This is a genomic window from Streptomyces sp. NBC_01314, assembly GCF_041435215.1.
GTDB lineage: Bacteria > Actinomycetota > Actinomycetes > Streptomycetales > Streptomycetaceae > Streptomyces.
This window is the reverse complement of the sequence record NZ_CP108394.1, coordinates 3909255-4023106: the sequence shown is the minus strand read 5'-3', so window position 1 is coordinate 4023106 and position 113852 is coordinate 3909255. Positions and strand designations below refer to the sequence as shown.

At 70.5% G+C, this 113852-nt stretch carries 102 protein-coding genes, 2 tRNA genes, 2 pseudogenes and 1 riboswitch (2 of these 107 cut by a window edge); of the genes and pseudogenes, 62 read left to right on the top strand and 44 right to left on the bottom strand.

What is annotated here, in order from left to right:
* The 3 genes from OG622_RS17545 to moeZ form a co-directional block, all read left to right on the top strand.
* Positions 1-289: the end of an NAD-dependent epimerase/dehydratase family protein gene (locus OG622_RS17545; protein ID WP_371577048.1), read on the top strand. Its footprint begins 671 nt before the window's first position; 289 of the gene's 960 nt are visible here — the last part of the coding sequence; its start codon lies beyond the left edge, outside the window; it ends in the stop codon at positions 287-289.
* Positions 277-1026, top strand: coding sequence for a spherulation-specific family 4 protein (locus OG622_RS17540; RefSeq protein WP_371577046.1), 750 nt, complete (start codon positions 277-279; stop codon positions 1024-1026). The genes OG622_RS17545 and OG622_RS17540 overlap by 13 nt, the downstream gene beginning before the upstream one ends.
* A gap of 63 nt (positions 1027-1089) precedes the next feature.
* Positions 1090-2268 carry an adenylyltransferase/sulfurtransferase MoeZ gene (gene moeZ, locus OG622_RS17535; protein WP_371577044.1) on the top strand — a complete coding sequence of 393 codons (1179 nt, stop codon included), beginning with the start codon at positions 1090-1092 and terminating at the stop codon, positions 2266-2268.
* 92 nt (positions 2269-2360) lie between these two features.
* Here moeZ and OG622_RS17530 read toward each other — a convergent pair whose 3' ends face one another.
* From OG622_RS17530 to OG622_RS17520, 3 genes are all read right to left on the bottom strand, one after another.
* The gene (locus OG622_RS17530) at positions 2361-3881 is read right to left on the bottom strand and encodes an alpha/beta hydrolase (RefSeq protein ID WP_371577042.1); all 1521 of its coding nucleotides are present in this window, start codon (positions 3879-3881) and stop codon (positions 2361-2363) included.
* Positions 3882-4000: 119 nt separating this feature from the next.
* Positions 4001-5551, bottom strand: a complete 1551-nt coding sequence (locus OG622_RS17525) for an alpha/beta hydrolase (protein ID WP_371577040.1) — start codon at positions 5549-5551, stop codon at positions 4001-4003.
* A gap of 131 nt (positions 5552-5682) precedes the next feature.
* The gene (locus OG622_RS17520; RefSeq protein ID WP_371577038.1) at positions 5683-8484 is read right to left on the bottom strand and encodes a YbhN family protein; all 2802 of its coding nucleotides are present in this window, start codon (positions 8482-8484) and stop codon (positions 5683-5685) included.
* Positions 8485-8669: 185 nt separating this feature from the next.
* Here OG622_RS17520 and OG622_RS17515 point away from each other — a divergent pair, with 185 nt between their 5' ends.
* The 5 genes from OG622_RS17515 (at position 8670) to nudC (ending at position 18830) form a co-directional block, all read left to right on the top strand.
* The gene (locus tag OG622_RS17515; protein ID WP_371577037.1) at positions 8670-9035 is read left to right on the top strand and encodes an MGMT family protein; all 366 of its coding nucleotides are present in this window, start codon (positions 8670-8672) and stop codon (positions 9033-9035) included.
* Positions 9036-9346: 311 nt separating this feature from the next.
* Positions 9347-12685 carry an ATP-dependent helicase gene (locus OG622_RS17510; protein WP_371577035.1) on the top strand — a complete coding sequence of 1113 codons (3339 nt, stop codon included), beginning with the start codon at positions 9347-9349 and terminating at the stop codon, positions 12683-12685.
* 58 nt (positions 12686-12743) lie between these two features.
* A complete protein-coding gene (locus OG622_RS17505; RefSeq protein ID WP_371577034.1) occupies positions 12744-16295 on the top strand; it encodes an ATP-dependent helicase in 3552 nt (1183 codons plus the stop codon).
* 79 nt (positions 16296-16374) lie between these two features.
* The gene (locus OG622_RS17500) at positions 16375-17787 is read left to right on the top strand and encodes a dipeptidase (RefSeq protein WP_371577032.1); all 1413 of its coding nucleotides are present in this window, start codon (positions 16375-16377) and stop codon (positions 17785-17787) included.
* 95 nt (positions 17788-17882) lie between these two features.
* Positions 17883-18830, top strand: a complete 948-nt coding sequence (nudC, locus tag OG622_RS17495) for an NAD(+) diphosphatase (protein ID WP_371577030.1) — start codon at positions 17883-17885, stop codon at positions 18828-18830.
* A gap of 13 nt (positions 18831-18843) precedes the next feature.
* On the opposite strand, the gene OG622_RS17490 is transcribed toward nudC, so the two are convergent.
* Complete coding sequence (locus OG622_RS17490) at positions 18844-19086, bottom strand: mycoredoxin (RefSeq protein ID WP_371577028.1); 243 nt, start codon at positions 19084-19086, stop codon at positions 18844-18846.
* A gap of 181 nt (positions 19087-19267) precedes the next feature.
* On the opposite strand from OG622_RS17490, the gene OG622_RS17485 reads away from it, so the two are divergent.
* The 5 genes from OG622_RS17485 to OG622_RS17465 all read left to right on the top strand — a co-directional run bounded on the left by OG622_RS17485 (position 19268) and on the right by OG622_RS17465 (position 23254).
* Complete coding sequence (locus OG622_RS17485) at positions 19268-21547, top strand: ATP-dependent DNA helicase UvrD2 (protein ID WP_371577027.1); 2280 nt, start codon at positions 19268-19270, stop codon at positions 21545-21547.
* A 163-nt stretch (positions 21548-21710) separates the two neighbouring features.
* Positions 21711-22034 carry a hypothetical protein gene (locus OG622_RS17480; protein ID WP_371577025.1) on the top strand — a complete coding sequence of 108 codons (324 nt, stop codon included), beginning with the start codon at positions 21711-21713 and terminating at the stop codon, positions 22032-22034.
* A gap of 173 nt (positions 22035-22207) precedes the next feature.
* Positions 22208-22576, top strand: a complete 369-nt coding sequence (locus OG622_RS17475) for a WhiB family transcriptional regulator (protein ID WP_020119791.1) — start codon at positions 22208-22210, stop codon at positions 22574-22576.
* Positions 22573-22896 (top strand): hypothetical protein, encoded by a 324-nt coding sequence (locus OG622_RS17470; protein ID WP_371577022.1) that lies wholly within the window; start codon positions 22573-22575, stop codon positions 22894-22896. The genes OG622_RS17475 and OG622_RS17470 overlap by 4 nt, the downstream gene beginning before the upstream one ends.
* Before the next feature lie 148 nt (positions 22897-23044).
* The gene (locus OG622_RS17465) at positions 23045-23254 is read left to right on the top strand and encodes a hypothetical protein (RefSeq protein WP_371577020.1); all 210 of its coding nucleotides are present in this window, start codon (positions 23045-23047) and stop codon (positions 23252-23254) included.
* Between the two features lie 22 nt (positions 23255-23276).
* On the opposite strand, the gene OG622_RS17460 is transcribed toward OG622_RS17465, so the two are convergent.
* Together OG622_RS17460 and OG622_RS17455 are read right to left on the bottom strand one after the other, a co-directional pair.
* Positions 23277-24632 (bottom strand): ABC1 kinase family protein, encoded by a 1356-nt coding sequence (locus tag OG622_RS17460; RefSeq protein ID WP_371577019.1) that lies wholly within the window; start codon positions 24630-24632, stop codon positions 23277-23279.
* Positions 24625-25890, bottom strand: a complete 1266-nt coding sequence (locus OG622_RS17455; protein WP_371577017.1) for a TOMM precursor leader peptide-binding protein — start codon at positions 25888-25890, stop codon at positions 24625-24627. Before OG622_RS17455 ends, OG622_RS17460 begins: the two co-directional genes overlap by 8 nt.
* A gap of 218 nt (positions 25891-26108) precedes the next feature.
* Here OG622_RS17455 and OG622_RS17450 point away from each other — a divergent pair, with 218 nt between their 5' ends.
* The 4 genes from OG622_RS17450 to OG622_RS17435 all read left to right on the top strand — a co-directional run bounded on the left by OG622_RS17450 (position 26109) and on the right by OG622_RS17435 (position 30006).
* Positions 26109-26705 carry a M48 family metallopeptidase gene (locus OG622_RS17450; RefSeq protein ID WP_371577015.1) on the top strand — a complete coding sequence of 199 codons (597 nt, stop codon included), beginning with the start codon at positions 26109-26111 and terminating at the stop codon, positions 26703-26705.
* Positions 26706-26959: 254 nt separating this feature from the next.
* Positions 26960-28540, top strand: a complete 1581-nt coding sequence (locus tag OG622_RS17445; protein ID WP_371577014.1) for a TerD family protein — start codon at positions 26960-26962, stop codon at positions 28538-28540.
* Positions 28541-28548: 8 nt separating this feature from the next.
* Positions 28549-29226 (top strand): AIM24 family protein, encoded by a 678-nt coding sequence (locus OG622_RS17440; protein ID WP_371577012.1) that lies wholly within the window; start codon positions 28549-28551, stop codon positions 29224-29226.
* A 27-nt stretch (positions 29227-29253) separates the two neighbouring features.
* On the top strand, positions 29254-30006 hold the full coding sequence (locus OG622_RS17435) for an AIM24 family protein (RefSeq protein WP_371577010.1): 753 nt from the start codon (positions 29254-29256) through the stop codon (positions 30004-30006).
* Positions 30007-30139: 133 nt separating this feature from the next.
* On the opposite strand, the gene OG622_RS17430 is transcribed toward OG622_RS17435, so the two are convergent.
* Positions 30140-30655, bottom strand: coding sequence for an NUDIX hydrolase (locus OG622_RS17430; RefSeq protein WP_371577008.1), 516 nt, complete (start codon positions 30653-30655; stop codon positions 30140-30142).
* Entirely contained in the window at positions 30652-32094 is a 1443-nt protein-coding gene (locus OG622_RS17425; protein ID WP_371577007.1) for a zinc-dependent metalloprotease, read from the bottom strand. The genes OG622_RS17430 and OG622_RS17425 overlap by 4 nt, the downstream gene beginning before the upstream one ends.
* Before the next feature lie 190 nt (positions 32095-32284).
* On the opposite strand from OG622_RS17425, the gene OG622_RS17420 reads away from it, so the two are divergent.
* From OG622_RS17420 to OG622_RS17405, 4 genes are all read left to right on the top strand, one after another.
* Entirely contained in the window at positions 32285-33397 is a 1113-nt protein-coding gene (locus OG622_RS17420) for an SDR family oxidoreductase (protein WP_371577006.1), read from the top strand.
* A gap of 190 nt (positions 33398-33587) precedes the next feature.
* The gene (locus OG622_RS17415; protein ID WP_371577004.1) at positions 33588-34046 is read left to right on the top strand and encodes a molybdenum cofactor biosynthesis protein MoaE; all 459 of its coding nucleotides are present in this window, start codon (positions 33588-33590) and stop codon (positions 34044-34046) included.
* 187 nt (positions 34047-34233) lie between these two features.
* Entirely contained in the window at positions 34234-34398 is a 165-nt protein-coding gene (locus OG622_RS17410; protein WP_371577002.1) for a hypothetical protein, read from the top strand.
* Positions 34399-34475: 77 nt separating this feature from the next.
* Positions 34476-35573, top strand: a complete 1098-nt coding sequence (locus OG622_RS17405; protein ID WP_371577001.1) for a PDZ domain-containing protein — start codon at positions 34476-34478, stop codon at positions 35571-35573.
* Positions 35574-35648: 75 nt separating this feature from the next.
* Here the strand turns inward: OG622_RS17405 and OG622_RS17400 are convergent, their stop codons facing one another.
* Positions 35649-36191 carry a PPA1309 family protein gene (locus tag OG622_RS17400; RefSeq protein ID WP_371577000.1) on the bottom strand — a complete coding sequence of 181 codons (543 nt, stop codon included), beginning with the start codon at positions 36189-36191 and terminating at the stop codon, positions 35649-35651.
* Between the two features lie 163 nt (positions 36192-36354).
* Here OG622_RS17400 and OG622_RS17395 point away from each other — a divergent pair, with 163 nt between their 5' ends.
* From OG622_RS17395 to OG622_RS17380, 4 genes are all read left to right on the top strand, one after another.
* Entirely contained in the window at positions 36355-39288 is a 2934-nt protein-coding gene (locus OG622_RS17395; protein ID WP_371584122.1) for a UPF0182 family protein, read from the top strand.
* 44 nt (positions 39289-39332) lie between these two features.
* Positions 39333-39406, top strand: a tRNA-Met gene (locus tag OG622_RS17390).
* A gap of 171 nt (positions 39407-39577) precedes the next feature.
* Complete coding sequence (locus OG622_RS17385) at positions 39578-41563, top strand: sel1 repeat family protein (RefSeq protein ID WP_371576998.1); 1986 nt, start codon at positions 39578-39580, stop codon at positions 41561-41563.
* Between the two features lie 326 nt (positions 41564-41889).
* Positions 41890-41963, top strand: a tRNA-Met gene (locus tag OG622_RS17380).
* 147 nt (positions 41964-42110) lie between these two features.
* On the opposite strand, the gene OG622_RS17375 is transcribed toward OG622_RS17380, so the two are convergent.
* The 3 genes from OG622_RS17375 to hisN all read right to left on the bottom strand — a co-directional run bounded on the left by OG622_RS17375 (position 42111) and on the right by hisN (position 44184).
* Positions 42111-42527, bottom strand: a complete 417-nt coding sequence (locus OG622_RS17375; protein WP_371576996.1) for a Fur family transcriptional regulator — start codon at positions 42525-42527, stop codon at positions 42111-42113.
* Positions 42528-42759: 232 nt separating this feature from the next.
* Entirely contained in the window at positions 42760-43152 is a 393-nt protein-coding gene (locus OG622_RS17370; RefSeq protein ID WP_371576994.1) for a cyclic nucleotide-binding/CBS domain-containing protein, read from the bottom strand.
* A gap of 231 nt (positions 43153-43383) precedes the next feature.
* Positions 43384-44184 (bottom strand): histidinol-phosphatase, encoded by an 801-nt coding sequence (hisN, locus tag OG622_RS17365; protein ID WP_371576993.1) that lies wholly within the window; start codon positions 44182-44184, stop codon positions 43384-43386.
* A gap of 539 nt (positions 44185-44723) precedes the next feature.
* Between hisN and OG622_RS17360 the strand changes: the two genes are divergently transcribed.
* Positions 44724-45371, top strand: coding sequence for a TetR/AcrR family transcriptional regulator (locus OG622_RS17360; RefSeq protein ID WP_371576991.1), 648 nt, complete (start codon positions 44724-44726; stop codon positions 45369-45371).
* Here the strand turns inward: OG622_RS17360 and OG622_RS17355 are convergent.
* From OG622_RS17355 to OG622_RS17340, 4 genes are all read right to left on the bottom strand, one after another.
* The gene (locus OG622_RS17355) at positions 45368-45691 is read right to left on the bottom strand and encodes a multidrug efflux SMR transporter (protein ID WP_371576990.1); all 324 of its coding nucleotides are present in this window, start codon (positions 45689-45691) and stop codon (positions 45368-45370) included. The two genes, OG622_RS17360 and OG622_RS17355, sit on opposite strands and share 4 nt — an antisense overlap.
* Before the next feature lie 119 nt (positions 45692-45810).
* Positions 45811-46824, bottom strand: a complete 1014-nt coding sequence (gene rsgA, locus OG622_RS17350) for a ribosome small subunit-dependent GTPase A (RefSeq protein WP_371576989.1) — start codon at positions 46822-46824, stop codon at positions 45811-45813.
* A gap of 16 nt (positions 46825-46840) precedes the next feature.
* Positions 46841-48172 (bottom strand): 3-phosphoshikimate 1-carboxyvinyltransferase, encoded by a 1332-nt coding sequence (gene aroA, locus OG622_RS17345; RefSeq protein ID WP_371576987.1) that lies wholly within the window; start codon positions 48170-48172, stop codon positions 46841-46843.
* A 229-nt stretch (positions 48173-48401) separates the two neighbouring features.
* Entirely contained in the window at positions 48402-49124 is a 723-nt protein-coding gene (locus tag OG622_RS17340) for a M50 family metallopeptidase (RefSeq protein WP_371576986.1), read from the bottom strand.
* Positions 49125-49228: 104 nt separating this feature from the next.
* Between OG622_RS17340 and OG622_RS17335 the strand changes: the two genes are divergently transcribed.
* The 4 genes from OG622_RS17335 to rsrA all read left to right on the top strand — a co-directional run bounded on the left by OG622_RS17335 (position 49229) and on the right by rsrA (position 52005).
* Positions 49229-50044 carry an SOS response-associated peptidase gene (locus OG622_RS17335; RefSeq protein ID WP_371576985.1) on the top strand — a complete coding sequence of 272 codons (816 nt, stop codon included), beginning with the start codon at positions 49229-49231 and terminating at the stop codon, positions 50042-50044.
* Positions 50045-50093: 49 nt separating this feature from the next.
* A complete protein-coding gene (locus OG622_RS17330) occupies positions 50094-50756 on the top strand; it encodes an alpha/beta family hydrolase (RefSeq protein ID WP_371584121.1) in 663 nt (220 codons plus the stop codon).
* Between the two features lie 269 nt (positions 50757-51025).
* Positions 51026-51697, top strand: a complete 672-nt coding sequence (gene sigR / locus OG622_RS17325; protein ID WP_013000816.1) for an RNA polymerase sigma factor SigR — start codon at positions 51026-51028, stop codon at positions 51695-51697.
* Positions 51694-52005: a mycothiol system anti-sigma-R factor gene (rsrA, locus tag OG622_RS17320; protein WP_371576984.1), complete on the top strand. Its 312-nt coding sequence runs from the start codon at positions 51694-51696 to the stop codon at positions 52003-52005. The genes sigR and rsrA overlap by 4 nt, the downstream gene beginning before the upstream one ends.
* An 83-nt stretch (positions 52006-52088) precedes the next feature.
* Here rsrA and OG622_RS17315 read toward each other — a convergent pair whose 3' ends face one another.
* Complete coding sequence (locus OG622_RS17315) at positions 52089-52454, bottom strand: hypothetical protein (RefSeq protein WP_371576983.1); 366 nt, start codon at positions 52452-52454, stop codon at positions 52089-52091.
* Positions 52455-52640: 186 nt separating this feature from the next.
* Between OG622_RS17315 and OG622_RS17310 the strand changes: the two genes are divergently transcribed.
* The 7 genes and pseudogenes from OG622_RS17310 (at position 52641) to def (ending at position 57700) form a co-directional block, all read left to right on the top strand.
* Positions 52641-52982, top strand: coding sequence for a hypothetical protein (locus OG622_RS17310; RefSeq protein ID WP_371584120.1), 342 nt, complete (start codon positions 52641-52643; stop codon positions 52980-52982).
* Positions 52979-53818, top strand: a complete 840-nt coding sequence (locus OG622_RS17305) for a hypothetical protein (RefSeq protein ID WP_371576982.1) — start codon at positions 52979-52981, stop codon at positions 53816-53818. Before OG622_RS17310 ends, OG622_RS17305 begins: the two co-directional genes overlap by 4 nt.
* On the top strand, positions 53815-54375 hold the full coding sequence (locus tag OG622_RS17300; RefSeq protein WP_371576981.1) for a hypothetical protein: 561 nt from the start codon (positions 53815-53817) through the stop codon (positions 54373-54375). The genes OG622_RS17305 and OG622_RS17300 overlap by 4 nt, the downstream gene beginning before the upstream one ends.
* 85 nt (positions 54376-54460) lie before the next feature.
* On the top strand, positions 54461-54850 hold the full coding sequence (locus OG622_RS17295; RefSeq protein ID WP_371576980.1) for a roadblock/LC7 domain-containing protein: 390 nt from the start codon (positions 54461-54463) through the stop codon (positions 54848-54850).
* A 325-nt stretch (positions 54851-55175) separates the two neighbouring features.
* Positions 55176-55779 (top strand): annotated as a pseudogene (locus OG622_RS17290) (metal-dependent phosphohydrolase); the annotation flags it as partial.
* A 127-nt stretch (positions 55780-55906) separates the two neighbouring features.
* The gene (locus tag OG622_RS17285) at positions 55907-56911 is read left to right on the top strand and encodes a tetratricopeptide repeat protein (protein ID WP_371576979.1); all 1005 of its coding nucleotides are present in this window, start codon (positions 55907-55909) and stop codon (positions 56909-56911) included.
* 138 nt (positions 56912-57049) lie between these two features.
* The gene (gene def / locus OG622_RS17280; RefSeq protein ID WP_152171596.1) at positions 57050-57700 is read left to right on the top strand and encodes a peptide deformylase; all 651 of its coding nucleotides are present in this window, start codon (positions 57050-57052) and stop codon (positions 57698-57700) included.
* Positions 57701-57730: 30 nt separating this feature from the next.
* On the opposite strand, the gene OG622_RS17275 is transcribed toward def, so the two are convergent.
* Entirely contained in the window at positions 57731-58693 is a 963-nt protein-coding gene (locus tag OG622_RS17275; RefSeq protein ID WP_371576978.1) for a GlxA family transcriptional regulator, read from the bottom strand.
* Positions 58694-58786: 93 nt separating this feature from the next.
* Here OG622_RS17275 and OG622_RS17270 point away from each other — a divergent pair, with 93 nt between their 5' ends.
* A complete protein-coding gene (locus tag OG622_RS17270) occupies positions 58787-58957 on the top strand; it encodes a hypothetical protein (RefSeq protein WP_371576977.1) in 171 nt (56 codons plus the stop codon).
* Positions 58958-59021: 64 nt separating this feature from the next.
* The gene (locus tag OG622_RS17265) at positions 59022-59822 is read left to right on the top strand and encodes a hypothetical protein (protein WP_371576976.1); all 801 of its coding nucleotides are present in this window, start codon (positions 59022-59024) and stop codon (positions 59820-59822) included.
* 19 nt (positions 59823-59841) lie between these two features.
* Here the strand turns inward: OG622_RS17265 and OG622_RS17260 are convergent, their stop codons facing one another.
* The 6 genes from OG622_RS17260 to OG622_RS17235 all read right to left on the bottom strand — a co-directional run bounded on the left by OG622_RS17260 (position 59842) and on the right by OG622_RS17235 (position 67951).
* Positions 59842-60852, bottom strand: a complete 1011-nt coding sequence (locus OG622_RS17260; protein WP_371576975.1) for a ribonucleotide-diphosphate reductase subunit beta — start codon at positions 60850-60852, stop codon at positions 59842-59844.
* Positions 60852-63290: a ribonucleoside-diphosphate reductase subunit alpha gene (locus OG622_RS17255; protein WP_371576974.1), complete on the bottom strand. Its 2439-nt coding sequence runs from the start codon at positions 63288-63290 to the stop codon at positions 60852-60854. The genes OG622_RS17260 and OG622_RS17255 overlap by 1 nt, the downstream gene beginning before the upstream one ends.
* Before the next feature lie 145 nt (positions 63291-63435).
* Positions 63436-63525: riboswitch (cobalamin riboswitch) on the bottom strand.
* Between the two features lie 255 nt (positions 63526-63780).
* Positions 63781-64770 carry a nucleoside hydrolase gene (locus OG622_RS17250; protein ID WP_371576973.1) on the bottom strand — a complete coding sequence of 330 codons (990 nt, stop codon included), beginning with the start codon at positions 64768-64770 and terminating at the stop codon, positions 63781-63783.
* 276 nt (positions 64771-65046) lie between these two features.
* Positions 65047-66672: a monocarboxylate uptake permease MctP gene (gene mctP / locus OG622_RS17245; RefSeq protein WP_371576972.1), complete on the bottom strand. Its 1626-nt coding sequence runs from the start codon at positions 66670-66672 to the stop codon at positions 65047-65049.
* A complete protein-coding gene (locus OG622_RS17240) occupies positions 66669-66938 on the bottom strand; it encodes a DUF3311 domain-containing protein (RefSeq protein WP_371576971.1) in 270 nt (89 codons plus the stop codon). The genes mctP and OG622_RS17240 overlap by 4 nt, the downstream gene beginning before the upstream one ends.
* Positions 66939-67186: 248 nt before the next feature.
* Entirely contained in the window at positions 67187-67951 is a 765-nt protein-coding gene (locus tag OG622_RS17235) for a GntR family transcriptional regulator (protein WP_371576970.1), read from the bottom strand.
* A gap of 368 nt (positions 67952-68319) precedes the next feature.
* Here OG622_RS17235 and OG622_RS17230 point away from each other — a divergent pair, with 368 nt between their 5' ends.
* The 4 genes from OG622_RS17230 (at position 68320) to OG622_RS17215 (ending at position 73323) form a co-directional block, all read left to right on the top strand.
* Positions 68320-69600, top strand: a complete 1281-nt coding sequence (locus tag OG622_RS17230; protein WP_371576969.1) for an extracellular solute-binding protein — start codon at positions 68320-68322, stop codon at positions 69598-69600.
* A 311-nt stretch (positions 69601-69911) separates the two neighbouring features.
* A complete protein-coding gene (locus OG622_RS17225) occupies positions 69912-70904 on the top strand; it encodes a carbohydrate ABC transporter permease (protein ID WP_371576968.1) in 993 nt (330 codons plus the stop codon).
* The gene (locus OG622_RS17220; RefSeq protein WP_371576967.1) at positions 70901-71764 is read left to right on the top strand and encodes a carbohydrate ABC transporter permease; all 864 of its coding nucleotides are present in this window, start codon (positions 70901-70903) and stop codon (positions 71762-71764) included. The genes OG622_RS17225 and OG622_RS17220 overlap by 4 nt, the downstream gene beginning before the upstream one ends.
* Positions 71765-71772: 8 nt before the next feature.
* On the top strand, positions 71773-73323 hold the full coding sequence (locus tag OG622_RS17215) for a glycoside hydrolase family 3 protein (RefSeq protein ID WP_371576966.1): 1551 nt from the start codon (positions 71773-71775) through the stop codon (positions 73321-73323).
* Between the two features lie 208 nt (positions 73324-73531).
* Here the strand turns inward: OG622_RS17215 and nagB are convergent, their stop codons facing one another.
* Positions 73532-74317 carry a glucosamine-6-phosphate deaminase gene (gene nagB / locus OG622_RS17210; protein ID WP_371576965.1) on the bottom strand — a complete coding sequence of 262 codons (786 nt, stop codon included), beginning with the start codon at positions 74315-74317 and terminating at the stop codon, positions 73532-73534.
* Positions 74318-74458: 141 nt separating this feature from the next.
* On the opposite strand from nagB, the pseudogene OG622_RS17205 reads away from it, so the two are divergent.
* Both OG622_RS17205 and OG622_RS17200 read left to right on the top strand, forming a co-directional pair.
* A pseudogene (locus OG622_RS17205) lies at positions 74459-74964 on the top strand (TetR family transcriptional regulator C-terminal domain-containing protein).
* 505 nt (positions 74965-75469) lie between these two features.
* Positions 75470-76945: a sensor histidine kinase gene (locus OG622_RS17200; RefSeq protein WP_371576964.1), complete on the top strand. Its 1476-nt coding sequence runs from the start codon at positions 75470-75472 to the stop codon at positions 76943-76945.
* 202 nt (positions 76946-77147) lie between these two features.
* On the opposite strand, the gene OG622_RS17195 is transcribed toward OG622_RS17200, so the two are convergent.
* Together OG622_RS17195 and OG622_RS17190 are read right to left on the bottom strand one after the other, a co-directional pair.
* Entirely contained in the window at positions 77148-77405 is a 258-nt protein-coding gene (locus OG622_RS17195) for a WhiB family transcriptional regulator (protein WP_003992873.1), read from the bottom strand.
* A 318-nt stretch (positions 77406-77723) separates the two neighbouring features.
* Positions 77724-78695, bottom strand: coding sequence for a diacylglycerol kinase family protein (locus OG622_RS17190; RefSeq protein WP_037695143.1), 972 nt, complete (start codon positions 78693-78695; stop codon positions 77724-77726).
* Positions 78696-78816: 121 nt separating this feature from the next.
* Between OG622_RS17190 and OG622_RS17185 the strand changes: the two genes are divergently transcribed.
* Positions 78817-79269, top strand: coding sequence for a hypothetical protein (locus OG622_RS17185; RefSeq protein ID WP_371576963.1), 453 nt, complete (start codon positions 78817-78819; stop codon positions 79267-79269).
* 109 nt (positions 79270-79378) lie between these two features.
* Here OG622_RS17185 and OG622_RS17180 read toward each other — a convergent pair whose 3' ends face one another.
* From OG622_RS17180 to OG622_RS17170, 3 genes are all read right to left on the bottom strand, one after another.
* The gene (locus OG622_RS17180; protein ID WP_371576962.1) at positions 79379-80545 is read right to left on the bottom strand and encodes a SigB/SigF/SigG family RNA polymerase sigma factor; all 1167 of its coding nucleotides are present in this window, start codon (positions 80543-80545) and stop codon (positions 79379-79381) included.
* The gene (locus OG622_RS17175; protein WP_037695150.1) at positions 80542-80955 is read right to left on the bottom strand and encodes an anti-sigma regulatory factor; all 414 of its coding nucleotides are present in this window, start codon (positions 80953-80955) and stop codon (positions 80542-80544) included. The genes OG622_RS17180 and OG622_RS17175 overlap by 4 nt, the downstream gene beginning before the upstream one ends.
* Positions 80956-81291: 336 nt before the next feature.
* Entirely contained in the window at positions 81292-81552 is a 261-nt protein-coding gene (locus OG622_RS17170) for a UBP-type zinc finger domain-containing protein (protein WP_371576961.1), read from the bottom strand.
* Positions 81553-81612: 60 nt separating this feature from the next.
* On the opposite strand from OG622_RS17170, the gene OG622_RS17165 reads away from it, so the two are divergent.
* Positions 81613-83208 carry a Na+/H+ antiporter gene (locus OG622_RS17165; protein WP_371576960.1) on the top strand — a complete coding sequence of 532 codons (1596 nt, stop codon included), beginning with the start codon at positions 81613-81615 and terminating at the stop codon, positions 83206-83208.
* Here OG622_RS17165 and OG622_RS17160 read toward each other — a convergent pair.
* Together OG622_RS17160 and OG622_RS17155 are read right to left on the bottom strand one after the other, a co-directional pair.
* Entirely contained in the window at positions 83205-84152 is a 948-nt protein-coding gene (locus OG622_RS17160) for a 1-aminocyclopropane-1-carboxylate deaminase/D-cysteine desulfhydrase (protein ID WP_371576959.1), read from the bottom strand. The genes OG622_RS17165 and OG622_RS17160 overlap by 4 nt on opposite strands.
* Positions 84153-84208: 56 nt before the next feature.
* The gene (locus OG622_RS17155) at positions 84209-84799 is read right to left on the bottom strand and encodes an N-acetylmuramoyl-L-alanine amidase (protein ID WP_371576958.1); all 591 of its coding nucleotides are present in this window, start codon (positions 84797-84799) and stop codon (positions 84209-84211) included.
* A gap of 295 nt (positions 84800-85094) precedes the next feature.
* On the opposite strand from OG622_RS17155, the gene OG622_RS17150 reads away from it, so the two are divergent.
* The 4 genes from OG622_RS17150 (at position 85095) to OG622_RS17135 (ending at position 89228) form a co-directional block, all read left to right on the top strand.
* Complete coding sequence (locus OG622_RS17150; protein ID WP_371576957.1) at positions 85095-86501, top strand: family 2B encapsulin nanocompartment shell protein; 1407 nt, start codon at positions 85095-85097, stop codon at positions 86499-86501.
* Between the two features lie 123 nt (positions 86502-86624).
* The gene (locus OG622_RS17145; RefSeq protein WP_371576956.1) at positions 86625-87884 is read left to right on the top strand and encodes a family 2 encapsulin nanocompartment cargo protein polyprenyl transferase; all 1260 of its coding nucleotides are present in this window, start codon (positions 86625-86627) and stop codon (positions 87882-87884) included.
* A gap of 412 nt (positions 87885-88296) precedes the next feature.
* Positions 88297-88641: a hypothetical protein gene (locus OG622_RS17140; protein ID WP_371576955.1), complete on the top strand. Its 345-nt coding sequence runs from the start codon at positions 88297-88299 to the stop codon at positions 88639-88641.
* Between the two features lie 173 nt (positions 88642-88814).
* A complete protein-coding gene (locus tag OG622_RS17135; RefSeq protein ID WP_371576954.1) occupies positions 88815-89228 on the top strand; it encodes a YciI family protein in 414 nt (137 codons plus the stop codon).
* Between the two features lie 670 nt (positions 89229-89898).
* Here OG622_RS17135 and OG622_RS17130 read toward each other — a convergent pair.
* From OG622_RS17130 to OG622_RS17120, 3 genes are all read right to left on the bottom strand, one after another.
* The gene (locus OG622_RS17130) at positions 89899-90714 is read right to left on the bottom strand and encodes a VOC family protein (RefSeq protein WP_371576953.1); all 816 of its coding nucleotides are present in this window, start codon (positions 90712-90714) and stop codon (positions 89899-89901) included.
* Positions 90715-90891: 177 nt separating this feature from the next.
* The gene (locus tag OG622_RS17125; RefSeq protein WP_371576952.1) at positions 90892-91356 is read right to left on the bottom strand and encodes a VOC family protein; all 465 of its coding nucleotides are present in this window, start codon (positions 91354-91356) and stop codon (positions 90892-90894) included.
* A gap of 9 nt (positions 91357-91365) precedes the next feature.
* The gene (locus OG622_RS17120; protein ID WP_371576951.1) at positions 91366-91791 is read right to left on the bottom strand and encodes a helix-turn-helix transcriptional regulator; all 426 of its coding nucleotides are present in this window, start codon (positions 91789-91791) and stop codon (positions 91366-91368) included.
* A 380-nt stretch (positions 91792-92171) separates the two neighbouring features.
* Between OG622_RS17120 and OG622_RS17115 the strand changes: the two genes are divergently transcribed.
* From OG622_RS17115 to OG622_RS17100, 4 genes are all read left to right on the top strand, one after another.
* Positions 92172-92399, top strand: coding sequence for a hypothetical protein (locus OG622_RS17115; RefSeq protein WP_371576950.1), 228 nt, complete (start codon positions 92172-92174; stop codon positions 92397-92399).
* Positions 92396-93079, top strand: coding sequence for a hypothetical protein (locus tag OG622_RS17110; RefSeq protein ID WP_371576949.1), 684 nt, complete (start codon positions 92396-92398; stop codon positions 93077-93079). Before OG622_RS17115 ends, OG622_RS17110 begins: the two co-directional genes overlap by 4 nt.
* An 82-nt stretch (positions 93080-93161) precedes the next feature.
* On the top strand, positions 93162-97355 hold the full coding sequence (locus OG622_RS17105) for a CHAT domain-containing protein (RefSeq protein ID WP_371576948.1): 4194 nt from the start codon (positions 93162-93164) through the stop codon (positions 97353-97355).
* A complete protein-coding gene (locus OG622_RS17100; RefSeq protein ID WP_371576947.1) occupies positions 97352-97810 on the top strand; it encodes a DUF3592 domain-containing protein in 459 nt (152 codons plus the stop codon). The genes OG622_RS17105 and OG622_RS17100 overlap by 4 nt, the downstream gene beginning before the upstream one ends.
* A 235-nt stretch (positions 97811-98045) precedes the next feature.
* Here the strand turns inward: OG622_RS17100 and sodN are convergent, their stop codons facing one another.
* A complete protein-coding gene (gene sodN, locus OG622_RS17095) occupies positions 98046-98441 on the bottom strand; it encodes a superoxide dismutase, Ni (protein ID WP_005480378.1) in 396 nt (131 codons plus the stop codon).
* Positions 98442-98586: 145 nt separating this feature from the next.
* On the opposite strand from sodN, the gene sodX reads away from it, so the two are divergent.
* Positions 98587-99021, top strand: coding sequence for a nickel-type superoxide dismutase maturation protease (sodX, locus tag OG622_RS17090; RefSeq protein WP_037696611.1), 435 nt, complete (start codon positions 98587-98589; stop codon positions 99019-99021).
* Here the strand turns inward: sodX and OG622_RS17085 are convergent.
* A complete protein-coding gene (locus OG622_RS17085; protein ID WP_371576946.1) occupies positions 98925-99554 on the bottom strand; it encodes an ABATE domain-containing protein in 630 nt (209 codons plus the stop codon). The two genes, sodX and OG622_RS17085, sit on opposite strands and share 97 nt — an antisense overlap.
* A gap of 116 nt (positions 99555-99670) precedes the next feature.
* Here OG622_RS17085 and OG622_RS17080 point away from each other — a divergent pair, with 116 nt between their 5' ends.
* Complete coding sequence (locus OG622_RS17080; protein ID WP_371576945.1) at positions 99671-100429, top strand: trans-aconitate 2-methyltransferase; 759 nt, start codon at positions 99671-99673, stop codon at positions 100427-100429.
* Positions 100430-100519: 90 nt separating this feature from the next.
* Here OG622_RS17080 and OG622_RS17075 read toward each other — a convergent pair whose 3' ends face one another.
* Genes OG622_RS17075 through OG622_RS17065 form a run of 3 tightly spaced genes read right to left on the bottom strand, consistent with a single transcriptional unit; the run spans position 100520 to position 103221 of the window.
* A complete protein-coding gene (locus OG622_RS17075) occupies positions 100520-101281 on the bottom strand; it encodes an amino acid ABC transporter ATP-binding protein (RefSeq protein ID WP_371576944.1) in 762 nt (253 codons plus the stop codon).
* Positions 101278-102219 carry an amino acid ABC transporter permease gene (locus OG622_RS17070; protein WP_371576943.1) on the bottom strand — a complete coding sequence of 314 codons (942 nt, stop codon included), beginning with the start codon at positions 102217-102219 and terminating at the stop codon, positions 101278-101280. The genes OG622_RS17075 and OG622_RS17070 overlap by 4 nt, the downstream gene beginning before the upstream one ends.
* Before the next feature lie 36 nt (positions 102220-102255).
* Complete coding sequence (locus OG622_RS17065) at positions 102256-103221, bottom strand: ABC transporter substrate-binding protein (RefSeq protein WP_371576942.1); 966 nt, start codon at positions 103219-103221, stop codon at positions 102256-102258.
* A gap of 609 nt (positions 103222-103830) precedes the next feature.
* Here OG622_RS17065 and OG622_RS17060 point away from each other — a divergent pair.
* The 4 genes from OG622_RS17060 to OG622_RS17045 all read left to right on the top strand — a co-directional run bounded on the left by OG622_RS17060 (position 103831) and on the right by OG622_RS17045 (position 107307).
* Positions 103831-105072: an NADP-dependent malic enzyme gene (locus OG622_RS17060; RefSeq protein WP_371576941.1), complete on the top strand. Its 1242-nt coding sequence runs from the start codon at positions 103831-103833 to the stop codon at positions 105070-105072.
* 375 nt (positions 105073-105447) lie between these two features.
* Entirely contained in the window at positions 105448-106413 is a 966-nt protein-coding gene (locus OG622_RS17055) for a zinc-binding dehydrogenase (RefSeq protein WP_371576940.1), read from the top strand.
* A gap of 103 nt (positions 106414-106516) precedes the next feature.
* On the top strand, positions 106517-106726 hold the full coding sequence (locus OG622_RS17050; protein WP_007384656.1) for a helix-turn-helix domain-containing protein: 210 nt from the start codon (positions 106517-106519) through the stop codon (positions 106724-106726).
* The gene (locus OG622_RS17045; RefSeq protein WP_371576939.1) at positions 106726-107307 is read left to right on the top strand and encodes a Clp protease N-terminal domain-containing protein; all 582 of its coding nucleotides are present in this window, start codon (positions 106726-106728) and stop codon (positions 107305-107307) included. The genes OG622_RS17050 and OG622_RS17045 overlap by 1 nt, the downstream gene beginning before the upstream one ends.
* 208 nt (positions 107308-107515) lie before the next feature.
* Here the strand turns inward: OG622_RS17045 and OG622_RS17040 are convergent, their stop codons facing one another.
* Positions 107516-108730, bottom strand: coding sequence for a helix-turn-helix transcriptional regulator (locus OG622_RS17040; RefSeq protein WP_371576938.1), 1215 nt, complete (start codon positions 108728-108730; stop codon positions 107516-107518).
* A gap of 1 nt (position 108731) precedes the next feature.
* Positions 108732-109703: a DUF4097 domain-containing protein gene (locus OG622_RS17035; RefSeq protein WP_371576937.1), complete on the bottom strand. Its 972-nt coding sequence runs from the start codon at positions 109701-109703 to the stop codon at positions 108732-108734.
* Between the two features lie 233 nt (positions 109704-109936).
* Between OG622_RS17035 and OG622_RS17030 the strand changes: the two genes are divergently transcribed.
* Positions 109937-110788, top strand: coding sequence for a hypothetical protein (locus tag OG622_RS17030; protein WP_371576936.1), 852 nt, complete (start codon positions 109937-109939; stop codon positions 110786-110788).
* A 36-nt stretch (positions 110789-110824) separates the two neighbouring features.
* Here the strand turns inward: OG622_RS17030 and OG622_RS17025 are convergent, their stop codons facing one another.
* Together OG622_RS17025 and OG622_RS17020 are read right to left on the bottom strand one after the other, a co-directional pair.
* Positions 110825-111007 carry a DUF6104 family protein gene (locus tag OG622_RS17025; RefSeq protein ID WP_003961784.1) on the bottom strand — a complete coding sequence of 61 codons (183 nt, stop codon included), beginning with the start codon at positions 111005-111007 and terminating at the stop codon, positions 110825-110827.
* Between the two features lie 85 nt (positions 111008-111092).
* Positions 111093-113852, bottom strand: partial view of a multifunctional oxoglutarate decarboxylase/oxoglutarate dehydrogenase thiamine pyrophosphate-binding subunit/dihydrolipoyllysine-residue succinyltransferase subunit gene (locus tag OG622_RS17020; RefSeq protein ID WP_371576935.1) — the 3' portion only. 1023 nt of this gene lie beyond the right edge of the window; only the last 2760 of its 3783 coding nucleotides appear in the window; its start codon lies beyond the right edge, outside the window; it ends in the stop codon at positions 111093-111095.

The following is a 113852-nucleotide window of genomic DNA, read 5'->3' as shown; positions in this document are numbered from 1 at the left end:
CCGCGCCGTGCGCCTCCGCGACGCCGCGGCCGTCCTCGCCCGCGTGGCCGGCTACGGCGGCGCCCTCCACGAACTCGACGCTCCACCCGGCCCCCTCAGGCCCACCATCGGCCACCCCCGCCCCGAACCGGACCACGCGGCCCCCGTCGCCTACCCCTACCCGGACGGCTGCGGCAGCTGGCAGCAGGCCGACGTCCGCACCGCCCGCGACCGCCTCGGCTGGCGGCCCCGGATCAACCTCGAGGAGTCCCTCGCCGACATCTGGATGGAGGCGGCATGCCGTATCTGACCCCCGCCCCGTCCGGTATCGCGAGCACCGGCTTACGCCTAGGCTTCGGCATCCCCGGCTATGCCCACCCCCTCGTCGCCCCACTGGAATGGGGCGAACTCACCCGTCCCCGCACCCCTCTGCACTGGGTCGTCCTGAACGTCTCCGACGGGCCAGGCACCCGCCCCGACCCGCACTGCCTGGAAGCCGCCGGACGGCTGCGGAACGCGGGCGTCCGGGTTCTCGGCCACCTGGACCTGACCCACGGGGCGCGTACCTTCGCCGAGATCGCCTCCGACGCTCGCCGCTATCTCGACTGGTACCGGATCGACGGCTTCCTTCTGGATCGCTGCCCCACCGAGCGCAGCGCCTTGCCCGAGACCGGCCGTACGGTCAACGCGCTCCGCGTGCTCCTCGGCGGCGGCCACATCGTCCTCGGCCACGGCACCCACCCGCACCCCGGATATGTCGAGACCGCCGACCAACTGGTGACCTTCTCCGGTCCCTGGAACGACTACCGCTGGTCGCAGGTGGCCGAGTGGACCGCTGACCATCCGCCCGAGCGCTTCTGCCATTTCGTCCACGGTGTCCCGCGCGGCCACCTCGACGAGGCGCTGCGCATCGCCCGCTGGCAGGGGGCCGCCACGATCTACTTCACCGACCGCACGGACCGCGGCGGCCGGACCGACCCCTGGGAGGCGATGCCCGGCTACTGGGACGACATCGTCTCGATGGTTGGAACGGGTGTCTCGGAATGAAAGAGGGCGTGGCAGTGTTACGGGGAGAACAACTGTAGTGATTGACCGACCAACGGAGTCCCCGTGTCGCTGCCACCCCTGGTCGAGCCCGCTTCCGAGCTCACCGTAGACGAGGTTCGCAGGTACTCCCGCCACCTGATCATCCCTGACGTGGGGATGGACGGGCAGAAGCGGCTGAAGAATGCCAAGGTGCTCTGTGTGGGTGCCGGCGGCCTGGGCTCGCCGGCGCTGATGTACCTGGCCGCGGCGGGCGTCGGGACGCTCGGCATCGTGGAGTTCGACGAGGTGGACGAGTCGAATCTGCAGCGCCAGATCATTCACAGCCAGGCCGACATCGGCCGCTCCAAGGCCGCGTCGGCGCGCGACTCCGTCCTCGGCATCAACCCGTACGTGAACGTGATCCTCCACGAAGAGCGCCTCGAGGCCGAGAACGTGAAGGAGATCTTCAGCCAGTACGACCTGATCGTCGACGGCACGGACAACTTCGCGACCCGCTACCTGGTCAACGACGCGGCCGTGCTGCTGAACAAGCCGTACGTCTGGGGCTCGATCTACCGCTTCGACGGCCAGGCCTCCGTCTTCTGGGCCGAGCACGGCCCCTGCTACCGCTGCCTCTACCCGGAGCCCCCGCCGCCGGGCATGGTCCCCTCCTGCGCCGAGGGCGGCGTCCTCGGTGTGCTGTGCGCGTCCATCGGCTCCATCCAGGTCAACGAGGCCATCAAGCTCCTCGCGGGCATCGGCGAGCCGCTCCTCGGTCGCCTGATGATCTACGACGCCCTGGAGATGCAGTACCGCCAGGTCAAGGTCCGCAAGGACCCGAACTGCGCGGTCTGCGGCGAGAACCCCACCGTCACCGAGCTCATCGACTACGAGGCCTTCTGCGGCGTCGTCTCCGAGGAGGCCCAGGAGGCGGCGGCCGGCTCGACGATCACTCCCAAGCAGCTCAAGGAGTGGATCGACGACGGCGAGAACATCGAGATCATCGACGTCCGCGAGATCAACGAGTACGAGATCGTCTCCATCCCGGGCGCCAAGCTGATCCCGAAGAACGAGTTCCTCATGGGCACCGCCCTGGAGACTCTTCCGCAGGACAAGAAGATCGTCCTGCACTGCAAGACGGGTGTCCGCAGTGCGGAAGTTCTCGCTGTTCTGAAGTCGGCGGGCTTCGCCGACGCGGTCCACGTCGGCGGCGGCGTGATCGGCTGGGTCAACCAGATCGAGCCGAACAAGCCGATCTACTAGACACACGCCTTCCAGGGAGGGGCTCGGCACCACCGGTGCCGGGCCCCTCCCGACTGCCACCCGTGCAGCAGTGAGTCGGAGTCCGTCCCGGCCTACGTGCAGACCTTGCCGTCCTTCGGCACCGTCCCCTCCAGCAGATACGCGTTCACCGTCGAGTCGACACAGCTGCTGCCACTGCCGTACGCGCCATGGCCCTCGCCCTCCCAGGTGAGCATCACGCCGACGCCCTCGCCCAGTTCCCCGGCCATCTTTCGCGCGCCCTCGTAGGGCGTCGCCGGGTCCCCGGTGTTGCCGACCACGAGGACGGGAGCCGCTCCTGGTGCGCTCACCTCCGGTGAGTCCGTCAGGCCCGGAACCGGCCAGTCGTGGCACCACCCCGCGGTGTCCCAGCCCAGGAACTCCCCGAAGACGGGCGAGATGTCCCGGAACTCGGGCAGTAGCTTCTTCGTCTCCTCCGGACTCGGTCGCTGCTTCTGGTCCAAGCACGATATGACCCGTTGGGAGTGGGTCGTCGTGCCGTAGCTGCCCGACGGGTCACGCTCGTTGTACCCGTCGGCCAGCGCGAGCAGCTCGGTGCCGTCGCCGTCCTCGGCCGCGTCGAGCGCGCTGGTCAGCGTGGGCCAGCTCTGCTCGCTGTAGAGCGGCAGGACGATGCCGGTGGTCGCCAGTGTCTGGGTGAGCTCGCGGCCGGACGTCGTCGCCAGCGGCTCGGCGTCGATCCGCTCCAGCAGGCCCTCGATCTTCCGAGTGCCCTCCTGGGGATCCTGGCCCGTGGACTTCAGGTAATTGTCGAGGGCGCGCTGGAAGCCCAGGGTCTGGTTCTTCGCGTGGCCCACCGTGTCGGCGGTCGGATCGACCACCGCGTCCAGGACCAGGTGTCCCACGTTCTTGGGGAACAGGTGGGCGTAGACCCCGCCGAGTTCGGTGCCGTAGGAGATGCCGAAGTAGTGCATCTGCTCGTCGCCGAGGGCCTGGCGCACGAGGTCCATGTCGCGGGCGGTCTCGGTGGTCGACACATGCGACAGCAGCTTGCCCGCGTCCTTCTCGCAGCCCGCGCCGAAGTCGGCCGCGTCCTGGAAGAAGGCCGTCTCCTCGGTCGCGTCGTCCGGTGTCGCGTCCACCGACTCGCCCGCCTGGATCTTTTTGTCGCTGCGGCAGCGCACCCCTTCGCTCTCGGCCACCCCGCGCGGATCCCAGCTCACCAGGTCGTACCGCTCGTGCAGTTCACTCGTGAGTCCCGCGTACGACGGCAGCATGGACACGCCGGAGCCACCGGGCCCGCCGAAGTTGAACAGGAGGGAACCGATTCGTTCGTCGGCGTCGCCGGTTGCCCTGCTGCGGATCAGCGCGAGCCCTATCGTCCCGTCGTCCGGGTTCGCGTGGTCCAGCGGCACCTGCAGCGTCGCGCACTGCCAGTCGCCGCCCGGTGCAGGGCCCTCCGAAGTGGCCTTGCAGCGCCCCCAGTCGAGCTTTTGGGGCGCAGGTGAAGAAGCCGAAGCCTTTCCGTCGTCCGGTTCGTCAGCCGCCCCCTCGTCAGTGCCGCTGCCGCCGCTACAGCCGGCGATCAGCAGCACGGCCGCGGCCAGAGCCGCCCCCCGTGAAAAACGCGCCATGAGCGCTTCCCCCCTCTCGCGATACCGTCCGCCGGATGTCCCGAATGGCAGTCATGCCATGGTATGCGGACTGTCGTGCATGCCGAGATGGCCTGTGGATAACGTTCTGACCTGCATGTTCATGAGCAGACCGTGCCGGCTTTCGGCACCCTCCCCATCAACAGGTAACCGTCCACGGCCGTCTGCACGCACACATTCCCGCTGTTGTACGCACCGTGCCCCTGCCCCTTGTACGTCAGCTCGATCCCGACGCCCTTCCCGAGCGCCTCCACCATCTTCCGCGCCCCCTCGTAGGGCGTGGCCGGGTCACCTGTGTTGCCGATGACGAGGATCGGCGCCGAGCCCCGGGCGCGCACGTCGGGATGGTCGGCCGCACCGGCGACGGCCCAGTCCGTGCACGCGAGCGTGGACCAGGCGAGCCATTCGCCGAAGACGGGAGAGGCCGCCCGGAACTCGGCCAGCTTCGCCTCCACGTCCTCGGCGGTGTAGCGCGCCTTGCTGTCCGCACAGTTGATGGAGACGTTCGCCGCGGTGGCGTTGCTGTACTCGCCGTTCTCGTTGCGCCCGTTCATCAGGTCGGACAGCAGCATCAGCGAGCTGCCGTCCCCGTCGTACGCCAGCTCCAGGCCTTCCGTCAGAAACGGCCAGAGGTCCTGGGAGTACAGGGCCTGGGCGATTCCGTTCGTGGCTGCGGACTGGGTCAGGTCGCGGCGGAAGGTTCCGGTGATCGGCTTGGCGTCGAGGTTGTCGAGCAGTTCGATGATCCGGTTCTTGACGTCCTGCTCGGTGCTGCCGACCGGGCAGTTCTCCTCCTTCGACACGCAGTCCCGTGCGTAGTTGTCGAGCGCCAGCTGGAAGCCCTTGGTCTGTCCGAGCGAGCCCTGCTCCTCCGTCTGCGTCGGGTCGACGACCGCGTCGAACACCGCCCGTCCCACGTTCTTGGGGAACAGATGGGCGTAGACGCCGCCGAGTTCGGTGCCGTAGGAGATGCCGAAGTAGTGGAGCTTGTCGTCACCGAGGACCTGCCGCATGAGATCCAGGTCGCGGGCCGCGTCCGTGGTGCGGACATACGGGAGGGTCTCGCCGGAGTTCTTCTCACAGGCGGAGTTGAAGGTCTTCGTGCTGTCGAGGAACTCCGTCCGCTCGGCCTCGTCGTCCGGGGTCCCGTCCTGCTGGAAGTACTCGTCGAGTTCCTCGTCGTCCTCGCACTGGATGCCCGCGCTGCGGCCGACGCCACGCGGATCGAAGCTCACCAGGTCGTAGCGGGTGCGCAGTTTCGCGTAGTCCGCGCCGGAGGAGGGGAGTGCCTTGACGCCCGAGCCGCCGGGGCCGCCGAAGTTGAAGACGAGCGAGCCGATGCGCTGGTCGGCGGCGCCGCCGGCCCTGGCCCGGATCAGCGCGATGGGGATGGTGTCGCCCTCGGGCTCGTCCCAGTCGAGGGGGGCACGCATGGTCGCGCACTGCCAGACGTCACCGTCCGGCAGCGGTGAGGGCGCGGTGCCGCCGCCCTCGGACTCGGACGGTGCCTCGCAGGTCTTCCAGCTCAGCTTCTGGGACGTCAGGTCCTCGTCGTCACCCTTGGCGTCGTCGCCGCAGCCGGCCGCCGACAGAGACAGCAGGACGGCGATCGCGGTCACGGCGACGGCACGCGGCCGGGGCGAGGTGAACATGCGACCATCCTGGAGGTGCCCGGATCGACGCGCTCGGGGCACGGTCCGTGCGGGTGAGACACGAGGATGTCGCCACGCGCGCGTAGGCCGCGTGAGTCCGGAAGCTGGGGACCCACGCGCGCGTGAACCGTCTAGAGCGCGCCCTTCCGTGACAGATGGTTGAAGGCCAGCCATCCCGGCAGCACCGGCAGCCACAACGTCAGCAGGCGGAACAGCAGCACCGCGGGCGCGGCGACCTCCTTGGGGAGGCCGACCGCGATCAGGCCCACCGTCAGGGTGGCCTCGACCGCGCCCACACCGCCCGGGGTCGGCGCCGCGGAACCCAGCGCGTTGCCGGCGAGGAAGACGACGGCGACGCTGGCGATGCTGATCGAGACGTCCTCGTTGCCGAAGGCGCGGATCGAGGCGTCCAGGCACATCACGAAGCAGCCGGTGAGGAGCAGCATGCCGCCGATGCCGGTGACCAGCTTCTGCGGCCGCTGCAGCACGTCGAGCATGCGCGGCACGACACCTGCGAAGAGCGACCGCACGCGCGTGACGACGAACTTGCGCAGGAACGGGATCGACGTCACCACCAGGACGAGCACCGCGACCGTCAACAGGCCCGCGATGACGGTGCGGGACGGCGACAGGGACGGCGTCTTCTCGGTACCGGTCAGATAACCGAAGGCGAGCAGCATCAGGATGTGGCAGCCGAGCCCGAAGAGCTGCGACGCGCCGACACTCGCCACCGCGAGCCCCGGCCGCACCCCCGCACGCTGCAGGAAACGTGTGTTGAGTGCCACACCGCCGACCGCCGCCGGCGCCACGATCTTCACGAACGACCCGGCGACCTGCGCTCCGATCGTCCGCAGGAACGGCACGCGCTCAGGCACGAAGCCCAGCAGGCTCATCGCCGCCGCGACATAGCTGAGCGCGGAGAAGAACACGGCCGCGGCGACCCAGCCCCACTCGGCGTTCTCGATGAGCAGCCCGAACTCGATGTGGGTGAGCTGGGTCAGCAGGAAGTACGCGCCGATCGCGCCGGCGATGAGGCTGATCAGGGTGCGCGGCTTGACCCGCTCCAGCCGGGCCGGTTCGACCGGTGCCTGGGGCCTGATCAGCAGCACCTGATGGCGGATCTGGGTGAGCAGGTCCTCCTCGCGGGCCTCCTCCAGAGCATCGTCGATCGCCCGCTTCTCGGCCCGCTGCTCGGCCCGCACGGCCTTCTTGTCGGCCCTGCCGGGCTCGGTGGCCTTGACGTGCTCCTCCGCGCGGGCCTGCTTGGCCAGGTGGGACGCCTCCAGGACCGCCTCGCGCTCGCGTTCGGCGCGCTCCCGGGCCAGTCTGCGCAGGGTCGCGCGCGTGGAGCGCGAGAGTGCGATGGGCTGCAACATCGGCAGGCAGTCGGCCACCGCGTCGGGGCCGAGCACGCTCACCGCCGACGCCACCGCGCGTTCGGCGCCCACACGCAGGCCCAAGGTCGTCAGCAGTTGGGAGACGTCCATGCGCAGCACCAGGTCGCCGGCCGCGATCTCGCCGACGCGCAGATCGGTCAGGATCACTGTGCGGGAACGATCCACCAGAACCGCGTCGCCCACCAGCCTGCGGTGCGCGATGCGCCGCGACTGCAGTGCCTTCACCTGCTGCCAGGTGTCCGCCATCAGCTCGTCGGTGACCTCGTCGTCCGCCAGGGAGTCCAGGGTGCGGCCACCGGTGTGCTCGTAGACGAGCATCACGGCGTCCGGTCCGAGTTCCGAGGTCGCGATCAGCTTGGGCGCGTTGGCGCCGGCAGCGATGGCCGCGTACGCGAGGAGGGCCTCCTGCTCCAGCGCCTGGCGCAGCGACTGGAGGCTGCGGCGGGTGGTGATGCCGCGCAGCGTCAGCCGCCGCCAGACGCGGTAGAAGAAGCCCTGTGCCTGCTGCTCCCGGTCGACGACGGTGACGTCCAGGGGAGGGCCGTCCTCCAGCGTCACGAAGTACCGGCGGCCCCGGTCCCCGCCCTCGGCGGTGTCCGGAATTTCCTCGCGGGCCGCGCTCACAGGCTTGAATCCGACCCGCCTGAGGCCGGCCATCAGGGTCCGGCCGGTCGGGCGTACGTTCGGGGATCCGACCGCGTACAGCGTTCCGTAGGCGACGGTCCAGCCGATCAGCACCGTCAGGATGATCGAGAACGGTGTCGTGTAGCCGGTGACCAGCATCGAGAAGGCGTCCAGCAGCAGCACGATCCACAGCACGGACCGCCAGCGCGGTCTGCGTGACATGCCGACGGCGGTCATGTACGCGATGACCGGCGCGAGATAGCCGTGCACGGGGTCGGTGAGGGCGTGGATGTCGCCGGGTGAGGGCTGGGTGAGTGCTTCCTGGATCGAGCCGGGGGCGGCCCTGGCGACCCACAGGTCGGTCGCCAGCGTCACTCCGTGCGCAAGGACCGCCGCGAGCACGCCGTCGGCGATGCGCAGCCCGTCCCGTTTGATCAGCCGTTCGATCGCGAAGGCGACCGGCACCAGCAGGATCGCGATGCTCGACCCGAGGCCCGCGAGCTTGATCAGGAGATCAGGCGCCTGTCCCGTGCCCTTGTTGATGTCCTGTTCGAGGCCGGAGGTGGTGCCGTGGGCGAACGCGGCGATCGCCAGCAGGACGATGATCCCGAGGACGCCGACCGCCAGCCGCATGAGGTCGGAAGGACGGTGCACGCGCGCGGGGAGCAACGGTTCGTCGCCCTCGACCTCCTCGGCGTGTGCCTCCTCCGGGTCGTCCTCGTCCCGCTCTTCCTGATGCTTCTCGTTCTCGTGAGTCTTGGGGGAGGCTGTTTCGGCCGCGGGCGGAGTAGAGCCGGGCGCCTTCCTCGAGACGTTTTCGGCGCCCTTGTCGCCTTCCTCGGCGGTGTCCGGGCGCGACGAGGCGTCAGAGGTGCCCGCCGCGTCATCGGGGTGCACGCTCTGCTGCTTCATCGTCTCTTCTTGGTCTCGTATCACCAGTCACCGCCCGCACGATGGTGGCATGCCCGGTGGGCACACAGGGGCATCAGGGTGCAATGCGGGGGCGCACAGTCTGCCCGAAGACCGCCCCCGGAGCGAGGGACGCACGCGTCGGCCGCCACGTCCCATTGTCGGTGGGGTGGGGCAGGATGGGGCGGATGAGCGAGGAGAGCCTTCCGGTGGACGCCCTGCCGGAGTACGCGGAGCGGGTCCTCGAGGTCACCGACCTGATCCCGCCAGGGCGGGTCATGACATACGGGGACGTCGCCGAGTGGCTGGGAGAGGGCGGCCCACGCCAGGTGGGCCGCGTGATGGCCCTCTACGGGGGCGTGGTCGCCTGGTGGCGGGTCGTCCGCGCCGACGGTGTCCTGCTGCCCGGCCACGAACTGAGAGCCCTGGACCGCTACCGCACGGAGGGCACCCCCCTGCGCGAGGCGAGCCGCACCACCGAGGGCCATGTGCCGCGCGTCGACATGAGACGGGCGCGCTGGGACGGCGGCGAACGCGCGGAGGGTCACACCTGACAGCCTCCGGCATCCGGCGGACCCGGGTGCGACCCCTGGTCCGTACGGGGGAAGCGGGGCACGTCGGTGGCATGCCGTACGTTCGTGGGACGAGGGACGTGTGTGCCGCGCGAGTCGGGAGGGAACAAGAGGAAGCCATGCTTCCGCACCACCGGTCGGCGTAGCGTCGACTGCGCGTGTCCCCCTCAACCCGCGGCCACCGCCCTCGACGAGTGGCGAGCCTCGCACCTGTTTCCCGACCGCCATCCCCCGACGTCGGCGCACCGCGTCGGCAGTGACATCTCGCACACCCACCAGGACCGGCGAACCACGTGAGCTCCTCTTTCTCCACCAGGCGCCTGTCGCACCCCCAGGTGCGACAGGGGAGCCGTGGCGCTTACCGACTGGTGCGTACCCCACCGGCCCGGACGGACCCCCCTCGTCTGGACGCCGAGCAACGCGGCGTGGTTGACCACGGGGCCGGCCCTCTGCTCGTCCTCGCAGGTCCGGGCACCGGCAAGACGACCACCCTCGTCGAGTCCGTGACGGCGCGCGTCGCCCGAGGGGCCGACCCCGCGCGCGTGCTGGTCCTCACCTTCAGCCGGAAGGCGGCCGTGGAGCTGCGCGACCGGATGGCGCTGCGCATGGGCGCCGCACGCGCCCCACAGGCCACCACCTTCCACTCGTTCTGTTACGCCCTGATCCGCGCCCACCAGGACAGCGACCTGTTCGTCGAACCCCTGCGGCTGCTGTCCGGCCCCGAACAGGACGTGGCGGTCCGTGAACTGCTCGCGGGCCAGCCCGACCTGGAGCGTCTGGGCCTCGCACATGTGCGCTGGCCGGACGAACTGCGCGCCTGCCTGACCACACGCGGGTTCGCCGACGAGGTCCGCGCGGTCCTCGCCCGCAGCCGCGAACTGGGCCTGGCCCCCGAGGACCTGCGGGCCTTCGCCGCGCGCATCGGCCGCCCGGACTGGCTCGCGGCCTCCGCCTTCCTCGCCGAGTACCTCGACGTCCTCGACCTGCAAGGAGTGCTCGACTACGCGGAACTGGTCCACCGGGCCGTGCTCCTCGCAGGACGCCCCGGCGTCGCCGAGCGGCTGGCCGCCCAGTACGACGCGGTCTACGTGGACGAGTACCAGGACACGGACCCCGCTCAGGTACGGCTCCTGAGGGCCCTCGCGGGCGGCGGCCGCACGCTGGTGGCGTTCGGCGATCCCGACCAGTCGATCTACACCTTCCGGGGCGCCGACGTGAACGGCATTCTGGAGTTCCCGGCGGCCTTCCCCCGCGCGGACGGCCGCCGGGCGCCGGTCGCGGTCCTCAGGAACTCCCGCCGTTCGGGAGCGGCCCTGCTCGACGCCACCCGTCTGCTCACCCAGCGCATGCCCCTCACCCGACTCCCCGCCGAGAAGGTACGGGCCCACCGCGAGCTCAGGCCCGTACGGGACGGGGGGCGCGTCGAGGTCTACACGTACCCGACGCCGGGCACCGAGCTGGACAACATCGCGGACGTCCTGCGGCGGGCCCACCTGGAGGACGGCGTCCCCTGGAGCGAGATGGCCGTTCTGGTGCGCGCCGGCGCCCGCACGATCCCCTCCATCCGGCGCGCCCTCACCGCCGCCGGTGTCCCCCTGGAGATCGACGGCGACGACCTGCCCCTGCGCCACGAACCGGCCGTACAGCCCCTTCTGACGGCCCTGAGGGCGGTGGCGCGCGCGGAGCTGGCGGAGGCGGCCTCGGCAGCCTCGGCCCAGGAGTCCGACGACTCGTTCGACGCCTCCGGTGCGCAGCCCTCGTGGCTGCGCACCGAGACCGCGCTCGATCTCCTCGCCTCCCCCCTCGCGGGCATGGACACCGCCGATCTGCGACGCCTCGGCCGCGCGCTGCGCGAGGAGGAGCGGGCCGGCGGCAACCCCGTACCCCCGCCCTCGGACGAGCTGCTGAAACGAGCGCTGGCGGAGCCGGAGCGGCTGGTGGCGCACGACCCGGTGTACGCGCGGGGAGCGCAGCGCCTGGGCATGCTGCTGCGGAAGGCTCGCGAGCGCCTCGCCGGCGGCGGTACGGCCGAGGAGGCGCTGTGGGACCTGTGGGACGGCACCCCGTGGCCCAGGCGCCTGGAGCGTGCCGCCCGGCGCGGTGGCGCGGCCGGGCGCAACGCGGACCGTGACCTCGACGCCGTGTGCGCGCTGTTCGCCACGGCGGCGCGCGCGGAGGAGCGCACCGGTGGCCTCGGCGCTCTCAACTTCCTGGCCGGGATCGAGGCCGAGGACATCGCCGCCGACACACTCACCGGACGGGTCGTCCGCCGAGACGCCGTACGTCTGATGACCGCGCACCGCTCCAAGGGCCTTCAATGGCGCCTGGTCGTCGTCGCCGGTGTCCAGGAGGGCCTGTGGCCCGACCTGCGCCGTCGCGGCTCGCTCCTGGAGGCCGACCGCATCGGCCGCGACGGTCTCGCCGAACCGCTCACCCCTGGCGCTCTCCTCGCGGAGGAACGCCGTCTGTTCTACGTGGCCGCCACCCGCGCGCGTGAACGCCTCGTCGTCACCGCCGTGAAGGCCCCCGCCGACGACGGCGACCAGCCCTCCCGCTTCCTCACCGAACTAGGCGAGGAGCCCAAGGACGTCACCGGCCGACCCCGCCGTCCGCTGTCCGTGGCCTCCCTCGTCGCCGAACTGCGCGCCACGACGGTGGACCCGCGCGTGTCGGACCCCCTCCGCGAGGCCGCGGCCCTGCGCCTGGCCCGGCTGGCCGCGCTGAGCGACGAGGACGGCCGCCCGCTGGTGCCGTCGGCGCACCCGTACCGCTGGTGGGGCATGTTCGAGCCCACCGAGAGCATGGTGCCGCTCAGGAACCGCGACCAGCCCGTCGTGCTGTCCGGCAGCGCCCTCGACCAGCTCGCCAACACCTGCGCCCTGCAGTGGTTCCTGGGACGAGAGGTGAAGGCCGACGCGCCCGCGACCGCCGCCCAGGGCTTCGGCAACGTCGTCCACGTCCTCGCAGACGAGGTTGCCTCCGGCCGCACCCCCGGCGACCTCGACGTCCTCATGGAGCGCCTCGACTCCGTGTGGAACGCGCTCGCCTTCGACGCGCCCTGGAAGTCGGAGCAGGAGAAGCAGCACGCGCGCGTGGCGCTCGAACGCTTCCTGAAGTGGCACGTCATGGACCGCGCCGGGCGCGCGCCGGTGGCCAGCGAGCACGACTTCGACGTCACCCTCGAAGCAGGCGACTACGAGGTGCGCATCCGGGGCTCCATGGACCGCGTCGAGGCCGACACCGAGGGCCGCGCGTACGTCGTCGACTTCAAGACGGGCAAGCAGGCCGTGAGCTCCGCGGAGGTGACCCGCCATCCCCAGCTCGCCGTTTACCAGCTCGCGGTCCGCGAGGGGGCCGTCGACGAGCCCTTCGGAGGCGTACGCCCGGAACCGGGCGGCGCCGAACTCGTCCAGCTGCGGCAGGGCGCCGCCAAGAAGAGCGGCGGCGAGACCGTCCCCAAGGTGCAGGCCCAGGAGCCTCTTGAGGGGGAGTGGGTGGGGGACCTCCTGGCCACGGCCGCGGGCAAGGTCCTGGACGAACGGTTCTCCCCGACCGCGGGACAACACTGTGCACACTGTGCTTTCCGGGCGTCGTGCAGCGCCCGACCCGAGGGCCGTCACGTGGTCGAGTGAGACCGCCCGCAGGGTGACCCGGCATCCGCTGTCAGTGCCCGGCGCTAGCCTCTCTGGAATGTCCGCCCGTATCAGCGATCCCGAGCAGCTCAAGGAGCTCCTCGGCATCCCGTTCACCCCGGAGCAGACGGCCTGCATCATCGCGCCGCCCGCCCCGCAGGTGATCGTGGCCGGAGCCGGGTCGGGCAAGACCACGGTGATGGCCGCGCGCGTGGTGTGGCTGGTCGGCACCGGACAGGTCGCCCCTGAACAGGTGCTCGGCCTGACGTTCACCAACAAGGCGGCGGGCGAACTCGCCGAGCGTGTACGCAAGGCTCTGGTCAGGGCGGGCATCACCGACCCGGACCTGATCGACCCGGACAACCCGCCGGGCGAACCGGTCATCTCCACGTACCACGCCTTCGCGGGCCGCCTCCTGACCGACCACGGCCTGCGCATCGGCCTGGAACCCACCTCCCGGCTCCTCGCCGACGCCACCCGCTACCAGCTCGCCGCACGGGTGCTCCGGGAGTCCCCGGGGCCGTACCCGACGCTGACCCGCTCCTTCCCGGACCTGGTCAGCGACCTGTTGACCCTCGACTCCGAACTCGCCGAGCACCTCGTACGGCCAGAGGACCTGCGCGCGTACGACGCGGGACTACTGCGCGAACTGGAGGGTGCCAAGCTCACCAACGCGGACCTCCGCAAGGTCCCCGAGGCCGCCGCCGCCCGCCGTGAACTCACCGAGCTGGTGGGCCGCTATCGCGCGGCCAAGCGCGAGCGGGACCTCCTCGACTTCGGCGACCAGATCGCCCTGTCCGCCGACCTCGCCCAGCTCCCCGAGGTGGGGCACATCCTGCGGGACGAGTTCCGCGTCGTCCTGCTCGACGAGTACCAGGACACCTCGGTGGCCCAACGCGTCCTGTTGGCCGGCCTGTTCGGCGGCGGCAGCGGCCACCCCGTGACCGCGGTCGGCGACCCCTGCCAGGCCATCTACGGCTGGCGCGGCGCCTCCGTCGCCAACCTCGACGACTTCCCCGAGCACTTCGCCCACCCCGACGGCCGCCGCGCGACCCGCCAGGCGCTCAGTGAGAACCGCCGCAGCGGCGGCCGCCTCCTCGACCTCGCCAACGGCCTCGCGGAACCCCTGCGGGCCATGCACGCGGGCGTGGAGGCTCTCAGGCCCGCCCCCGGCGCCGAACGCGACGGCGTGGTCCGCTGCGCTCTGCTGAACACCCACGCCGAGGAACTCGACTGGATCGCCGACTCGATCGCCCACCTCGTGCGCACCGGCAAGGAACCCGGCGAGATCGCGGTCCTGTGCCGTACGGCCACCGACTTCGCCGAGATCCAGGGCGCGCTCGTCGCCCGAGACATCCCGGTCGAGGTCGTCGGCCTCTCCGGACTGCTCCACCTTCCCGAGGTCGCCGACCTAGTCGCCGTCTGCGAGGTCCTCCAGGATCCCGGCGCCAACGCCTCCCTCGTCCGTCTCCTCACCGGCCCGCGCTGGCGGATCGGCCCGCGCGACCTGGCCCTCCTCGGGCGCCGGGCCAGGCTGCTCGTGTCCCACGCGCGCGTGGACGGCGACGACGACCCGGACCGCCGGCTCGCCGCGGCCGTCGAGGGAGTCGATCCGTCCGAAGTGATCTCGCTGGCGGACGCCCTGGACACGTTCCTGGAGCTTCCCCTCGAAGCCGAGAGCGAGGACGACGCGCTGCCGTTCTCCCCGGACGCGCGCGTACGGTTCGCCCGGCTCGCCGCCGAACTGCGCGACCTGCGCCGCTCGCTCGCCGACCCGCTCATGGACGTCCTCCACCGGGTGCTCGCCGTCACGGGCCTGGAGGTGGAACTCTCCGCGTCCCCGCACGCGCTCGCCGCCCGCCGACGCGAAACCTTGTCGAACTTCCTGGACACCGCCGCCTCCTTCGCCGCCAACAGCCCCGGCGAGGCCAGCCTGCTGGCCTTTCTCGGCTTCCTGCGCACGGCCGCCCAGTACGAGAAGGGCCTCGACAACGCCCTGCCGGGCGGTGAGAACACCGTCAAGGTCCTCACTGCCCACAGGTCCAAGGGTCTGGAGTGGGACGTCGTCGTCGTCCCAGGCCTGGTCACCGGCACCTTCCCCAGCACTCAGGGCCGCGAGAAGTGGACGGCGCAGAGCAAGGTCCTGCCGCACGAACTGCGCGGCGACGCCGACACCCTTCCCGACATCGAGGCCTGGGACTCGCGCGGCCTGAAGGCCTTCCAGGAGGCCATGAAGGACCACCAGCACACCGAGGAACTCCGCCTCGGCTACGTCACGTTCACCCGCCCCCGCTCCCTGCTCCTCGGCTCCGGCCACTGGTGGGGCCCGTCCCAGAAGCGCCCGCGCGGGCCGTCCGACTTCCTCAAGGCCCTCCACGACCACTGCGTCGCCGGACACGGCGAGATCGAGGCCTGGGCCGACGAGCCCGAGGAGGACGCCGAGAACCCCGCCCTCCACGCGACGGCAGCCGACCACCACTGGCCCCTGCCGCTCGACAGCACGGCTCTGCTGCGCCGCCGCGCCGCCGCCGAGACCGTACTGGCCCACCTGGAGAGGGCCGCGTCGCACGAGGCCACACACCCGGGCGCCGCCCACGACCCGGACCCCCACTCGTCCGACCATCCGGACTGGCCACCTCCGCCGGACGAGGAAGAAGCCCGCTACGAGGACGACGCTTTCCCGGACGCTGTCCCCCACGAGGAGGACGGTCTCCCGGCGGACGTCTCCGAGGGCCTCCACGACGAGGACACCGGCGACTGGGACTCCTGGTCGTCGGACCGTCCCCCACGGGCCGCCCCCGCGCGCGCGGAGCACCCCGCTCCGCCCGAGCGCGCGCCTGCCGTGCCGCCCGCCCGCAGGCACCCTGCCGCATCCGGCCTCAGCCCCGAGGAAGCGCGCACCGTCGCCTCGTGGGACCGCGACCTGGACGCCCTCACCGGGGAACTCATGCGGGCGCGCGCGAAGGTCACCGACGTACCCCTGCCGGCGTCGCTGACCGCGTCGCAGCTGATGCGTCTGGCCGCCGATCCGGACGGCTTCGCGCAGGAGCTCGCCCGCCCCATGCCACGCCCCCCGCAGCCCGCGGCGCGCCGAGGTACCCGTTTCCACGCCTGGGTCGAGGCCCGCTTCGAAGAGCTGCGACTGCCCATGCTGGAGCCCGAGGAGCTGCCCGGCAGCGAGGCCGAGATCGCCGACGAGTTGGACCTGGAGGCCCTCAAGGAGGCCTTCGAACGCACCCCGTACGCGCGCCGCACGCCTCACCGCGTCGAGGAACCCTTCCAGCTCGGTATCGCCGGACGCGTCGTACGCGGTCGTATCGACGCCGTCTACCGGGAGAGCGACGGCGACGGGACGACGACGTACGAGATCGTCGACTGGAAGACCAGCCGCACCCGCACCGCCGACCCGCTTCAGCTCGCCATCTACCGGCTCGCCTGGGCCGAGCGGCAGGGCGTACCCCTGGAGTCGGTCGGGGCGGCCTTCCTGTACGTCCGCACGGGCGACGTCGTACGGCCCGAGGGCCTCCCCGACCGGGCCGCACTGGAACGGCTGCTCCTGGAGGAGCCCGGCGTCGACGGGAGATCGGATCCGGACACCGAAGGGCAGTAGTCGTCGGCGGACGGGCCCCGGGCGGTCGCGGACGAACCGCCGGACGAGCATGTCGGTGAGGGCCGATAGGCTCGTGAGCATGAGCCAGCCCGTTGACAGCGACGTCAGCGTCGTCCGCACGTACATCGAGAACCACCGTGCCGCCTTCCTCGACGACCTCGTGGAGTGGCTGCGCATCCCGTCGGTGTCGGCCCAGCCCGAGCACGCGACGGACGTACGGCGCAGCGCCGACTGGCTGGCCGCCAAGCTCAAGGAGACCGGCTTCCCCACCGCCGAGGTCTGGGAGACGCCGGGCGCCCCCGCCGTCTTCGCGAAATGGCCCTCCTCGGACGCCGACGCACCCACGGTCCTGGTCTACGGCCACCACGACGTGCAGCCCGCGGCCCTCGCGGACGGCTGGGACACCGAGCCGTTCGAGCCGGTGATCCGCGGAAACCGTCTCCACGCGCGCGGGGCGGCCGACGACAAGGGGCAGGTGTTCTTCCACACACTCGGTGTCCGCGCCCACCTCGCCGCCACCGGCCGGACCGCCCCCGCCGTCCACCTGAAGATGCTGATCGAGGGCGAGGAGGAGTCCGGCTCCCCGAACTTCCGCGCCCTCGTCGAGGAGCACGCCGAGCGGCTCGCCGCCGACGCGGTCGTCGTCTCCGACACCGGCATGTGGGCCGAGGACACCCCCACCGTGTGCACCGGCATGCGCGGCCTCGCCGAGTGCGAGATCCAGCTGCACGGCCCCGACCAGGACATCCACTCCGGCTCCTTCGGCGGCGCCGTACCGAACCCGGCCACCGAGGTCGCCCGCCTCGTCGCCGCCCTGCACGACGACCACGCGCGCGTGGCGATACCCGGCTTCTACGACGGCGTCGCCGAACTCACCGACCGCGAGCGCGAACTCTTCGCCGAACTGCCCTTCGACGAGGAGCGGTGGCTGCGCACGGCGAGGTCGACGGCGGCGCACGGTGAGGCCGGACACACCACTCTGGAGCGCCTCTGGGCCCGCCCGACCGCCGAGGTCAACGGCATCGGCGGCGGCTACCAGGGCACGGGCAGTAAGACGATCATTCCGTCCTCGGCCATGGTGAAGCTGTCGTTCCGCCTGGTCGCCGGACAGGACCCGGACCACATCCAGAAGGCCGTCACCTCCTGGGCCGCCGAGCGCATCCCCGCCGGGATCCGCTACGAGATCACGTTCAGCGGCTCCACCCGCCCCTGTCTGACACCTCTGGACCACCCGGCCCTGCGCTCCCTCGTACGGGCCATGAGCCGGGCCTTCCAGCAGCCGGTCCGCCACACGCGCGAGGGCGGCTCCGGACCCGCCGCAGACCTCCAGGAAGTCCTCGACGCACCCGTGCTCTTCCTGGGCATCTCGGTCCCCTCCGACGGCTGGCACGCACCCAACGAGAAGGTCGAACTCGATCTGCTCCTCAAAGGCGTCGAGACCAGCGCGTACCTCTGGAGCGAACTGGCCCTGAGCCCTCGCAAGGCACACTGAAGAAGGCCCTGTGCGCCCCAGCCCACCAGACCGCCGCACGCCCCGCCGAACCACCCGCCCAATCAACCGTTTCACCGGGGGAGTTGGAAGCACCCGTGACCACCTGGACCGACCACACCGCCGACCGACCCATCGCGCTCACCGCCCCCAGCGGCATCGACCGGGCCGCCCACCACCGGCTCGACGAAGCCTGGCTCGCCGCGGCGTGGAGCCACCCCACGACCCGCTGCTTCGTGGTCTCCGGCGGACAGGTCCTCATCGACGAGACCCCGGACGGCACCACCGAACTCGTCATGACCCCCTCCTTCGAGGCCCCGCTCACCGAGGCGCACCGATACTTCCTGGGCACCGACGCCGACGGTGTGAGCTATTTCGCACTTCAGAAGGACGCGCTCCCCGGGCGCATGGACCAGTCCGCGCGCCCGGCAGGACTGCGTGAGGCAGGCATGCTGCTGTCGCCGCGTGACACGGGCCTCATGACGCACGCGGTCGGCCTGGAGAACTGGCAGCGCACCCACCGCTTCTGCTCCCGCTGCGGCGAGCGCACGGTCATCGCGGCGGCCGGCCACATCCGCCGCTGTCAGGCCTGCGGCGCCGAGCACTACCCGCGCACCGACCCGGCGGTGATCATGGCGGTCACGGACGACGAGGACCGCATCCTGCTCGGCCGCCAGATGCACTGGCCCGAGGGACGCTTCTCCACCCTGGCGGGCTTCGTCGAGCCCGGCGAATCCATCGAGCAGTCCGTGCGGCGAGAGGTCCACGAGGAGGTCGGCATCAGCGTCGGCCAGGTCGAGTACATCGCCAGCCAGCCCTGGCCCTTCCCCTCCAGCCTCATGCTGGGCTTCATGGCCCGCGCCACCTCGACCACCGTGAACGTCGACGGCGACGAGATCCACGAGGCCCGCTGGTTCTCCCGGGAAGAGCTGCGGGCCGCGTTCGAGTCCGGGGAGGTCCTGCCTCCCTACGGCATCTCGATCGCGGCCCGACTGATCGAACTCTGGTACGGCAAGCCCCTGCCGACGCCAAGTCACATCGGCTAGGACTCGTCCGCGGCTACGCGCCCATCTTCTGCTTGACCTGCGCCAGCGAGGGGTTCGTGAGCGTCGAACCGTCCGGGAAGAGGACGGTGGGGACCGTCTGGTTCCCACCGTTCGCCTTCTCCACGAAGGCGGCGGACTCCGGGTCATGCTCGATGTTGATCTCGTTGTACGTGATGCCCTCGCGCTCCATCTGGCTCTTCAGCCGACGGCAGTAGCCGCACCACGTGGTGCTGTACATCGTCACAGTGCCCGGCATGTCCCTGGCGCTCCTTCACGGTCTGAGGGGTCGTGCTCGCAGTGAGTGGAACGTACGCGACAGGCCTGCCATTCCCTTGCGCGGGTGACGTCCATGACCGCCGGTACGTCCGCCGCACCGGAACACAGGGGCTTGTGCCGCACCCTGCTGCGGGGCGTCTGCCGCATTAGTACGACTGCGGGTGCCTGCCTGTGGACAACTTGCTCAGCCGTCTCCGGCGACCTGGCAGCATGGCCATGTGACAGCAGCAACGTACTCCACCCTCTTCCCGCGGGTCCCCGACTCGGCCGACGCGGTGCTCGAAGGGCTCGACCCCGAGCAGCGCGCGGTGGCGACCGCCCTGCACGGTCCGGTGTGCGTGCTGGCGGGCGCCGGCACGGGCAAGACCCGGGCGATCACCCACCGGATCGCCTACGGAGTGCGCGCCGGGATGCTCCAGCCCGCCAGCGTGCTGGCCGTCACCTTCACCAACCGCGCAGCCGGCGAGATGCGCGGCCGCCTCCGCCAGCTCGGCGCCGCCGGAGTCCAGGCCCGGACGTTCCACTCGGCCGCGCTGCGCCAGCTCCAGTACTTCTGGCCCAAGGCCGTCGGTGGAGGTATGCCACGCATCGTCGACCGCAAGATCCAACTCGTCGCGGACGCGGCTGCAGCCTGCCGCATCCGTCTCGATCGCAACGAGCTCCGCGACACCGCGGCCGAGATCGAATGGGCCAAGGTCACCCGGACCGTGCCCGCCGACTACGCCGCCGCGACCGCCAAGCACGGCCGTGAGGCCCCGCGCGATCCGGCCGAGATCGCCCAGATCTACGCGACGTACGAGGACCTGAAGCGTGAGCGGGCCGTCATCGACTTCGAGGACGTCCTCCTGCTCACGGTCGGCATCCTCCAGGACCGCCACGACATCGCCGAGCAGGTCCGCACTCAGTACCAGCACTTCGTGGTCGACGAGTACCAGGACGTCAGCCCTCTCCAGCAGCGGCTCCTGGAGCTGTGGCTCGGCGACCGGGACGACCTGTGCGTCGTGGGCGACGCCAGCCAGACGATCTATTCGTTCACTGGCGCAACTCCCGACCATCTGCTCGACTTCCGCCATCGCCACCCCGGGGCCACCGTCGTCAAGCTCGTCCGCGACTACCGCTCCACCCCGCAGGTCGTCCACCTGGCCAACGGCCTGCTCTCCCAGGCCCGCGGCCGCGCCGCCGACCACCGACTCGAGCTGATCTCCCAGCGCTCACCGGGCCCCGAGCCCCGCTACACCGAGTACACGGACGAGCCCGCCGAGGCCGAGGGCGCCGCCCGCCGCATCCGAGACCTCCTCGCCACCGGCGTCCCCGCAAGCGAGATCGCCATCCTGTTCCGGACGAACTCCCAGTCCGAGACCTACGAGCAGGCCCTCGCGGACGCCGGAGTGCCCTACCAACTGCGCGGCGCGGAAAGGTTCTTCGACCGCCCCGAGGTGCGCAAGGCGGGAGCCTCGCTGAGAGCCGCCGCCCGCTTCGGAGGCAACGACACCCTGCTCGAGGATGCCGTCGACCTTCCCTCACAGGTACGGGCCGTGCTGTCGGGCGAGGGGTGGACCGGTGAACCGCCGGCGGGTTCCGGCGCGGTCAGGGAACGCTGGGAGTCACTGGCGGCCCTGGTGAACCTGGCCCACGACTTCGTCGCGGCCAGGCCCGACGCCACGCTGGGCGACCTGGTGGCGGAACTCGACGAACGGGCGAGCGCCCAGCACGCCCCGACCGTCCAGAGCGTCACCCTCGCCTCACTCCACTCCGCGAAAGGGCTTGAGTGGGACGTCGTCTTCCTGGTCGGGGTCGCCGAGGGCATGATGCCGATCACCTACGCGCGAACGGACGAGCAGATCGAGGAGGAGAGACGACTCCTCTACGTGGGCGTCACGCGCGCGCGTGAGCAGCTCTCGGTCTCCTGGGCCCAGTCCCGGTCGCCCGGCAACCGCCCCAACCGTCGCCCCAGCCGCTTCCTCAACGGTCTGCGCCCCGGATCCACCGCCAAGGCGGGCCGGACCGGCACGGGCGGCCCCGGGGGCGTCGAACTGGGTTCGGCGGGCGGCCGGACGGGTGACGTCGCGGGCGGCACCACCGAGGAGGTCACGCGCCGCACCAGCCGGACCCCGGCCCGCTGCCGTGTCTGCGGACGCACCTTGCGGGACGCCGGTGAGATGAAGCTGATGCGCTGCGAGGACTGCCCCTCCGACATGGACGAGGGCCTCTACGAGCGACTGCGCGAGTGGCGCGCGGTCCAGGCGCGGCGCAGCGGCCAACCGGATTTCTGTGTCTTCACCGACCGGACGCTGATGGCGATCGCAGAAGCGGGGCCGAGCAGTCCGGTTGAACTCGGTCGCATCCCCGGCGTCCGGGCCCGCAAGCTGCAGCGGTACGGCGCCGATGTTCTCGACATCTGCGCAGGTCGGGAGCCTGGGTACGAGGACGAGAACGACTGATACGAACTCGTCGAAAAAATAGTTTGCGCATGCCCCAGCAATCCCCATAGGTTCTTAGGCACGAGAGCAGCGGCCTTCTCGAAGGCCCCGGTTTCGTGGTGTACTTCATATCCGTCGGATTGGCTCAGCCGGTCCCCGTAGACGCCGAGAGGAGGCGAGTCCAGTGATCAACATCAACACCAGCTTCATCAGCCCGGCCAAAATGACCGATCGCTCGGCCGTCTCCCTGTGCCTGCTCGGCGTCTCGAACCTGGGTACCAGTCTGTCCGCCATCAGTGGCGGCCGTCCGGCGTCCTCCGTGTCTCTGGCGGGTCTTCCCGTCCGTGAGCGCAATGAGCGACCGACCAAGGCACTGGAAGCAGCAGTAGAAGCACAGGCCCAGGCCTATGCCTTCGCGGCAGCCGGTGCCGGATTCCGGAAGCAGACGACGCAGCATCACCTGATGTGGGCCTTCCGTGGGCCTGAACCCTGGAGTGATCCAGCCTGATCGACGATCAGGCCGGCGCCTTCAGGGCCGCGGAACCCCACCCGGGATCCGCGGCCCTTCTGTTTGTCCCCGACCGGGGGCTGCAGAGCGAAGGGGCCTCGGGACAAGAAAAGAACCCGGTACCAGCCGCCACCGGCCAACAGGCCGGAACGACCAGACGAGGAAAACCAACCGTGCAACTCGAAGCGCACGCCCCGTCCGTACCGCCTTCCGAAACGATCCCCCCGCCCGGCCTCACGGAGGACTCCACCTTGATCCCGCTCACCGCGCTCACCGCGCTCGACGACGCCATCGAGAACCTCGGCGTACCCGTCCCCTGCCGCTCCTACGACCCGGAGGTCTTCTTCGCCGAGTCGCCGGCCGATGTCGAGTACGCCAAGTCCCTCTGCCGCACCTGCCCGCTGATGGAGGCCTGCCTCGCCGGCGCCAAGGAGCGGCGTGAGCCCTGGGGCGTCTGGGGTGGCGAGCTCTTCGTCCAGGGTGTCGTCGTGGCCCGCAAGCGGCCCCGTGGTCGCCCGCGCAAGAACCCGGTCACGGCATGAACATCACCGGAACGATCGACCGCCCCCTCACGCACGATCCCAAGAAGCAGGCCCCGATGAAGCCGTCCACGAGCGAGCCCGTCGGCTCCGCGACTCCAGACTTCACCACCACCGGCGCGAACGCCTCGCGTCAGAACAGGACCCGAGAGATGCATCTCATGCCAGAAGCCCTGGCTCGTGCGCATATGCACGAGCGGCTGCACCAGGCCGAGCAGGAGCGCCGGGCCATGCGTCTGGCGGTCGCCCGCCGGATGCAGCGCCGGGCCGAGCGCGCGTCGATGCGCGCCCGCCGTGCGCTCGCCATGGCGGTCATGCAGTAGCCGCCGCGCGGCAACCGGCACAACCAGCCTGTCAGGCACGTCAGAACCACCGATAGCAGTGGCTCCCCGCGGGGGCCGGTCCGAAGGGACCGGCCCCCGCGGTGCGTGGTGACCACGGATCCGCCGACCGCGGCGATATCGTCGCCGAGTGACGAGTCTTTCCGGGGACGGCGACAACGGTGGCTCCGCCGCAGAACCCCAGACCCTCGTGTGCGCCCGGTGCGGCACCATCGCCGAAGCCCCCCAGCCCCTGTGGATCTGTTCCGTGGAGAACGGCGGACGGCACTACTTCTGCGACACCTGCGCCCGGGAGAACCTGCGAGCGATCGAGGGCAGGCTGGACTCGGCCTGGTGGTGACCCTCGGCGTCGCTCGGAGCGGTCACGCCTCCGCGGCCGACTCGCCCTCCTGCTCCTCGGACAGGAAGCCCGGCAGCCACTCCTCCAGTTCGTCGCGCATGCGGACCGTCGCGCCGAGTTGGCACAGGACGCCGATGGTGCTCAGCGTCACCCGGTGGATGAGGAAGTAGGACGGGGGCAGGTTCAGTTGCTTGCCCAACTGGTGGGCAGGGGAGCGTGGGTCGGCGATACGGGCGGCCTGGCTGCGCATCCAGCCGCGGGCGAAGGAGAACTCGTCGGCGCGGACCGGTTCGATGATGGGACGCAGATAGTCCAGGACCGCGTCCGGGTCCAGGTCTATCGACTCCTTCACGAACCCCTCTGAGCGGAGCATCTCGTAGACGGCCTCGGCCTCGCCCTCGATCGTCAGCCGCAGAGCCTCGCCGATGGGGGCCGGCAGACCGCCCGGCAGGCGGTCCACCGTGCCGAAGTCGAGGACGCCGAGACGCCAGCCGCGCTTCTCGTCCGGCAAGAGGCGGAAGTTGCCCGGATGCGGGTCGGCGTGCAGGAGGCCGGTGCGGGCCGGGCCCGAGAAGAGGAAGCGGGTCAGTAGCTGGCCCGCCCGGTCGCGCTGCTCCTGAGAGCCGTCGGTGATCACCTCGGAGAGAGGGGTACCCTCCATCCACTCGGTCACCAGCACCTGATCGCACTGGTGCACCACGGCCGGGACCACGACGTCCGGGTCGCCCGCGAACTCCTCCGCGTGCGCCTGCTGGGCCTGGGCCTCCAGGCCGTAGTCGAGCTCTTCGGAGACACGGTCCCGCAGCTCCGCGATGAGCGGCTTGATGTCCATCCCGGGGATCAACGGGCCCAGCAGACGAGCGAACCGGCTGAGTTGGCCGAGGTCGGAGAGCAGGGCCTCGCCCGCGCCCGGGTACTGCACCTTCACCGCGACCACGCGGCCGTCGTGCCACACCGCGCGGTGCACCTGGCCGATCGAGGCCGCGGCGGCCGGCTTCTCCTCGAACTCCAGAAACAGCTTCTGCCAGTCCTTTCCGATGCGTTCCTCCAGTACGGAGTGCACCGTGCGGGTCGGCATCGGGGGCGCGGCGTCCTGGAGCTTCGTCAGGGCCGCGCGGTAGGGGCCCGCGACCTCCTCGGGGAGCGCCGCCTCGAAGACGGACAGGGCCTGCCCGAACTTCATCGCGCCGCCCTTCAGCTCGCCCAGGACCTTGAACAGTTGCTCCGCCGTTCGCTGCTGGAGTTCGCGGCCCACCAGCTCCGCCGACTCGCCGACGATCCGCTTGCCGAGTCCCCAGGTGGCCCGGCCTGCGATGCCGAGCGGAAGCGCGGCGAGCTTGGCGGTCCGGGTGACCGCCTTGCGGGGAAGATCAGACATGCGCCCTCCAAGTCCCAGCAGGCCGTGCCGCGTGTGCCTTGCGGGACAACCTCGTTGACCGCTGTTGCCCTGCCATTGTCTCGTGCGACTCCCCGTCCTTTGGGGTGTGTTCCCCGTTACCTTTTCCGGTGCCAGCTTTTTCCGCGGCTGTGCAGGAACACGCGGGGTGGGGCCACACCGGGCGCGGGTGCCAGTCGAACCCCGGTACCGAGACCTCCCAGCGGGCGCCGACGCTGGACGGCATCTGCCCGTCGAGGAACGCGAGCGCATGCCCGGCGGCCAGCCCGGAGACGGTCGTGGCCAGGGTGAGATCGCAGGCCTCGAGCCGGTGCGGCCGACCGGACCTCCACTGGGCGACCAGCCGCGGCCAGGTCTCGTCCCGGTCGGCACGGCTCTGGTCCAGGCAGCCCGCGCAGCCCGTCTCACCGGGCAGAACCAGGGGGCCGACCACGCCCGTCCCTTCCACCACCCCGGCGTAGAGGTGTGGTGTGCCCGAGGCGACGAGCGGCTCGGCGGCCCCGGGCTTGGGGGCGTGAACGTCGACACCGTCGCGTGGGGCGAGGATCACCAGCGAGAAGCCGGGCTCCTCGCGGAGACGGTCCATCGGCCTGTCCTCGGACGGGGCCGCGGGCTGCCGGGGTCCACGGCGGCGGCGGGGCGGGCGATCGGGTGCCGAGTGGCGGGCGGCTCGGCGTGCCGCCATGTCCCTGCGCTCACCGATCGACTCGGCCGGCAGACCGCCAGGCGTCACGTCCCACGGCTCGACCCGGCCGACATCGCGTACGTCGACCTCGCCGACGCCGGCCGCCGAGAGCAAGGAGGCGAGCACCGCCCCCACCCGGCCCGCGCCCCGTACCTGCACTCTCAGTGACCGGCGGGCGGCCAGACGCCGCATGGCGTCGCCCGGCACGGGTGCGATCAGCGAAAGGGCGGCGGCGTCCGGGCGCAGCCGGTCCAGGACCTCGGGCTTGGCGCGCAGGTCGTCCGCGGCCGGACCGCCGCCCGTCGCGTCGTCCAGCAGACCGGAGCGCGAGAGGCGGTCCACGAGGCCGTCCACATGACCGTCCGGCAGGCCCATACGGCGTCCCTCGTCGCGCAGGAGCGGCAGCCCTCGCGTGCCGTCGAGCAAGGCGAGAAAACTGCCTGTCGTCGTGTCCATCGGGCCCAGCACCATGGCGTGTGCCGGTGCCAGACCGAACTGCACGGTGTTGAGATCCCGCCAGCCGCGCCGGAGCGCGGGCTTCACCATCGGATGCATGATCGGCCCCCGTAGCCAGAGATAGGTCCCCGTGTGTCGACGGTGCGAGTGCCTGGTCCGCCGACGAGTGCCAGCATGCACGGACCGCGACGACGTCTGTCGAGAGTTGTCCACAGGCGACGGCATCCGTAGTACAAATCAGGCGCTCGGAGTGCGGATCGATATCGAACCGTCCCGGAGACGGGACTTCCCCCGTGTGCAGCGGGTAACGTCGGGGCGTGCCCGCCGACCCCCTGCACCGCGCCGGAAAGCCACAGCGCAGCACGACGAGCCAGCCGCCAAGCGGCTCGCGGGCGAGCGCGATCGAGGTCCGTAGGAGCGCGCGACGGCGCAGAACGGTCTCCGCGTACCGCGAGGGCGATCGCACCGTCGTGCTCATCCCCGCTCGGATGTCCGAGGCGGAGGAGCAGCGCTGGGTGACCGTCATGCTCGACAAGCTGGCCGCGCAGGAAAGCAAACGGCGCCTCGGCGACACCGAACTGGCGGAGCGTGCCGCCCGGCTGTCGGACCAGTACTTCGGCGGTCGCGCCCGGCCCACGTCGGTCCGCTGGGTCACCAACCAGAACACCCGCTGGGGCTCGTGCACCCCCGCCGAGGGCAGCATCCGCCTCTCGCACCGGCTGCAGGGCATGCCCGAGTACGTCGTCGACTACGTTCTCCTCCACGAACTCGCACACCTGCTCGTACCAGGTCATGGGCCCCGTTTCTGGCAGCTGCTGGAGGCCTATCCGCGCACCGAGCGTGCGCGTGGTTACCTCGAAGGGGTGGTCGCCGCCGACCGGCTGCCGCATCTCCCGGTCGCCCAGGACGAGTGACACCACCACGCGGCCGCCCAGCGGCACACGGTTCGCGGCCTGCGCCCTGAAGGCGGGGCCCGGACATCGGCCCGAGAACGACTGATGCGGGACGGGTGTCCCGCGCGCGTGTGTGCGTTTGTGGCGCCCATGACCGAAGTCGCGCTTATGTACCGGCTCTGTACCAGCCTCGTGCGTCCCAGGACTTTGCGGTTAGCCTGGCGCGACGCATTCGCAGGCGCACGCACTTTCGGGATGGGGGACGGTCGTTACGTATGGCCAGGGAATTCCAACGCGGCCACAAGGCCAAGATCAGTGACCTCACCGCGGGTACGGACCTGTACGTAGGTGTACAGATCTCCGGCCCCGGGCTGACCTTCGACATCAGCTGCTTCGGTCTGGACGCCGACGAACGTCTTTCGGACGACCGCTACTTCATCTTCTTCAACCAGCCGAAGTCACCCGAGGAGTCGATCCAGCTCCTGGGTGCCCAGTCGGGTGACACGGAGTCCTTCCGCGTCACTCTCGACAAGATCCCGCCCCGGATCCAGAAGCTGTCCTTCACGGCGACGATCGACGGCAACGGCCAGATGTCGCAGGTCGCACCCGGTTACGTCCGTATCGTCGCGGGTGGCGAGGAGGTGGCCCGGTACCCGTTCGACGGCTCGGAGTTCTCCACCGAGCGTGCCGTGATGCTGGGCGACTTCTACCTGAAGGACGTGTGGCGGTTCGCGGCCGTGGGACAGGGCTTCGACGGCGGCCTCGACGCGCTGCTGAAGAACTTCGGCGGCGAGGTCGCCGAGGAGGAGCCCGCCGCCGCACCGCAGCAGCCGCAGGCCGACGCCTCGCCCGGCTTCGCCCCGCCCGCGTTCGGTGCCCCCGGGGCCCCGGTGCCCGCACCGGCCCCGGCGCCCACGCAGGGATTCGCGCCCCCGGCGCCCTCCCCCTCCGTGCACTCCGCGCCGACCATCGCCGCGCCCCTGCACACGCCGCCCGGTGGCACGGTTCCGCCCCCGGCCGCGCCCCCGCAGGGTGGCCCCTTCACCCCGCCCGGTGCGCCGCCACAGGGTGGGCCCTTCACGCCTCCTGGGGCAGCTCCGCAAGGCGGCCCCTTCTCACCCCCCGGCGCTCCCGGCGCCTTCCCGGGGCAGGCTCAGCCCTTCGGCGGCGGCACGCAGCTCGCTCCGGTGCCGCCGGAGGCGGGGCTGCGGGTCGTTCTGACGAAGTACTCCGAGGCACCCGTCGGAGACCGCTGGACCGAGCAGAACCCGCAGCTGGTGCGGACGACGCTCACCAAGGGCGCCAACATCCTGGCCAAGCAGGGCAGCATGGTCGCCTACCAGGGCGACATCGACTTCGCCCACAAGGGTTCCGGCCTGCTCGGCAAGTTGACGGGCCAGCTGACCGGCCAGGGCATGGCCCTGATGCGCTGCTCCGGAGACGGTGAGGTGTTCCTCGCGGACGAGGGCAGCCACCTCTTCGTCATCCGCCTGGAGAACGAGCAGCTCTACACCAGCGCGCGCGGAGTCCTCGCCTTCGACGAGGCGCTGGACACCGAGATCCGCCGTATCGAGGGCGCGGGCCTGCCCGGCGGCGGCCTGTTCAGCATGCTCTTCTCCGGCACGGGAGCGGTCGTCGTCAAGACGCGCGGCCTTCCCGTCGTCCTGCCGGTCGGCCCGGCCACCTACGTCGACGGCAACGCCGTCATCGCCTGGTCCGCCGGCGCGCAGGCCGTCACCACGACCTCGCTGAGGCTGCGCCGCTCCGGGTACGCCCGACAGACCCAGGAGGCCGTCAACCTCCAGTTCCGCGGTGCTCCCGGCAACTTCGTCGTCGTCCAGCCCTTCGAGGTGTGAGGCAGAGCATGGACCTCCAGACACTCAACGCGCACCGCTCCACCTCCACCGGCGTCCGCATGAGCGTGCACAGCTCCAAGACGCTCAAGGTCACCATGGTCAGCGGTCAGGACCTTCTGGCCAAGGCCGGCTCGATGATCGCGTACGACGGCTACGTACAGTTCGACGGCCCGCCCGCCACGCTGCGGCGCAGCGCGGAGGAGATGGTCAGCGGCGAGGGCGGCAAGCTCATGCTCTGCCGGGGCGACGGGGACCTGTACCTCGCCGACTACGGCGGTGACGTCCTCATCCTCCACCTGAACAACGAGGCGCTGTCCGTCAACGGCCCCACCCTGCTGGCCTGCGACGCCTCGCTCCAGCTCGCCATCGAGCCGGTCAAGGGCCTGGCCAAGCTCTCCGGCTCGGGCCTCACCAACCTCGTGATCCGTGGCACCGGATGGGTCGCCCTGGTCAGCCGGGGCGTGCCGATCTCCCTCGACTGCGCCGAACGGGAGACGTACGTCGACCCGGACGCGCTGATCGCCTGGACCGACGGCCTCGACATGAAGGCCCGCCGCACCATCAAGGCCAGTGCGCTCATCGGCCGGGGCAGCGGCGAGGCTTTCCAGATCGGTTTCAAGGGGCGGGGCTTCGTGGTCGTCCAGCCCAGCGAGGACACCGGCGACCGTTTCAAGATCCGTGGCTGACCGGGGCCGAGAGGAGAACACCACACCATGCACAGCACACTCTTCGCGCACATCCCGGTGAACCACACCGAGCGCTACACACTGCAGAACCCACAGCTGCTCAAGACCGACGTCACCATCGGCAGCAGCCCCGTCCTGGCCCGCCAGGGCGCCATGGTCGCCTTCGAGGGGCAGGTCGACTTCGACAGCCAGTACCGCAACCGCGGCTGGCGCAACGCCGAGCGGATGACCGGCGAGCGGCTCGAACTCATGCGCTGCAAGGGCAACGGGATCGTGTATCTCGCCAACTTCGCGCAGTACCTGCACATCATGGAGGTCGGCAGAGGCATCACCGTCGATTCCTCCGCCGTCCTCGCCTTCGACGGCTCTCTCAACGTCGGCATCGTCGCCGTGGACAGCGCCGTCGAGGTGGCCTCGGCCGGGGCGTACAACCTGGAGCTGTCCGGTGGCGGCAAGGTCGTCCTGATGACCTCGGGTCCCCCGCTGGCTCTGGAAGTGACGCCCGAGAAGAACATCTGCGTCGACTCGGACGCCGTCATCGCCTGGTCCACCTCGCTGCGTACCCAGCTCCAGGCACCGACCTCGACCTCCGCCGTGTGGCGCCGCAGGGGCTCCACCGGTGAGGGTTGGGAGATGCACTTCGGAGGCCAAGGACACGTCCTGGTGCAGCCGAGCGAGCTGCTGCCACCGCAGCACCTGCGTACGTCCGGGGTGCTCGGACAGTTCGGCATGGGCGGCGGCGGCCTGAGCGGAAACTCGCTCGGAGGCAGCCGCAACTGATCAGTGGGCACAGAGGTAAGGGGCGTCCGCCATTGCGGACGCCCCTTACCGCATTCGTCCCCCCGGTGGGGGCCTTCCCACAGCCCGTCGGCAGCACACCGTGAGACCGCGGGCTTCACGCGAAAGAGCGAGGTCAGAGCCTTGCTCGGGTGGCGTCCAGCAGGCGTACCACCGAGTCGTCGGCCACCGTCGCGACCTCGTCGTACGCGAACCAGCGCAGGTCGAGGGACTCATCGCTGATCGCTTCGACGGCGTCGACGGGGGCGAGGGCCGCGTACTGGACGTCGAGGTGCCAGGCGCACGGAGTGTGATGGCGGTCGAGGCGGACCGGGCCGTCCGGCAGGAGCGTCAGACCGGTGATGCCGGACTCCTCCGTGGCCTCGCGGAGGGCGGAGCCCGAGAGGGTGGTGTCCTCGGGCTCGCAGTGGCCACCCATCTGGAGCCACATGTGCAGCTTCCTGTGGAGAGTGAGCAGTACGCGGCCGCGCTCGGGGTCGATCACCAGGCCGCTCGCCGTGATGTGCCCGGCGCCGCACGCCTTCCACATGCCGTCCTGGTGCGCCGCCAGGTGGTCGAGGTACGCCTGGCGCAGCTCGGCCTGGTCCTCGTAGCTCTTCAGTACGAGGACCGTGTCGTCGTGCAGGCTCACTCGGTGTCGTCGTCCTTTTTCGTGGGGTCCGGCGTCGGATCGGTCTTCTTGAGGTTCGGCTTCTCGGTGGAGCCGCCCGCGGCCTCGCCGAGCATTTTGTCCAGCTCGGAGAAGTCCAGTTGCTCGCGGTGGACGAAGCCGTCCGGGTCGTCCAGGTCCGACGCGGTCGGCAGCATGTCGGGATGGGCCCACAGGGCGTCGCGACCATCGACACCGCGCGCGTCCGTGAGGGACGCCCACAGGCGGGAGGCGTCGCGCAGACGGCGGGGGCGCAGCTCCAGGCCGATCAGAGTCGCGAAGGTCTGCTCGGCCGGGCCGCCCGTGGCGCGGCGACGGCGCAGCGTCTCGCGCAGCGCGTCCGCGGACGCGAGGCGCGGTTTCGCGGCGGCGTGCACCACCGCGTCCACCCAGCCCTCCACCAGCGCCAGGGCGGTCTCCAGACGGGCCAGGGCGGCCTTCTGCGCCGGAGTGTCCTCAGGCTGGAACATGCCCTGCTGGAGCGCCTGCTGCAGCTCCTCCGGGTTCTGCGGGTCGAACTGGCCGACCACGTCCTCCAGCTTGGCCGTGTCGACCTTGATCCCGCGCGCGTAGCCCTCGACCGCGCCGAACAGGTGCGAGCGCAGCCAGGGCACATGGGCGAAGAGGCGCTGGTGGGCGGCCTCGCGCAGGGCCAGGTAGAGCCGCACCTCGTCCTTGCCGATGCCCAGGTCCTTGCCGAACGCCTCCATGTTCAGCGGCAGCAGCGCGGCCTTGCCGGCCGGGCCGAGCGGCAGGCCGACGTCGGTGGAGCCGACGACCTCGCCCGCGAGCACGCCCACGGCCTGCCCGATCTGCTGGCCGAACATGGCGCCGCCCATCGACTTCATCATGCCGATCAGCGGGCCGGCCATGGCCTGCATCTCCTCCGGCAGGATGTCGCCCATGGCGCCGCCGACCCGCTCGGCCACCGGGTCGACGAGTTCCTTCCAGGCGGGCAGGGTGGCTTCCACCCACTCCGCGCGGCTCCACGCCACGGCGGAGCCCGCGCCGGACGGCAGGGACGTCACGTCGTCGAGCCACAGGTCGGCCAGGCGGACGGCCTCCTCGACGGCGGTGCGCTCCGCGGGGCCGATGCTCACGTCCTTCGTGCCGTCGGCGGTCCCCTGGGAGACCGTCTGGCGGGCGATCTGCTTGGCCATGTCCCAGTTCACCGGGCCGCCCTCGTACGAGAGCATCTGACCCAACTGTTGGAAGGCGGCGCCCAGGTCGTTGGGGTTCATGGAACCGAACATCGCGGCGAACGGATTGTCGGCCCCGGGGCCGCCGGCTCCGGGGAACCCGAAGCCGAACGGGTTGGCCGGTCCCTGACCACCACCGCTCTCCTGGTCCTTCTTCTTGCCCTCGTCGCCGTCGTCCGGCTCCTCCGGCGGAAGGCCGAATCCGAATGGGGTGTCACTCACGGGATTCCTCGGCTGATAGGGCCATCGGTTTTCTCCGACGGCACGGCTGCCCGAACACCACCCAGCGTAGACACCACGGCGGGTTAAGGCCTCGGTGCGCCGCCGACCGAAGGCCTGCGGCAGGATGGATGCCACCTGGTACGTACGCGTCACCCGCGTTCGTACTGAAGACAACCGCTGGAGACGCCCGGTGAGTTCCCCAGATCCACAGGTTCGCGCAGCGCGAAACCACTCAACCACTCCCGCCGCGCGCGGGCCCGTCGTCGCGGTCACCGGTGCCGCGTCCGGCGTAGGAGCGCTGCTCACCGAGCGGCTCGCCGAGTCCGACGAGATCCGGCAGGTCATCGCCATCGACGAGCGGCGCGGCGAGTGCGCGGCCGCCACGTGGCACATCCTGGACGTGCGGGACCCGGCGATCGCCGAGAAGCTGCGCGGGGCGGACGTCGTGGTGCACCTCGCCGTCGACCTCGACCTGGGCACGGACTCGGCGGCACGCAGCGCGTACAACGTGCGCGGCACGCAGACCGTGCTCACGGCTGCCGCCGCGGCCGGGGTGCACCGGGTCGTGCTGTGCACCTCGGCGATGGTCTACGGGGCGCTGCCCGACAACGAGCTGCCGCTCTCGGAGGACGCCGAGCTGCGGGCGACCGCCGAGGCCACCGGGGTCGGTGACCTGCTGGAGATCGAGCGGCTCGCGCGCCGGGCGCCACGCGCCCATCCGGGCCTCAATGTCACCGTCGTACGCCCGGCGACCCTCGTCGGAGGGACGGACACGGCGCTGACCAGGTACTTCGAGTCGCCTCGGCTGCTGGTGGTGGCCGGGTCGCGGCCCGCCTGGCAGTTCTGTCACGTCGAGGATCTGTGCGGTGCGCTGGAGTACGCCGTGCTGGAGAAGGTCGACGGGGAACTGGCCGTCGGGTGCGAGGGGTGGCTGGAGCAGGAGGAGGTCGAGGAGCTCAGTGGGATCCGGCGCATGGAGCTGCCTTCCGCGGTCGCTCTCGGGGCCGCTGCCCGGCTCCACCGGATCGGGTTGACGCCGTCGCCCGCCGGGGATCTGGCGTACACGATGTATCCGTGGGTCGTGAGCGGGAGCCGCCTGCACGACGCCGGGTGGCGGCCGCTGTGGACGAACGAGGAAGTGCTCGCGGAGCTGCTGGAGGAGGTCGCCGGACGGCACACCGTGGCCGGGCGGCGGCTGGGGCGCAAGGACGCGACCGCCGCGGGTGCCGCGGGAGCCACGGTCGCGCTGCTGGGTACGGCGGCGCTGGTGCGGCGCGCCCGGAAGGCTCGGGGGCGGCGCTGAGCGGCGCGTCCCTTGCTGGGTGGGACGGGGTTTCGCCTACCGGCGCCGACTGGGTGCCGCTGCGCCCACCCTCCCCCACTCTCGGCTTCGCTCGAGCGGGAGGTGCCCCCACCGCCCCAGCGGCCCGACTGCCCGCGGCTACGACAGGCGGATTTCAACGTCCCGCCGCCGGGTGGGGCACGATGGGGGTATGGCTGTGAATGATGATCATCCTGGTGAGCAGGGGGCCGAGGAGCCCGTCAAGCTGATCGGGATTCGAGAGACGGCGCTCTCCGTCGATGAGGTGCTCCAAGCGGTCGGGGACGACGCGGCCGGGGGGACCGCCCTGTTCGTGGGGACCGTGCGGAACCACGACGGGGGAGCCGATGTCGACGAGCTCGGCTATTCGTGTCACCCGACGGCCGAGGCCGAGATGCGGCGGATCGCGGAAAAGGTGGTCGCCGACTATCCGGTGCGGGCGCTCGCGGCCGTGCACCGGGTGGGAAACCTGAAGGTCGGGGACCTGGCCGTGGTGGTCGCCGTGTCATGTCCGCACCGGGGTGAGGCCTTCGAGGCGTGCCGCAAACTGATCGACGATCTGAAGCACGAAGCGCCCATCTGGAAGCATCAGAAGTTCTCCGACGGCACCGATGAATGGGTCGGTGCGTAGCGCCGTCGGTGAGGGGTGGTGGTCGGGCGACGGGAGGGCGGGTGGGAGCCTGCTGAAGCCGTGACCGGAATGCGCCCGTGCGCGTTCCGGTTGCGTATCCCGTCTCCCGGCGCGAGCGTTGACGGAGCGGACGGATAATCTGCTGATCGGTCAGTTGTGGTTGTTTGATAGGGGTTGGGAGGCCGGCATGGCGGCGCTCGCCTGGTTGCTGATTCCGCTTGTGGCCGCGATCGGTGCCGGACTGTGGGGCGGCTGGGTCAGCCGGAACCGCAGGAGCATCGAGGACGGCACCGAGCTCGCGGGTTACTCGCGCTTCCGCGAGGCCATGGAGCGGTCCCACTCCGGCGGCTAGCGGGCGGCCAGGGGCCCCCGGCCCCGGACGGACGGCCCCGACAGTGCACCGACAGGCCTGTCCCGTACTGTCGTTCCATGCCACGCCGCACCGCGACGATGCTCGCTTCCACCCTGATGCTGATCGCGCTCCTGTGCGCGGGTGTGATCATTCCCGTGCCCTATTCGGAGCTGTCGCCGGGGCCGACGGTGAACACACTCGGGGAGCACGACGGCGAGCCGGTGCTGCAGATCTCCGGGCGCAAGACGTACGCGACGACCGGCCACCTCAACATGACCACCGTCCGCGTCACCAGCGCCGACTACCGGATGAACCTCGTCGAGGCCGTGTACGGCTGGCTGGCACACGACAACAAGGTCGTGCCGCACGACACGCTGTACCCGGACGGCAAGACCGAGGAGCAGTCGACCCAGGAGAACGCCGAGGAGTTCAGCCAGTCCCAGGAGAGCGCCAAGGTCGCGGCCCTGGAAGAGCTGGACATCCCGGTGAAGTCCTGGGTGATCGTCTCCACCGTCCTCAAGGACTCCCCGGCCGAGGGCAAGCTGCACGCCGGTGACGTGATCAAGTCCGTCGACGGTACGGCGATCAAGGCGCCCGAGGACGTCGCGAAGCTGGTCACCAAGCACAAGCCGGGCGAGGACGTCGACTTCGTCATCGTGCCCGCCAAGGCGCAGGCCGCCGCCGAGAAGGCGAACAGGACGGCGACCGAGACCGAGAAGGTCACGATCACCACGGCCAAGTCCGACGACACGGGCGAGGAGCGGGCGATCGTCGGCATCTCCGCCGGAACCGACCACACGTTCCCGTTCACCATCGACATCAAGCTCGCCGACGTCGGCGGCCCGAGTGCCGGACTGATGTTCGCCCTCGGCATCTACGACAAGCTCACGCCGGGCAAGCTCACGGGCGGCAAGTTCGTCGCCGGCACCGGCACGATCGACGACGAGGGCAAGGTCGGGCCCATCGGCGGCATCGAGATGAAGACGGTCGGCGCGCGGAACAAGGGCGCCGAGTACTTCCTGACGCCCAAGGACAACTGCGCCGCGGCCGCCAAGGACACCCCCGACGGACTCACCCTCGTCAAGGTGGGCACCATCGAGGACGCGCTCGGCGCCCTGGAGGACATCCGCTCCGGCGACACCGCCGACCTGTCGAAGTGCACCACCAAGGGCTGACGGGGACGGACGTGTACGCGCGCGTGGGGGCGCTCCCGAGGACCGGGGCGCCCCCACCGCCGTACAGCCGCAGGATCAGTCCACGAAGGTCGCGGACAGGGCCTCCGCCAGGCCCGGTACCAGTTCGGGGCCGGTGAGGACCTCGGTCGGGGTGTCCTTCTCGCGCAGGCGCACGGCCGCGTCGCGAGAGCCGTCACGGAGGACGGCGACCGTCATACGGACCTCCTGGCGGTCCGGGTGGGAGGCGACCCACTGGGCGAGGCGGGCCCCGTCGAGGTTCTCGGGGACGGACGCCTCGGCGGACGGCGGCAGCATCAGCCGCTCCACGGTCAGCGCGCAGCCGACCACCGCGTCGGGCCAGGCGATGGTGCCGAGGAACTCGTCCAGGGCTTTGCCTGCGGGGATCTCGTCCTGCTCGATCGGGGTGAGACCGACGGTCTCGGACTCGTTCTGCAGGCCTAGCTGGGCCGCGAGGGCGGGTTCCTGGGACCGCAGACGCGCGGTATCCACTAGGGCGAAGAGGCGAGCGGGCTGGTCCCAGCCGAGGCCCGAGGTGTACTCGTCGATCTCGAGCACGGCCCGGGTGAGGGGGTTCGCTGCCATGGGAGTGTTGGACATGGTCACAATCCTGCCTCGTTCGTTCCCCGAAGCGGGAACCGAGTAAAGCGTGAGTAAGTTGCATAGGTGAGGCCCCTGCGATCACGGGGCCCGCTGGAGGGTCCGTAGACGCGGGCCTGACGTATCGACAGCGAACTTCGAGGTGCGCACCTTGGCTTTCCAGATGCCGGACCGCGGCGGAGGCCCGACGGGGCCGAGGATCAGAGTGGGCCGACCGTCCCGACGTGTCCGGACGCTGCTCATGACGTTGGGCGTCCTTGCCGTCCTCGGCATGGCGTTCGTCATGTTCGCGGGATTCTGGACGGACTGGCTCTGGTACCGGTCGGTGAAGTATTCGTCCGTCTTCACCACCACACTCTGGACGAAGATCGGGCTCTTCTTCGTCTTCGGTGTGCTCATGTCGGCCTCGGTCGGCTTCAACATCTGGCTGGCGCACCGGCTGCGGCCACCGCTGAGCGCCATGTCGATGGAGCAGCAGAGCCTCGACAGATACCGCATGGGCATCGCGCCCTACAAGAAGTGGCTGCTCCTCGGGATCACCTCCCTGGTGGGCCTCATCGCCGGCGCCTCCGCCTCCGGGCAGTGGCGCACGTGGCTGATGTGGGTCAACGGAGTGTCGTTCGGCCAGAAGGACCCCCAGTTCGACCTGGACGTCTCCTTCTACGCCTTCGATCTGCCCTGGTACCGCTTCCTGCTCGGCTTCGGCTTCGCCGCAGCGGTGCTCTCGGTGATCGCCGCAGCGCTCACGCACTACCTGTACGGCGGCCTCAGGGTCACCTCCCCGGGCGCGCGTGCCACAGCCGCGGCCACCGGGCATCTGTCGGTGCTCCTCGGTATCTTCGTCGCCCTGAAGGCGGTCGCGTACTGGCTCGACCGGTACGGGCTCGCGGTGAAGTCCAGTGACTTCAAGGCGACGGGCAACTGGACGGGCCTCAGGTACGTCGACGCGAACGCGTATCTGCCGGCCAAGACGATCCTGTTCTGCATCGCCGTCATCTGCGCGCTGCTGTTCTTCGCCACCATCTGGCGGCGCACCTGGCAGCTGCCCGTCATCGGCTTCGGCCTGATGGTGCTCTCCGCGATCCTCATCGGCGGGCTGTACCCGGCGATCGTCCAGAAGTTCCAGGTCCAGCCGAACGAGCAGGCCAAGGAAGCGCCGTACGTCGAGAAGAACCTGTCGGCGACCCGGCAGGCCTACGGCATCGACGGGACCGAGGTCGAGGAGTACTCGGGTGTGAGCGAGACGACGGACAAGGCCAAGCTCCGCGCGGACGCGGACACCACGGCCAGCATCCGCATGCTCGACCCGAACATCGTCTCGCCGACGTTCCAGCAGCTCCAGCAGATGAGGAACTACTACGCGTTCCCCACGAACCTGGACGTCGACCGCTACAGCGGTGAGGACGGCGCGGAGCAGGACACGGTCATCGGTCTGCGCGAGCTGAACCTGGCCGGCATCCCGAAGAACAACTGGATCAACGACCACTTCCGCTACACCCACGGCTACGGTGTGGTCGCCGCCAAGGGCACCGAGGCCACCTCAGGCGGCCGCCCGGTGTTCACGGAGTCCGACCTGCCGTCCAAGGGCGACCTCGGCAAGTACCAGCAGCGGGTCTACTACGGCGAGAAGACCACCCAGTACTCGATCGTCGGCGGGCCCCAGGACGAGATCGACTACTCCGACGACAGCGGTGAGAAGACCACCAGCTACAAGGGCAACAGCGGGATCAACCTCTCCAGCCCGGTCAACCGGGCCGCCTACGCGGTGGCGTTCAACGAGCCGCAGATCCTCTACTCCGGAGCCATCGGCGAGGGTTCGCGGATCCTGTACAACCGCACGCCCAAGGAGCGAGTCGAGGCGGTCGCCCCCTGGCTGACCATCGACGGTGACGCCTACCCGGCCGTCGTCGACGGCAAGATCCAGTGGATCGTCGACGCGTACACCACCACCAACGGCTACCCGTACGCCTCCCGCACCACCCTGGGCGACACGACAGCCGACTCGCTGACCGCGGACAACAGCCAGCGCGCGGTGGTGGCCCAGCAGAACCAGGTCAACTACATCCGCAACTCGGTGAAGGCGACCGTCGACGCGTACACCGGCGAGGTCAAGCTCTTCCAGTGGGACACCCAGGACCCGGTCCTGAAGACCTGGATGAAGGCCTTCCCGGGCACGGTGGAGCCGAAGGAGGACATCTCCGACTCGCTCCTGGCCCATCTGCGGTACCCGCAGGACCTGTTCAAGGTCCAGCGCGAGTTGCTGACCCGCTACCACGTGAAGGACGCCGAGACGTTCCTCAGCGGCAGCGAGGTGTGGCAGGTCCCGGACGACCCGACCAACACGTCGGGCAACGCGGTGCCGCCGTACTACCTGAGCATGAAGCTGCCGGGCCAGACGGCACAGGCGTTCTCGCTGACCACGACGCTCACACCGAACGGCCGGGACAACCTCAGCGCCTTCGTGTCGGTCAACGCCGAGGCGGGCACCAAGGACTACGGCAAGATCAGAATTCTGAAACTGCCGACCAGCGAACCGATCGACGGACCCAAACAGGTCCAGAGCCAGTTCAACTCCGAACAGGACATCGCCGAGACCATCAGCCTCCTCAAGAGAGGTGACTCGCAGGTCGAGTACGGCAACCTCCTGACGGTCCCGCTCGACGGTGGACTGCTCTACGTGGAGCCCGTCTACGTGCGAGGCGGCGGACTCAAGTACCCGCTGCTGCGCAAGGTCCTGGTCACCTACGGCGGCAACACCGCCTTCGAGGACACCCTCGACGCGGCGCTCAACAAGGTGTTCGAGACCGAGGGTCCGCCCACCGAACCACCGGTGGACGACGGCGACGAGGGCACCGACGAGCCGCCGAAGTCCGGCGATCCGACGGTCCAACAGGCCCTGGGGGAAGCCCAGAAGGCGTTCGAAGAGGGCCAGCAGGCGCTCAAGGACAGCGACTGGGAGGCGTACGGCCGGGCCCAACAGGACCTGGAGGACGCGCTGAAGCGGGCCGAGGACGCGCAGTCCAAGGCCGACGGGACCGGCGGCAGCGGCAGTGAGGACAGCGACAAGAGCGGCGACGGAGGCTCCGGAAGCGACTGATGCAAAGCTCCACTCCGCACCGTGGTACGGTTTGAACACAACGGCGCGGGGTGGAGCAGCTCGGTAGCTCGCTGGGCTCATAACCCAGAGGTCGCAGGTTCAAATCCTGTCCCCGCTACTGAAGTCGAAGGCCCGGATCCTCTAAAGGATCCGGGCCTTCGACGTGTTGTCTGGGATGGCGGAGAAATCTGTGTTTGACTTGTCGCTCTGTGGGCATGTCGACAAAACGCTGTAGTGACCTCAATGGCTGCGGTATACCAGGTGTACCCAGGTTGCAGGTGGTGCGACGATGGACGTTATGGGGGACAAGGCAACTCTGTTGGAGACAGGGCGGTTTGCGCAGCCTGCCGACTTTGTGCTGCCCGCCGAGTCCGTTTCGTCGGCCGAGTCCGTGCAGGCGGTGGACGAGGACGAGACGGGGGACGCCGTAGAGGAGGCGCGTCAGCGGCTCGCCGCCGAAGCCGGCGACGCCGAGGCGATGAGCGTCCTCGGAGCCATGCTGCTGCGCCGGGGCGACCTCGACGGAGCCGAGCCCTATCTGCGGGGCGCCACCGCCGCCGGGGACCGGGCGGCCGCCAACAACCTGGGTGTCCTGCTGCATCAGCGCGGGTACGCCGACGACGCCGCCGGCTGGTGGCGGATCGCGGCCGTCGCCGGTTCCGCCGCGGCCGCGCACGCGCTCGGCCGGCATCACCGCGAGCGCGGTGACGAACCGGCCGCCGAGTACTGGCTGCGCCAGTCCGCCGAGCAGGGGCACGCACTGGGCGCGTACGCCCTCGCCGACCTGCTGGAGCACCGCGGCGACGCCGCTGCCGAGCGATGGATGCGGGTCGCCGCTGAGCGAGGCCACCGCGAGGCCGCGTACCGGCTCGCGAGGGCGCTCGGCCGGCTCGCCGAGCAGGAGGAGCGCGCGGCCGTGCGCGAGGGGCGCAAGATCGCTCGCGCGGCGCTCGAGATCGAGAGCGCGGGCCGTCAGCCCGCCCGCGAGGGCCGTCCCGTCCTACGGGGAGGCCGTGCCGCCGTGCGGACGGGGGAGCCCGGTGTCGACAACGGTGTCGGGGGGGCCGCCGCGGAGGAGGCCGAGCAGTGGTACCGCCAGGCCGCCGCACGCGGCCACCGGCGTGCCGCTCTGCACCTCGGGGCGATCCTGGAGCGACGCGGAGAGCTCAAGGAGGCCGGGCGCTGGTACCTGACCTCCGCCAAGGACGGCGAGCCGCGCGCCGCGTGCGCGCTCGGGTTCCTGCTCCGGGACGCGGGCGACACCGAGAGCGCGGCCGTGTGGTGGCTGCGGGCCGCCCAGGACGGCGACGGCAACGCGGCGAACGCGCTGGGCGCGCTGCACGCCGAGCGCGGCGAGACGCAGACCGCCGAGCGGTGGTACCGGGCCGCGATGGACGCCGGTGACGTCAACGGGGCGTACAACCTCGGGCTGCTCTGCGCCGAGCAGGGGCGGACCGCTCAGGCCGAGCAGTGGTACCGGCGGGCGGCGTACGCCGGGCATCGGGAGGCGGCGAACGCGCTGGCCATCCTGTTGCTGCAGGTCGGTGACGCGTCCGGGGCCGAGCCGTGGTTCTCCAAGGCCGCGGAGGCCGGCAGCGTGGACGCCGCCTTCAACCTGGGCATCCTGTTCGCCGGGCGGGGCAACGACGTGAAGGCGCTCGTCTGGTACGAGCGGGCGGCTGCCGCCGGGCACACCGAGGCGGCGCTCCAGGTCGCCATCGCGCGGCTGCGGGACGGCGACGAGCGGGCCGCCGAGCGGCATCTTCGGCGTGCCGCCGGTGGGGGCAGCGCGGAGGCCGCGTACCGGCTGGCCGCGGTGCTCGACGCGCGTCGGCCGCCCGCGCCCGCGCATGAGCTGGGGGAGCCGGTGCGGGAGAAGAACGAGTGCGAGGAGTGGTACGAGAGGGCCGCGTCGCAGGGGCATCGGCGGGCGCAGGTACGGGTCGGGATGCTGGCCGCGGGGCGGGGGGACGTCGTGGAGGCCGCTCGGTGGTACCGGGTCGCGGCGGAGTCCGGGTCGCGGAACGGGGCGTTCAATCTGGGGCTCCTGCTCGCCCGTGAGGGAAGTGAGCCGGAGGCCGCGTTGTGGTGGGCCCGGGCCGCCGACGCGGGGCACGGGCGGGCGGCTTTGCGGCTTGCTCTCGTCTACGCGCGTCGGGGGGAGCTGGTGGAGGGCAAGCGGTGGGCCGATCGGGCCGTCGCGCTCGGGCCGGCGGAGGTCGCGGAGCGGGCGGCGCGGCTGCGGGATGCGCTGCGGGACGAGCTGTCGGCGTAAGGGTTTCGGGCGGCCGTTGGTTGTGCTCCAGCGGTGCGGGGCCCGGAGGCGCGAGGGTGCCCGGTACTGGGGCTGGGCGGGGGTGGTCTCGCTCACCGGCGCTTGCCGGGTGCCGCCGTGCCCACTCGGGCCGCCCCGGCGGCACGATTGCCCGCAGGGACGACGAGCAGGCTGGGGTGGGCCGGGACGGGCCGGCTGGGGGCGGGTGGGCTCGCGGGAGGTGGCTGTCCGCAGGGGTGAGAGTTGGGCGCGTGTCCGCCGCGGTCGGGTGGCTCCTCACGGATTTGCGCTGGTCGGTGGCCGTCACGTAGTGTTCAGTTTGTCGACGCGGGGTGGAGCAGCTCGGTAGCTCGCTGGGCTCATAACCCAGAGGTCGCAGGTTCAAATCCTGTCCCCGCTACTGAAGACCTAGGGCCCGGAACCGATCAGGTTCCGGGCCCTAGGTGTGTCGTGTGTCGCTGTGGCGATGTATCGGTCGGTTGTCATGACGGGCAGCGAGAAGCCCCCGGTGGTTCTGTCGCCGGGGGCTTTGTCGTGTGCCGTGGGGCTAGGTCGTCGTGCAGGTCGGGCAGAGGCCTCGGTAGGTGACCTCCACGTCCGAGACGGTGAAGCCGAAGCGCTCGGAGGTGGGGAGGTCGGCGAGAGGGTTCCCGGTGGGGTGGACGTCCCGGATCGTTCCGCACCGGGCGCAGACCAGATGGTGGTGCGGGCGGTGCGCGTTGGGGTCGTACCGCTTGGCCCGCTTGTCCGTGGCGACCTCGAGCACCTCACCGAGGATGACCAGTTCACCCAGGGTGTTGTAGACGGTCGCCCGGGAGATCTCGGGCAGCTTGGCGACAGCGCGCGTGTGCACCTCGTCGGCCGTCAGATGGACGTGTTCGCCGTCGAGGACCTCGGCCACGACGCGTCGCTGCGCGGTCATGCGCCATCCGCGTCCGCGCAGCCGCTCCAGAAGGTCGCTCATACCGGTCAGCCTAACAGCATGAGAGAACAGTTTCCGAACAGGTTTGACTTTGGAGCTTGGCTTGACTTGGATTTAGTCCAATGTAGGATCGAGCGCGATTGCGAAGGCTTCGGCAAGCGCCTGGAGGCCGCCGTCCAGGCCTTGTGCGGCCGACCGGGGTTGGACCGCTTGTCGTTGGGGACGGGCCGGGATCTCGTTCGAGGTCCCGGCCCGTTCGTGCGTCCGGGGTCGACTAGGCCGTCGCGTGCTGTCTGGCCGGGGCCCAGCAGCGGATGATGTCGCGGACCGAGACGATGCCTATGGGGGCACCCTCGTCGAGGACGATCAGGTGGCGGAAGCCGCCGTGGGTCATGGCGCGGGCCGCTTCCTCCAGGGTCCAGGACGGCGTGGCGAACACGACGTCGGTGGTGGTGTGGGCGTGGGCCCGCTCGGCGTCGGGGCTCTGGCCCAGGCCGACGGAGTTGAGGACGTCGCGTTCGGTCAGTATCCCGAGTCCGCCGGCGTCCGGGTCGAGGACCACGGCCGCGCCGATCCGACGGGCCGACATCAGGGCGGCGGCCTGCCGGAGGGTGTGATCGGGGCCGATGGTGAGGACCACGGTGCTCATGGCGTCGCGGACGAGCATGGAGTTCAGCCACCTCCTAGGGCACCCCGGTGACGGCGAGTTCAGGCCCGGCGCCGGAGGCGCCAATTGAGCACTGCACAAGTTCACAAGCGGGGGACTCTCAATGTGGCAGGTAAAGCGGAGGTCAACAAGAGGGCGTGCGTGGTCAGTTCGGGGCGCCCCGGGATCACTCCGAAGCCCCGTACGCATCGGAAGGGGACGTGAGGAGGCGGAAGTAGACGGCGGGGCCGGTCAGTAGCGGTGGTTCAGGTAACCCAGCAACTCGTCGTGGAGCAGGCCGTTCGAGGCTGCCGCGTTGCCGCTGTGCGGGCCGGGGCGGCCGTCGAGACCGGTGAAACTGCCGCCCGACTCGGTGACGATGATCGCGTTGGCGGCCATGTCCCAGAGGGAGAGCTCGGGTTCGGCGCAGATGTCCACCGCGCCCTCGGCGACCAGCATGTACGGCCAGAAGTCGCCGTACGCGCGCGTGCGCCACACCTCGCGGGTCAGGTCCAGGAAGCCGTTGAGGCTGCCGCGCTCCTCCCAGCCGTTGAGGGAGGAGTACGCGAAGGAGGCGTCCGACAGCTCGGAGACGCCGGAGACGCGCAGGCGGGAGGCCGAGCTGAGGCTGCGGCCGGTGAAGGCACCGTGGCCCTTGGCGGCCCACCAGCGGCGGCCCAGAGCGGGGGCGGAGACGACACCGACGACGGGCTGGTAGCCGCCCTCGGCCGCCTCCATCAGGGAGATCAGGGTGGCCCAGACGGGGACGCCACGGACGTAGTTCTTGGTGCCGTCGATCGGGTCGATCACCCAGCGGCGGGGGCCGGTGCCGGCGAGGCCGAACTCCTCGCCGAGGATCGCGTCTCGGGGGCGGGCGCGCTGGAGTTGGCCGCGGATGAGTTCCTCGGTGGCCTTGTCGGCCTCTGTCACCGGCGTCATGTCCGGCTTCGTCTCGACCTTCAGGTCGAGGGCCTTGAAGCGGGCCATGGTGGTCGCGTCGGCGGCGTCCGCGAGGACGTGGGCGAAGCGGAGGTCGTCGAGGTAGTCGGCCATGTGGCGAACGGTATCTGTCGAGGTCGGTACGGGGCTACAGGGGGCCGGGGGTCGGTGGGGGCACCGGGGCCGGGCGGGGACGGGTGGGCGCCAGGCGGCTTCGGCTGGGCGGGGGTGGGTTTCGCTCACCGGCGTTCGCCGGGTGCCGCCGCGCCCACCCGTGCCGCCCCAGCGGCACGACTGCCCGCAGTCGGGTAGGGGCGGTGCCCGCAGTCGGGTACGGGCGGTGCCCGCAGTCGGGTAGGGGCGGTGCCGCAGTCGGGTACGGGCGGAGTCCGTCGGCTGGGTACGGGCGGTGCCCGCAGGTGTGGAGGGGTGGCGGTGCGAATGTCCCCCGTGGTCGTGGGCACATGAGTGGTGTCGCGTCACTGCGTGGCGGGCGGCCGGGCGGCCGGGCGTCGTCGGGGTGGGGTCGCAGTGTGCCGCGCACATTGGCCGGTGTGCGCCCTTGGGGGCCGCCGCGAACCCTTGACAGTGACTTGATGCGCGTCAAATCTGAGGGCCAGAGCCGCCCGCTCGCTTTTTTTAGGGAGGCGATGATGCCTGCAGCGCGGGAATCCTTGTTGGACGCCGCTTACACGGCGCTGGTGCGCCGGCCGTGGTCCGCCGTGCGCATGGTGGACGTGGCGGCGGTGGCCGGAGTGTCACGTCAGACGTTGTACAACGAGTTCGGCAGTAAGGACGGGCTCGCCAGGGCCCTGGTCCGGAGGGAAGCGGACGGCTACCTGGCGGGCGTCGACCGGGCGCTGGCCACCCCAGCTGACAACCGGGACCGGCTGGCCGCGACCGCCGAGTGGACCGTGACGGCCTCCCGGAACAACGCACTGGTCCGGGCCATGCTGACCGGCTGCTGGAGCGAGCGGCTGCCCTCGCCGACGCTCTCGGCGGTGCCCTCGTCCTCCGTGGTGCCCGCGCAGCGCCGCGCGGACGGACCGTTACCCGCGCCCGCCGACTTCGTGGCCCTGGTGCGCGAGCGGGCCGTCGCCGTGCTGTCCGCGCCCGGCATCCCCAAGCCGGACACGGTGGAACTGGCCCGTTCCTGCGAACTCGCCGTGCGGCTCGCCCTGTCCTGCGTGGCGGCACCGCCGGGTGAGGGCGGGGTGACGGATCTCGTGCGGACCGCGTTGCCCCGCCAGCTCAGCCGGCCCCTCAACCATCTGCAGCCGGAGGGGAGGGGCGTGAACTAGTTCGTCGAGCCCGACAGTTGCAGGCCCACGACCCCCACGATCACCAGGCTGATCGAGACGATCTTCAGAGTCGACACGATGTCGCCGAGGAAGATCATTCCGTAGATCGCGGTGCCGGCCGCGCCGATGCCCGTCCAGACGGCGTAGGCGGGGCCGACGTCGAGCTTCTTCAGCGAGAGGGTCAGCAGCCCGAAGCTGCCGAGCGCGAAGACGCAGAAGGCGACCGTGGGCCAGAGTCTGGTGAACCCGTGCGAGAGCTTCAGACAGACGGCGAATCCGGTCTCAAGAAGTCCCGCCACGACAACCAGCAGCCACGCCATGTCTCGTCCTCCCGTGTCCCCACGTTCCGTGACCGCTTCGTGTGCTCTCGTCTGGTCGGGCTCCGACTTGGTGCGATTATGCACTTACCGGGTGGAGGGGGGCGCAAACAACGCGGAGGTCAGTCGCCTTCCCGCCGTTCGCGCGTCGAGAGCAGCCTGCGCAGGGAGTAGAGCCGGGCCGGGTCCGCGTGTCCGTCCTCCACCCACTGGTCCAGGGCGCACTCCCGTTCGTCGTGACTGCACGCTCGCGGGCAGCCCTCCGTGCCCGGCACCAGGTCCGGGAAGGCGTTGATGACCCGGGAGGGGTCGATATGGGCCAGGCCGAAGGACCGGATGCCCGGGGTGTCCACCACCCAGCCGCCGTCCGAGTCCGCCAGGGGCAGGGCCAGCGCGGAGGTCGTGGTGTGCCGGCCGCGGCCCGTCACCGCGTTCACATGGCCCGTCGTACGGCGGCGGTCCTCGGGGACGAGGGCGTTCACCAGGGTCGTCTTGCCCACGCCTGAGTGGCCGACGAAGGCTGTGACCTTGCTGGCGAGGTGTTCGCGTACGCGGTCGGCGGCGCCGCCCGTCTCCAGTTCCTCGCGGCTCGTCACGACGTACGGGATGTCGATGTGGCCGTAGAGCTCAAGGAGCTTGTCGGGGGAGGCCAGGTCCGACTTCGTGAGCACGAGAAGCGGCGACAGACCGGCGTCGTAGGCCGCCACCAGGCAGCGGTCGATCAGACGGGGGCGGGGTTCCGGGTCGGCGAGGGCCGTGACGATGGCGAGTTGGTGGGCGTTGGCGACGACGACGCGCTCGTACGGGTCGTCGTCGTCGGCCGTGCGCCGCAGCACCGACGTACGGTCGGCGATGCGGACGATCCGGGCGAGGGTGTCCTTCTTGCCGGAGAGGTCGCCGACGATGGCGACGATGTCACCGACGACCGCTGCCTTGCGGCCCAGTTCGCGGGCCTTCATCGCGTGGACGAGACGGTCCTCGACGAGACAGGTCAGGCGGCCCCGGTCGACGGTGAGGACCATGCCCTCGGCGGCGTCCTCGTGCTTCGGACGGATGTGCGTACGGGGACGGTTGCCCTTGCGGTTCGGGCGGCTGCGGATGTCGTCCTCGTCGGTGTTCTTGCCGTAACGGCGCATGATTCCGGTCCGCCCGTCAGTTCTTCCCGAGCATCCCGGCCCACAGTTCGGGGAAGTCCGGCAGGGTCTTGGCGGTCGTCGCCACGTTCTCGATCCGCACGCCCTCCACTGCCAGGCCGATGATCGCACCGGCCGTGGCCATGCGGTGGTCGTCGTATGTGTGGAAGACACCGCCGTGCAGGGTGCGGGGGCGGATGTGGAGGCCGTCGGCGGTCTCGGTGACGTCGCCGCCGAGTTCGTTGATCTCCTTGGTGAGCGCGGCCAGACGGTCCGTCTCGTGGAGGCGGAGGTGGGCGACGCCGCGCAGGGTCGAGGGGGAGTCGGCGAGGGCGGCGACCGCCGCGATGCCCGGGGTCAGCTCGCCGACCTCGGACAGGTCCACGTCGATGCCGTGGATCGAACCCGAGCCGCTGAACACCAGGCCGTACTCGGTCAGTTCGCAGGTGCCGCCCATCTCCGTGAAGATCTCGCGGAGTTGGTCACCGGGCTGGGTGGTGCGCGTGGGCCAGTCGGGGATGACGACCTTGCCGCCGGTCACCAGGGCCGCCGCCAGGAACGGCTGGGCGTTGGACAGGTCCGGCTCGATCGTCAGGTCGCGGCCGAGCAGCGCGCCCGGCGTGACCCGCCAGACGTTCGGCTCGCCGCCGGACTCAGGGGTGTCCACCTGCGCGCCGACCGAGCGCAGCATGTCGACGGTCATCCGGATGTGAGGGAGGGAGGGGAGGGTCGCGCCGGTGTGGCGGACCTCGACGCCCTGGTTGAAGCGGGGGGCCGAGAGGAGAAGCGCCGAGACGAACTGGGAGGACGAGGACGCGTCGATCGCGACCGGGCCGCCGTCCAGCGCACCGCTGCCGTGGACCGTCAGCGGGAGGGCGCCCCGGCCGTCGTCGTCGATCCGGGCGCCGAGCACGCGCAGGGCGTCGATCACGCCGTTCAGGGGGCGCTCGTAGGACCGGGGGTCGCCGTCGAAGCGGATGGGGCCGTCGGCGAGGGCGGCCACCGGGGGAAGGAAGCGCATGACCGTGCCCGCGTTGCCGACGTCCACCGTGGACGGGCCGTGCAGGCCGGTGGGGAGGACGCGCCAGGCCTCGCCGGAGCCGCCCGCGGCGGAGGAACTGGATGACACGGTCTCCTCGATGCCGACGCCCATCGTGCGCAGCGCGGCAACCATCAGGAGGGTGTCGCGGGAGCGTAGGGGGCGGCGCAGCCAGCCGGGCTCGCTGGCGAGGGCGGCGAGCACGAGGGCACGGTTGGTGACCGACTTGGACCCCGGGACGTGGACCGTCGCGTCGACGGCTCCGCTCGCATGGGGGGCGGGCCAGAGGGCGGGCTGTGCGTTCAGGGCCATGCGGCCCACTTTAGTGCGGGTTCGCGCTCCGCCGGGTTCAGCCGGTTCGCTCCGCTGGGTGCAGTCGGGGAGCTCGGGTCGTTCGTCGGGTGCGTCGTTCGTCGTGGCTGGTCGCTCCCCCACTCTCGGCTTCGCTCGAGCGGGAGGGGCCCCCATCGCGGCGGAGCCGCGGAACCGAGACAGCCCCGCGCCCCTTTCGGGGCGCTGCTCCACCCGGTGTCGAAGAGCCTCACAGTCCCAGCAGCCAGCGGCCGCCGCCCAGCAGCGCGCATACCGAGACCACGTGGAACATCAGCAGCCAGACCGTCGCCGGCACGTGGGTCAGACGGGACAGCTGGTCCGCGTCGGAGTCGCCGGCGCCTCCCCGGCGGCGCTTCGCCTGGAGCTCGAACGCCGGGCGTACGCCCCCCAGCAGCAGGAACCAGACCACCGCGTAGGCGAAGGCGGCCTGGACCTGGGGGCCCGCCAGCCAGGAGACGACGACGAAGGTGCCGCCGACGAGGACGACCGTCAGGGCGCCGTAGGCGTTGCGGATCATGACCAGCATGGCGATCAACAGGATCGTGGCGAGCCAGAGGAGGAGGGTGATGCGGCCGGAGCCGAGGAGGGCGGCGGCGCCGAGGCCGAGGAGCGGGGGAGCGGTGTAGCCGGCGGCGGCGGTGAGGATCATGCCGAGGCCCGTGGGCTTGCCGCGGCTGACGGTGAGGCCGCTGGTGTCGGAGTGCAGCCGGATGCCGGTCAGGGTGCGGCCGGTGAGCAGCGCGATCAGACCGTGACCGCCTTCGTGCGCGATGGTGATGGCGTTGCGCGAGAACCGCCAGACGCCGTGCGGGACGATCGCCGCGAGCGCGGCGACGGCCGTGGCTATGACGACCCAGAGGTCGGGGTCGGGCTGGGTACCGAAGACCTCGTCCCACAGGGAGGCCAGCGAGGTGACTGCGGTGCTTTCCATGTTCTGCGGTGGCTCCTCGGGGTCGCGATCGATCAGGGCCGGCGCGGAGCGCCATCGTCGGGGGTGGTGGTCGGGTGACGGGTGGGCCTGGCAGTGTGGCACTTATGTGCGGACGGTATGCGTCGAGTCGTAGGCCCGAGGATCTCGCAGGAGTCTTTGAGATCGAGAAGTGGGAGCCGGAGGAGACTCTGGAGCCGGATTACAACGTGGCTCCCACCAAAGAGGTCTACGCGGTTCTCGACCGCCCTTTGAAGGACGCCGACGACAAGAGGCCGGTTCGCCAGCTGCGGAAGCTGAAGTGGGGTCTGGTCCCGTCCTGGTCCAAGAGCCCCGAGGGTGCCGCCCGGATGATCAACGCCCGCGCGGAGACCGTGCACGAGAAGCCGTCGTTCCGCCGGGCCTTCACCACCCGGCGCTGCATCCTGCCCGCCGACGGCTACTTCGAGTGGGTCACCGCCAAGGGGGAGCGGGAGCTGGAGGTCGAGGGGAAGAAGAAGCGGCCGCGCAAGCAGCCGTACTTCGTGCTCCCGGCCGACGGGTCGGTCTTCGCGATGGCCGGGCTGTACGAGTTCTGGCGGGACAGGACGTTGCCCGACGACCATCCGCAGGCCTGGTGGGCGACCTGCTCGGTGATCACGACGGAGGCCGAGACGTCCCCGCTGGCCGTGGCCCCGGAGGACGGCCCGCACGCGTTGGCCGAGATCCACCCCCGGATGCCGCTGATGCTCACGCCCGACCGCTGGGAAGGATGGCTGGATCCGGCCCGTACGGACCTGGACGACCTGCGCGGTCTGCTCGAAGCGCCGCCCGCCGGGCTGATGCGTGCCTACCCCGTCTCCACAGCCGTCAGCAACGTCCGCAACAACGGTCCAGAGCTGCTGAAGGAGCTGGAGGGGCCCGAGGAGGGCACACTCTTCTGACGTGACCGCGAACAGGACGACCGAGAACAAGGCGACCGAGAACAAGGCAGTGGACACGAGCGAGGCAGTGGACGCGAGCGAGGCCGCGAGGGAAGAGGTCGACACCGAGGCCGGTACGGCCCGCATCACGTGGTGCGAGGCCGAAAGGCCGAAAGTCGTCCTCGCGGTCGGTCACGGCGCGGGTGGTGGGATCGAGGCGCGTGATCTGCGGGCCCTCGCCGCCGTGCTCCCGGCACACGGCGTGACCGTCGCCCTGGTGGAGCAGCCGTGGCGGGTGGCCGGGAAGAAGCTCGCCCCCGCGCCCAGGACGCTGGACGCGGGCTGGCGGGGGCTGTGGTCCGCGCTTGCCGGACCGGGGCTGCCGGTGGTCGCGGGTGGGCGGAGCGCCGGGGCCCGGGTGGCCTGCCGTACGGCGACGGAGCTGGGCGCGGCGGCCGTACTGGCGCTGAGCTTTCCGCTGCATCCGCCGGGCAGGCCGGAGAAGTCGCGGGCCGGCGAACTGCTCGGGGCCGGGGTGCCCACGCTCGTCGTCCAGGGCGGGAACGACCCGTTCGGGAAGCCGGAGGAGTTCCCGGAAGGCTCGTACGGGCTCGTGGAGGTGCCGTACGGCGATCACGGGTTCGCCGTGCCGAAGCGGGCGCCCCTCGGGCAGGAGGAGGCGCTGAGGGTGCTCACGGGCGGTGTCGTGGAGTGGATCGCGTCACTCGGATGACGGGCCGGGCGGCGGGTGGGAATGCGGAGCGGCGGGCCTCTGTTGTGCGGATCAGACAGCGCGAAAGACCGTGCTGACCCGTCGTAGGAGAGGAAGTCCGCCGCATGGGTTCGACCTATTGCCCGAGCCGCAGCAGCCGCGCCGACCTGGACTGGACGGTGCTGCACGCGGCCAAGAGCGGCACCGTTCGGGCGGCGGCGGGCATGGATCGTCGTCTATCCTCCGATTCTGGTGGTACCGGTTTCGGTATCGCACAGACGCTGGAGGAGGTGGGTCCGGTCACTGGGACCGACGCAGGGACCGAACGGGGCCAGGCGGAGCAGCCCGAGGGCACCGAGACCGCAGCGGAGCGCAGTGCCCGTTTCGAGCGGGACGCTCTGGAATTCCTCGACCAGATGTACTCGGCCGCGCTGCGGATGACGCGCAATCCGGCCGACGCCGAGGACCTGGTGCAGGAGACGTACGCGAAGGCGTACGCGTCCTTCCACCAGTTCCGTGAGGGCACCAACCTGAAGGCCTGGCTGTACCGCATCCTCACGAACACCTTCATCAACTCGTACCGCAAGAAGCAGCGCGAACCCCAGCGCTCCGCGGCCGAGGAGATCGAGGACTGGCAGCTTGCGCGCGCCGAGTCGCACATGTCGACCGGGCTGCGTTCCGCCGAGTCGCAGGCGCTCGATCACCTGCCCGACTCGGACGTGAAGTCCGCGCTGCAGGCGATCCCCGAGGAGTTCCGCATCGCCGTCTATCTCGCCGATGTCGAGGGCTTTGCGTACAAGGAGATCGCCGACATCATGGGGACACCCATCGGTACGGTGATGTCCCGGCTGCACCGCGGCCGCCGTCAACTGCGCGGCATGCTCGAGGACTACGCCCGTGACCGCGGGCTTGTCCCGGCCGGTGCCGGAGAGTCGAACGAAGCGAAAGGTTCGGGCTCATGAGCTGCGGAGAGCCGCATGAGACGGATTGCAGCGAAATCCTCGATCATCTCTACGAGTTCCTCGACCGGGAGATGCCCGACTCCGACTGCACCAAGTTCGAGCACCACTTCGAGGAGTGCTCGCCCTGCCTGGAGAAGTACGGGCTCGAACAGGCCGTCAAGAAGCTGGTCAAGCGGTGCTGCGGGCAGGACGACGTGCCCACCGATCTGCGTGCCAAGGTGATGGGCCGGATCGATCTGATCCGGTCGGGACAGACCGTGCCCGAGCACGATGTGACGGTCTCGCCGGTCACACCGCAGGAGACCTGAATCACTGAGCCCGTTCCGGGAGCGGCCGTCCGGCCGTTCAGGGAACGGGCTCAGTCGTCGAGGCGTGGCGGGGTGGGGCGGGTTCAGACGTCGAGGCCGTTCTCGATGCGCTTCAGGCCGTGCCGGGCCAGTGCCAGGTTGCTGCGGCTGCGGTCCAGTGCGAGGTAGAGGAAGAGCGACCCCTTGCTGCTGGTCAGCGGGCGGATCAGGTGGTACTGCCGGCCCAGCGTGATCAGGATGTCCTCGATCACGTCGTTCATGTCCAGTGAGGCCAGCGTGCGCATCTTGGAGCGCACCACCTCGGTGTTTCCGGCCGCCGCGAGTTCCAGGTCGAGGTGCTGCCCGCCGCCGAGGGTTCCGAGCGACATACCGCTCTCGTAGTCGACCAGCGCGACACCGATCGCACCGTCGAGGGTCATGGCTTCCTTGAGCGCGGTCTCGATGTTCATATTGCTGCCCCAATTCCTCAGTGCTGCTGACCGGTCACTGCCCGGCCAACTACGATCGACGCGAGTGACCTACCGGTCACAAACATCAACTCTTTGGCTTGTTACGGAAGTTGGTGTTCAAAGTACTGCGCGGCGTGTGCACGTGGAGGGCGAATGGGGGAACGGGTGACTGCGCTCCAGACCTCCCTGAACCGGCTTCTCGACTCTCCCGGCGTCACCGGCGTCGCCCTCGTCGACGCGGTCACGGGCCTCACGTACGCGGCGGCGGGCGACGCCGCCCAGGCGGGTACGGGGGCGGAGTGCTCCGATCTCGCCACCCTGATCTCCGAGCGGCTCTGCGCGGCGGGGGCCGAGGGTGCGTTGGAAAGCGTGGTCATGACCAGCAGGAGACGCCATCAGGTGCTGCTCTCCGTGGACCGGCCGGCCGGCGACCCGCTGCTGCTGGCGGCCGGTCTCGACCGCGACCGGGCGAACGTGGCCCTGGCGCTGCGCAGTCTCGGCGACCGGGCCCGAGAGGTGCTGGCGTGAAAACACCCTCAGCGCGCAACGTACCCGCGCTTCTGCAGGCACTGCACCAGGAGGGCCATACCGGCACGGTGCGGGTATCGGGTTTCCCTGGTGGCACGATTCACCTGCGGGACGGCCTGATCGGCGCGATCGAGACACCGGGCGCGCCGACCGCGACGTCCACGCTGCTCGCCTCGGGCCGGATCGACGACGACGCCTGGCTGGCGGCCCGCGTGGCCGAACCCGACGCCGACCGGCTCGATCTGCACCTGGCTGCCACCGGTCTGATCGGCGCCGCCGAGCTGGAGGTCGTCTGCACGGCGGCCGTGTTCGACGGGGCCTTCGCGATGGCGCTCAGCCCGCCCGGCGGCTGGGAACTGACCGAACGGCAACCCACCCTCCTCACCCGGCCCGGCGTCGAGCCGCGGCCGCTGGCCGAGGAGACCACCCGCCGTATGGCGCTGCTGACCCGGCTGTGGGGCCCCGCGGGCGAACTGGCCCGAGTCCGGCCCGAACCGGTCACCGGCAGCGACACCCCGGAACACGACGGCCGGCTGACCCGACGCCACCGCGACCTCGTCGAGAGCGTCAACGGCCGCCGCACTCCGCGTGACATCGCCTTCGCCCGGGGGCGCGGCCTCTACGCGGTGATGCTGGACCTGATCAGGCTGGAATCGCAGGAGGCCGTCCGATGGGAGACCAGGACCGAGCCCGACAGCCGGCCCAGCACCGCGCCCCGGATCCCGCAGAGGCAGTCGGCATCCGACGAGCCGTCACCGAGAGCCGGTCCCCTGCCCCGACGCAGGCCCGGTGGAGGCTCTCCCATCGGAGACCTCGGAGCGAAGGACGGGCAGTGAGCCCCGACAAAGACCCGGCCCGCAAGCGCCGCATACGCAGCAAGGCCGCCCGCCTCCGAAGGCGTTCGGTTCCGAGAACCGCCGTGGACGACCACCTGGTCCCGCCCACCGAAACCCCACCGCCCGCCGTGCCCGTCCCCACGGCGGCGGTACGACCGCCGTCCGCCGCGCCCGTCCGCCCGACCCAGGAAGCACCGCCATCCACCGAGCCCGGTGGCGCGACGGCCGAACAGCCACCGCCCACCCCGCCCGGTGCCGCCGCCGCACAACGGCCGTCGCGCGCCGAACCCAGGGATGCTGCCGACGGACCGCCCCCGTTATCCGTACGGGGCGCTGCCGCGGGACCGCCGCCGTTACCCGTACGGGGCGCCGCACCGGTTCCTGTGCATGCCGGGGACGACACGCCGGACAACCCGGCCGTGCCGCCCCCCTTCCCACCGCTGCCTCTGCTGTCGGCCGAGGAACTGCTCGCCGACCAACCCTCCCTCGAAATGCTGCGGCGCGTCCGCCACGGGCTGCGGGCTCTCCCCGAGTCCGACCGGCACCTCTCCGACTAGGGGGTGCTGTGCGGGACTTGCACAACACCCCTTGCGGCTCGGACCGCACACTTACGCAGACGTCTGGACCAAGGAGCACGTGCCCATGACCGCACACGCATCGACCGAATCGCTGACCGGCATCCTGGCCTCGCTGCGTGATCGGGTGATGGGCGTCTCCGAGAGCGTCCTGTCCACCGTGGACGGGCTCCTCGTCGTCGCCGACGTCGACAAGGTGCACCCCGAGTCCGTCGCCGCGCTCGCCGCGGCCACCCTCGGTGTCAGCCGCCGCATGGCCGACCAGTCCGGTGCCGGCGCGCTCCGCGAGGTCGTCGTGCGGTGCGGTGCCGGGCACGTCATCGTCGTCGCCGTCGGTGAGCGCACCCTCCTGACCGTCATGGGCGACGACGGCCTCGACTTCGCCGCCTTCCAACGCGAGTCCCCGGCGACCGTGGAGCAGCTCAACAAGGTGCTCGTGGCGGACTTGGCGCCCTGAGACGAACGGTGTCGAAGGTTCCACAGACCGCCGGTGCGGTGCCGGCCGTCACATCTCGTCGCCTGAGCAATCCGTCGATCCGTCGACCTGCCGATCCGTCGCTGAACGTTGCTTCACTCGAAGGGGTTAATCCGGCCATCGTGCCCCCAAGGACATGGGCACCTTCCCGGGTCTGATCTCGCGGGTCGAGCAGCGGACGCGAGGGCCCCGGCGGATCTGGCGTGCGGGCCGGCTCACCCTCGCGGGGGGCCTGGAAGGGGCTCTTCCGGCGGTCGTCGGCGCCCGTCACCGTGTACTGCCGTTGGCCCACGCGCGGACACGGTGCGTCGTCGGACTGTGGGCACTACCGGTCTTCTCCGTCCCCCTCCTGCTCACCAAGCTGTCGTTCCGGCGGTACGCGGCGGTGCGGACCACCTACCGGCAGACCATCGCCTCGCCCGCCCGGGCCACGGAGATCGCCGGGTACACCCCGGCGGGTGGCCTTGCTCAGCGGTGAGGCGGGGCGCGAGCCGGGGCTCGGCGAGCCGGAGCTGACCGTGCTGGAGTACGCGGCGCTGCTGCGCGACATCCGCCGGCTGAGCCTCGTCGACCCCGTGCCGGCCGGGGCCACCGCCGGGCTCCCGGCGGCCGAGCAGCGCCGCATCGCGCCGCTCGGTGGCGCGGGCGTACGGCAGACCGGGGTGGACGCCGAGGTCGCCGCGGTGGTGGAGCGGCAGCCGGATCCGTACCGTGAGCAGCCGGTCGGTGCGCGGATCGTGCGGGCCGGGAACGCATACGAGGAGCAGGTCCGGGAAACAAGGCCCGGAGGGCCGCTCAGGGCGCTGGAGGAACTGCGGCCGGGGACGGCGCGGGACTGTCACCCGGAGGTGGTGGAATCGCTCGCGAGGGTACTGTCGAGAGACTGTCTGACCCTGCCCGAGGTGGGGTAACCCATGGGTAATGAGCGGCCCTCCACGCGGTCGTGGTTGGATGCGAGGGAGAGGGTGTACCGGGGGCGACGGCCAGCCCACTCCGACGGAACTGGCAGGCGGGAACCGTAACTGGCAGGCGGGAATCGTGAGGATCTTCGGCAAGGGACGGCATCGGCCCTCCGCCTCTTGGCGGCAGGCCACCGATCGTGCGTTCACGCTGATCGGCGACGGTCGGTACGAGGACGCGGGCGCGTTGCTGACACGTGCCGCGGACCTGGAGCCGTGGCTGTCCGAGTCCTGGTTCAACCTCGCCCTGCTGCACAAGTTCCGGCACGACTGGGAGCAGGCACGGGCGGCGGGACTGCGGGCCGTGGCACTGCTCGACCGGGAGACCGGGGCCCCCGACTGGTGGAACGTGGGCATCGCCGCGACCGCCCTGCAGGACTGGCCGCTGGCCCGCCGGGCCTGGCAGGCGTACGGGCTGCGGGTGCCCGGGGGCGCCTCCCGGCCGAGGCCCGGAGGCCCCGGCGACTCCGGGGAACCGGTCGGCATGGACCTCGGCAGTGCGGCCGTACGGCTCTCGCCGGAGGGCGAGGCCGAGGTCGTGTGGGGGCGGCGGCTCGACCCAGCGCGGATCGAGGTGCTCTCCATTCCGCTGCCGTCGTCCGGACGGCGCTGGGGCGAGGTCGTCCTGCACGACGGAGTGCCGCACGGGGAGCGGACCACGGCCGTGGGGAACGCGTATCCGGTGTTCGACGAGATCGAACTGTGGGCGCCCTCTCCGGTGCCGACGTGGGTGGTGCTGCTGGAGGCCGCGACCGAGGCGGACCGGGACGCGCTGGAGCGGCTCGCGGCGGACGCCGGGTTCGCCGCGGAGGACTGGTCGTCGTCGGTGCGGTTGTTGTGCCGGCTGTGTTCCGAGTCGCGGATGCCGTCCGACGAGGGCGACGGGGAGCATCTCGATCCGCACGATCACAGTGAGCCGGGGCATCCCGGGCCGCTGGGGCATGTGACGGACGGGCAGTTGTGGGCGCCGGAGCGGGAGTGCGGGATCGCCGCGCCGGCTTCGCTGGTTCGGGGGTTGTTGGACGGGTGGGTTGCCGACAGCCCCGATTCCAGGGATTGGCGGGATCTGGAAGAGGTTTGTTAGGGGGCGTACGGTCGGATTCCTCGGCTGCGGGCTGTGTGTGGCTGGTCGCGCTGTTCCCCGCACCCCTTACGGGGCGCTGCCCGTACCCTGTATCAGCAACTCACCCTTGTGTTGTTTTGAGGAAGGCGTACGTCTGTCATGGCCCAGCAGGACACCGATCAGCAGCACGTGGGCGTGCTCCCCGTCGATGACGAGGGGTTCGTCGTCGACACGGAGGACTGCGAGGAGCGTGAGCAGGCGTACCGGGAGCGTGGCACGTCGCTGCCGATCACCGTGGTCGGGAACCCGGTGCTGCACAAGGAGTGCAAGGACGTCACGGAGTTCGGCGACGAGCTGGCGAAGCTGGTCGACGACATGTTCGCCAGCCAGCACACCGCCGAGGGCGTGGGCCTGGCCGCCAACCAGGTGGGCGTCGACCTGAAGGTCTTCGTCTACGACTGCCCGGACGACGAGGGCAAGCGGCACACCGGCGTGATCTGCAACCCCAAGCTGGTCGAACTGCCCGCCGGCACCCGCCGGTTGGACGACAGCAACGAGGGCTGCCTGTCGGTGCCGACCGCGTACATGCCGCTCGCCCGCCCCGACTACGCCGAGGTCACCGGGCAGGACGAGAAGGGCAACCCGATCAAGGTGCGCGGCACCGGCTACTTCGCGCGCTGCCTGCAGCACGAGACCGACCACCTGTACGGCTACCTGTACATCGACCGGCTCTCCAAGCGCGACCGCAAGGACGCGCTGCGCCAGATGGCCGAGAACGAGCCCCGGTACCCCGTCGTCGCCAACGACTGAGCCGAGGGCCGGGCCGGGGCCGCCCTGCCCTCAGGCGGCCTCCGGGCCCCGGAAGGTCCGGCGGTACGCCTGCGGGGTCGTGCCCAGCGACCGTACGAACTGATGGCGCAGGGCGGCGGCGGTGCCGAAGCCGGTGCGCCAGGCGATCGCGTCCACCGTCTCGTCCGTCGCCTCCAGCAACCGCTGGGCCAGCAGCACCCGTTGGCGCAGGATCCAGCGGTACGGCGTGGTCCCGGTCTCCTGCTGGAAGCGGCGGGCGAACGTGCGCGGGGACATGTGCGCGCGGGCGGCGAGCTGTTCGACGGTGACCTCCTCGTCGAGGTGCTGCTCCATCCACACGAGCACCTCGCCGACGGTGTCGCACTGCGAGCGGGGCAGCGGTCGCTCGATGTACTGCGCCTGGCCGCCGTCGCGGTGCGGCGGCACCACCATCCGCCGGGCGATCTTGTTGGCGACCTCCGGTCCCTGCTCCTTGCGGACGATGTGCAGACAGGCGTCGATGCCGGCGGCGGTGCCCGCCGAGGTGATCACCGGGTCCGCGTCCACGTACAGCACGTCCGGCTCGACCATCGCCCGCGGGTACTGCCGGGCCAGCTCCTCGGCGTGCCGCCAGTGCACCGCGCACGGCCGCCCGTCCAGCAGGCCGGCCGCGCCGAGCACGAAGACCCCCGAGCACACGCTCAGCACCCGGGCGCCCCGGTCGGCGGCCCGGCGCAGCGCGTCCAGCAGCTCGGCCGGGTAGATCCGCCGCACATAGCTCTCGCCCGCCGGTACGACGACCAGGTCGGCCTCTTCGAGCCGGTCCAGGCCGTACGGCGTGGAGATCGTGAAGCCGGCGTGCGTCCGCAGGGTCGGGCCCTCCGCCGACGCGACCGCGAAGTCGTACACCGGCAGGCCCTCGTCGCTGCGGTCGAGGCCGAAGACCTCGCACACGACACCCAGTTCGAAGGGGTGCACGCCCTCCATGAGGACGGTGGCCACGTTCTTCAGCATCCTGCCAGTGTGCCTCGGATGTGGCAGTAATTCGAGGGGGTGCGGCAGTCCTGCCACTGTTTGTCAGGAGTGTTCGGCGCGACAGTGGTGTCCATGGATACGACACAGCTGCAAGGACTCATCGGAACTCTGGCCGTCCTCGGACTGCTCGCCCTGGTCGCGCTGCCGGCGATCGTCGGCGTCGTGCACGACCGGCGCGTCGACCGGCAGCTCAGGCGGGCGGAGGAACGGCGGACGTCGCACGGGATCGCCCGCGCCGCCTGATCGCATATCTGTACGACAGCGGTCAACCCCCTGTGTAGCCTCTCCTCGACCCAAGGGGAGGATCATGAGACACAGAACGCGCCCCGCACACGGCCGGACCCTGGCCGTGGCGGGCGGGGCGGCGGCCCTGGTGCTGCTGGCGGCGACGGGGGCCCACGCGGAGGGCAGGGGAGACGTCCGCGTCACCAGGACGGTCGTCAACGGTGGCAAGAACGTCATCGTCGGAACGTCGAAGACCATCAGGTTCCCGGTCGCCGTCACCATCAAGGACGACTCGGGCGCCAAGAAGATCACGGACCTCAGCACGTTCAACCGGTCCAACGGCTACGGCTTCACGACCTGGGACGGCGACTCGTCCTGCGTCAAGAAGAGTTCGACGACATCGGTGTGCACGGGCACCATGACGGTCGATCCCGGCTGGATCGCCGACAGCGACGACATCGACTCCAACCGCGTCGCCGGCGTCTGGCAGGTCAACGCCACCGTCAAGGCGAACGACGGCGACTACTGGATCTCCGACAACATCGCCCGGTACAAGGTCAAGCGCGCCTCGATCCTGACCACGGTCATCAGGCCCGAGTCGGTCGCCAAGGGCGCGAAGATCACCGTCACCGGCAAACTGACCCGGGCCAACTGGGAGACCCTCAAGTACCACGGGTTCACCGGGCAGTCGGTCCAGCTCCAGTTCAAGAAGAACGGCGCCGCCCGCTACACCACCGTCAAGACGGTGAAGACGGGCAGCGCCGCCGGGAAGCTCGGCACCAAGGTCACCGCCACGGCGGCGGGCAGCTGGCGCTGGCACTTCCCCGGCACGACGACGACCGCGAGGGTCACGTCGGCCGGGGACGCGGTCACGCTCAAGTGACCTCGGTGGCCACCAGTTCCTAGAAGTCCTCGTCCAGGTCGACGGTGCCCTCCACCGCGACCTGGTACGCCGACGGACGCCGCTCGAAGAAGTTGGTCAGCTCCTGGACGCCCTGCAGCTCCATGAAGGAGAACGGGTTCTCCGAGCCGTAGACCGGCGCGAATCCGAGGCGGGTCAGGCGCTGGTCGGCGACGCACTCCAGGTACTGCCGCATCGACTCGGTGTTCATGCCCGGCAGGCCGTCACCGCACAGGTCGCGCCCGAACTGCAGCTCGGCCTCGACGGCCTCCTTCAACATGTCCGTGACCTGCTGCTGGAGCCGGTCGTCGAAGAGCTCCGGCTCCTCCTTGCGGACGGTGTCCACCACCTCGAAGGCGAAGGACATGTGCATCGTCTCGTCACGGAACACCCAGTTGGTGCCCGTCGCCAGACCGTGCAGGAGACCCCGGCTGCGGAACCAGTACACGTACGCGAAGGCGCCGTAGAAGAACAGGCCCTCGATGCACGCGGCGAAGCAGATCAGGTTGAGCAGGAAGCGGCGGCGGTCCGCCTTGGACTCCAGGCGGTCCAGCTTCTCGACCTCGTTGATCCACTTGAAGCAGAACTCGGCCTTCTCGCGGATGGACGGGATGTTCTCGACCGCCGCGAAGGCCGCCGTCCTGTCCTCGGGGTCGGGGAGGTAGGTGTCGAGCAGCGTCAAGTAGAACTGGACGTGCACGGCCTCCTCGAAGAGCTGCCTGCTCAGGTACAGGCGCGCCTCGGGGGAGTTGATGTGCTTGTACAGGGTCAGCACGAGGTTGTTCGCCACGATCGAGTCGCCCGTCGCGAAGAACGCGACCAGCCGGCCGATCATGTGCTGCTCGCCCGCGGACAGCTTCGCGAGGTCGGTGACGTCCGAGTGGAGGTCGACCTCCTCGACGGTCCAGGTGTTCTTGATCGCGTCCCGGTAGCGCTCGTAGAAGTCGGGGTAGCGCATGGGACGGAGAGTCAGCTCGAAGCCGGGGTCGAGGAGATTCTGGTTGCTGGGCATTACTGGCAGGCCTCGCAGGACTCGGGGTTTTCCAGGGAGCAGGCGACGGCATCCGGATCGGCCGCCTGCTGGACGGGGATGGTCTTCTCGGGCTGGGCGGGGGCCTGCGCCTGGCCCTGCCCCTGGGCGGCGCGGGCGATACGGGTCGCCGGGCGGGAGCGCAGGTAGTACGTGGTCTTCAGCCCCGACTTCCAGGCGTACGCGTACATCGAGGAGAGCTTGCCGATGGTCGGCGTCTCCAGGAACAGGTTCAGCGACTGCGACTGGTCCAGGTACGGGGTGCGGGCGGCGGCCATGTCGATCAGACCGCGCTGCGGGATCTCCCAGGCCGTGCGGTACAGCGCCCGTACGTCGGCCGGGATCCAGGTGAAGTCCTGCACCGAGCCGCCCGAATCGCGCAGCGCCTCCCGGGTGCGGGTGTCCCAGACGCCCAGCTCCTTCAGGTCCTTCACCAGGTAGGAGTTGACCTGGAGGAACTCACCGGACAGCGTCTCGCGCTTGAACAGGTTGGACACCTGCGGCTCGATGCACTCGTACACACCGGCGATCGAGGCGATGGTGGCCGTCGGCGCGATGGCGAGGAGCAGCGAGTTGCGCAGGCCCGTCGTCGCGACGCGCTCGCGCAGGGCCGCCCAGCGCTCCGGCCAGGTGGACTCGACGCCGTAGTGGTCGGGGTGCAGCACACCACGGGCCGTGCGGGTCTTCTCCCAGGCCGGCAGCGGGCCGTTGCGCTCGGCCAGGTCGGCGGAGGCCTCGTACGCGGCGAGCATGATGCGCTCGGCGATCCGCGTGGACAGCGCCTTCGCCTCGGGGGAGTCGAACGGCAGGCGCAGCTGGAAGAAGACGTCCTGGAGGCCCATCACGCCGAGGCCGACCGGGCGCCACCTGGCGTTGGAGCGGCCCGCCTGCTCGGTCGGGTAGAAGTTGATGTCGACGACGCGGTCGAGGAAGGTGACGGCGGTGCGGACGGTCTCGTCCAGCCGCTGCCAGTCCATGTCGCCGGCCGCCCGGTCGACGAACGCGCCCAGGTTCACCGAGCCCAGGTTGCAGACCGCCGTCTCCCCGTCGTCCGTGACCTCCAGGATCTCCGTGCAGAGGTTGGAGGAGTGGACGACATGGCCCGGCTCGGCCGTCTGGTTGGCCGTGCGGTTGGCCGCGTCCTTGAAGGTCATCCAGCCGTTGCCGGTCTGCGCGAGGGTGCGCATCATGCGGCCGTACAGGTCACGGGCCGGGATGGTCTTCTTCGCCAGGCCGTCGGCCTCCGCCCTGCGGTAGGCGGCCTCGAACTCCTCGCCCCACAGGTCGACCAGCTCGGGCACGTCGGCCGGGGAGAACAGCGACCACGGCTCGTCGGCGTTCACCCGGCGCATGAACTCGTCCGGGACCCAGTGCGCCAGGTTCAGGTTGTGCGTACGCCGGGCGTCCTCACCGGTGTTGTCGCGCAGCTCCAGGAACTCCTCGATGTCGGAGTGCCAGGTCTCCAGGTAGACCGCGGCCGCGCCCTTGCGCCGGCCGCCCTGGTTCACGGCGGCGACCGAGGCGTCCAGCGTCTTCAGGAACGGCACGATGCCGTTGGAGTGCCCGTTGGTGCCCCGGATCAGCGAACCGCGCGAGCGGATACGGGAGTACGACAGACCGATGCCGCCGGCGTGCTTCGAGAGGCGGGCCACCTGGTGGTAGCGGTCGTAGATGGAGTCCAGCTCGTCCAGCGGGGAGTCGAGGAGGTAGCAGGACGACATCTGCGGGTGGCGCGTGCCGGAGTTGAAGAGCGTGGGGGAGGAGGGGAGGTAGTCGAGGCGGCTCATGAGCCTGTAGAGCGCGGCGACCTCGTCGACGGCACGGACGCTGTCGTCCTCGGCGAGGCCGGAGGCGACTCGCAGCATGAAGTGCTGGGGTGTCTCGATGACCTTGCGGGTGAGGGGGTGCCGGAGCAGATAGCGGCTGTGCAGGGTGCGCAGGCCGAAGTAGCCGAAGCGGTCGTCGCCGGCCGGGTCGACCAGGGCGTCGAGCCGCCCGGCGTGCACCCGCGTGAACTCCGCGGTGCGGTCGGCGACGAGACCCTCCCGGTGGCCCACGGCGATGGAGCCGGTGAACGTCGTGACGCCCTGCGAGGCCGCCTCGGCGCGGATGCCGATGGCCAGCAGGCGGGCGGCCAGCTTCGAGTAGGCGGGGTCCTCGGAGATGAGGCCCGCGGCCGCCTCCGTGGCCAGCTCGCGCAGCTCCACGACCATTTCGGCGGAGGCCGCGCGCGAGGACCGGCCGCGCAACGCGGCTGCGGCGACCCTGCCGGGGTCGGCGTCGGGGAGGTCGACGGTCAGCTCGGTCAGGGTCCGCAGCAACGCGGTACCGGGACCGTCGGTCTCCGTCGCCTGGGTGGCTGAAGCCAGTTCGGCTGCAACCGTTTCGGCTGAAACCGGGTCGGCTGGCGCGATGGTCACGTGGGGCTCTCCCTCGCTCGGCAAAGGGCCTGGCGGAGGGCAGGCGGCAGCACACGAGCGCGCGGGGGCGTCGCGTCCACCGGCCCATTCCACGAGGCCCGGACGTCAGGGCACCCGGACCGGACGGCCGGGCGCGCTGTCGGCAGGTGTTCGGACTGAACATGCGTGCGCAAATGGACATGTACGCACGCGAGTACACCGTTGCGGGACAGTTCCGGATTCGCACCGGATTCCCCTGCGGCGACAGCGAGCATGAGCATACATCTAGTGCCGGGGCGCGGTGTAACCCCCACATGTTGTGTCGCATTCGGCTTCGCAGGGTGTCAGAGCGTCAACTCACAGGTGATCGTCGAGATGCCGGAGAGGTCGGGGAGGGGCTTCCAGCCGTGCTCCGGCGCGCGGGTGAGGCCCGGACGTTCGTGGATCCGACGGGCCGCGCGCATGGTCCGCCGGGTCGACAGCGCGACGCGTGCACGGCGATCGGATCGGGTCAGCCCACCGCCGGCCACCGCGGCAGCGTCGCCACGAAGTCCCCGCTGAAGTCGCGGGTACCCGGCCCCAGGGCGACGCGGCCGGTGGCGCGGAGGCGGGCGGTCAGGGCGGGGGACTCGGAGTAGTAGACGCGCCGGGCGTCGGCCGGCACGAACACGGTCTGGCCGCGCGTGAGTTCGCTCGCGCACTCCACGACGACGGCCCCCTCGGCGGCCTCGACGAACGCCTCGTCCCCGCAGACCCCCACGGCCAGCGGATCGTGCAGCGGACAGGTGCCGTCTCCGCCGTGGCGGCTGTAGGCGTTCATGTACGTGCGCATCAGCCGGGCGGCGAGGGCCGCGCCCGGGCCCGCTGCCTCCAGTGCGGCGAGGTCGGCGGGGCGGAACAGCCAGCGGTGCGAGGCGTCCAGGTCGACCATGGTGAACGGGATGCCGGAGGAGAGCACGATCTCGGCGGCGTCCGGGTCGGCCCAGATGTTGAACTCGGCGACCGGGGTGACGTTCCCCGGCACCTGGGCGGCGCCGCCCATGAACACGAACCTGCCGACGCGGCGGGCGAAGTCCGGGTCCTCCAGCAGTGCGACGGCCACGTTCGTGAGCGGGCCCGTGGCACACACCGTCAACTCGCCCTCGTACTCCCGGGAGAGCCGGAGCAGCGCCTGCGCGGACGACTCCGTCGGGTGCGGGGCCGTCGAGTCGGGGAGGGTCTCGTCGCCGAGGCCTGCCGGGCCGTGGAACGCGGACGCCTCCCGGTAGGGGAGCCGGGACAGGGGGCGGCCCGCGCCTCGGTGCACCGGGATGTCGTCGTCGATGCGGAGGGCGCGGGACAGTGCGCGGGCGTTGGCGTAGGTCGATTCGGCGGGGAGGTTGCCGCCGACGGAGGTGTACGCCTTGAGGTCCCACAGGCCGGTGCCGAGGAGGTACTGCAGGGCTACGGCGTCGTCGATACCGGGGTCGCTGTCCAGGACGATCGGGGTGCGAGCGGTCACCTGGTCAGGTTAGCCGGATGTTCGCCGCCCCCGCCGCCCCTACCCGTCTCGTCCCCAGGGGCTCTGCCCCTTCTACCCTGAGGGGCTCGTTGCCGGGTGCGGGTGGTGGGGAACTGCGCGACCAGCCCCCACCGGGGCCGCGGATGGGGGTCGAAGGGGCGCAGCCCCTGGATGGGGGCACCTCCCGCTCGAGCGAAGCCGAGAGTGGGGGAGGGACGGGTAGGGGCGGCGGGGGCGAAGAAACCACCCCGCGCCGCCCCGGGACCCGGCAGACGTCTAGTGCCCCGCCCCCGCCGTCGCCGGCGGCAGTTCCACCTGGACGCCCGCGTCGCCCGCGTCCGCCTTGTAGTCCTCCGGCCTGGTCTCGTCGATGCCTTCGGGAGCCTTGAACGCCCGCAGGACGAAGGTGAGGACCACCGTGACCACGACGTTGAGGACGAAGGCGGTCAGGCCGATGTAGCCGATCTCGCCGATGCCGGGGATCTCCGCCGAGGAGCCGCCGAAGTGCTTCTGCGTGGGGGAGGCCACGCCGTACGCGGCGATCGTCCCGTAGAGCATGCCGACCGCCCAGCCGGCGAGGAGGGCCCAGCGGTGGCACCAGCGGGTGAAGAGGCCGCCGACGAGGGCCGGGAAGGTCTGGAGGATCCAGATGCCGCCCAGGAGCTGGAAGTTGATGGCGACCGTCTTGTCCATGGTGAGGACGAAGGCCAGCGCGCCCACCTTCACCAGCAGGGACACCAGCTTGGAGACCTTGGTCTCCTGGGCGGGCGTGGCGTCCGGCTTGATGAAGTCCTTGTAGATGTTGCGGGTGAAGAGGTTCGCCGCCGCGATGGACATGATCGCCGCGGGGACCAGGGCCCCGATGCCGATGGCCGCGAAGGCGACGCCCGCGAACCAGTCGGGGAACATCGTCTCGAACAGCTGCGGGATCGCCAGCTGGCCGTTCTGCACCTGGATCCCGGCCGCGATCGCCATGAATCCCAGCAGGGCGAGCAGGCCCAGCATCAGTGAGTACAGCGGCAGGATCGTGGTGTTGCGGCGGATGACCTCGCGGCTCCTGGACGACAGCGTCGCCGTGATCGAGTGCGGGTACATGAAGAGCGCCAGGGCCGAGCCGAGGGCCAGCGTCGCGTACGTCCACTGGTTGGCGTCGCCGGGGACGAGCGCACCGCGCGGCTTGTCCGTCGCCGGGTTGGTCTGGCTGTACGCCTCGCCCGCCTTGGCGAAGATGTCGTCGAAGCCGCCGAGCTTGATCGGAATGTAGATGATCGCCACCGCGATGACGATGTAGATCAGGGTGTCCTTCACGAACGCGATCAGCGCGGGGGCCCGGAGGCCGGAGGAGTAGGTGTAGGCCGCCAGGACGCCGAACGCGATCAGCAGCGGCAGGTCCTTGATGAACCAGTTGGTGTTCTCACCGCCGCCCACGCCCATCACGTCCAGCACGGCCTGGATGCCGACGAGTTGGAGGGCGATGTAGGGCATCGTTGCCAGGATGCCGGTGAGGGCGACCGCCAGCGACAGGCCCTTCGAGCCGAAGCGGCCGCGTACGAAGTCCGAGGTCGTCACATAGCCGTGCTTGTGGGAGACCGACCACAGGCGGGGCAGGAACGTGAAGATCAGCGGGTAGACGAGGATGGTGTACGGCACGGCGAAGAAGCCGGCCGCGCCCGCCGCGTAGATCGCCGCGGGAACGGCGACGAAGGTGTACGCCGTGTAGAGGTCGCCGCCGAGCAGGAACCAGGTGACCCAGGTGCCGAACGACCGGCCGCCGAGGCCCCATTCGTCGAGGCTGTCGTTCTCGGCCTTGCGCCAGCGCGCGGCCAGGAAGCCCATGACCGTGACGGCCAGGAAGAAGAAGATGAAGACGGCGAGTGCCACGCCGTTCACGCCGTCCTTCACTTCGCGGCACCTCCACCCGGGGTCTCGGACCTGCGGGAGCGCTGGTCGCGCTGCCACAGGACGTACGCGGTCGCGGTGAGCGCGGTGGAGATGAACACCCAGGCCATCTGGTACCAGTAGAAGAAGGGGATGCCGATGAACGCCGGGTCCGTCTTGGCGTACGAGCCGACCCAGAGCATTGCCACGAACGGGGCGAGCAGGCACAGGGCGATGACCACCCTGACGGGTGTCACCACCTGTGGTCTCACTTCAGGCGCTTCTGACATGTCCCGGTTCCGTCCCCTCACTGATCTCCACTGGTCACGTGCTTGACGCGCAGGAAATGTAAGGGACGGGTTCCGCCGTATGGAACCCCCTGTCCGGATAACGGATGCGGAGGTTGTGTGTTCAGCCACGGCGGAACTCCTGCCGGGGCCCGCTTCCTGTCGATCCGTCGGCACGTGCTCGAACTCCCGGCAGTCGCGGTACACCGCGTGCGCCACCTGTGACTCGCCCCGGGGTGACCCCGAGCGGCTCAGTCCTGTGGGCGCTTGAGCCTTGCCACGAACTTGTACCGGTCACCCCGGTACACCGAGCGCACCCACTCCACCGGCTGCCCTTCCCTGTCCAGGGAGTGCCGGGAGAGCATCAGCATGGGCAGGCCCACGTCCGTGCCCAGCAGGCCGGCCTCGCGCGGGGTGGCCAGCGAGGTCTCGATGGTCTCCTCGGCCTCGGCGAGACGGACGTCGTACACCTCGGCCAGCGCGGTGTAGAGGGAGGTGTACTTGACCAGTGACCTGCGCAGGGCCGGGAAACGCTTGGCGCTCAGGTGGGTCGTCTCGATCGCCATCGGCTCGCCGTTCGCCATGCGGAGGCGCTCGATGCGCAGGACCCGGCCGCCGGCGGTGATGTCGAGCTGCCCCGCCAGGGTGTCGTCGGCGGTGATGTAGCCGATGTCCAGCAGCTGGGAGGTGGGTTCGAGGCCCTGGGCGCGCATGTCCTCGGTGTACGAGGTGAGTTGCAGCGTCTGGGCGACCTTCGGTTTGGCGACGAACGTGCCCTTGCCCTGGATGCGCTCCAGCCGCCCCTCGACGACCAGCTCCTGCAGCGCCTGCCGCACGGTCGTGCGCGAGGTGTCGAACTCGGCGGCGAGGGTGCGCTCGGGAGGCACCGGCGTGCCGGGCGGCAGCGTCTCGGTCATGTCGAGCAGATGCTTCTTCAGGCGGTAGTACTTGGGCACGCGTGCGGTACGGACGGTCGCCCCGTTCTCGTTCTCCGCACTGCTGACGTCGGTGCTCATGCTCCGCCTTCCCGGCTCCTCGTGGCGTGATCCCTCTGTATACCTTCGCAGGCTCCGCTGGTCTAGTCCACGGAGAGGTCTTCACTGGTCCACTCCGCGAAGGCGCAGTGGTCTACCCGAAGAGTCTGACTCAAGCGTGCGATTTTCGCTGCCTTATTACATAAAGGTTCCTGCATATGTAGGTCGCATAACGGCTGGTGAGAGGGGGTTCGAGCGCTCTTGACACGGTGAATGGTCTGAGCCAAGCTCCGGCGTACTGGTCTACACCATTGGTCCAGGTCCTGGCCCCATGGGCGGTACATCTGTCACCGCGGGGAGCAGGGGGGTTTGTGGCATCCCTGAGCAATGGCATCCCTGAGGAGGGTGGCGTGAAGAGGAAGCTGACGACCGCGATCTGTGTCGCGGGCATGATGGTCTCCATCGCGGCGTGCGGGGGCGGCGAGAAGAAGAGCTCGGACACCGGCGCGGACACCAAGGAGCTGACGGTCTGGCTCACGGTGGACGCGCAGAACAACTGGCCGGAGCTGGTCAAGGCCGCCGACGCGGCGATCGAGAAGAAGCACCCCGGAATCACCATCACGCACGAGTACTACGGCTGGCCCGACAAGAACGCCAAGCTCGACGCCGTCCTTGCCACCGACAAGGCCCCCGACGTGGTCGAGATGGGCAACACAGAGATGCTCGCCTACATGGTCAAGGGCGCCTTCGCCCCCCTCGACGCGGCGAAGTTCGACCACTCCGACGCCTGGCTGGACGGCCTCAAGGCCTCCGTCACCTACGAGGGAAAGACCTACGGCGTCCCGTACTACGCCGGTGGCCGCGTCGCCAACTGGCGCAAGGACGTCTTCGCCGCGGCGGGCGTCAAGTCCACGCCGAAGACGTACGACGAGCTCACCGCCGCCCTCGACAAGGTCCAGAAGAAGCGGGGCGACAAGTTCAGCGCCTGGTACCAGCCCACCCGCGACTGGTACGCGGCCATGTCCTTCGTCTACGACGCCGGCGGCTCCATAGCCGTCGAGTCCGGCGGCAAGTGGAAGGCCAGTCTCTCCTCGCCCGAGTCCGTCAAGGGGCTCAACGAGTTCAAGAACGTCGTCGACACGTACATGCACGGCGACAAGACCAAGGACGAGTCCGACCGGTACATCGTCTACGGCCAGGGCAAGTCCGGCATGATCTTCGCCCCCGCCTGGGAGGGCGCGACCGCCGCGGCCAAGGAGAACGACAAGACCGGCAAGCTCGAGGGCAACGTCGAGAACTTCGTGATGCCCGGCCCGTCCGGCAAGAACCTCCCCGTCTTCCTCGGCGGTTCCGACCTCGCCGTCCCGGTGAAGTCCGACGCGCAGACCGTCGCCGCCGAGTGGATCAACGCCTTCACCGGCCCCTCCGGCCAGAAGGGCCTGATCGAGAAGGGCAACCTGCCCAACAACAAGACCGACCTCGCCACGCTGAAGGACGACCCGGCGACGGCGGTCCCGGCCACCGCGGCCGAGTCCAACTGGTTCGTCCCGATGGCCCCCGGGTGGGGTCAGGTCGAGAAGGCGCAGATCCTGCAGACGATGCTGCAGTCCATCGGCACCGGCAAGCAGTCGGTCGAGGAGGCCGCGAAGGAAGCGGACGCCGAGATCGACAAGGTCATCAACAACGAGTGACGGGTGACCTGCGGTCGGGTCCGGCGGAGGGTGCCGGGCCCGGCCGGGGTGTCACAGACCGGTGCATGACACGGGCCGGTGCGTGACACAAGCCGGTGCGTGACGCAAGCCGGTGCATGACACGGACCGGTGGGTGACCCCAGCCGATGGGTGTCACGGCCGGTGGGTGTCACCAGCCGGTGGGTGACACAAGAAAGTGCCGCGATGGGTGGTTGGCTCGCTGCCCGTGTGTCGTGGCTGGGCGCGCAGTTTCCCCGCCCCCTTCGGGGCGCTCGCTGCCGGCCCCTCCTTCATCTGCTTAGGAGCGCGCGATGAGTGCCGCAGACACGACTGCCCCTGCGAAGGTGCCGCCCGCGCGGCCGGCGCCGCCGCCGCCTCTGCCGGCGGTTACCGGGAGTTCGGCCAAACGTTTGGGAGGCGGAACCGCTGTCCCCTGGGCCCTCCTGGCCCCCTGCCTGCTGATTCTCGCCGTCGTCCTCGGCTATCCGCTGGTCCGCCTCGTCACCCTGTCCTTCCAGGCGTTCGGCCAGTCCCAGCTGTGGGGATTCAAGCCCGCCGAGTCGGTCGGCTTCGACAACTTCTCCAAGGTGCTGGGGGACAGCGAGTTCTGGGCGGTCGTCGTCCGGACCATCGTGTTCGCCGCCGCCTCCGTCATCCTCACGATGGTCATCGGCATGGCGATCGCCCTGCTGCTCCAGCGGGTCTCCGGCTGGGTGAAGACACTCATCAACATCGCGCTCGTGGCGAGTTGGGGCATGCCCATCATCGTCGCCACCACCGTCTTCAAATGGCTCTTCGACTCCGACTACGGCATTTTCAACGCGCTCCTCAGCAAGCTCCCCGGCGTCGACATGATCGGACACAACTGGTTCGCCAGCGGACCGCAGGGCCTGGCCGTGATCACGCTGCTCGTGGTGTGGGGCGCGGTGCCGTTCGTCGTCATCACCCTCGGCGCCGGACTCACCCAGGTCCCCAAGGAGTTGGAGGAGGCCGCCCGCCTCGACGGCGCCGGCGCGTGGGGAGTGTTCCGCTACGTCACCCTCCCCATCCTCAAGCCGATCATCGTGATGCTCACGACCCTCTCCGTCATCTGGGACATGGGCGTCTTCCCCCAGGTCTTCGTGATGCGCAACGGCCACCCGGAGGCCGAGTTCCAGTTGCTCACGACCTACTCGTACGACAAGGCGTTCGTCGTCAACGACTACGCGCAGGGCTCGGCGATCGCACTGCTGACCGTGCTGCTGCTGCTCGGCGTGATCGGCGTCTACATGCGCCAGATGCTGAAGATCGGAGAGGTCGAATGAGCGGCACGAGCACGATCGCCACCACGGGAAGCCGCTCGGGGCGCCGGAAGTCGAAGCTCGGCTGGAACCTGCTCGGCCTGTTCGTCTTCGTCACCGCGGGCTTCCCCGTCTACTGGATGCTCAACACGGCCTTCAAGCCGGCCAAGGACGCGATCGACCCGGACCCCAGCCTGCTGCCGACGTCGATCACCTTCGCCAACTTCGGCCGGGCGCTGGACATCGCCAACTTCTGGGGCCCGGTCGGCCGCAGCCTCGTCGTCTCCCTCACGGTCGTCGTGATCGGCATCGTCGTCGGCATGCTGGCCGCCCTCGCCATCTCCCGCTTCGCCTTCCGCGGCCGGAAAGTGGTCATCGTCGGCATCCTGGCGGTGCAGATGGTCCCGCTGGTCGCGATGATCATCCCGGTCTTCCTGCTCCTGAACGACCTCGGTCAGTACGACCGCCTCAGCGGCCTGATCATCACCTACCTGACCTTCATCCTCCCGTTCACCGTGTGGACCCTGCGCGGCTTCATCGTCAACATCCCGCGCGAACTGGAGGAGGCGGCCATGGTCGACGGCTGCTCCCGCACCACCGCCTTCATCCGCGTGGTGTTCCCGCTGCTCGCGCCGGGCATGGTGGCGACCTCGGTCTACGGCTTCATCCAGGCGTGGAACGAGTACCTGTACGCCCTGATGCTGATGAGCCAGCAGAACCAGACCGCGACCGTCTGGCTCGGCAACTTCACCACCAAGCACGGCACCGAGTACGCCCCGATGATGGCCGGTTCCACCATGATGGCCGTGCCGATCGTCGTCCTCTTCCTCCTCGTCCAGCGCAAGATGGCCGCGGGCCTCACCGCGGGCGCCGTGAAGGGATAGCCACCCCGATGACGACATTCGCCACCGGCTCGCCCGGTTCTTCTTCAGGGCAGGACGGCCTCGCGCGGGACGCGCTGACGGTCCTGCAGCCCGGCTTCACGGGGACCACCGCCCCCGACTGGCTGCTGCGCCGCCTCGGCGAGGGCCTCGCCTCCGTCGGCCTCTTCGGCCGCAACATCACCTCGCAGGCACAACTGACAGCCCTCACCGCTCAGTTGCGTGCCGAGCATGAGGACGTCCTGGTCGCGATCGACGAGGAGGGCGGCGACGTCACCCGCCTGGAGGTCCGCACCGGCTCCTCCTTCCCGGGCAACCACGCCCTGGGCGCGGTCGACGACGTGGACCTGACCAGGGAGGTCGCCTTCGCCCTGGGGCGACGCCTGGCGGAGTGCGGCGTCAACCTCAACTGGGCCCCGTCCGCCGACGTGAACGCCAACCCCTCCAACCCGGTCATCGGGGTCCGCTCCTTCGGCGCCGATCCCGGCCTGGTCGCCCGCCACACGGCCGCCTATGTCACCGGGCTCCAGGCCGCGGGCGTCGCCGCCTGCACCAAGCACTTCCCGGGACACGGCGACACCGCCGTCGACTCCCATCACTCCCTGCCCCGCATCGACGCGGACCGCTCGCTCGTGGACTCCCGGGACCTGGCCCCCTTCCGCGCCGCCATCGCCGCCGGTTCGCGCGCGATGATGAGCGCCCACATCCTGGTCCCGGCCCTGGACGCCGACGTGCCGGCGACGCTGTCCCACGCCATCCTCACGGACCTCCTCCGTGGCGAACTCGGCTACGACGGCCTCATCGTCACCGACGGTATGGAGATGCGGGCCATTGCCGGCACCTACGGCATCGAACACGGCAGCGTCCTCGCCCTCGCCGCCGGCGCCGACGCGATCTGCGTCGGCGGCGGCCTCGCCGACGACGAGACCGTCCGCCGCCTCCGCGACGCCCTCGTCACCGCCGTCCGCGCCGGCGACCTCGCGGAGGAACGTCTGGCGGACGCGGCGAACCGGGTCCGGGCACTGGCGAAGTGGACACGATCGGCGGCCCCGGGAGCGGCGGACGGTGACGGGACGAAGCGCGAGGCCACCGGGGAGACGGCCGACGGCACCGGTGAAGGCGTCGGGCTCGTGGCCGCCCGCCGCGCCCTCGCGACGACCCACGCGAAGCCCTACGAGCCGCCCACCCTGCCTCTCTACGTCGCGGCCTTCACCCCGGTGGCGAACATCGCCGTGGGCGACGAGACCCCCTGGGGCGTCGGCGCGGAACTGGCCCGCCTCCTCCCGGGCACCGAGACGGGCACCTTCGCGGGAGACAGCGCCGGCGCCTCCGCCCTGGCGGTCGCCGGCACCCGCCGCATCGTCGCCGTCGTCCGCGACGAACACCGGCACCCCTGGATGACCACCGCCCTCGACACTCTCCTCACCACCCGCCCCGACACGATCGTCGTGGAGATGGGCATCCCCCAGTCCCCACCCCGAGGCCTCCTCCACATCGCGACCCACGGCGCGGCGAGGGTCTGCGGAAGGGCGGCGGCGGAGGTCATCGCCGGGGTGCGATAGAGGCGCCGGGTGAATCGACGACTGGGGAGGCCGGGGACCGGGAGAGGCACCGGACCAGGGAAGGCAGAGAAACGGAGGCACGGGGGCGGCGGAGGGTCGGGGGAGGAGGGGGAACAGGGGCGGCGGAGGCCGGGGGAGGCAAAGGGCTCCACAAGGAGGCGCCACAGCCCTTCACCGGGCCGTGGCGCCTCTGCGTGGCCCCGCCGCTCTAGATCCCCTGCCAGTCAGGCTTGTTGTTGTAGGTGTGCCGGAAGTAGTCCGCCAGCTTCAGCTTCGACGCGGCGCCCTCGTCCACCACGACGGTCGCGTGGCGATGGAACTGCAACGCCGACGCGGGGCACACCGCAGCCACCGGCCCCTCCACGGTCGCCGCGACGGCGTCCGCCTTGCCCTCGCCCGTGGCGAGCAGCACCAGGTGCCGCGCCTCCAGGATCGTGCCGATGCCCTGGGTGATGACGTGGTGCGGCACCTGCTCGATGTCGCCGTCGAAGAACCGCGCGTTGTCGATCCGGGTCTGCTCGGTGAGTGTCTTGATCCGCGTCCGGGAGGCGAGCGAAGAGCACGGCTCGTTGAACCCGATGTGCCCGTCGGTCCCGATGCCGAGCACTTGCAGATCCACACCCCCCGCCTCGGCCAGCGCCCTGTCGTACGCCTCGCACGCCCCCACCACGTCCTCGGCGGTCCCGTCGGGCCCCATGAACGCGTCCGGGCCCAGCCCCAACGGCTCCAGCACCTCCCGCCGCAGCACCGAGCGGTACGACTCGGGATGCTCGGCCGGCAGCCCCACGTACTCGTCGAGCTGCGCGACGCGCGCCCGCGAGGCGTCCACGTCACCGGACCGCGCCTTCTCCGCGAGCGCCGTGTAGATGGGCAGCGGGGTCGACCCCGTGGCCACCCCGAGCAGCGCCTCGGGCTTGCGCCGGAGCAACTCCGCCATCGCCTCGGCTATGAGCAGGCCACCCGCCTTGGCATCCGGAACGATGACAACTTCCACGCTGTGCCTGCCGATCTGGAAAGTAAGGACTCAGGAAGACTCGACCGGAACCCGCGGGGCCAAGCACTCCTCATGTGGTGTAGACCAATCTAGCAGGGGTGACCCCCGCTCCACAGGGGTCGGCCGGCCGCGGATCGTCCAGTGCAGGCTCAGCAGCGAGCCTTCCGTCGCGTCGAGGTGCTGGCCCGTGATCTGAACGGCGAGGAGACGACGACGGCGCTCACCCGCGTCATGGGTATTGCCTACGGCACCCGGTACGCCGGCTTCGGTGACCGGGCTCTCGCCGAGGAATCCACCGCTCGCGCCGCCGTAGCGCGGACCCTGCGGGAGGCCGCCGCCGCCGTGTACACGGACCCCGGCCACCCGCACGGCTGTCTCTTCGTCCACACGGCCGTCAGCTCGACCCCGGAGGTGGCCGAGTCCCTGCGCCGACGGCGCAATGCCACCCATCGGCCTTCGAAAGTCGGATAAGAGCCGGCGTCGCGGCCGGTGAGCTGCCCGCGGACACCGACACCGACGCCACCGCCCTGGCCCGACGCGCGGGCGCAGTCCTCCACGGTGTGTCCCAGCATGCCCGCGACGGGGCGACCAGGCAGGAACTGGAGACGGTCGCCGAACTCGCCATGGCGATCCGGCCCCGAGCCTGACGCTCCACGGGACCGGTCGCAGGGCCGGTCACGGGACCGGGCCGAGGCGTTCCGGCTCGCCCCCGGGCGCGAGCGGGCTACTCTGCGTGTGCGCCACGGTGGATGCGGGACAATGGACAACAACAAACATCCGCCAACGCATGGACACACGCAGTGGTCTAGTCAAGAATGCGTGGTAGGGCATTTGATCGATCAGCGGCCCGGCCGCGGACGATCACACCGTACGAAGAACAAGCCTCCGCCTTCCCCGCACAGGAAGGCGGACCGAGGACCCGGCGCTCTCTGCCCTGACTGCTCCGGATCCTCATCTTCGGCCGACTGGGACCGCACACCCCACGGCCGATGTTGCTCCGGGCTGCGGTGCCGGGAGGGCTGAGGGTCCCTCTCAGGCGCCGCGGCCCGCGGGTGTCTCCGGGGCCGCTGCGGCAGCCGGTTCCAGAGCCTGCACCGGCCACGCCAACCACTGTTTCCGGTCATGTCCGTACCGCCAGGTACGCTCGCACACGTGCCCTCCATGAACGAACTCGTCCGCCAGCACACCGCTCTCAGCGACTCCGACCTGGAGTGGTTGCATCTGCTGGTGTCGGAGTGGCAGCTGCTGTCCGACCTCTCCTTCGCCGACCTGGTCCTCTGGGTCCCCACGCGCGACGGCACCCGCTATGTCTCCGTGGCGCAGATGCGCCCCAACACCGGCCCCACCTCGTACCAGGACGACATGGTCGGCCACCTGGTCCCGCGCGGCCGCCGACCCCTCCTGGACGCCGCCCACGACGAGGGCCGCATCGTCCGCGAGGGCGACCCCGAGTGGCGTGAGGAAGTGCCCGTACGGGTCGAGTCCATCCCCGTGCGCAGGGAGGGGCGCGTGCTCGGCGTCATCGCGCGCAACACCAATCTGCTCACCGTGCGGACCCCGAGCCGACTGGAGCTGACCTACCTTCAGAGTGCCTCCGACCTGGCCCAGATGATCGCCGCGGGCGCGTTCCCGTTCCCCGACCAGCAGGTCGACATGGACGCCTCGCCGCGCGTCGGCGACGGCCTCATCAGGCTCGACGCCGACGGCATCGTCCAGTACGCCTCGCCGAACGCCCTCTCCGCGTACCACCGCCTCGGCCTCGCCGCCGACCTCGTCGGCTGCCATCTCGGCCGTACGACCGCCGAACTCGCCCCCTCCCGGGGACCGGTGGACGAGGCGCTGGCCAAGGTGGCGAGCGGGTGGGCGCCGCGTGAGTTCGAGATCGAGTCCATCGAAGGGGTGATCCAGTTCCGCGCGATCCCCCTCAAGCCCAAGGGCCCGCGTATCGGTTCGCTGGTGCTGCTGCGGGACGTGACGGAACTGCGCCGCCGCGAGCGCGAGTTGATCACCAAGGACGCGACCATCCGGGAGATCCACCACCGGGTGAAGAACAACCTCCAGACCGTCGCCGCGCTGCTGCGCCTCCAGGCCCGGCGCATCGAGTCCGAGCGTGGCCGCGAGGCCCTCGAAGAGGCGGTGCGACGGGTCGGGTCGATCGCGATCGTGCACGAGACGCTGTCCCAGAACCTGGACGAGCGGGTGGAGTTCGACGAGATCGCCGACCGGGTGCTCGCCATGGTGGCCGAGATCTCACCGGGCAAGGTCGTCGGCCGGCGCACCGGACGCTTCGGCATCCTGGATGCGGAGGTCGCGACTCCGCTCTCGATGGTCCTCACCGAGATTCTGCAGAACGCGCTGGAACACGGCTTCCGTGAGGGCGACACCGGCACCGTCGAGGTCTCGGCCGTGCGCGGCGGCGGCACCAAGGAGACGCGTCTTCTCGTCACCGTCCAGGACGACGGCGTCGGCCTCCCCGACGGTTTCGACCCGCACCGCTCGGGCAATCTCGGCCTGCAGATCGTACGGACGCTGGTGGAGGGCGAGTTGGGCGGCACCTTCGACATGGTCCCGGCTCCGGAGCGGGGTACCCAGGTGATCCTGGACCTCCCGGTGCGGGCCCAGAAGTAGCGGCGCGTACGACAGCTGCGGTCATCAGGCCCACCACGGCTGTCCTACGCAGAACAGCACCGAGCCCCGGACCATCATGCGGTCCGGGGCTCGGGCTCGTGGCTTGTTAAGCGCATCGGGGCACTGCGCGCTGCGGCTCGGGGGCGGGAGAAGCGCACTCGCTGTGCGCGCCGCCAAGCTCAGGCTATTGCTGGGTGGGATGTCAGGCGGATGCCTGACGGGCCCGGTTGCGGGCGGCGCGGCGCTTCATGGCGCGGCGCTCGTCCTCGCTGAGACCACCCCAGACGCCGGAGTCCTGGCCGGACTCAAGCGCCCACTGCAGACACTGCTCGATAACCGGGCAGCGACGGCAGACAGCCTTGGCTTCCTCGATCTGCAGCAGCGCAGGACCGGTGTTGCCGATGGGGAAGAAGAGCTCGGGGTCTTCCTCGCGGCAAACGGCGTTGTGACGCCAGTCCATGGCTGCTACCTCTCCTTGGTATTACATGCACGTTGCTTGTGAATGTGAACGCTTTCACGAATCCCTCAACAAGTGAAGGGCCGATCACCAGACGGACTGGTGTGGTCCTTTGGATTGAGGAGGGGTTCTGGCACTCTCGTGAGCCGATGTTGCGGGCTGTCCCGAGCGCCACGTAGAGACTCGCAAACCTCAGCGGCGGATACAACCCCTACCGGAAAGTTTTTTTTGATTCCTCGGTGTCGACTGTGTCACAGCCGTACTTCCATGGGGTGGACCCTGGCCTAAACGTTCGAGTGGAAGGACTTTTGCCCGTTCCGCTCACACAATCACACGCAGTGCACGGCGTACGCCTGTGAACGTCACGCTCGTACGCAGTCCGAGGTGGTCGCCGTCCATCTGGAGGGGGAGGGGGGCCTTCGAATGCAAGGTGAAGTCGGTCAGATCGTGCAGGGTGGTGGCGTGCTTGCCACGGGGTCCGCGCTCGGGGGACGAAGTGAGCAACTGTGTGCCATATCGGGCGAGCGCGGGCGTCGACATGCGGCTGAGACCGAGCACGTCGAGGCCTTTATCGAACGAGGCCTTAGGCGACGCGTACACCGGGCGATTACCCAGAAACGTCCACGGGGACGTGTTGCAGACTATGGACAGCACAAGATCGGAAATCGGATCCTGGCCGGCCTGCTCCAAAGTGATCGTGCCGAGTCTGCGGTGGGGCTCTTCCAGAAACTGCCGAAATGCTTGACGCAGGTAAAGGGCGTGCGTGGATTTCCGTCCGCGTTCCCGCTGTTGCTCGACCCGGCCGATCACACCCGCGTCGAATCCGAGGCCGGCGCAGAACGTGAACCAGCGGGACGGCACCGCCTCGTCCTCCGTGCCCGGGGTGCCCGAGGCCATGCCCAGGCCGACCGTGCGCTCCCGGCTCTCGCGCAGGGCGTCGAGCAGGACGCCGGTCGCCTCCACGGCGTCGTTGGGCAGACCCAGGGCGCGGGCGAATACGTTGGTGGAGCCGCCTGGGACCACGGCGAGGCGGGGCAGGCGGTCGGGGTCCGGGCCGTGGTGCAGCAGGCCGTTGACGACCTCGTTGACCGTGCCGTCACCGCCGAGCGCGACGACCAGTTCGATGTCGTCCTTGCCCTCCGCGGCCTGCCGGGCGAGGTCCCTGGCGTGGCCCCGGTACTCGGTGGTGACCGCCTCGAGCTTCATCTCGCTCGCGAGAGCGTGGATCAGCACATCGCGCGTACGTGCGCTTGTGGTGGTTGCCGCCGGATTGACCACGAGAAGTGCACGCATGGGTTGCAGGGTACCTACTGGGTGGTACCCGGCCCATACCGAGGTGCGGATCAAGGGGGAGATCGGGTAGTGACGATGAGCACGTGGGGGCGCGTGAAGGGGCGAGGGCTACCCTTCACGGGTGAGTTCTGAGCAGACCCCCACTCCGGACACCTCCGACGCCGAGCCCCGTCCCGGGCGGCTGACCGCCGCGGCGGCGCTGGCCGCGCTGGAGGGGGTGGCCCTGCTGGTCGGCGGCGGGGCCATGCTCGTCCTCGGCCTCACCGGTGACTCGGACGACCTGAGCACCGGCGTCACCGGGGGGATCACGCTCATCGCGCTGGCCCTGCTGCCGCTGATCGCCGCGCGCGGGCTGCTGCTGCGGCGGGGCTGGAGCCGGGGGCCCGCCGTCATCACCCAGGTCATGGCGCTGCCGGTGGCCTACAACCTGCTGCGTGCCGACAGCGTGGCGATCCCGGCGGGCATCGTGCTGGCCGTCATCGCGGTCGCCGCGCTCGTCCTGCTGATCAATCCCGCCACGACCCAGGCCCTCGGAATCCAGGGGCCGGGCCGGGCGGAGGAGACGAAGCGGTAGCGCTCCGCCGGTATGCGGTCAGGAAACCGTGGGCATTTTCGTGGCTCCGCTCGCTCGCGGGCGGAGCCACGTAGCGATACGGCGCCGCGCCCCTGACGGGGCGCTGACGCTACTCCTCCACCAGCAGCTTCTCCCGAAGCTGCGCCAACGTCCTCGCCAGCAGCCGTGAGACGTGCATCTGGGAGATGCCGACCTCCTGGGCGATCTGCGACTGGGTCATGTTGCCGAAGAAGCGCAGAAGCAGGATCCGCTTCTCACGCGGCGGGAGGTCTTCGAGCAACGGCTTGAGGGATTCCCGGTACTCGACGCCCTCCAGCGCCTCGTCCTCGGAGCCGAGGGTGTCCGCGACGGCCGGCGACTCGTCGTCGGTGTCGGGGACGTCCAGGGACAGCGTGGAGTACGCGTTGGCCGACTCCAGGCCCTCCAGGACCTCCTCTTCCGAGATGCCCAGCTTCTCTGCCAGCTCGTGCACCGTCGGGGAGCGGCCGTGTTGCTGGGACAGCTCGGCCGTGGCCGTGGTCAGCGACAGGCGCAGTTCCTGCAGCCGGCGCGGCACCCGCACCGCCCAGCCCTTGTCGCGGAAGTGCCGCTTGATCTCGCCGACGACCGTCGGGGTCGCGTACGTGGAGAACTCCACGCCGCGGTCCGGGTCGAAGCGGTCCACCGACTTGATCAGGCCGATGGTGGCGACCTGCGTCAGGTCGTCCAGCGGCTCGCCGCGGTTGCGGAACCGGCGTGCGAGGTGCTCCACGAGCGGCAGATGCATCCGGACCAGCCGGTTGCGCAGCTCCGCGTACTCGGCACCGCCCTCCGGCAGGGCGCGCAGCTCTATGAACAGGGCTCGCGCCCCGCTGCGGTCCTGAGGGTTGTGCTGCGTGCTTCGCACGGGCTGCGCGTGCTGCGCGCCCGCCTCGTCGTGTCGCTCGTGCTCGCTCATAGTCCCGCCCGCCGTCACCGTTCCCCCAGCTCTCGACTGTGCTCGAGCGGGGGAGGCCCCAGTTCGCCCTTGTGAGGACGTGGTGCTCCGTAGGGCACCCTCCGGATCCCGTTGCCCGTCGGAGGGTGCCTCGGGCTCCTGGTCGCCGGCCGGCTCCGTCCACCGAGACGCTCCGGCCGCAGCCGCGGAGTCGTCCTCCGGGTGCGGCCGGGCCTGCTCGGGGATGCCGTCGACGCCGTCCGCCAGATGCGCCGGCCCGCTCGGACCGCCTTCGCCCTCCGCGGGAAGTTCCCGTGTGCCGCGTTCTTCGTCCCGCACCGGCCCGTCCCCGTTCCTCACGCCGGCCCGGGTCCCGCGCCGCGCTGTTTGTAGAGGCTGATCGAAACGGTTTTGTCGTCGGCCACCGCTGAGGACACCTTGCCCGCCAGGGCCGACAGCACGGTCCAGGCGAAGGTGTCGCGTGCGGGGGCGTGGCCGTCCGTGGTGGGGGCCGAGACCGTGACCTCCAGTGAATCGTCGACCAGACGGAAGACACAGCTGAGCACCGAGCCGGGCACGGCCTGCTGAAGCAGGATCGCGCAGGCCTCGTCGACCGCGATGCGCAGGTCCTCGATCTCGTCGAGGGTGAAGTCCAAACGGGCCGCGAGGCCGGCCGTCGCCGTACGCAGCACCGACAGGTAGGCACCCGCGGCCGGCAGCCGGACTTCCACGAAGTCCTGGGTCCCGGGCTCGCCTGCGATCTGGGACACCCTCACCTCCAAGGTGGTACAAGCTTTTTCGGGGGCCGAGGGTCGCCCCCCGGGGTAACGCGCTACGTGGTTCAGCGGTGACGCTATCGCGCTACCGAGCGCCGTGTCCTCGGGGTCCCGAGGACCCCACCCCATGCTGTCACTCATAGTAAGCCTATGAATACGCTCGGTGGCTAGAGGTTTGCGGGCCTCAAATAGGAAGAGCGCGCGCCGGATTGACGTACCCAGGCGTCGGACTGCCGAACCGTGTCACACGAGTACGTCGACGTGTCACGGGGTGACATGGTTCCGTCGTGCGACGTCCCGGCTCCGGGCGTCAAACGCGTACATGGTGCGTCATACCAGCACATGGTCCACGAAGCACCACCGCCAGGTCTCGCCCGCCTCGAACGTACGCATGATGGGATGGCCGCTCTGCTTGTGGTGCTCGGTCGCGTGCCGCATCGGCGAGGAGTCGCAGCAGCCCACGTGTCCGCACTCCAGGCACATCCGCAACTGCACCGGGTGGCTCCCGGCGGCCAGGCACTCCGGGCAGGTCTCGGTCAGGGGATCGGGCTCGGGGTGCGGCAGAGCGTCCGAGTGCGTGCACTGTTTCATGATTGCCAGATTACGACGGGTGCGCGGAACCTCGCGCGGAAACTGAAGGCGACGGAAGCGATGCACTTCTTGCCCTTGCTGTTGCTGGTCGCCGGGAGTGCGACGGTCGCCGGTGCCGCCCGGCGTACGCCGGTGCCCGCCCCGCTGCTGCTGGTCGCGATGGGGCTCGCGGTGTCGTATCTGCCCGGAGTGCCGCACTACGAACTCGACCCCGAGATCGTCCTGCCGCTGATCCTGCCCCCGCTGCTGTACACGGCCGCCACTGACAGCTCGTACCTCGACCTGCGGGCCCAGCTGCGGCCCGTGGCCCTGCTGTCGGTCGGGTACGTCCTCTTCGCGACCCTCGCGGTCGGCTGGGCCACCTATCTGATCGTGCCGGGGATGCCGCTGGCCGCCGCGCTGGTGCTGGGCGCGGTGGTGGCGCCGCCGGACGCGGTCGCGGCGACGGCCGTCGCCCGGCGGGTGGGCCTGCCGTCGAGGATCACCACGATCCTGCAGGGCGAGTCCCTGGTGAACGACGCGACCGCTATCACCGCCTACCGGGTGGCCCTCGCGGCCACCATCGGCGAGGGCGCGAGCTGGACCGGCGGGATCATCGAGTTCCTGGTGGCGGCGGTGGGCGGCGTCGCGGTCGGGCTGCTGCTCATGGTGCCGATCCAGTGGCTGCGCACGCACCTGAAGGAAGCGCTGCTCCAGAACACCCTCTCCCTGCTGATCCCGTTCGTCGCCTACGGGCTCGCCGAGTGGGTCCACGCCTCCGGGGTGCTTGCCGTGGTCGTCGTCGGCCTGTACCTGGGTCACCGCAACTGGCAGGTCGACTTCGCCACCCGCCTCCAGGAGGAGGCGGTCTGGAAGATGGTCGCCTTCCTGCTGGAGTCCGCCGTGTTCGCCCTCATCGGCCTCCAGCTCCCGGTGGTCCTCGCAGGGCTGGGCGAGTACGAGGGGGTGAGTGCCTCCTGGTACGCCGTGGCCGTCTTCCTCGTCGTGGTCGCGTCCCGGTTCGTGTGGGTGTATCCGGCGACCTTCCTGCCGCGGATGCTGTCGCGACGCATCCGGGAACGGGAGGACAGCCTCACCTGGAAGGGGCCGTTCGTCATCGCCTGGGCCGGCATGCGGGGCGTCGTCTCGCTGGCCATCGCCTTCTCGATCCCGCTCACGGTGAACGGCGGGGACGACTTCCCCGAGCGGAACCTGATCCTCTTCCTGACCTTCACGACGGTCATCGGGACGCTCGTCATCCAGGGGCTGAGCCTGCCGCCGCTCGTCCGGGCCCTGAAGCTGCCGGGACGCGACCAGCAGACCGAGACCCTCGCCGAGGCCAACGCTCAGGCCCAGGCGTCCCGCGCCGCCGAGGCCCGCCTCGACGAACTCCTCGCCCACGGGCACAACGAACTCCCGCCCCCGCTGGTCGACCGCCTGCACACGGTCCTGGAACGGCGCCGCAACGCCGTCTGGGAGCGGCTCGGAGCGGTGAACCCGGTGAGCGGGGAGAGCGCCGACGACACCTACAGCCGCCTCTCCCGGGAGATGATCGGCGCCGAACGCGAGGTCTTCGTCAAGCTGCGCGACGGCCGGTACATCGACGACGAGATGCTGCGCACACTGCTGCGCAGGCTGGACCTGGAGGAGGCGGCGGTCTACCGGGAGGCGTCCTAGTCAGTCCCGGGGCTGTCCTCGGGCGCGTGTTCCTCGAAGGGACTTCCGGTGATCACCGCGGCGACCGTCGTCCCGCGCGGGAAGGCGTCTTCCGCCGCCAGGGCGACAAGTCCGTAGAGCAACTTGGCGACATACAGACGTTCCACGGGGAGGGAGTGGCGGGTCTCGAAGTCGCCGGCGAAGGCGTCCAGTTCGGAGGTGGTGCGCGCGTAGCCGCCGAAGTGGAAGCGGTCGTCGAGACGCCAGTCGCCGCGCGGGCCGCCGAAGGCCCGGTCCTGGAGCCGCCGTATCTCCTCTTCGAGGAAGCCTCCCTTGAGAACCGGAATTCCGAGAGCGCGCTGGTCGGGGGCCAGGCCGGCGGCCAGACCGGCGAGGGTGCCGCCGGTACCGCAGGCGATGGCCACGACGTCGGCCCGGTCGCGCAGCTCCGCGCCGAGGTCCTGGCAGCCGCGGACGGCGAGGGGGTTGCTGCCGCCCTCGGGGACGACGTACGCGTCCTCGGCGTCGGCGGCGCGGAGGACGGCGGCCAGGGTGGCCGGATCGGACTTGTCGCGATACGTCGATCTGTCGACGAAGCGCAGCCGCATGCCGTCCGCCGCGCAGCGGGCCAGGGACGGGTTGAGGGGGCGGTCGGCCAGTTCCTGGCCGCGGACAACGCCGATGGTGGGCAGGCCCAGGAGGCGGCCCGCGGCGGCGGTGGCGCGCAGGTGGTTCGAGTAGGCGCCGCCGAAGGTGAGCAGCGGCCGACCGGCCGCCGCGCGCAGATTGGGGGCCAGTTTGCGCCACTTGTTGCCGACGAGCTGCGGATGGATCAGGTCGTCCCGCTTGAGAACCAGCCGGACGCCGTGGCGGGCGAAGCGCTCGTCCGCGACCTCCTGGAGCGGGGAGGGCAGCCGGGGGTTCAGGGCCGCTGCGGGGTCGGGGGCGGAGGGCTGGCCGGTCACGTATCCATTGTCGGACACGTGACCGGTGGGTGTCCGATTCGCCTGCGATCGCGCAGTTACGCCAGGCGGTCCCGGACGCGTTCTCTCATGCCGGCCATGGTGAAGCCCCGCGGGTCGACCTTGCCGGGCTGCCATTCGAGGTGACCGATGACGGACCGCTGGTTCCAGCCGTGGTGGCGGCAGACGGCTGCGGAGACCCGCTCGATGGCTTCGAGCTGAGCCTTCGGCCAGGGGTCCTGCCCGTCGCCCAGGTTCTCGCACTCGAAACCGTAGAAGTGACGGTTACCGTCGGTGTTGGCCTCGTTGTCCGCCGGGAGCGCCCTCTCGGCGATCACCGCCCGCAGCACGTCGTCGTCACCGAGACCGGCGTGGTTGGCACGGCCGTAGCCGACGAGGTGGACGCGGCCGTCCTTGGTGATGACGCCGTGGCACAACGGGCCGGGCAGGCCCGAGTACCCGTCGCGGCAGATGCGTACGGTGCGTTCGCTGCCGGAGGTGACGGTGTGGTGGAGCATCACGCCGTGGACGGGACCCCAGGGGCCCACATGGTTGCGGTTGTGATGTTCCCAGTCGCCGACCTCGACGACCCGGACGCCCTCGTTCTTGAGGACGGTGAGAAACCTGCTCGCGGACATGGGTGGGGCCATGGCCGACTCCTTCGTGCCGTGCGACGGCCGCTGGTCGTGGCCGCCTCGTACGCAGGCTTGTACCCCTGACTCGCGGCGCGAGCGAGTCGACGGTGGGGCGTGCGGGTGGATCCGGTCAGATTCGGGCGGGGTTCGGACGGGCGTGCGAGCGGTCGACAAAGCCGGTGGATGTGCCCAATCTCCTAAGATCCATTCCCGCTCTTTCGGGTAATAGCAGCGACACGCTCCGTGATGGGAGGCTGGATCGCGAGATCGGTGACCGCGATATCAGTGCACACCCGGAGGGGAAATCCGTATGTCGGTAGGCGAAGAGGTTCGATCGCAGCAGGACAAGCCGCAGCAGAGTCTCGGCACGGCCGCTGCCCGGAACCTGGCCACCACCACGAAGTCCACCCCCCAGATGCAGGAGATCAGCTCGCGCTGGCTGCTGCGCACCCTGCCCTGGGTGAATGTGCAGGGTGGCACGTACCGGGTGAACAGGCGGCTCACCTACGCGGTCGGCGACGGCCGCGTCACCTTCGTGAAGACCGGCGACCGGGTCGCCGTCATCCCCGCGGAGCTGGGCGAGCTGCCGGCCCTGCGGACTTACGAGGACATCGACGTGCTGGGCGAGCTGGCCCAGCGGTGTGAACAGCGGGAGTTCTCGTCCGGTGACGTGCTGGCCGAATTCGGCAGCCAGGCGGAGGAGGTGTTCCTGCTCGCCCACGGCAAGGTCGAGAAGATCGGTACCGGCCCCTACGGCGACGACGCGGTCCTCGGCGTGCTCGCCGACGGGGCCTACTTCGGCGAGCAGTCCCTGCTCGACCCCGAGGCGATCTGGGAGTACACGGCCCGCGCGGTCACCGCGTGCACGGTGCTCGTCCTGCCGCGTCAGGCCGTCGAGCAGCTCGCGGAGCGCGCCGAGACCCTGAGCGAACACCTTCAGGAGCTGCGCGCCATCCCGTCGCAGCGCACCAACAAGTACGGCGAGAGCGAGATCGACCTCGCCGCGGGCCACAGCGGTGAGCCGGACATCCCGCACACCTTCGTCGACTACGAGGCCGCGCCGCGCGAGTACGAACTCAGCGTCGCCCAGACCGTGCTGCGCATCCACACGCGCGTGGCCGACCTCTACAACCAGCCGATGAACCAGACCGAGCAGCAGATCCGGCTCACGGTCGAGGCGTTGAAGGAGCGCCAGGAGCACGAGCTCGTCAACAACCGTGAGTTCGGCCTCCTCCACAACTGCGAGTACGACCAGCGGCTGCAGCCGCACGACGGTGTGCCCAGCCCGGACGACCTGGACGAGCTGCTCAGCCGCCGCCGGGGCACGAAGATGCTGCTCGCCCACCCGCGTGCGATCTCCGCGTTCGGCCGCGAACTGAACAAGCGTGGGCTGGTCCCGGAGACGCTCGACATCGCCGGGAACCGCATTCCCACCTGGCGCGGTGTGCCGATCTACCCGTGCAACAAGATCCCGGTGACCGAGGCCAGGACCACCTCGATCATCGCCTTGCGTACCGGCGAGGACGAGCAGGGAGTCATCGGTCTGCGGGCCGCGAGCATCCCGGACGAGATCGAGCCCAGCCTGTCCGTGCGTTTCATGGGCATCAACGAACAGGCGATCATCAAGTACCTCGTGACCGCCTACTACTCGGCCGCGGTCCTGGTCCCCGACGCGCTCGGCGTTCTGGAGAACGTCGAGATCGGCCGCTGGCGGTGACCCTGCCCGACCGGACGCCGTGTCCCCGCCCGTCCGGGCGGGGACACGGCGGAAGCACACGCCCATCGGCGGCGGAACCGCCACCCCCTGGTGAGTCTCCGAGGCGATCCCGTGGGTGAGTTCATGACGGAGACGAAGCAGAGCTCCGCCAAAACCCTGGACGGCGGCGGCGCGCTCAGCGGCGAGATCCCGGAACGTCGCGGGCCCGTCGGGGCGGCCCCGCATCCGGTGGAAGCGGGAAAGCCGACGGAGGCCGGGCAGCCGGCCGGGGCCGTGGAGCCGCAGGGGGACGGGGAGGCGGTGGGGGACATGACTCCCGTCGGTGCCCAGGGTCCGGGCGGGCGGGCGGGCGGGGCGAGCGTGTTCGACGGACAGGAGGCGGCGGGGATCCTGGAGCACGCCCGGGTGTCCGTCGACCCCGAACTGCGCCGGGCCGTGGAGTCGTTGCCCGGTTCGATGCGCAGGGTCGCGCGCTACCACTTCGGCTGGGAGGACGCGGACGGTGTCCGGGCCGAGGGGAACGCGGGCAAGGCGATACGCCCGGCGCTGGTTCTGGCTGCCGTCGCCGCGCTCGGCGGGCGCGAGTCCACTGCCGTACGGGCCGCCGCCGCGGTGGAACTGGTGCACAACTTCACACTGCTGCACGACGACGTGATGGACCGGGACACCACCCGCAGGCACCGGGCCACCGCGTGGACCGTGTTCGGTGTCCCCGACGCGATCCTCGCCGGGGACGCGATGCAGGCCCTCGCTCAGCAACTGCTCGCCGAGGACCCGCACCCTGCCTCGGCCGCGGCCTCCGCACGGCTCGCGTCCTGTGTCGTCGAACTGTGCGCGGGCCAGCACACGGACACCGAGATGGAGGGACGCCGGCCCGAGGAGGTCACCCTCGACGAGGTGCTCGCCATGGCCGAGGCGAAGACAGGCGCGCTGCTCGGTTGCGCCTGCGCGGTGGGGGCGTTGTACGCGGGCGCCGGTAAGGAGGATGTCGAGGCCCTCGACGCTTTCGGGCGTGAGGCCGGGCTCGCCTTCCAGCTCATCGACGACGTGATCGGCATCTGGGGTGACCCCAGCCGCACCGGCAAGCCGGCCGGGGCGGACCTCATGGTCCGCAAGAAGTCCCTTCCGGTGGTCGCCGCGCTCGTCTCCGGTACCCCGGAGGCCGCCGAACTCGCCGAGCTCTACGGACTTCCGTACGAGGAGGGAGACCTGGAGCGCACGGCACTCGTGGTGGAGCGGGCCGGCGGTCGTGACTGGGCACAGGTCCAGGCGGCCGACCGGATGGCCCGGGCCATGCACGAACTGTCCCGTGCGGTCCCGGATCCGGAGTCGGCGGGTGGACTCCTCGCGCTGGCCGAGTTCGTGACGCGCCGCAGCAGCTGAGTTCGTGACGTGCGCAGCGGCTGCGGTGGGGCCGAGTGCCGGTTGATGCTCCGGAGGTGTGGGCGCCGTGCTGACCTGACCCTGTACGGTACCGGCGCCTTCGGATGGCCGGCGGGTCCCGCACATCCCCACGGTGTGCGGGGCCCGCCGGTTTTGCGCCGCGGGTTGTGCGGGGTTGCTCGCGCGGTTCCCCGCGCGGTTCCTGCACAGTTCCCCGCGCCCCTTCTTCCGTCTCCGAGTTCACGCTCGACGACGTGCGGAGCTTCGACAACGGGGTGCTGGTGCGGACGTACGACAGGAAGCGCTGACGGGCGGTCGTCGCGCGGTCGAGTCGCCGCGTACGCGTGGCCGGCCGCCGATTGTCCGTGTACGGCGGGGAGCGCTCCGACCCCGTCGGTCATACCCTGAGGGTATGGGCATCGACGAGCATGTCTGCCCGGTCTGCGGACAGCCTGTGGCCACGGTCGTACGGCGGCACAAGACGCTGGGCGCGTGGGTACCCGTATGGAGTCCGGGTCCGTGCAGGAATCACGAGTGTGCGGCGTACGTCGACGAGGCCGTCGAGGCCGCGGCGGCTGCCGCGGAGAAACCCCGGGCGGTGGCCCGGCGGACGCACGGGAGCCACGGCACGCAGGGCGGTCCTGGAACGCACGGCGGTGCCGATACCCGGGTCGAGGAGACGGCTGCGACGACTGAGGCCGCTGAGACCACTGAGACCACTGAGACCCCTGAGGTGAGGACCGAGGAGAAGGCCTGACCGGCCCCGCCGGAGCGGCCGCCCGCGGCTGAGCAGTGGGTCCGCCGGCACCGGAGAAGGACGCGGGGAACCGTCGCGCGGGCCTGCCGAGAAGTGCGGGGTAGCTCCGACGTCTCCTGTGAGAGCTGCCCGCCGCGGGTGGTTCGAGCCGCGGAAGACGAAGGAGCGGACTCATGAAGTACCTGATGATGGTCCAGGGCACGCAGGCGGACTACGAGGGCATGCGCGGCGAGGCTTCCGAGTACTCCCCGGCCTGGACGCGGGAGCAGCTGCAGGCCATGTACGCCCACATGGGCGCGATCAACGAAGACCTCGCCAAGACCGGAGAGATGATCGACGGGCAGGGGCTGGCCGAGCCGGCGCGGACCCGGTTCGTCACGGCCGACGCCGACGGCAAGCCGGTGATCACGGACGGGCCGTACTCGGAGACCAATGAGCTGCTCGCTGGCTACTGGCTCCTGGACTGCGCGAGCCTGGACCGGGTCACGGAGATCGCCGCCCGCGTCGCGCAGTGCCCCGGCCCCGAAGGGCTCGCGGAGTACCCGGTGGTCATCCGGCCGGTGCTGGACGGCGCGGGGGATATCTGAGCCGGTCGGAGGACTCCGAACCGCCGTCGGAGAGACCCCGGAAGGTCGGATGAGCGAGGTCGAGGCCTTGGAGCGCCGTGGCGCGCCGTAGTTCCTCGGCGCGCTGGTGCGTCGGTGCGGGTATTTCTGCGCCGCCGAGACGCCGTGCAGGAAGCGCTGCTCGCAGAGGCCGTGCAATGGCCGTCGAACGGGGTGCCGGACGATCCGCGCGGCCGGCTGAGCAGAGCAGAGCAGAGCAGAGCAGAGCAAGAATCTCGGGCTCTACGGGCGGGCTCCTAGAGCTGGTTCCCGGGCCGGTCGAGCGGCTCGACCGGGTGGTCGCGGTGGCCATAGTGAGGCCATGGCGAGGGGGCGCGGGCCGGGCCCGCCGCGTTGGAGGACTCGGGGAGGACGCGGCTGCGACCGGGCATCGCGTGGAGGCGGTTCGGGGTCAGCTGCTGGAGCGGGGGAGCGGGGGAGCGGGGGAGCGGGGGAGCGGGGGAGCGGGGGAGCGGGGGAGCGGGGGAGCGGGGGAGCGGGGGAGGTGGAGGCCGCGCGGGTCGCGTACGGGTCGGCTGTGCGCCGGACGCTGGGCCTGCCTGGGCAGAGGTGTCTGCCGGCACGGGCGGGTCGGTCGACGGAGTAGGGGCATGGCCCGACTCGCTGTTCTCTGCCCCGTGGACGTGTGGCGTCACTTCGCCGTCGGCGGCAACCCGCCCGTCTCCGGGGAGCGGCCCGTCAGGCAGTACGTGCCGCCCGCGGGGTCACGCATCACCGTCCAGTGGGGGTGGCGGGCCACGACGGTGGCGCCGAGGGATTCGTGGCGGGCCCGGGTGGTGTCGATGTCGGCGCAGGCGAGGTCGAGGTGGGCGGAGGCGGGGCGGGGGGCGTCGAGGCGTTGGAGGAGGATACGGACGGGAAGGCCGGTCGGTGGGCGCAGGACGTGGAACTCCGGGAGCGAGCCCGGGTGGGAGTCCCAGCCCGACAGGGCCGCCCAGAACGCGACCTCACCCTCGAACTCCGCCGGTGCCACGTCCAGACACACCTGGTCCAGCCGGCTCCCGTCGACCACCGGCGGTCGTACGGACTCCCCGTGCCACGGCACCGCGCAGAAGAGCTGACCGGCGGGTGAGCGCAGTACCGCCCAGCCGTCGTCCGGGGCGATCACCTCGGCGCCGAGCCGGACCGCCCGATCGACGAGCGCCGGGACGTCCTCGGTGGCCAGGTCCAGGTGCGCGCCGCCGGCGCCGGCCATGACGCCCTGCGCCTTCACACACGCGTCACCCGTCACGGGCAGCAAGGTCACGAACTCACCGCGGTCGCCCCGGCGTTCGGACAGCTCGGTCGCCGTGACCGCCGTCCAGAAGGCGCATGCCCGATCGAGGCCGGCCATCGGTCGGTCGACGAAGGCATACGTCCACCGGATCACCCCATCCGCCAAGCCCGCCGAGTCGCCCGCGCCCGCGTCCCCCTGGCCGCTGCTGCCGTTCCCGCCCACTCCACCCACAGCGCCGCTCCCTCTCGTACGGTCCGGCCCTCACGGCTGAACGACTCGTACGGTCTCCCGCCGCCCGGCTCCACGCAACGAGGTTTTTCGCTGGTCCGCCGGCCGCCAGCCCGGCGCCCCACTGCCCCGTCGGCGCACCGGCAGGCAGGCAGGCAGGTCGGTCCGGCCCGCGTCGGCTCACCCCCGGCGTTGCATGAAGCGCAGCATGTTGCCCGCCGGGTCGCGGAAGGCGCAGTCGCGGACGCCGTAGGGCTGGTCCGTCGGCTCCTGGAGGACGTCGGCGCCGGAGGCCTCGACGCGGGTGTAGAGGGCGTCGCAGTCGGTGGTGGTGAAGTTGACGCCGCGGAGGACGCCCTTGGCGAGGAGCATGGCGATGGTCTCGCGGTCGGCGGGGGAGATGTCGGGGTCGGCGGCGGGGGGTTCCAGGACGATCTCGACCTCCGGTTGGAGAGGGGAGCCCACGGTGACCCAGCGCATACCCTCGAAGCCCACGTCGCCGCGGACCTCCATGCCCAGCACGTCACAGTAGAAGGCGAGCGCCTTGTCGTGGTCGTCGACGGCCAGGAAGCACTGGGCCAGCCTCACGTCCGGAGCTGGGAGTCTGTGCGCGGCGCTCGTGACGTTCGGATCGTTCGTAGCCATGTCCTTACGCTAGGACGCTTCGCCCGGTTCCGCCGTGCGTATGCGATGCCGGGTCGGGCGGGTCAGGCGTTTCGCCACGCACGCGGGGATCGCCGCGCTCTCCTCGTGCGAACGTGCTCTGTACGCGCTCGGTGTCTCGCCGACCAGCTCGGTGAAACGGGAGCTGAAGGAGCCCAACGACGTACACCCCACCGCCATGCACACCTCGGTCACCGTCAGGTCGCCGCGGCGCAGCAACGCCTTGGCGCGCTCTGTGCGGCGGGTCATGAGATAGCCGTACGGGGTCTCGCCGTAGGCCGCGCGGAAGCTGCGCTGGAAGTGTCCGGGGGACATCAGCGCGGTGCGGGCCAGGGCGGTCACGTCCAGCGGCTCGGCGTACTCGCGGTCCATGCGGTCCCGCGCCCGCCGCAGCCGCACCAGATCGTCCCGGTTCATGCCGACAGCATCGCACCGACCACTGACAACGGACCAGGAACCACAGGCAACGGACCAAGAACCACTGACAACGGACCAGGAAGAGAGCGCTCGCGGAATACGGATCAACTGTCCGACCTGGCCGGACGGGTTAGGAGCGGCCCTTTCCGCCCCGGTCGGCCGCCGGCGGGATCGGCCCTTGGCGACCGGAAGAGATTGATCGCCTCCGCCCCCTCCGCCCCCTCCGCCTCCCGGACTCCGACCGCGACGACGCCTCGGCGATCTGGCCCGGAACCGCCCGGAGTTGACCGCGTCACCCGTGCGAGTGTGTTCGGCTTTCCGGGTGAGCGGGCGGCGGTACCCTCTCCCCACTCGGGTGCCTCTGTAGGGGAGTTCCAGGCGTGGGTGCGCAGGCGCGAGAAGACGGGACCACCTCGGAGAGCGAGGAACTCCCGGCGACCGGGAGCGGAGAAGTTCCGGAGACCGGTGCCGTCCGGATCGGCGAGGACGGCCGGGTCGAGCACTACGACGGCACCGCATGGCGCCCGTACGGGGAGTTGCCCGACGACGGCGACCTTTCGGGGGTGCGCTTCCGGCACGACGACGGTGACGGTGCCGTGCGGTCATGAGCGCCCCGCTTCCCGGGGTGCCCCAGGCTCAGGATCCCGTGCCGACCGGGGAACAGGCGGCCGCGGTCATGCCGGCGGACGCCACCGTCGCCGACATGCGCGCCGTGGCGCGCTGGACGATCATGGCCACCGCCGCCGTCGGCGGACTGCTGCTCGGCGGGTTTCCGCTGGCCGCCATCGGTAAGGTCCACGGCCTCGGCGACATCGCGCTGGCCGCCGGCGGACTGGCCCTGGCGATGGTGGGCGTCTTCTGGGCGATCTGGTGGACCGGCGAAGTGCTGACCCCCCGGTTCACCACGCTCCGGTCGCTCCAGGACCCTTCCCTCGCCGACCTTCGCGCCGAGATCACGGCCGCCCCCGAGCTGTTCTTCGGCCCGTTCGGCAGGTCCGTCGAGGAACTCGACCGGGCCTGCCGGCTGCACACCGTCGTGGCCGTGAACCTGACGGTACGTCTCGCCCGCGAGCGGGACGAGGACCGGAGCGCCGAACTGCACCGGGCCCTCACCGCGGCCCGCGTCAACATCGCGCACGCCACCGCGCGCCGCCGGGCCCTGGTGGAACTCGTCCACGCCTGGCAGGTGAGGGGAGCCCTGCGCAGGGCCCGGGTGCAGACGATGCTGTCGTCGCTCGCCGTCGTCCTCGGAGCGGTGCTGTTCCTGCTGGCCACGGACGGGGGCTGAACCACTCGCACCGCGCGCGGCGGGGTCCCGTTTCGCAAGGGATCGGAAGAGGATTCGAAGAGGAGAGGTCGAGAATCCCGGCATGTCAGAGAACGACGACGTCGCCCGTATGGGCGCACGAGCCCTGGAGCTGTACGCGAACTGGGGCGCCGTACGCGACCCGCGTGCGCTCGACGAGGCGATCGCGCTGCTGCGCAGCTGCCGTGACCTCCTGCCCGAACGGCATCCCGGCCGTCCCATGACGCTGTCCAATCTGTGCGGCGCGCTACGGGATCGCTATGTGCTGCGCGGACACGAGGTCGACCTGGACGAGGCGGTGGAGTCGGGGCGGCGTGCGGTGGCCTCGGCGCACACGGGTGACCCGAACCGGTGGATGTACCACGGCAACCTCGGCGGCGCCCTCAACGCGCTCTGCCAGACCCGGCCCGCGAGCGCGGACGCCGTCCTCGACGAGGCCGTCGCGTGCGCCACCGAGGCCGTGCGGTCGGCGCCCCGGCCCCTCGCCCTGCTCCACTCGCACCTCGGTACGGCTCTCCTGGCCCGCGCCGGCCGGAACGGGAACGGCGTCGGCACCGGCCTGCGGGACACCGTGAACACCGAGCTGCGTGCCGCCGCCGACACCGACCTGCGGGACGCCGTCGACTCCGATGTGCGGAAGGCCGTCGACGCCCTCCACGACGCCGTACGCGCGGCTGACCCGCGCGACCCGCAGCTCCCGATGTACCTGTCCCACCTCGGGGTCGCGCTGCACCGGCGTGCCCTGCGCACGACGGACGCGACCGAGCGGGCCGATGGTCTCCGGGAAGCACTGGACCATGCCCGGCGGGCGACACGGCTGTGCTCCCCCGAGGATCCGGAGTACGTCCTGTACCTGGTCAACCTTGCCGCCGTCATCGCGACGAAGGCCGAACTCTTCGGGGAGACCGTCGACTTCGACGCCCTGGTGGACCTGGAGCGCCGTGAACTGGCGGCCGTCCCCTCCGGGTTGCGTCCGCGACGGATGTGGCTGCTCGTGGTGGCCCTGCGGTACCGCTACGACCGTACGCGCAGACCGCAGGACATCGACGAGGCCGTGGCGCTCTGCCAGGAGGGGCTGCGGACGAGTGAGGGCGCCACCGCCGCGCTGTATCTCCACGAGGCGGCCAGTGCGTACCTCGGGCGCTTTCGGCAGTCCCAGGACCCCGTGGACGGCGACGCCGGGGTCGACTTCGCCCGGCAGGCGGTGTCCGCCGCCGTCGGCCCCGGGCGGGAACGGGCCGAGGCGCTGTTGGCGGAGGCGCTGGCGGTGCGGTACCGACTCGCGCCGGGCGGTGCCGGCAGCGGGGGCGGTGCGGGCGATGGCGCCGGAGGCTCGTGCGGCGACGGCGGAACCCGGGGTGGCGGAGAGGACACCGCCGACGAGGCACTCGCGGCCCTGGAAGCCACGTGCCGTCGCTTACCCGCCGGCAGTGAGGAACTCGCCCGGTGCCTCGCCGAACTCGGGCTCACCCATCTGACGCGGGCCACCCGTTTCCGGCACGCCGGCCGCGGCGACATGTCCGAGGCGCTGGACCGGGCCGTCGCCGTCCTGCGCGAGGGCGCGGACCTGCGGGTCCTCGAAGGAGCACAGGCGCTGCCGACGCTGTTCAACCTCGGCCGCTCCCTAGGCCTGCTGTACGAGCGCACCGGCGACCCCGCGCTGCTGGACGAGGCGATCCGGCGCCTGGAGGAGGCCGTGACGATCGCGTCCGAGGCCGCGTCCGAGGACGCGGATGCGGGCTCGGGCTCGGCGAACGCGCTCTCCTCGCTCGGCATGGCGCTGCTGGAGCGGGCCGAGCGACTGGACGACGTCCGCGATCTGCACAGGGCGGTGGAGCTGACCGGGCGGGCCGTGGACGCCGTACCCGTCGGTCATCCGGAGCGCGCCATGTGGCTCGCGCATCTCGTCGCCGCCCTGACCGCCCGGTACACCCGGCTGAACACGGCGGCGGACCTGGTGGAGGCAGCGCGGGTGGGGCGGGAGGCCGTCGCCATCGTGCCGCCGGGGACGCCGCCGCACGACCGGGCGGTCCTGCTGACGAACCTGGGGACGGTGCTGCGCCGGACGTACGAGCGGACGGGCGCGTTCGCCGATCTGGACGAGGCCGTCGAGGTCCTGCGGGCGGCCCTGGAGGCGGCGGCCCCCGGCAGCGAGGGCGCGGGCGAGGCCGCCGCCGGCCTCTGTCTCGCCCTGTCCGACCGGCACGAACGCACCGAGTCCGCCCACGAGTTGGACGAGGCGATCGACGCCGGCCGGCTGGCCGTCGCGGCGTACCCGCAGGGGCACGCGCGACGGGCCGGGGCACTGACGAACCTGGCCGTGGTCATCCTCGACCGCTGCTCGCGGCACAAGCGACGGGGCGACGCGGACGAGGCGGTCCGCTGCTTCCAGGAGGCCGTCCGTGCCACCCCGGACGGCCATCCGGCCCGGGCCAGGTCCCTGCTCGGGCTCTCCACGGCCCACCTCGCCCGGTACGAACTCACGCACTCCGCCGCCGATCTGGACGAGGCGATCGACGTGGCGGAATCGGCCCTCCGGGCCACGCCCGAGGACGACGTGCGCAGGGTGTCCTTCCTCGTCGGTCTGGCCCAGGCGCACACCTTCGCGGCCCTGCACGGTGGCGCCCGCCACGACCTGGAGAAGGCCCGTGCGGTGTTCCGGGAGGCGGCGGGTGTCGAGGGCGTGCCGACGAAGGTGCGGTTCTCCGCCGCCGCGCACTGGGCACTGCGGTCCGCCATGCTGGAGGACTGGCACCAGGCCGTCGACGGTTACCGGTTGGCGATCGCACAGCTCCCGCTGATGGCCTGGCACGGTCTGGAGTTCGAGGACCGCATCAGCGGGCTGGCGGTCTCGGACAGCATCGCCTGCGACGCGGCGGCCGCCGCCCTGTCCACAGGACGGCCGGAAACAGCCCTGCAACTGCTGGAACAGGGCCGAGGGCTGCTCCTGGCGCAGGCGGTGGACTCCCGCTTCGACAACACGGAGCTGGCCGAGCAGGAGCCCCGGCTCGCCCACCGCATCACGGAGATCCGCGACGTCCTCCATTCGGCGGACTCCGCCTTCGTCGACCCGACGGCACCGGCCCGCGAGCAGTGGGCCGAGGCCCACGAACGGCGTGAACTGGCCGCAGAGCTGGACGAGTTGACCCGCCGCGCATACCACCTGCTCGGGCTGGACGACTTCCTCCGGCCGCCCTCCTTCGAGGAACTGCGGGAGGCGGCCGGCGACGGTGCCGTGGTGGTCGTCAACACGAGCTTCCTGCGCTGTGACGCGCTGATCGTCACTCGGGACACGCTGCGGACCGTACCGCTGCCCGGCCTGCGCCTGGGCGGGCCCGGCGGGGTCCAGGAGCGGGCAGAGACGCTGCTGACCGCGCTCTCCTCGGCGGGCCGGTCTCCGAGCGAGGCGGGCCGTGCGCTCGAAGACACCTTGGAGTGGCTGCGGGAGGAGGTCGTGGCACCGGTCCTGACCGGACTGCGGCTCGCCGGCCGGAGCTCCGGCCGGCTGTGGTGGTGCCCCACCGGCCTGCTCGCTCTCCTCCCGCTGCACGCCGTCGGCGAGCTGCCCGAGCGGTACGTCTGCTCCTACGCCACCACGCTGCGGTCCCTGGCCCGGGCACGGCGACGGCAGCACGACGGTGACCGTGCGCCCGGCGGCGTCCTCGTCGTCGACCAGTCCGACGTACCGGGCCTCCTGCCGCTGCCGTCCGCCCGCAAGGAGGCACTACGGCTGGTCACGCAGGTCGGGGAGCGGAAGCTGCTGGCGGGGCCCACGGTCGACCGGCGGGCCGTCCGCAGGGCCCTGCCGAACCACTCCTGCCTGCACTTCGCGGGGCACGCCCGGCACGACCCGGCCCGCCCGGCCAGGAGCGGGCTGTTCTGCCACGGAGACCGGCAACCCGCTCTCCTCACCGTCGAGGACATCGCCCGCCTCCGGCTCGACACCGCCGAACTGGCCTTCCTGTCGGCCTGCGAGACGGCCCGGGGCACGGCCCGGCTGCCCGACGAGGCCCTGCACCTCGCGGGAGCACTGCAACTGGCGGGCTTCACCCATGTCGTGGCCGCCCAGTGGGTGGCCGAGGACACGACGGCCCGGGAACTGACCGCACGTTTCTACACCGAGCTCCGCCACCCCGACGTCCCCGACCGCCTCGACCCCGCCCGCTCCGCGTTCGCCCTGCAGACGGCCGTCCGCCGCATCCGGCAGCGGAACGCCGACCCCCTGCTGTGGGCGGCCTACGTGCACACCGGCCCGTGAGCCGCTCCGGCCACCTCTCCCTGAAGGAACCCGCGTTGGACCTGCTGACCTTCCTGATCCCCCTGGCCACCGGCCTCTTCTGGGCCGGTACCGCCGTGTACCGCCTGGTGAACGACAACGACCTGCGGCAGCACGGCGTCCGCGTCGAGGCCCGGGTCGTCGGCCCGGTGCCCGGTGTCCCCGCCTCGCACTCCCGCAGCAGAGGGAAGTGGGTGATCAACCCGCTGGTCAGCTTCACCACACCGGACGGCCGGACCGTCCGGCACGGTGTGGGCAGCAGGAAGAATCCGGTCAAGGTCCGTGAGAACGCCCAGGTCATCCTGTTCCACGCCCCGGAGGACCCCAGCCGGCTGACCGTCGACGGCCACGGCGTGCGGGGTCGCGCCTACTCCGAGATCGTCTTCGGCGTCTCCCTGGCCGTCATCGCCGTGCTGCTGCTGGGCCGTGCTTTCTGAGGCGGCCCCCACGGCGGAGACATCCTCGGCACCCGGGCCCGAACCCGACCGCACCCCAAGCCTGTAACCCGACCGAACCCCAAGCCTGTAGCCCAATCGCACCCCGGGCCCGGAACAACACCGCACCCGGCCCGGCACACCACCCCATCCGGCCCGGAACACGACCGCACCCGGCCCGTCACACCGCCGTGCGGGACGGCGGTAAACGGACCGGGTGCGGTCGAGAGAGGCCTGGTCAGGCCTTCTTGGTCTCCCAGAAGATCTTGTCGATCTGGGCGATGTAGTCGAGCGCCTTCTGGCCCGTCGCCGGGTCGGTGGACGCCTTCGCGGCCGAGAGGGCCTTGAGGGCGTCGTTGACCAGCTGGTGCAGCTCCGGGTACTTCTCGAAGTGCGGAGGCTTGAAGTAGTCGCTCCACAGCACCGAAACGTGGTGCTTGGCGAGCTCGGCGCGCTGCTCCTTGATGACGGTCGCGCGAGCCTGGAAGTGAGGGTCGTCGTTGGCGGCCATCTTGTCCTGCACGGCCTTCACCGACTCCGCCTCGATGCGGGCCTGGGCCGGGTCGTACACACCGCAGGGCAGGTCGCAGTGCGCGCTGACCTTGACCTTGGGGGCAAACAGGCGGGAAAGCATGGAGCATTCCTTCCTCGTGATCGTCTTCTCAGGTGGGACATTACTCCCTGCGAGAGTGGTTTTCGCGAGTGCCCCCATGGGCTTAGGACAAAAGTCCGGGGTCAGACTGGGACTGGTGGAGGAACGAACCGGGGAGGTGCCGGGGATGCCGGAGCTGTCGCAGGAGAGTGAGCGGGGGAGGGCCCTCCTGCCCTTCGGGGTGGCCGAGGTCACAGGACCGTCCATGGTTCCGACGCTGCGTCACGGGGACCAGTTGCTCGTCCACTACGGGGCCCGCCTCGGGGTCGGTGACGTGCTGGTGCTGCGCCACCCCTTCCAGCAGGACCTGCTCGTGGTCAAGCGGATCGCCGAGCGGCGCGACGGCGGCTGGTGGGTGCTCGGGGACAACACGTACGCGGGTGGGGACAGCACCGACTACGGGGTCGTGCCCGACGAACTCGTACTCGGCAAGGTCCGGTTCCGGTACCGGCCCCGGCCGGACGGTCAGCGTTCGCCGTTCGCGCTCGCCCGCTGGGCGCTCTCGGCCGCCCGGCCCGTGCTCGGCGACCGGTCCGCCTCCAGGCGTTTGCGGGCCCGGTAGGCCGCCACGTTGGCGCGGGTCGCGCAGCGGTCCGAGCAGTAGCGCCGGGAGCGGTTGGTGGAGGTGTCGAGGTAGGCGTTGCGGCACGGCGCCGCCTCGCACAGGCCGAGCCGGTCCACGCCGTACTCGGTGAGGTGGAAGGCCAGGCCCATCGCCGCGATCGCCGCGTAGCCCGCCGTCACGTTCGAGGGGTGGTCCGCCAGGTGCATGTGCCACAGCGGGCGGCCGTCGTCGTCCCGGAAGTCGTGACCGGAGATCTGCGGGTTCACCGGGAACTCCAGCAGCAGCGAGTTCAGCAGGTCCACGGCGAGGGTCTCGTCGCCGTCGTTCGCCGCCTCGAAGACCGAGCGCAGCCGGGCCCGCACCGACCGGAACCGGGTGACATCGGCGTCCGTCGCCCGCCGTGCCGCCTGCCGGCTGGGCCCGAAGAGGTCGCGGACGGCGTCGACCGAGGTGAGCGTGTCCTTGCCCCGCACCGGCTCCTCGGTGTTGACGAGGCGTACGGCGTAGTCCGAGTAATGGGCCAGTTCCACTTGTAGTCCTTACGGGGGCGCTCTATTGTCGTCGTGCGGGACAGGTAATGGCTGCTCGTACATACAGGGTATTACGTGGCGAGCGGATGAAGCGGTACGCGGAGGAAAGGGACCTCATGACCACCACGGCCGGAACCGACTGGCATGCCTGGCAGGAGAGCTGGGACCGGCAGCAGGAGTGGTACCTGCCGGACCGTGAGGAGCGGTTCCGGGTGATGCTGGACATGGTCGAGGCCTTCGCCGGCCCCGAGCCCCGCGTCCTCGACCTCGCCTGCGGCACGGGTTCCATCACGTCCAGACTGTTCGCGCGGTTCCCGAAGGCCGTCAGCACCGGAGTGGACCTCGACCCCGCACTCCTCACCATCGCCGAGGGCACGTTCGAGGGCGACCGGCGGGTCACCTTCGTCACCGCCGACCTCACCGACCCCGACTGGACGACGCGGCTGCCGTACGACTCGTACGACGCCGTCCTGACGGCGACAGCCCTGCACTGGCTGCACAGTGAACCCCTCGCCGCTCTCTACGGTCAGGTCGCGGAGCTCGTCCGCGACGGCGGTGTCTTCATGAACGCGGACCACATGATCGACGAGACGACGCCCCGGATCAACGCGGCGGAGCGCGCTCACCGTCACGCGGGTATGGAACAAGCCAAGGCGGACGGCGTCGTCGACTGGGCCGAATGGTGGCAGCTCGCCGCCCAGGACCCCGTGCTCGCCGCGCCGACGGCCCGCCGTTTCGAGATCTACGGGGAGCACGCCGACGGTGACGTCCAGAGCGTCGGCTGGCACGCCCGCGTCCTGCGCGAGCAGGGCTTCGCCGAGGCCCGCGCGGTGTGGAGCTCGCCCTCCGACTCGCTGGTGCTGGCGGTGAAGTAGGGCGCCGCGCGCACCCGCACCCGAGCAACAACACGAGTAAGGGGCGGTACGGGATTCCGTACCGCCCCTTACTCGTGTCGCGCCGCCGCTCTACAGCACCTTGGAAAGGAACGACTGGGTGCGCTCCTCCTGAGGGTTGGTCAGCACGTCACGGGGATTGCCGGACTCGACCACCACACCGTCGTCCATGAAGACCAGGCTGTCGCCGACCTCGCGGGCGAAGCCCATCTCGTGGGTGACGACGACCATGGTCATGCCGGACTCGGCCAGGTCGCGCATGACGTCGAGGACGTCGCCGACGAGCTCCGGGTCGAGCGCCGAGGTCGGCTCGTCGAAGAGCATCAGCTTCGGCTCCATGGCCAGCGCGCGGGCGATGGCCACGCGCTGCTGCTGGCCGCCGGAGAGCTGCGACGGGTAGTTGCCCGCCTTGTCGCCGAGACCGACGCGCTCCAGCAACTCGCGGGCGCGGTCGCGGGCCTGGGCCCTGCTGACGCCCTTGACCTGGACCGGCGCCTCCATGACGTTCTCCGCGGCCGTCATGTGCGGGAACAGGTTGAAGCGCTGGAACACCATGCCGATGTCACGGCGCTTGACCGCGACCTCGCTGTCCTTGAGCTCGTACAGCTTGTCGCCCTTCTGGCGGTAGCCGACGAGCTCGCCGTCGACGTACAGCCGTCCGGAGTTGATCTTCTCCAGGTGGTTGATGCACCTGAGGAACGTGCTCTTGCCGGAGCCGGACGGGCCGATGAGGCAGAACACCTCGCCCGTCTGCACCTCCAGGTCGATGCCCTTGAGGACCTCGACGGGGCCGAACGACTTGTGGATGCCCTCGGCCTTCACCATGGCGGTCATGCCGAGACTCCCTTCGGGCGGCGCACGGGCAGCACGGCCGACTTGAAACGCTGCATCGGTGTCGGCGGCAGGGTCCGCGAGGAGCCCTTCGCGTAGTACCTCTCCAGGTAGTACTGCCCGACGCTGAAGATGCTGGTCAGGATCAGGTACCACGCGGCGGCGAGGAACAGCATCTCCACGGTGGAGCCGGAGCCCTGGCCGATGTCCTGGGCCGCCTTGAGCAGATCCACGTACTGCACCGTCGAGACGAGCGACGTGGTCTTCAGCATGTTGATGACCTCGTTGCCCGTGGGCGGCACGATCACGCGCATCGCCTGCGGGATGACGACCCGGCGCAGGGTCTTGGAGTGGCTCATGCCGAGCGCGTGCGACGCCTCGGTCTGGCCCTCGTCGACCGACAGCAGCCCTGCGCGGCAGATCTCCGCCATGTACGCGGCCTCGTTGAGGCCGAGGCCGAGCAGCGCCGTCAGCAGCGGCGTCATGAACGAGGACCAGTAGTCCTTGTAGATCGGGCCGAGGTTGATGTACTCGAACACCAGGCCGAGGTTGAACCAGACGAAGAGCTGGACCAGGACCGGTGTGCCGCGGAAGAACCAGATGTAGAACCACGCGATCGACGAGGTCACCGGGTTCCTGGACAGCCGCATCACGGCGAGCAGGACGCCGCCGACGATGCCGATCACCATGGACACCACGGTGAGCAGGAGGGTGTTCAGGACACCCTCGATGATGCGGTCGTCGAAGAAGTAGTCGGGGATCGCGCCCCAGTTGATCTTCTTTGCCTGCGCGAACGCGTAGATGATCGAGCCGAGGAGAGCGAGCGCGATGGCCGCGGACACATAGCGCCCCGGGTGCCGGACCGGAACGGCCTTGAGGGCCTCCGGACCGGCGGGGGGAGTGTCCGAGGGACCGTCCGTCTTGCTGACGTCAACAGTCACGGGTGGAGCCTTTGCCTTTCAGAACCGAGCCGAGATTCAGGAGCCGCCGTTGACCTTGGCCTCGGTGATCGCGCCGTCCTCGACGCCCCACTTCTTGATGATCTTCTCGTACTCGCCGCTGTCGATGATCGCCTGGACGGCGGCCTGCAGCGCGTCACGCAGCTCGGTGTTGTCCTTGCCGACGGCGATGCCGTACGGGCCGGCCTCGACCTGGTCGCCGACGATCTCGAAGTAGTCGCCGCCGCCCGAGGTCTTCACCGAGTACGCGGCGACCGGGTAGTCGGCGGAGACGACGTCCGCGCCCTTGGAACGCATCCGGGTCTCGGCCTCGGGGTTGGTGGCGAAGTCCTCGATCTTGAGCGCCTTGCCGCCGTCCTTCTTGCACTTCGCCGCCTGGTCCTTGGCGAGGTCGTGCGAGAACGTGTTGCGCTGCACGGCGATCGTCTTGCCGCAGAGGTCGTCCCAGGTCTTGATGGACTGGTCGTCGCCCTTGTTGGTGTACAGCGAGACACCCGCGGTGAAGTAGTCGACGAAGTCGACGCCGGCGCCGACCTTCTTGCCGGTGTCGGCGTCGATGCCCTCCTGGCGGTTCTTGGTGTCGGTCATGGCCGACATCGCGATGTCGTACCGGTTGGCCGCCAGACCACCGATGAGGGTGTCGAAGGTGGCGTTCTGGAACTTGAAGTCCACGCCGAGCTGCTTGCCCATCGCCGCGGCGATGTCGAGGTCGATGCCGACGACCTTGCCGGACTCGTCCTTGTATTCCACCGGGGCGTACGCGATGTCCGAACCGACGTTGATCACGCCCTTGTCCCGGACGGCCGCGGGAAGCTTGTCGGCCAGCGGGGCCGCGCTGGTGGAGGCGGTCTCGGAACCGTCGTCCTTGCTCTTGGTCTGGTCACCGCAGCCGGTGAGCAGTAGGGCGCCCGCGACCGCGATCGCTCCGACAGCGGCTGTACGGGAACGCAGGCCGGTCGTACGACAGGTGGTGCTTGCGGTCATGGTGGGTTCCTCCGGCGGGGTGGTGTGGAGTTGCCGACAGGTCGACGATTAACACGCGTCTTCGAGTGTGGCGACCTCGTGTGATTACGGCATCTTGCCATTCGGGCATGTGCATTCAGATGACCAGCCATGTCAAAATCGGATAACGGGTGATCCCCGAATGACCCACGAACCGCCGCGGACCACGTGATCACACCGGATCCTGTGCGGGAAACTCTCCTTCCCACCGGAAGATCTTCGGCGCATCTCAGGATGCGGTCGACCGCGAACTCCGCACACGTAGCCGTACATGACTTGTCGTGATGTGGCCCGACTTGTCCCGTCATCCGTCGATGAGTCGAACGATCCATGATCGTCTTCAAATGACCTTCGAGTTGTGACCTTCGAGGTATGAGGACGTGTGGACTCGTCGTCGGTACCGTCCGTCCGGTAAGAAGGTTCCTCACACCCCTCATCCGGGGCCCAGGGCGCGTGTGCGGCGCGCCCGTCGCGTCCGAGCCCGCAGGCGTCGCCGTACGTACCGGTGACCTGGGCCTTACGCGGTGCCCGCCCGCTCCCGAACCGGGAGAGGTACACCCTCAAACCATGAAGACCTAAGGGGTAAACAAAGTGGCAGCGGAGATTGTCAATCCTCGCACCGGCAGCGGCGACGGCAGTACGGGCCAGGAGGGCGGCGGGGAGCCTCTCAATTCCCTCGACTCCATCGACCCCGCCTTCGCGCTGCACCGCGGCGGCAAGATGGCCGTGCAGGCCACCGTGCCGATCCGTGACAAGGACGACCTGTCCCTCGCCTACACGCCCGGCGTCGCGCGGGTGTGCACCGCCATCGCCGAGCAGCCCGACCTGGTCAACGACTACACCTGGAAGTCGTCGGTCGTCGCCGTCGTGACGGACGGTACGGCGGTCCTCGGCCTCGGCGACATCGGCCCCGAGGCCTCCCTCCCCGTGATGGAGGGCAAGGCGATCCTGTTCAAGCAGTTCGGCGGCGTCGACGCGGTGCCGATCGCGCTCGCCTGCACGGACGTCGACGAGATCATCGAGACCGTGGTCCGCCTCGCGCCCTCCTTCGGTGGCGTGAACCTGGAGGACATCTCCGCCCCCCGCTGCTTCGAGATCGAGAAGCGGCTCCAGGAAGCCCTCGACATCCCGGTCTTCCACGACGACCAGCACGGCACGGCGGTCGTGACGCTGGCGGCGCTGCGGAACGCGGCGAAGCTGACCGGCCGCGGGCTGGGCGATCTGCGGGCCGTGATCTCGGGTGCGGGCGCGGCCGGTGTGGCCATCGCGAAGATGCTGCTGGAGGCCGGCCTCGGCGACGTCGCGGTCGCCGACCGCAAGGGCATCGTCTCCGCGGACCGCGAGGACCTCACCCCGGTCAAGCGCGAGCTCGCCGAGCTCACCAACAAGGCCGGACTCTCGGGCTCCCTGGAGGACGCCCTCGCGGGCGCGGACGTCTTCATCGGCGTCTCCGGCGGTACGGTCCCGGAGCAGGCGGTGGCCTCGATGGCGGAGAACGCGTTCGTCTTCGCCATGGCCAACCCCAACCCCGAGGTGCACCCGGACGTCGCCCACAAGTACGCGGCCGTCGTCGCGACCGGGCGCTCCGACTACCCGAACCAGATCAACAACGTCCTCGCCTTCCCGGGGATCTTCGCGGGCGCTCTCCAGGTGCGGGCCTCCCGGATCACCGAGGGCATGAAGATCGCGGCTGCCGAGGCGCTGGCGGCGGTCGTCGGGGACGACCTCGCCGCGGACTACGTCATCCCGTCGCCCTTCGACGAGCGGGTCGCTCCGGCGGTCACCGCGGCGGTTGCCGCGGCTGCTCGGGCGGAGGGTGTGGCTCGGCGTTGATGTCTGGGGCGGTGTGGGGTGGTTTTTCGCCCCCGCCGCCCCTACCCATTCCCATCCCCAGGGGCTGTGCCCCTTCGCCCCCCCGGCCTCATAGCTCGGGGGGTCGGGTGCGTTGGCGGGTGCGGGTGAGTTGTGGTTGCTCGCGCAGTTCCCCGCGCCCCTTGAGGGCCTACGGCTCCTCGGGGGCGAAAAGCGCGGGGCGCAGCCGCTGCTTTGAGGGGCGCGGGGAACTGCGCGAGAAGCCCCACCGGGCCCGCGCACCCGCCGACGAACCCCACCCCAGAGCTATCGGGCGCCGAGGCCGATCTGGGACGGGACGCGTGTCACAGTGGTGTTCGGTTCCATCGCCCCCGGCGTCCCCCTATGGTCAGGCGCATGTTCGCTGCCTATGCCGCCCGCATCGACCGTGACCAACCGCTCAACGGACTGGAGTTGGGCGACCGCCCGGCCCCGGAAGCGAGGCCCGGCTGGACGACCGTGAAGGTGAAGGCCGCCTCGCTGAACCACCACGACCTGTGGTCCCTGCGCGGGGTGGGCCTCGCGGAGGACAAGCTGCCCATGATCCTCGGCTGTGACGCCGCCGGCGTCGACGAGAACGGCAACGAGGTCGTCCTGCACTCGGTGATCGGTCAGACCGGCCACGGCGTCGGCCCCGAGGAACCCCGCTCGATCCTCACCGAGCGCTACCAGGGCACCTTCGCCGAACTCGTCTCCGTCCCGACCTGGAACGTGCTCCCCAAGCCCGCGGAACTCTCCTTCGAGGAGGCCGCCTGCCTGCCCACTGCCTGGCTGACCGCCTACCGCATGCTCTTCACCAACGCGGGCGTACGCCCCGGCGACTCCGTCCTCGTCCAGGGCGCCGGCGGCGGTGTCGCCACGGCCGCGATCGTGCTGGGCAAGGCGGCCGGACTGCGGATGTTCGCCACCAGCCGGGACGAGGCCAAGCGCAAGCGGGCCCTGGAACTGGGCGCGGTGGAGGCCCTGGAGTCGGGGGCGCGGCTGTCGCAGCGCGTCGATGCGGTCATCGAGACCGTCGGCGCCGCCACCTGGTCCCACTCGGTGAAGTCGCTGCGCCCCGGCGGCAGTCTCGTCATCTCGGGCGCCACCAGCGGCGACCGCCCCTCCCACGCCGAACTGACCCGCATCTTCTTCCTCGAACTCAAGGTCGTCGGCTCCACCATGGGCACCAAGGACGAACTGGAGGATCTGCTCTCCTTCTGCGCCGCGACCGGCGTCCGCCCCGTCATCGACGAGGTACTGCCACTGGACCGCGCCCGCGAGGGCTTCGAACGCCTGGCAGCGGGCGACCAGTTCGGCAAGATCGTGCTCACCAGCCCCTGACGGACTCTGTCGAGACGACGACGGCCGGCCCGGTTCTCCGGGTCGGCCGTCGTCATGTCAACCGGGGTTGACGAGGTCCGCGATGTCAACGTAAGTTGACATCATGACCGAAGCAACGGATCTCGCCGAGCGCGCGGGCGATCGCGACCCCCGGGTCGGGCTGCGGGCCGTCGCCGCGCTGCGGAGGCTGCTGGAGCAGCTGGAGTCGGTGCAGGTGCGCAGCGCGCGCAATCAGGGCTGGTCGTGGCAGGAGATCGCCGCGGAACTCGGAGTGAGCAGGCAGGCCGTGCACAAGAAGTACGGGAGGCATTGATGTTCGAACGGTTCACGAAAGATGCCCGAGCCGTGGTCCTGGGCGCGGTCGGCCACGCCGAACGCACCCACGCCAGGGAGGTGACCGAGGAGCACCTCCTCCTCTCCCTGCTGGACCGCAGAGCCAGCCGCGCCTCGTTCGCCCTGGCCGCGCTGGGGCTCACCGAGACCGACCGCCGGGACTCCGTGGAGCGGGCCCTCGCCGAGGCCCGCCGCCGGGGCGGCCTCTCCCGCGCCGACGTCGACGCCCTCTCCGACCTCGGCATCAACCTCTCGGAGATCGTCTCCCGAGTCGAAGAGGCTCACGGGGTGGGGGCGTTGGAGTCGGACCGGAAGGGCGCCAGGAGCGGCTGGGGGCTTCGCTCCGGCCACCGCCCGTTCACCCGCGACGCCAAGGACGTCCTCACCCGCTCCCTCCGCACCGCCCACGCCCACCGCGACCGACACATCGGCGACGAACACCTGCTCCTCGCCCTCACCGTCCGCCCCGGCGTCCCGGCCGAGGTCCTCGCGGACCACGGGGTGACGCACGAGGCGCTGGAGCGGGTTCTGTACGGGGCGGGGGAGGCCCAGGCGGGGTGAGTGGGCCGGGGTGTGGGCGGGGGTCTTCTCCCACGTTGGGGTGCGGATCCGGATCCGCACCCGGTGTCGGGTTCGGGGTGGGGGCGAACGTGCGTCGCGGGCTGCTCGTTCGTCGTGGCTTGTCGCGCCCACGCTGCCGAGCCGCACATCGGCACAGCCCCGCCCCTGACGGGGCGGTGGCTCTGACAGGGCTGCGCCCCTTTCCGGCTCAGTCTTTGGCTGTCCGCAGCACCCCTGCGATGTGTGCCGCCGCTGTCGACAGGTGATGGCGGGCGTCTCGGAGTTGGGGCTCGGTCACGCCGTGGTCGCGGGCCGCGTCGCGGATTTCGTCGCGGAAGCGGTCCAGGAGGCGGTCGAGGTCGCGGGCCGGGTCGCCGGTGGGGGGCTCGTGCACCCAGGCGGGCTCGTAGTCGGCCGGGAACTCCTCGGGAGTGGCCGAGTACTCGGGCTCCCCGACACCGGTCCGGGTCGCGGTCCTGCTCCCGGCGGCGGAACCGGCCGAGGCCCCAGCGCCCGTGCCTGTACCTGTGCCTGTACTCGCGCCGGTCGCCGTTCCCGTTCCCGTTCCAGTTCCCGTTCCTGAGGGCGTATCGGTCGCCGTACCGCCCTTCGTGTCGGCGGCTTCCGAGCCGGATTCCGCCTCCGTGCGCCCGAAGCCGAAGTCCTTGCCGAACTCCTTTCCGAAGTCCTTCCCGAACTCGCCGAACTCCTTGGCCAGCTCGGTCAGCCCCTCCCGCACGCCCGTCGGCCAGTCGCCCCGCGTGAAGTGGTCCTGGACATGGTCCTGAACGCGCTTGGCGATGCGCTGCAGCTCCTCCTGAGCCTGCGTGCGGGCATGCTCCTGAGCCTCCTTGGCCTGGCGGCGGGCGCGTTGGGCCTCCTCGCGGGCGCGTCGGCTCTCGTCCTTCGCGCGGCGGGCCTGTTCCTTCCACTCCTGCTTGACGCGGCGCATCTCCTCCTTCGCAGCGCGCCAGGACTCGTTGTCGGCGTACCCCCCGAACGGCCCCTGCTCCCCGTCGCCCGTGCCGCCGCCCCTGCGGGCCTCGGAGGCGGCCGCCCGCATCTCGCGGCGCAGGTCGCCCGCCGCTCCCCGTACGTCGGCCCGGATCTCGGCGGCCAGCTCCACCACCGACTCGCGGATCTCCAGCTCCAGATCAGCCAACTCGCCGCTGCGGTCGGCCAGTTCGGCGCGGCCCGCGTCCGTGATGGCGTACACCTTGCGGCCGCCCTCGGTGGTGTGGGTGACCAGGCCCTCTGCCTCCAGCTTGGCCAGGCGGGGGTAGACGGTGCCGGCCGAGGGTGCGTACAGGCCCTGGAAGCGCTCCTCCAGCAGCCGGATCACCTCGTAGCCGTGGCGTGGCGCCTCGTCCAGCAGCTTCAGCAGATACAGCCGCAGGCGCCCGTGGGCGAAGACGGGAGGCATGTCAGAGCACCTTCTTGTCGGTCGTGCGGTCGGTTGTGCCGGGTGAGGGGGGCGGCGGAGCGCTTGACGGGGCGCCGGGCGCACTGCCCGGTTTCCCGCCCGGTTCTCTTCCCGCGCTCAGTCCCGAGCCCTCGCTGCCCGGCTGCTCGTCCCGCGGTTCGTCCTCCGCCGGGGGCCGACGCAGGAGGGCGATGGAGCCGGAGACGGAGGTGGCCTTGAGGCGGCCGTTGCCCGTGCCGAGGCGGCCGGTGACCTTGTGGGCGCCCCAGGGGCCGCTGACGCGGAGGTCTTCGAAGGCGTTGGAGATGGTGCCGCCGGCGGTGTTGGCCTCGACCTCGGCGTCGGTGGGGTGGGGGAGGCGGATGGCGATCTCGCCGGAGACGCTGGTGAGGCCGACGTCGGTGGGGCCGCCCGTGGGGTCGAGGTCGAGGATGATGGAGCCGCTCACCGAGTCGGCCTTCACGGTGGGGCAGGAGCCCTCTATGACGGTCAGGTCGCCGGAGACGGAGCTGAGTCGCAGGTCGCCCGTGAGGGCCTGCGCCTCCACGTTCCCCGAGACCGTCGTGGCGCGTACCGGGCCCGACAGGCCGACCAGGGTGGTGTCGCCCGAGATGCCCTTCACCTCCGTACGCCCGTCCAGCCCGGACACGACGGCCGTGGCGCCGACCACGCCCACCTCGACACGGGTGCCCGTCGGGACGGCGAGGGAGATCAGTGCGCTGCGGCGCCAGCCCTTCCGGTCGAGCCACTTCAGGAAGCCCTTCCAGGGCAGGTCGTCGTAGGCCACGGTCAGTGTGCCGTCCTTCTGCGTCACCGTCAGGGGTGGCCCCTCGACGTGGGACACCTCCAGACGGGCGGAACCCTCGTCGGTGCCCACCACGTTGACCGTTCCGTTGACGACTCGCACATGCAGTGCCGTCACCGGTTCGTCGAACGTGAGCTTCCGCGGCTCGGCGACGGACCACTCGGACATGGTGCTGACCTCCTCGACAGACCCGACAGGACGGAACACGGCGCACACACGACACGCCACGCAACACGTCACGCACGCCACACATGCAACGCGCACACGGCACTCCGTACGAGCCGCACGCGCACTATCGCGTTTCCGTAATTCACGATATATCGCGGTCACGGAAAGTCAAGACACCCATTCTGGTGATCTCACAGGGATGCACGGGGGCAAATCGGCCTAGCGTGGGGTACATGTCGACGGAACGCTCCCAGGGATCCCGTGCCCCCCGGCCCACACCTACCCCCGGCGCGCTCCTGCTCTGCCGGGCGGATCCCGACGCCGTCGCCCCCGTCGCCCAGCTGCTCCGCGAGCGCATGCTGCTCACCCCGGCCGGCCCGGAGTGGACCGCGCTGGTGCCCGAGGGAAAGCCCTGGCTGCACGGCGCGGAACCCGTCGATCGGGTCCTCACCGGCTGGGCGACCGCACTGGCCGTCGGCGTCCCCTGGCCCGTGCTCGCCCTCTGGTGGGACGCCGACCGCGGCGGTTACACCCTCGCCGCGGGTTTCCGCCGCACCGTCGGCTATGTATGGCTCGCGAACGGCACCCCGGCAGGCGAGGACGAGGCGATGCGCACGTTCACCGCCCGTCTGGGCCTGGACCCGGTCCTCGACGCGCAGTCCCTCGACGCCCTCACGAAGCCCGACCCGGCTGCGGACTTCCGGACCCGTCTGCTGGGTCTCCTCGCCGTCCTCACCCGTGCGGGAGTCACGCTCCCCGCCGGCCTCACCCCGGGCGAACCCGCGGACCGTCTCCGCGAGGTCGCCCGCGTCCAGCCCGGCGTCCAGCGCATCGAGTGGACCGGCTGGCGCGGGGCGGTCCGCACGGAACTCGATACCCTCGAACGCGGCCGCCTCGGCCCCTGGCTTCCCTGGGCCGGCACCCCCAGAGCCCGCGCCCTGGCCACCGCCCAACTCCTCGCGGGCCTACCGCTCACGGTCTGGGGCCTGCACCGCCGAAGCGCGGGCTGGCTCACCGCCGGCGGTCTTCTGATCGCCCACGGCGCCGTCGGCCTGCTGTACGACCTGGCCCACCCGCGCGACTGACCGTCCCCGGCCCCCTCAAGACCCTTCTCGGGGTGGCTACTCGTCCTCGTCCTCGTCGTCCAGCCGCGCCAGCCATGTCGCCAGCCGCTCCACCGGCACCTCGAAGTCCGGGTTCAGGTCGACGAACGTCCGCAGCTGCTCGGCCAGCCACTCGAAGGTGACCTCCTCCTCGCCGCGCCGCTTCTCCAGTTCCTCGATGCCACGGTCCGTGAAGTACATGGGTCAAGGATAAGTGCGCAGAAACGGCCGGGCCGCACTCCCTGAGAGGGGGTGCGGCCCGGTTGCGTACCGAATTCGAGGGCTGTCAGGCCTCGAACACCTCACGCACCAACTGCTCCTGCTCGGCCTGGTGCCGCTTCGCGGAACCCACCGCCGGCGACGAGCCGTGCGGGCGGGAGATGCGGCGGAGGCGTTCGCCGTGGGGGACGTCCGCGCCGACCGCGAGGTCGAGGTGGTCGATCAGGTTGAGGGCGATGAAGGGCCAGGCGCCCTGGTTCGCCGGCTCTTCCTGGGTCCAGAGGTACTTCTCGGCGTTCGGGTACTTGTTGACCTCCGCCTGGACCTCGGCACCCGGCAGCGGGTAGAGGCGCTCGATGCGGATGATCGCCGTGTCCGTGATACCGCGCTTCTGACGCTCGCCCTCCAGGTCGTAGTAGACCTTGCCGGCGCAGAAGACGACCTTCTTCACCGCGTTCGGGTCGACCGAGCTGTCGCCGATGACCGGGCGGAACTCGCCGCTCGTGAACTCCTCCGCCTTCGACGCGGCGGCCTTGAGGCGCAGCATCGACTTCGGGGTGAAGACGACCAGCGGCTTGTGGTGCGGGTTGTGCACCTGCCACCGCAGGAGGTGGAAGTAGTTCGACGGCGAGGTCGGCATCGCGACCGTCATGTTGTTCTGCGCGCACATCTGCAGGAAGCGCTCCGGGCGGGCGGACGAGTGGTCCGGGCCCTGGCCCTCGTAGCCGTGCGGGAGCAGCAGGGTGACGCCGGAGGTCTGGCCCCACTTCTGCTCCGCCGACGAGATGAACTCGTCCACGACCGTCTGGGCGCCGTTGACGAAGTCGCCGAACTGGGCCTCCCACATCACCAGGGACTCGGGACGGGCGAGCGAGTAGCCGTACTCGAAGCCCATCGCCGCGTACTCGGAGAGCAGGGAGTTGTAGACGTTCAGCCGCGCCTGGTCCTCGGAGAGGTACATCAGCGGCGTGAACTCCTCGCCCGTCTCACGGTCGATGATCACCGCGTGACGCTGGCCGAAGGTGCCGCGCTGCGAGTCCTGGCCGGCCAGGCGGACCGGGGTGCCCTCCAGGAGGAGGGAGCCGATCGCGAGCGTCTCGCCCATGCCCCAGTCGATGGTGCCGTCCTCGACCATGGCCGCCCGGCGCTGCAGCTGCGGCAGCAGACGCGGGTGGGCGGTGATGTGGTCCGGGACGTTGACCTGGGACGCGGCGATGCGCTTGACGGTCTCCGCCGAGATCGCGGTGTTCACCGCGACCGGGAAGCCGTCCTGCGGGTCGTGGACCTCGCCGGACGTCGGCTGCGAGGTGGCCTCGCGGACCTCCGTGAAGACCTTCTCCAGCTGGCCCTGGTAGTCCTGCAGGGCCTGCTCGGCCTCTTCCAGGGTGATGTCGCCGCGACCGATCAGGGACTCGGTGTACAGCTTGCGCACCGAGCGCTTCTTGTCGATCAGGTCGTACATCAGCGGCTGGGTGAAGGCCGGGTTGTCCGACTCGTTGTGACCGCGGCGGCGGTAGCAGATGAGGTCGATCACCACGTCCTTGTTGAACGCCTGGCGGAACTCGAAGGCGAGCCGCGCGACGCGGACCACGGCCTCCGGGTCGTCGCCGTTCACGTGGAAGATCGGGGCCTCGATCATGCGCGCCACGTCCGTGGCGTACATCGAGGAACGCGAGGACTCCGGGGCGGCCGTGAAGCCGACCTGGTTGTTGATGACGATGTGGACCGTGCCGCCGGTGCGGTAGCCGCGCAGCTGCGACATGTTCAGGGTCTCGGCCACCACGCCCTGGCCCGCGAAGGCCGCGTCGCCGTGCAGGGCCACCGGCAGGACCGTGAAGTCCGTGCCGCCCTTGTTGATGATGTCCTGCTTGGCGCGGGAGACACCCTCGACGATCGGGTCGACGGCCTCCAGGTGCGAGGGGTTCGCGACCAGGCTGACCTTGATCTGCTCGCCGTCGAGGCCCGTGAAGGTGCCCTCGGCACCCAGGTGGTACTTCACGTCGCCGGAGCCGTGCATCGACTTCGGGTCGAGGTTGCCCTCGAACTCGCGGAAGATCTGGGCGTACGACTTGCCGACGATGTTCGCCAGGACGTTCAGCCGGCCGCGGTGGGCCATGCCGATGACGACCTCGTCGAGGCGGGACTCCGCCGCGCTGTCGATGACCGCGTCGAGGAGCGGGATGACCGACTCGCCGCCTTCGAGCGAGAAGCGCTTCTGGCCGACGTACTTCGTCTGCAGGAAGGTCTCGAAGGCCTCGGCCGCGTTCAGGCGGCGCAGGATGCGCAGTTGCTCCTCGCGCTCCGGCTTGCTGTGCGCGCGCTCGATGCGGTCCTGGATCCAGCGGCGCTGCTTCGGGTCCTGGATGTGCATGAACTCGACGCCGGTGGTACGGCAGTACGAGTCGCGCAGGACGCCGAGGATGTCGCGCAGCTTCATCAGGGACTTGCCGGCGAAGCCGCCGACCGCGAACTCCCGCTCCAGGTCCCACAGGGTGAGACCGTGCTCGGTGATGTCCAGGTCGGGGTGCTTGCGCTGGCGGTACTCCAGCGGGTCGGTGTCGGCCATGACGTGGCCGCGGACCCGGTAGGAGTGGATCAGCTCGAAGACCCGGGCGGCCTTGGTGACGTCGTCGTCGTGGCTGGCGTCGATGTCCTTGAGCCAGCGGACCGGCTCGTAGGGGATGCGCAGCGCCTCGAAGATCTCGTCGTAGAAGCCGTTCTCCCCGAGGAGGGAGTTGGCGACGACGCGGAGGAACTCGCCGGAGGCGGCGCCCTGGATGACCCGGTGGTCGTAGGTCGACGTGAGCGTCATGACCTTCGCGATGCC

Bases quoted from the DNA above. Each gene is read 5' to 3' on its own strand.
- OG622_RS17040 (WP_371576938.1), bottom strand. From the start codon at position 108,730: ATGCCTCCCGTCTTCGCCCACGGGCGCCTGCGGCTGTATCTGCTGAAG.
- OG622_RS17540 (WP_371577046.1), top strand. From the start codon at position 277: ATGCCGTATCTGACCCCCGCCCCGTCCGGTATCGCGAGCACCGGCTTA.
- OG622_RS17340 (WP_371576986.1), bottom strand. From the start codon at position 49,124: ATGGAAAGCACCGCAGTCACCTCGCTGGCCTCCCTGTGGGACGAGGTC.
- OG622_RS17150 (WP_371576957.1), top strand. From the start codon at position 85,095: ATGTCGGTAGGCGAAGAGGTTCGATCGCAGCAGGACAAGCCGCAGCAG.
- OG622_RS17080 (WP_371576945.1), top strand. From the start codon at position 99,671: ATGACCACCACGGCCGGAACCGACTGGCATGCCTGGCAGGAGAGCTGG.
- OG622_RS17295 (WP_371576980.1), top strand. From the start codon at position 54,461: ATGACCGCACACGCATCGACCGAATCGCTGACCGGCATCCTGGCCTCG.
- OG622_RS17220 (WP_371576967.1), top strand. From the start codon at position 70,901: ATGAGCGGCACGAGCACGATCGCCACCACGGGAAGCCGCTCGGGGCGC.
- OG622_RS17155 (WP_371576958.1), bottom strand. From the start codon at position 84,799: ATGGCCCCACCCATGTCCGCGAGCAGGTTTCTCACCGTCCTCAAGAAC.
- sodN (WP_005480378.1), bottom strand. From the start codon at position 98,441: ATGCTTTCCCGCCTGTTTGCCCCCAAGGTCAAGGTCAGCGCGCACTGC.
- OG622_RS17490 (WP_371577028.1), bottom strand. From the start codon at position 19,086: ATGCCGGGCACTGTGACGATGTACAGCACCACGTGGTGCGGCTACTGC.
- OG622_RS17055 (WP_371576940.1), top strand. From the start codon at position 105,448: ATGTTCGCTGCCTATGCCGCCCGCATCGACCGTGACCAACCGCTCAAC.
- OG622_RS17440 (WP_371577012.1), top strand. From the start codon at position 28,549: ATGGACCTCCAGACACTCAACGCGCACCGCTCCACCTCCACCGGCGTC.
- OG622_RS17120 (WP_371576951.1), bottom strand. From the start codon at position 91,791: ATGAACCGGGACGATCTGGTGCGGCTGCGGCGGGCGCGGGACCGCATG.
- hisN (WP_371576993.1), bottom strand. From the start codon at position 44,184: ATGGCCGACTACCTCGACGACCTCCGCTTCGCCCACGTCCTCGCGGAC.
- OG622_RS17235 (WP_371576970.1), bottom strand. From the start codon at position 67,951: ATGAGCACCGACGTCAGCAGTGCGGAGAACGAGAACGGGGCGACCGTC.
- OG622_RS17405 (WP_371577001.1), top strand. From the start codon at position 34,476: ATGCCACGCCGCACCGCGACGATGCTCGCTTCCACCCTGATGCTGATC.
- OG622_RS17145 (WP_371576956.1), top strand. From the start codon at position 86,625: ATGACGGAGACGAAGCAGAGCTCCGCCAAAACCCTGGACGGCGGCGGC.
- OG622_RS17395 (WP_371584122.1), top strand. From the start codon at position 36,355: ATGCCGGACCGCGGCGGAGGCCCGACGGGGCCGAGGATCAGAGTGGGC.
- def (WP_152171596.1), top strand. From the start codon at position 57,050: ATGGCCCAGCAGGACACCGATCAGCAGCACGTGGGCGTGCTCCCCGTC.
- OG622_RS17065 (WP_371576942.1), bottom strand. From the start codon at position 103,221: ATGACCGCAAGCACCACCTGTCGTACGACCGGCCTGCGTTCCCGTACA.
- OG622_RS17400 (WP_371577000.1), bottom strand. From the start codon at position 36,191: ATGTCCAACACTCCCATGGCAGCGAACCCCCTCACCCGGGCCGTGCTC.
- aroA (WP_371576987.1), bottom strand. From the start codon at position 48,172: ATGGCCCTGAACGCACAGCCCGCCCTCTGGCCCGCCCCCCATGCGAGC.
- OG622_RS17110 (WP_371576949.1), top strand. From the start codon at position 92,396: ATGAGCGCCCCGCTTCCCGGGGTGCCCCAGGCTCAGGATCCCGTGCCG.
- OG622_RS17025 (WP_003961784.1), bottom strand. From the start codon at position 111,007: ATGTACTTCACGGACCGTGGCATCGAGGAACTGGAGAAGCGGCGCGGC.
- OG622_RS17170 (WP_371576961.1), bottom strand. From the start codon at position 81,552: ATGAAACAGTGCACGCACTCGGACGCTCTGCCGCACCCCGAGCCCGAT.
- OG622_RS17370 (WP_371576994.1), bottom strand. From the start codon at position 43,152: ATGCTCGTCCGCGACGCCATGAGCACCGTGGTCCTCACCATCGGCCCC.
- OG622_RS17360 (WP_371576991.1), top strand. From the start codon at position 44,724: ATGCCTGCAGCGCGGGAATCCTTGTTGGACGCCGCTTACACGGCGCTG.
- OG622_RS17415 (WP_371577004.1), top strand. From the start codon at position 33,588: ATGGCTGTGAATGATGATCATCCTGGTGAGCAGGGGGCCGAGGAGCCC.
- OG622_RS17355 (WP_371576990.1), bottom strand. From the start codon at position 45,691: ATGGCGTGGCTGCTGGTTGTCGTGGCGGGACTTCTTGAGACCGGATTC.
- OG622_RS17530 (WP_371577042.1), bottom strand. From the start codon at position 3,881: ATGGCGCGTTTTTCACGGGGGGCGGCTCTGGCCGCGGCCGTGCTGCTG.
- OG622_RS17460 (WP_371577019.1), bottom strand. From the start codon at position 24,632: ATGTCTGATCTTCCCCGCAAGGCGGTCACCCGGACCGCCAAGCTCGCC.
- OG622_RS17265 (WP_371576976.1), top strand. From the start codon at position 59,022: ATGAGACACAGAACGCGCCCCGCACACGGCCGGACCCTGGCCGTGGCG.
- OG622_RS17075 (WP_371576944.1), bottom strand. From the start codon at position 101,281: ATGACCGCCATGGTGAAGGCCGAGGGCATCCACAAGTCGTTCGGCCCC.
- OG622_RS17520 (WP_371577038.1), bottom strand. From the start codon at position 8,484: ATGAAGCAGCAGAGCGTGCACCCCGATGACGCGGCGGGCACCTCTGAC.
- OG622_RS17125 (WP_371576952.1), bottom strand. From the start codon at position 91,356: ATGGCTACGAACGATCCGAACGTCACGAGCGCCGCGCACAGACTCCCA.
- OG622_RS17240 (WP_371576971.1), bottom strand. From the start codon at position 66,938: ATGTCAGAAGCGCCTGAAGTGAGACCACAGGTGGTGACACCCGTCAGG.
- OG622_RS17195 (WP_003992873.1), bottom strand. From the start codon at position 77,405: ATGGACTGGCGTCACAACGCCGTTTGCCGCGAGGAAGACCCCGAGCTC.
- OG622_RS17030 (WP_371576936.1), top strand. From the start codon at position 109,937: ATGTCGACGGAACGCTCCCAGGGATCCCGTGCCCCCCGGCCCACACCT.
- OG622_RS17335 (WP_371576985.1), top strand. From the start codon at position 49,229: ATGTGCGGACGGTATGCGTCGAGTCGTAGGCCCGAGGATCTCGCAGGA.
- rsgA (WP_371576989.1), bottom strand. From the start codon at position 46,824: ATGCGCCGTTACGGCAAGAACACCGACGAGGACGACATCCGCAGCCGC.
- OG622_RS17275 (WP_371576978.1), bottom strand. From the start codon at position 58,693: ATGCTGAAGAACGTGGCCACCGTCCTCATGGAGGGCGTGCACCCCTTC.
- OG622_RS17215 (WP_371576966.1), top strand. From the start codon at position 71,773: ATGACGACATTCGCCACCGGCTCGCCCGGTTCTTCTTCAGGGCAGGAC.
- OG622_RS17135 (WP_371576954.1), top strand. From the start codon at position 88,815: ATGAAGTACCTGATGATGGTCCAGGGCACGCAGGCGGACTACGAGGGC.
- rsrA (WP_371576984.1), top strand. From the start codon at position 51,694: ATGAGCTGCGGAGAGCCGCATGAGACGGATTGCAGCGAAATCCTCGAT.
- OG622_RS17505 (WP_371577034.1), top strand. From the start codon at position 12,744: ATGTCCGCCCGTATCAGCGATCCCGAGCAGCTCAAGGAGCTCCTCGGC.
- OG622_RS17140 (WP_371576955.1), top strand. From the start codon at position 88,297: ATGGGCATCGACGAGCATGTCTGCCCGGTCTGCGGACAGCCTGTGGCC.
- OG622_RS17315 (WP_371576983.1), bottom strand. From the start codon at position 52,454: ATGAACATCGAGACCGCGCTCAAGGAAGCCATGACCCTCGACGGTGCG.
- OG622_RS17445 (WP_371577014.1), top strand. From the start codon at position 26,960: ATGGCCAGGGAATTCCAACGCGGCCACAAGGCCAAGATCAGTGACCTC.
- OG622_RS17260 (WP_371576975.1), bottom strand. From the start codon at position 60,852: ATGCCCAGCAACCAGAATCTCCTCGACCCCGGCTTCGAGCTGACTCTC.
- OG622_RS17515 (WP_371577037.1), top strand. From the start codon at position 8,670: ATGAGCGAGGAGAGCCTTCCGGTGGACGCCCTGCCGGAGTACGCGGAG.
- OG622_RS17225 (WP_371576968.1), top strand. From the start codon at position 69,912: ATGAGTGCCGCAGACACGACTGCCCCTGCGAAGGTGCCGCCCGCGCGG.
- OG622_RS17105 (WP_371576948.1), top strand. From the start codon at position 93,162: ATGTCAGAGAACGACGACGTCGCCCGTATGGGCGCACGAGCCCTGGAG.
- OG622_RS17270 (WP_371576977.1), top strand. From the start codon at position 58,787: ATGGATACGACACAGCTGCAAGGACTCATCGGAACTCTGGCCGTCCTC.
- OG622_RS17525 (WP_371577040.1), bottom strand. From the start codon at position 5,551: ATGTTCACCTCGCCCCGGCCGCGTGCCGTCGCCGTGACCGCGATCGCC.
- OG622_RS17470 (WP_371577022.1), top strand. From the start codon at position 22,573: ATGAACATCACCGGAACGATCGACCGCCCCCTCACGCACGATCCCAAG.
- OG622_RS17375 (WP_371576996.1), bottom strand. From the start codon at position 42,527: ATGAGCGACCTTCTGGAGCGGCTGCGCGGACGCGGATGGCGCATGACC.
- OG622_RS17455 (WP_371577017.1), bottom strand. From the start codon at position 25,890: ATGCATCCGATGGTGAAGCCCGCGCTCCGGCGCGGCTGGCGGGATCTC.
- OG622_RS17190 (WP_037695143.1), bottom strand. From the start codon at position 78,695: ATGCGTGCACTTCTCGTGGTCAATCCGGCGGCAACCACCACAAGCGCA.
- OG622_RS17165 (WP_371576960.1), top strand. From the start codon at position 81,613: ATGCACTTCTTGCCCTTGCTGTTGCTGGTCGCCGGGAGTGCGACGGTC.
- OG622_RS17500 (WP_371577032.1), top strand. From the start codon at position 16,375: ATGAGCCAGCCCGTTGACAGCGACGTCAGCGTCGTCCGCACGTACATC.
- sodX (WP_037696611.1), top strand. From the start codon at position 98,587: ATGCCGGAGCTGTCGCAGGAGAGTGAGCGGGGGAGGGCCCTCCTGCCC.
- OG622_RS17035 (WP_371576937.1), bottom strand. From the start codon at position 109,703: ATGTCCGAGTGGTCCGTCGCCGAGCCGCGGAAGCTCACGTTCGACGAA.
- OG622_RS17045 (WP_371576939.1), top strand. From the start codon at position 106,726: ATGTTCGAACGGTTCACGAAAGATGCCCGAGCCGTGGTCCTGGGCGCG.
- OG622_RS17435 (WP_371577010.1), top strand. From the start codon at position 29,254: ATGCACAGCACACTCTTCGCGCACATCCCGGTGAACCACACCGAGCGC.
- OG622_RS17050 (WP_007384656.1), top strand. From the start codon at position 106,517: ATGACCGAAGCAACGGATCTCGCCGAGCGCGCGGGCGATCGCGACCCC.
- OG622_RS17385 (WP_371576998.1), top strand. From the start codon at position 39,578: ATGGACGTTATGGGGGACAAGGCAACTCTGTTGGAGACAGGGCGGTTT.
- OG622_RS17410 (WP_371577002.1), top strand. From the start codon at position 34,234: ATGGCGGCGCTCGCCTGGTTGCTGATTCCGCTTGTGGCCGCGATCGGT.